This window comes from Nanchangia anserum, assembly GCF_015240065.1.
Classification (GTDB): Bacteria; Actinomycetota; Actinomycetes; order Actinomycetales; family Actinomycetaceae; genus Nanchangia; species Nanchangia anserum.
Genome location: NZ_CP060506.1, coordinates 173,015 through 288,069, shown reverse-complemented (window position 1 = coordinate 288,069; position 115,055 = coordinate 173,015). Strand labels below are relative to the sequence as shown.

The window sequence follows — 115,055 nt, the reverse complement described above, 5'->3', positions numbered from 1 at the left end:
TTACCGCGTCGGGGATAGGGACGACTACGGCGAGTTCTTCGGCGACCATCTGCACACCCTTCCAGGTGGCGTTCGTCGTCTCCTTCAGGCCCGTGTCCCCGTTGACCCAATAGGCCTCGGGCAGGGTCGCGAGCACGGGCTGAATCTGCTTCTTCGTCGACATGGTCGCCTTGGTGGCGGCGGCCAGCATAATTGATTCTTTCGGGGCTTCCTCGATGATCGTCTGCGTGACCTCGGGCGGCATCAGCTGTTCGCCGACGTCGGATCGGCCAATGATCTTGTTCGTAACTGCCATGACTGTTAGTCCTTTCTACAAAAGCGCCCGCATGAAGCCATCCGGGCGGTCAGGGGTAATCGTTTCTTCGCGTCCCACATTCGGATCTCGACGAGCACGCGGGGCGGTGCCCAACAGCTGCGCCAAGGCGGCGGCGCGCTCACTCAATGAGTCGAGATCGCCCGTGCCGAGGATCGCTAACTGTTCCTTCGTCAGACCGTGCTCAAGCGCGGCCTCGGCAAGATGTGCCCGCAGGGCGTTGTCGTCGCGTTCGCGTGTGAGCGTGTCCAGCTCGTCGGCGCGCTTGTCGTCCTCGCTCTTTTGGGATTCTTGCCACTCGTCCCAGGCGCGGGCCTTTTCGGCGTTCTCCTTCGCCCGGTCCTCGTTCTTGCGTGAATAGGCTTTCCACTTTGCGGCCTCGGCCTTCCAATCCACCTCGCTACCCGCCGCGCCGTCGTCGCCTTCTGGCGTGTGTGGCGTGGTGTCGGTCGTGGATTCTTCGGACGTGGCCTCGGTCGTGGTCTCGGCCTGCTTATCGGTGTCGTCTTTGGGCATTGCGCCTCCTTGTGTGGGTTTGGCCCGTTGCGGGCGTGCGGGTTCCCCGTTTCGGGGCATAACAAAACCGCCCCACCCCGTTACGGGGTAAGACGGTCAAAACTATTCAGACGCGGCGGCTAGCTTGTCTTAGCCTCCGCGCCAGCTGTAGCGCGTGCGTGGCCCTCGCGGTATCGCTTAATGGCGTCGAGCGCCATCATTCCCCAGACGTCGCCCTGTGCCTCGATTTCCTTGGCATCTTCCTCGAACTCGTTAAGAAGCCGCTCCGGTATCGCCACCTCGACCGGGCACAGTTCTAAGGCAGATTCGACTATGGACCACGGATCCCCGGCCCCGTCAATAATGAGACCGGCGCGATCATCGGGGGTCAAATGAGGCCAGATGAACATCCCAAGCTCTCCGGCACCCCCGCCGCAACTGCGGATAGACTTAAGTGCGAGGTCAGCCATGATGCTCATATTGCCATTCTATCTTATCCCGCGTGGTGAGGGCCTTGAGATCGAACGGTGCCCACGCACCGGGCTGCGTGGCCCTCACTGTGTCGCCGCATAGCGGCATACAGTGGGCAAAATCCTGCCCTGCGCCGTCTTCGCGAATGTAGTAGGCGTGCTCAAAAATCACACCGTACATCTCGCGACGCAACACGCGCCTATCAGCGTGCCGGGGCGTGCCATTGATACGCCACTGCGGATCGTCGAGGCTCAAGAACGCTGCAACCGTCAGGTCGTCCTCGGTCCATCCCGGCGGGCAAATACTTTTCGTAAGCACCAAATTTGCCCCGTCGGGCGGGGCCGGCATCACCAGGTGCCCGCCGTATAAGCGCCACTGTTTCCGGCGTTTCTCCCACTTCCCGTAGGCGTTGACATACAGGTTCTCCCACGTCGGTTCGGGTGCGCCGGTCTCGGGTAGCTCGAGGTCATCCCACACCACAGGCGCGAACCCGGCCTGGACCCGGTGCGGGCCGAGACGGTCTAGGCGGGTCGGGTCATGCCGGACGAAGTCGAACCACTCACGCGGGGCCGGACCTTCCCCACTCGTGAACAGCCTATGTATCGGCGTCCCCGGCCCGCGCGGAACCTCACCCAAGCTAGCGAACACGTCGCGCAGTTGGTCGCCAGACAACACCCCGGGCCGGAAACGCGTCACCGTCTCAACAAGACGACCACCACCACGCCCGGCCGCAACCTCGCTAAGCGACTTCTTGAAATCCTCCGCGAGCGCGAGGCCTTCAGCTGCTTTGGCGCGGTTGCGTGCTTTGAGTTCGCGTGCGATTGCTTCGAGTCGTGTCGTTGAGGTGATTCCGGTGGTCTCAGTGAATTGTCCCGAGGCGACCAGGGCGCGCCAGCCCTCATACCCTGTGGGTTTGAATTTCTTGCGGAATTGGACGCATTTGCGGGTGCGTGTTGGCAGGCTCGATAGGGCGTCTGAGTGGACCTCGCCGACGCTACAGCGACAATGCGGGTGATATGAATCGCCCGTGCTGTTGCGTTGTGCCTTCTCGATCGACTCATACACCGCGCCACGCGAGGCCAACATGAGGCACCAATAGCACGCGCCCGCCTCGGGTATGCGTGCATATTTCGCGCCAATCCTCGCTGCGTTCACGCGTACCGTCTGGCGTGCCCGGGTCATGATGAGGCGCGAAATGATCGCATCTAGCTCACGTAGGAACCGGTCGGGGCGATCCGCGAATTCTTCCAGCGCTGCTGCGGTCGCGCCAATGTGGTACGAGATTTCCTCGGGTGTGATCGCTACCGCTGTGGGTGTCGTGAGTGTGTAGGGTGTGCCGGCGCGGTGTTTGACCAGGTAGTTAAGGGCCGCGTTCTCGGCACGGTGTGCCGGGCCTACCGCGACATGATCACGTATATAGCCGGCCAAGGCGGCGCGTTGATCTTGGGCGGTCGCGCCCTCGCTGTGCCACCATTTGCGGGCCTTAACTAGGGTCGATTGCACCTCCGCGGCTAGTTGTGCGTCCATGAGTTGCTCGGGGGTCACTATCACCCGTTGGACTCGATACGGTTTGGGCTGTTGTGGCACTGGCGTCCCCTGCATCAATTGGTGACATCATCACCTGCGGGGCCTGCTGTGCCGCCTCGTTTAGGCGGGCGTCAGCTACGAGCCGGTCAATCGTGGCCGGGCTGTACCCCAACTGCTCATAGGTAACCGGCGAGGTCGGCGGCAAGACGCCGGCCTGCACCTGTTTAACGATCGCGTCGGTCGTGGCGGCGCGTGTGGGTGTGGCCGCGTCTGCCCAGTTGATCGTCACCCCGTCGGTGAAGCCTGGACTGTAGCCGGCTAGCTCGAGACCATCGCCGAGGATCTGGATCCAGGCCTTACCGAAAACCGCTTGTTTGCGTTCGGCTCGTTTGACGTGGCGTGCCTCGATCGCGCGGATTTGGTCAGCCGAAGACGGGTTTGCCGTCTCGAATCCCAAATAGGCCGGCGGCAGTGCCGCTTCACCGGCGACGATCTGTGAATACATGCGGATTAGCTCCACGATCGGGGTCGGCGAGGCGGCCGGTAGCTGTTTGATGTCGGGGCGTTGATAGTCCGGCTCGTCGGTGTCGGGCACCAGCATCATTGCCGCCATCATGCGGGTGTAACCGGTCGAGAAATCATTACCGCCGAAGTCCTCACGCGACAGCCCTAGGGCGATGAGTTCAGGGGCCGAGAAGAATTCCGAGGCCACCTCGACGCGGGTAAGTGCGCGCACTGTTGAGCGTGTCGCGGCGATAATCGAGGGCGTGATTTCTGAACCACCCCACCGCCTACCTGCCCGCGCCCGGTTGACAAGGCGACGCACCGGGACACGGCCTAGCCCATGCCGATAGGCCTCCGCAACATGCCAGCCGTTATCGTGAATGAGTCGCCAACAGGTTTCGCGATCCCACACGGTAGCGGCAACATATTTCCATGCCTCATCGTCGTAGACGAACGCGGGGCGGCTGAGAGTTCACGCCGAACCGGGTCCCAGATCCCGGTCATGGTGGCAGGCGACTCAACCGTAATGGTCGGGGCCGGGTCACCATCCCCGCCAGGTTGGGCACACAAGAACGCGACCCCGTGAATCAGGGCTTCTAGGTGTGCTTGTGAGTATTCAATGTCTAGATCGTTGTCGCGCCACACCCTCCCCAGGGTCGCCTCGACCTCGCGGTTGGCCGTGGCGGTGGCGAACCCGTTGATATTTAGGCGTTCTTCCAACGCATCCACCACCAGGGCCGGCCAGCCCAGCGCGGTCTCTACTCGCGCGTCAATGTCGCGCGGAATCGAAATATCAAGCGACTTAACCCGCTGTTTAGCGTCATACCAGGCGGCCCGCTCGACGTTGTAGGACGCGTGCGACTCGATCCTGCGCTGACACGCTTGCAAGATCTCGATCGGATTGCTCAACACAACACCACCCTTCTCGTTCGTCTCTTCGTCGCGGGGCGGGCGTTCTTGTGGATCGCGAAGAACGCCAGCGAGGCGGCAACGAGTGGGGAAATATCGTCACCCGGTGCCCGCCTGATCCACTTCCACAACGATTCGCCCACCGGTTTCACGCGGGCGGCCTCAACCGCCTCGTCTAGCTGTGTTTGCCCGATGTGGGCAATCTTGTTCGACTCGATCGCGTCAAAGAATGCCCCGCACGATTGGGCATATTCACGAAAGTTCACCCCCGCCACGGGCACCCGATACCGCCCCAACTCGGGCACGAGCACCGCGGCGGCTGAGCCGTTATCGATGACGACACGCGCCCCGGGGTATTTGTTCGCGGCGAACCGCTCGCCCAACCATTGCGCAACCCACCACGGCCCATCGTTTTGGGCCACCACCTCCACATGCACCCGCCCATCAGGCCGCGCCGAAGCGGCAACGATTACCGCCGCGTCGCGTTTGGGTGTCACATCGACAGCGAACACGACCTTTTCACCCGGACGCGACTCCTCGTCGCGGCACTTCTGCCACGACTCGGGCGCGATAACCGGCGGGTCTTCCTGCTCGATTGCCCAAATCCCTAACCGTTCACGCTTGAACTGTTCTTCGTCCATGCTCGCCCGCTCAGAAGCCACCCAATTAGGGGCGATATGGATCCCAAGGGCGGGGTTAGCCTGTGCCCACGCGTCCGGGTCATCCGGGTCGGCGTCAGCTTCCGCAGACCACTCGAAATAAGCCAGCTGGCGGTCATTGCCGGCCGCACCCCGGTTACGCAACGACTCAAGCGGCCCCGATGAGGCCATACCCGCGCTAGAGGTGTACCAAATCTGCGGGTTGCCCTTAATCGATTGCGCCGCCATCGTCGGGATCAGCGCCCCCAGCTGCTCATCCTTCAACGCGTAGGCCTCATCGATAATGAGGGTGTCGGCAGTGAAACCACGCGCGGCGTGAGCCGTACGGGTCATGAACTGGATGCGCGCCCCGTTAGAGAACTCCAGCGCCTCGAACCCGTGAGCACGCTTGACCCCGCGAATACGGTTCGACCCCGCGTCACCTTCCCACCCGGCCACATACTCCACTAGCGGCGAGTCCTTGATGATCTCCCACGTCTTATCAAATGCGGCCGTACAGGTACGGAACTCATGCGCGGAGTGAACAATAAGGGACTCACCAAACAACAGCGCCCCGGCGAGTTCACGGGCGATAAGAACCATGTTCTTACCGTTTTGGCGTGGCACGACCAGCCCGACTTCCATCGCCGCCCACTTTTGGCCACTCGTCTCACCAAGCGCGTTAGTCAACACGTAGCGTTGCCACTCGTCCATGTTCAACCCGGCTGCGGCCGCGAGATCTATCGCGTCTTCGCCCGCGGACGTGAAATAGGGCGGGAACGATTCAAGACGCGGACGCTGTGCCCCTGCTGGCGCGTCGTTTAGCGAGTTCATCCAACACCCCCGCGGCATTCTTCATATCGGACCGGTGTCCTTGTAGCTTCGTGATCTCCACCGCCACCGCACGCCGCTCCCGAACCAACCCCGGGACCTCACGCGGCAATGCCTCATGTAGTGCCAACTCGATACGGCCCAACGATTCACGCAACAACCGCAGTTCCCACTCTTTCGACCCCTCCGCCGGGCGGTCCTCATTCGCTTTGGCCAAGGCCGCGGCCGCGACACCAATCGGGACCGGCCCCAACTGCGGAATGCCCAACGACTCGGCCCGCTTGGTACGCCGATAGGCTTTCTGCTTCTTCGCGTGCGCCTTCTTACACGCCTCACACGGGTCGCTCTTTTCCTTCATGTGGCGGCGATACCCCGACGACGTGCCACATTTAGACGTCTCTGCACGCATCCGCGCCTCCTAGAGAATTGATGGCCCTACGTGGGGGGCGCGTAGCGGCTGTAGCGCTATTTTTCCCGCGCTATGGAGGGAGAAAGTCGAGTTTGCACGCCTGAGACTGGCCCCCTACCGCGTGGGGGTATGCCCCCGGGTGGTGTAGCGCCGTGTAGCGGCGTGTAGTGGCGTGTCTACCATTTTTGTGTGGTGTGTAGTGGTTGGCGTTTGCGTGGCGTGGTCCTGTTTGATCGGCGTGAGTTGCACGAGCGGTGTGCGGGTTTGAGTTCGCCTAAGAGGTGTCCGCCTTTGGCGAGTTCGTGGACGTGGTCGGCGGTGAAGCTCATGGGGTGTCGATAGTCCAGGGTGGTGTCGATAGGTTGGCCGCATATCCAACAGGGGGCGTTGTGGCGTGCGGTCCATCGTTTGAGGGCGTCGCGTTTGGTGGTGTATTCGGGCCGGTTGCGGCCTCGGCGTTCGGGCATCGTTGCGGCTCCGGGTATAAAGTTAGCGGCTTTGTCGTGTAGACATTGCCGCCTTATCACAGGTTAGCGGTCGCGCTTGGGTTTGTCGAGTGTGGCGAGGTAGGCGGCGGCGTTGAGCGCGCCGGTGTCGTTTCGGGTGATGTGGTGTCGGCGGGCGTGTGCGCGGATGGCGTCGGGGCTTGTGGGTGTGCCGGCGATGAGGGTGACATAGGCGGCGAGTTGGGGACTGTTAAGCCATAGCTGCGGGGCGCGGGCTTTGAGTATGGCTTTGGCCTCGCTGGTGGTGAATGTTGTGTGACAGGTGGCGCATTGGTGTCCGCCCGGGTGTGGTCGGGTTGTGCCGCCGCATAGGGGGCACGCGGTCGCGCGGGGGCGTGTGGGTTTGAGGGCGCGCTGTAGGCGTGTGAGTGTGTGGGTGATTTCGTCGATCATGTCGGCGGCGTCGCCGTGCCTAGCGGTGATGGTGTGTGCGTGTTCGCCTATCCACTGTGCCGCCGCGAGCGGGTTGCGTGTGGGGTGGTGGTAGTGGTTTGCCCACGTGGTAAACACCGTATCGAGTTCGGTTTTGAGGTCGATCAGGTGCGCGGGTGCGGCGTCGCGTGTCGTCTTGGCTGTGCGCGTGTTGTCGCTCGCGTATGGGGCGGCGCGTGTGAGTAGGGCCGGGGATAGTTCTATATAGGTGCGGCACGCGGTGGCCAGCGTGTCAGCGTGCCAACCGCACAAGGCGGCGGGCGTGGTTAGGGTGGCGTGACAGGCTCGGCACGTGTGGGGCATGTGTGGTTTCTCCTATAGGGGTTCGGGCGGGCGGGCGCTAGACTCGCTGCAAATGCTCAGCGTCTAGACCGAGTGAAGGGGGTCGGGTTGTGGCTGATATTTTCGATGTGGCAGCGGCGATTGAAGATCGCCTAGGTGAGAAGGTCGGGCTTATGAAGCTGCTTAAGCTGCTCTACTTCGCTCAGGGTTGGTCGCTTGCGTGGACGGGTCGGGAACTGTTTGCCGACGAGGCGGAGGCGTGGGAACGCGGCCCGGTGTTCCCGCTCGTGCGCAAAGACGTCAAGTACGACAGGGAATCCCGTCTGCGTGCTGGCGACCCGGCCCGGTTGAGTGAATCCGAGAGGCTGATGACCGAGGCCGTGGCCGATCACTACGGGCATCTTTCGGGTGCGGATTTGTCTGCCATCACGCACAGTCAGGCCCCGTGGCTTGATACCTACGAGCCGGGACGCAACGCCACGATCGACAAACTCGACATGCTGCGGTTCTTCTCCGTCCAAGAGTCCCCGCGCATTAGTGGCGCCTTCTTCCCGCCTCCCCCGGTTGGCGGCGACATGAAGGCAGACCATGCCCGGTTTGTCGAAAAATGGGCGAAGACGCTCGAATTGTTGGGCCGGTAGATGGACGATATCGCCGCGTGGGTGGCGTGGCTTTCGGCCCGCGCGTGTGACTTTAACGCCACATGCTGCGGGCCGGGTCGCGTCTTGCGTGACCGTGGTGCTCTTGAAGGTGCCTGCGGTCGCCCGTTTGCCGGTTTCGGCGGGCACGAACTCTATGACACCATGCCCGCTAAAGCGGTCGCTTTGTTGACTGGTGTCGCCTTGGCGCATCCTTTCGACGACGGCAACAAACGCACGGCGTGGGCTGTCATGGGTGACTATCTGGCCGCCTTCGGTCTCGAATGCGACTGGCAACGCCTTGACCCGTGCGAGATCGAAACGATCGTTATCGGCCTGATTACCGGCGATGTCAGTGAGACCGATGCGACTAAATGGCTTGCCCGCCATCTGATCGCCTTGCGCGGCTAGCGCACACACGTCCACGCGAGAACACTCAACGCGGCAGCGACGGCGAGCCTGCGCCGGCGTCGCTGTGCGGGCGGGGTTTGTGGTCGGGGTGGCATTGCTGGTGGTAGATACGCCAAATAGTGCCGTCCGCACGCCTTAGCGAACTCGTGTTCTGTACAAGCAGCGCCGCGCCACATCCTGAACATTCCAGGGTGATCCTTCCCGCCTCGGGGCTTGTCGTGTCTGTCGTGTCTGTCATTGGGGGTGTCTTTCTCCGGTGAGGATGGCAACGAGATCAGCCAGCGTCATGAGTGCCCACTGCTGCGCAGGGTCACGGGTGCCACGGCGTTTCGCAACAACCACACCGGCTAGGGCATCGTCGTTGCCACGCTCAATCTCAGCCTCCCCCGCCCATTGGGCAGGCAATAGGCGACCGCCGTAGTCCTTACACTCGACCACAACCCGCCCACCACTAGGGGCACGCAACGCGCTAATGTCGCCGCGATCCTTCACCCCATTACGCACCCGCCGATCAATCCGCTCATCCACACGCGCCGCCAAATAATCAGCTATCGCGCGTTCAAACGTCGCCCCGGCCTTCTTCGCACTCGCACGCGTCCTAGACACAACCACACCCCCTTTAGAACGGGGCCTGATCGCGATAGCCACCATAACCACCGCCGTTGTTGTTGCGCTCGCGGCCCGTATGGGTGGCGGGTGTGCCGTCGGTTGTGGGGATCGTGGTCGAGTGGATCATGACCGCGATCGTGTCGGCGGTCAGTTCGATGTCGTTGCGTTCTTGACCCTCGCGGGTGGTCCATTTGTTGGCAGCGAGTCGCCCGGTGATGGTGACGGGTGTGCCCTTGGCGAGTTTCTCGGCTGCGGTCTCGGCGAGGTTCTTCCAGGCTTTGACGCGTAGAAACAGCGGGTCGAGGTTGTCCCATTGCTTGGTGTTTTGGTTGTAGCGGGTTGGGTTGTTCGCGATCGTGAACGTGGCTATGGCGGTGCCGTTGTTGGTGTAGCGCAGTTCGGGGTTTTGGCAGAGGTTCCCGCTGATCGTGAGTGTTGGCATCTGCATCGTGTGTGTTCCTTCCATCGTGGCGGGTTGTTTCGTGGCCCCTAGACGGGCCTAGAATCCGTGTCCCCTACCCGGGGGTAGGGTCCGGGCGTGTTGATCGATTGTGGCTAGGCCGGGGCGTGTCTGCGCCGCATTTGTGCCCAGTCGATGACGGGGCGCGGGCCGTCACTGATCGGGGCCGGACACAAGCGCGGGACTGCACCCCGGGCGGCTTCCAGCCCCGCCTCATGCGACTCACCGGCCTTCACATGCGACGCATACGCACTACGCCACGCCGCGATCTCGGCAGGTGTGGCACCGGCAGGGGCGGGCGGGAAGAACTCGGCGGCCTCGCGTTCCTTCTTCGCGACCCGAAGCGCCTTGAGGAAGACGGGGACGGTCAAGAACTCAACTTCATAGTCGCCGGTAATGATCGCCTCGCACGCGGCTTTCACGTCCGCGCCTTGTGCCCCGGTCTTCTCGATAGCCGCCGCCCACACCGACACGGCTTCACCATCAGCCGCGAGCGCTGCGGGGATGAGGCGGGCGGCTGCGAACATGCGTAGAACGCCTACAGCGTTGGTGTGGCTGTTCATCCGATGGCCTCCCACGCGTCGATCTCGACAACTTCAGGCCCGCCGATTTGGGGATGTTGGGACTCGACCGCGTCGGGATCGTTGAGCCAATTCGTGAACCATGTCGAATCGAGCGGCCCGGCAGTGGCGGGGGTGGCGGATACGTGGGGTTCGTCTAGCCAGCGTTCACCGTTCAACCATGTGGCCGGGTATGCGAAGGCGCGTCCGAGTTGGCGGCATTCGGCCGTATAGGCCTCGATGGCGTCGATGAGTTCGCTAGCCGTGGCCCCGTTGTTGCGGGCACGCCTGTAGGCGCGGTAAGCGGCTTGGCGGGCTTTGTGGAGCGGGTAGGCCTGATACCACGTCATGAACTCGTCGCACTGGCTGGCCTCGCGCGGCCACCGAGTACGCCGGGACCTGTGAGGCGTGTGGGTGGTTTCGAGTCCGGGCAGTGCCGGGACGGTGTCGAGGTCTTGGCGCTGCGTCATGGTCGGCTCCTTCCACGCGTCGCCACACGCGGCCCCCCGTTGGGGGCTTTAAGGGGGGTCTGGTTCTCTTCCTGGTTCTTTTCCTGGTTTGGGTTACCTGAGGTAACCATGGCGGTGACCTCAGGTAACCATCGCGGTGACTTGAGGTAACCACCCCTCGACGTGTCGACAACGGTCGCGGCGGGGGTCGCGGACGTCTTGACGGGTGCCCCGGTGATGTGTCGCGTCGGCGTGGTGGCGGCGGGTTTGGCGTCGGCGTCGATGACGCTGAAGCGCCGCTTCAACCGGGTGCGGATCGATTCGCCTGCGGCCGGTGTCGCGGTGGCGGGCCGCCGTGTCGGCGCGGGCGTAGTGGTGCCCTCGAGCGCGGCCGGAGCCGGGGCGGCGGGGGTGGCGTGTTCAGCCTCGACCGGCGCGACCTGTGCGGTCTCGACAGTCTCGACGGGGTCCACGGCCGGCATAGCGTCGTGGCGCGTCTCGGTCGCGGTCGCGGCGTCCATGTCGTGCCAGATGTACCTATTGGCCCGCATATGGCCGCCACTCGTGATCGATAAAAAACCCGCTTCCTCCAGCTTGCGCACAGCCGACACGGCTACGGCCCGCTTAGAAATCCCAGCCTCGATGCACAGACGCGACAGGGACGGCCAAGCCATCTGCGTGTGATGGTTGACGTGCCAGGCCAGTTTTGAGGCAATCGCGTATTCGGCCGGCGTGAACACGTGCGGATGCTCGTTAGTCCACCTGATGAAATCCCCGACAGCACGGTATGACATGACCGCGGCCCCCTATCCTTGGTCCTGCGTGTTCGCGCTGAGGTAGCGCACTAGGCAGGCGTCGAACTTGGCGTATTCCTCGCTGGTGGCAAGGTCGTCAAAATTGTTGGTGCGCCCCGACGTGGCATAGTTGCAGCCACTCGCAATCATGTCGTCGGGCAGGCCCGCGGCGATGGCTTCGCGTAGGTGTTCCTCGGTCATGTGGCGTGCCCAGTCGAGTTCGGCAGCTTCGCGACTACTCGCCGATGCCCCGCCCGCGTCTTGCGTCTCAACAGTGTTGGCCGGGGCGGCCTCACGAGGCGTCGCTGTTGCCTCGCGGCGTTTGGATCGGCGGACCTGGGCCGCGACGGGAACCGCCTCGACCGTGACAGATTCAGGCGCGAAACTGTCGACTTCTTCAGGCGTATACGAGAACCCGCTAATGGCGTCGGGTGCCCACGTGCGGGCGGCCTCCGAGATCGCACGGGCCTTCAACATGGCGGCCGGGTATTTACGCCACGCATCAGACTTGGTCAGTCCTGCGCGTTGTGCCCGCTCCATCGTCCACACGATCGGATCAGGCACATAGTCCGGATCATCACTGCGGATAATCACGGCCTCGGCGCGTTCGTCGTTGCCGCTAACACGGATCTTGTGGCCGGCACGGCGCACGAGCGCGGACATGAATTCGGCAGAGAGTGCGGGGCGGCCCTTGATGACGTTGATCGACTGGATCGCCTGCATTGGCGAGACCCCGAGGGCTTGGCCGGCCTCGACCGCGACTAACACGTTCGCGGGTTTGCCCCGATAGGCTTCGGGCAGTAGCGAGGACTTGGCGAGTTCGCCCGCATAGGCCAGTCGGTCATCGAGCGGGGCCGTATAAATCGTGATCTCGTTGGTCATAGCATTCCCCCTATGTCTTCGGTGTCGGGCCGGTACCATCCGGGCAGGCCGACAATTTCCGGGCAGGTGGTTTCGCGGGCTTGAAGTGAGGGCCACGAATCGAAGAATTGGCAGTTCATCCACTTCGCCAATGCGTCTCTATTCATGTCCCGCCCTAACTCGATTGCGACCGGGTCTAGTTCGTAGACTGCACACCTGTAGGGGGCGGCCTTTTCTTGTACCAAGAATACCATTCGGGCATCGTCGGGGCTTGCTATAATCCCCGCTTCGGTTAATACCATCGGATACCATGCGGCGGCTTGGTGATACCCGAACGTCGCGACGGCTTTAGCGAAGCCGTTAGGGGTCGCGTCTTGGGTGGTTTTATAGTCGACTAACACGACCCGGCCGTTCTCGTCTGGTTCGTCTAGCCAATAGTCGGGGCGGGCTTTCACGCGTGCCCCGCTAGGTGTGGTGGCGATAACCGAGACTTCGGCACGTCCGGGCGCGGTCAACAGGTCGCGTGCTAGCCGGTGTTGCATGATGGCGGCGTGCATTCCCCAGATCTGCACCTGTTCCGCGGCTGTTACCCACGTGTGCGGGGCCGTCTCAACCCACTCGCGGGCGGCCTTGGTGCGTAGGGAATCGAACGGGCACAACGTTAAACGCCCGGGGCCGTCTTCAAGCATCGCATAGTGTGCGGCCCGCCCGAACCTGAATGCGGTCGTATCGGGTTGGGGGTGGAGTTGGCGATAACGGAACAGAGCGGGGCCGCCGCGTTGCGCTAACAAGCGGGCACCCGACGACGACAGGGACGAAGAATCGCCGTGGTATTCGGTGTCGGGGATACCCTCATGTACCCCGATTGGTAAGCGTTTCATCATCGGTTGCGATCTCCTACCAATGCGATAAGCTGAGAAGCGGCATAAGCCATATGCGCCGCTGCTTTCACTAACGCATCTTCTCGCGGCTCGGGCGTTCGGCCTTTCGCCTGTTGGTTCATGCCGTCACCGGTCGCCCCGTGGCTGTTATCTTCCGTGCGGGGCGGCCGGTCTTTTTCATCCGGTTCGCCCTCGCTTGCGGCGGGAAGGATGACGTTTTGAATGTCGCCACCGTTCGCGGCTAGGGCGCGTTCACGAAATCGCGGGTCGGTGAACACGTCAAGCACTTCGTTGATCTGCTGGATCACCGAAAGCGACTTGTTGGGTTCTTCAGTTCGTCACGGAAGAACCCGAGGGCCTCGCTAAGACGGTAGTAGGGGCGCGGCGCGTTGGGACGCCAGGTCGTGTTACACATCGTCGGCGGGTGAAGTTCGTGCCAGTCGCTTGTCGTTCCGCAGTTGTTGATGAGGGTGCGCACTGCGTAGCTCGGCAGGTAGGGGTCCCACTTGCCGGCGGGGCTGTAAATGTTGTGCTTCTCGTAGCGGGCGATCGGGTAGATCATGGGATTCGGCATTGGGGGTTCCTTAAATGTCGTGGTCTTCGGCAATCTCGTGCTCGATGATGACGATCGCGAGCGGGATGAGGACGAAGGCGACGCCGGCACCAAACGAGGCGGCGCACAGGGCGATGAGGTTCATGACTAGTTGTCTTTCTGTGTGTGCTGGTAGACCGTGCAGGCGATGACGATCGCGACGACTGCGGACATGCCGCCAATGGCTAGCGAGGCGTCAGAGTGTGCGCCGAGGGTGTGCAAGAGTGCGGCGACGGCTACGGCGAGTAGGGCGGGCAGGGTGACGGCGACGGCCGAGAAGGCAGCACCGATACCGATAAGGCACATGCGTTCTTCGAGCGTGTAACGCCGCTCGGGCTTCGGATTGTTGCGGGTGTTCATTCGTCGACCTCCGTCGGTTCGTCTGCTTCGGTGTCCTTGGCTTCGGCGGCCCACACCTCATCGACCGCGTCGCATAGCCGCCGTTCAAATGGCGTTTCGGTAGGGGCCGGCGGTATGAAAAGCTCGATAACCACGCGGGTAAGTTCATGACGTCGGGGAATGTCTAGTGCCACATAACGCCAGCCGTACCGGTCAACACCAACGTCAATAACTTCGGTTTCGTAGCCGTCGTAGTTGAGGGTCCACGTGTTGTACCGGTGTCCTCCCAGGGTTCCCTCCATACGGGTTCGTCGCTGAGGGTTCTGATCTCCGGCCAGGTTTCAATGGTTGCCTCATCAACCAACAGGCCGCGCCCGCCGTGGTTGCATTTGAGAGCGCCGGCCCATTTGCACTGCCGTGCGGTCTCCTCGACTGCTTCGAGCTGAGAGACCGAATCGGGGAAGACGATATAGCCGGTGCAAATCGCCCCGTTGTAGACGGGGACGCCAATCTTGTTATCGGCGAGGGGGTAGCCGGTGCCGAGCGTGAGGGTCGCGCGCTCAAAATGGATGGTCAACAGGACGCTTTTACCCGAAGGGTCATGCGCGGGATTGGGCAGATCGGGAAGCCTATTGTTGTTCGCTTCGGCGTGTGTGGTGAGCGTGAACGGGACGGGCGTAGTCATCGCGCACCCCCGCGAGCGTGTGCCTCAAGGTCTGCCGCCCAGCAGGCGTTAATCGCTTGGCCGAGTAGCTTGACATACCAACGGTCAAAGACGTCGCACGGCAGAAACGTGTTTTGGCAGGCCCGGCCCTCGCGCGAGCGCGGTACCCCCTTGATCTCGGGGATGTCGAGCCATACCAAGGTCCAGGCGTATTGATCGGTCCAGAGATCGTGGATACGGACCCTGCCATGGGCGGTATCGACGCCATTGATGGCAGCGACGAGCGCGCTCTCGTGCTTATCCAGCTCGAGGAGTGGCCACGTCTTCAAGGTCTGGCGCGTGGCCAAGAGCCGGCGCGGGTGAGGCGTGTCCGAGAGCACCCCCCTCCACGCCCAGTCGCGCTCGGTCTTTCTCACGACCTCGCCCTGAGTGACGTCGAGCGGGTAGACGTCATAGCCGGGACAGTTGCGCCCGTCGTAGGTTGGTACGGCGATATGCAGCCCATCGGGCATGCGATAGCCGGCCCCGACAACGATAGTGCCGAGTTTGAACGGGACACGCAGCAGGGTGCCCTTCCCTGTCATGTCGTCGTCAGGGTGAGGAAGCTCTGGCAGGCTATTGCCAGTCCAATTCGTGGTGCGGGTGGAGGCGTTGGGTTTCATCGGGCACCCCCGGCAGCGTTGGTGAGGGTGCGGAAGATAGCCGGCGTCGGCATAGCGTCAATCCTTGCGTTGTTTGTGAATTCGTTCAGGCGACGCTTTCCACCGTGTTCAGCGGCGGCTAACGTCGGGCGCTTGAACACCCGCACAAACTCGGGCCCGTAGCTTTCCCCCGCGTGGGGTCTTGTATGACTACGCGCCGCCCGACTACCGCTAAGCGGTGGCCGATATGAAAACGCCCCATAACGGCGGGCGTTCCCGGTTTGCGCGGTGTGTTCAGCACCAACACCAACGATAGCACGGGTAGGGCTAATCGTGTCCATATCGCATCTTCTCCAAACGTCGAGACCGACCAAGACAGGGCCGGGGTATCTGGTCATGGCCCGCGAACACTGCGGGCGTGAGGGTCTTATAGGGTGTCGCCTAGCAAGGCTTCGAGATAGGGCACGCGCACAAGAAAACGGCGCGGCGTGGGCTTCAGAGTCGCCTCGGGATGTTGCCTAATCAACCGATAGACCGTCTTCCTCGACAGGCCGCTAATCCTCATGATCTCGGTCGTCGTCAGATAGGCCCGGTCAGCGTATTTCTCAGGCAACCACGCGGGCGCACTATCGGCGGGCGTGAGCCGTGGCGGTGCGGGGCGGGCCGGTGCGCCACGACGCCGGGGCGTCTTCTTGGCGAGGTCCTTGACTTTCAGGATCTCGTCCCAGTCATAGACGCTCGCAGTCGCGGCACTCACGTCAAGGCCTCCCCCACAGGTGCCGCCGCGGCGTTAATGTCGGGTCGCCCGTAGATTTGCCACACCTCGTAACACTCGAGGGCGGCATGTTCAGGCGAACGCAGAGCCGACGTAAGCAAACGCGAAACGTTATCAAGATCGGTACGCGCATCAATCGACATAGCCGGGTTGACATGCTTGAGAGCTTGCGCGAGAAGCCCAGACGCATAAGCGATAGCGCCCAGTTGAGTACGCGTGAACACGGTCGGGGGCGTCTTAACAGTGGGGGCGGCGGTACTCACGCTGCGCCTCCGCTCTTGCGCGGGTAGCCGTACTGATATTCGGCGACCTCGTTTAGGGGAAGGTTCAGGGCTGAGGCGATTCCGGCGACGAGTTGCACGGTCGGGCGGCCGGCGATACCGTCTCGCACGGTTTGCGGGGTTGTGTGGAATGCCCTCGCTAGGGCGGCTTCGGTGAGGCCCATAGCCTCAATCTGCTCAAGCACGCGGTTACTCAAGCGTGCCGGGATGATCTGCTGCGCCATTCGTACCTCCTGGAGCCTACGTTATGCGCTCTGCATGATTTATGCATGTCGCCTACGTTATGCGCGTGGCGCGATGGTGTCAAGCGAATCGCACGGGGTAGGCAATGCGCCTAGCCTGCGCTAGGCTGGATGCATGAAAACGCCTGATATGACGGTGAACTGGTACCGCCGCGTCGCGGACGGGATGACGGTCAACGCCGTCGCAACCGCCGCAGATATGACGCAAAGCACACTAGATAGGCAGATCAAGCGCGGGAACATCCCCGCCCCATCGGTCATAGCGATCGCGCGCGGCCTCGACCTAAATCCGGTATCGGCGCTCGTGGAGTGCGGCTATCTCGCCGCCGAGGAAGTCGCCGGCGACGTCCAAATAATCGACTGGACGACCGTCAGCGACTCGGAACTGTGCGCCGAAGTGTTGCGCCGCATCAAGGACGCGCCGGCGGATCGCGACGAGGCGACTGACGACACGGACAATGCCACGGAAACGGAAGACGTCGAGGACACCGCCCCCGCTCGGCCGCTCACGATTGTTGAGGACCGCGCGGATCGTGTCTCGCCTTCGCAACGGCCGGGCTACGATCCGGAAAAGCTTGCGGCGCTCGCGCCCGGCTACAGCATCGAAGAAGAACGTGAGGGGCGCGCGAACAACCAACCCTAGGCCGACACGTGTACGACCCGGCGGCGTGACAGCCGATAACACTTACCGGACCGTGTTAGGTCTCTAGTCCCTTCGCGGTGGTTGTCCTAGCGGGTGTGCGCAGACGCTAACCCGTTCGGGGCCGGGTGCGCCGAGACGTAGCACGAGGCCGCCCGGGGTTTGGTCGATAAGTTTCGTGAAGTCCTCGACGGTTGCGGACTCGCCCTCGGCTAGGCTTGCTTCTTCAAGCGTGAGGGCGTCTACGTCCGCCGGTGAGGGGTCGAGAAACGGCAGGACGTGGACGGAACCGGTCGACATTTTTACGAACACGGTCGCGTAGCCGCCGGCGAGCTTGAGGCGGGCGAACAGTTCCGAGACGGGATCGGTGCCGAGGACGGCGATAACGAACCGGCGGCCGTCGTCGTTAACGGCGGGCAGGTCGTAGAGGGTATCGCCGACGAACTTAGCGATTTCGTTAGTGAACTCGGTGGCTTCACTCATTGGGCTTCATCCTTGCGTGCGAGTGGACCCGGACCGGCCCGGCCGGCGCGAGCGCGGCGGCGTGTAGCGTGAGGCCGCCCGGTGTCTTTTCGACCATTTCCGCGAGCGCTTCGACTGTTGAGGCCTGTTCGGTGCCGTCGAGCGTGAGGGCGCGCGTGGCGGCGGTGGCCGTGTCGGGTTTGGTGAACGCGAGGACGTCGACCGTGCCTGAAAGGCGTTTGACGAAGACGGTCGCACAGCCGCCGGCGCTCTTGAGCTGTGCGAACAGTTCGGCGGCGGGGTCGGATCCGAGTAGGGCGATAACGCATCGTTCGCCGGCGTCGTTGATCGCGGGTAGGTCGTAGCGTGTGCGGCCGATGAACTTAGCGACGTCTACGCGGAAGTCTGTAGCCGCGCTCATTGCGTCTCGGCTTTCCTGCTGGCGTCTTGCGCGGGTGGCGTATAGCGGCGGGGGCTGGATGCTATCCGCGCTGCGCGTATGAGGCGGGCGCGCTGTATGGCTGTGCGTTCTTCCATCTCGCGGCGGACGGCGTCTAGGTGCGCCGACTGATTGAGTCGGATGGATGCTAGCGGGCGGGCATGGTGTCGGAAGTCAAACAACGTCATGCCACCCGCCTTCTATCCGTAAGGGGTGTGGCGGCGGTTTCACCTAGCCGTGTCGCGTCCATGCTTTGCCCCTTCGTCTAGCTTGTAGCCTATCGGACACGCGGGGCGGGGGCCGGGTGGTGTCGGCGTCCGTGTTCGTCCCTGTGCCGCGCGTGTTCGTCTCTTCGCTCCATCGCGTCTCATCGCGGCCCATCGGTGCCCGGTCGCTGCGCTGTGCGCCTCGTGTTAGGCCGCGAGCGCTGAGAGTCGATAAGGCCGGGAAAGATGTCGGCGCTCGCCGCTAGCGTTGTCGCTATGATCCTTACTCCGTCATGGATGCATCAGCCGCGCCCCTACACTGTCGAGACGTTGCGGCAGTGGTGTACGCGTGAGGGCGTGTCTATCGTTTACGACTCGGCCCCGGCGGGTCGTGTTGGCCGTTATTGGGGGTCGTGGGAAGCCGAGACGGCGACGATATGGCTGCATGATGGCCTCGATGTGGATTCGCCGGCGTTCCTTGCCACGCTTGCGCATGAGACGGTTCATGTGGCGTCGGGGCATGACGGGCACCAAGCGCCCGGGATTGAAGCGCGGGTTAATGAGTTGGTTGCGGTGGCGTTGGTTGATCGTGAGCGTTACGCGTTTTGGGAAGCCGAGTACGGCGGGCATATTGGCGGGATCGCGGACGGGTTGGATCTGCCGTATTGGGTTATCGCGGCGTTTCGGGGTTTTCTTGCCCGGACGTATCGGCCCGGTTGTGTGGTGGAGTCCACACCCCACCAATTAGGTAGCCTGAATCAGTTCACGTAAAATAGAGGTGTGAGCGAGGGAAGGCCCTCGCCAGGAAAACAGAAAGGGGGAAACCGGAATGACAGCCCTCATCATTGTGGCCGCGGTTCTCGGAATCGTCGCCAGCGTGCTGGACATCGTGCAGTTCATCTCGTCGCGTCGCGACAATGATCGCTAGATGATCTAGCCCAGGGGGCCGGAAGTGAAAGAAGCACCTCCGGCCCCCGTGGAGGGCAGTCTACCGGACTCGACATGAAACCCGACAAGAACACCAGCCCCGTTCTTACGGGAATCGCCGCGGTGTGTATGGCGATCTGTGCGGGTGCGTGCTACTACGACGGGCAAACGACGCCCGCCGTTCTCAGCACCGTGGCGTGCGTGCTTGAATTGATCGCTCTCACGCTGCGAATCACCGCCCGACGCGGACAAGGGGGCACGAAGTGATGCCGACAGGGAAAGGCCAGCGCGGTAAGGAAACGCTACTGTCGACGGCTGACGTGGCCGCCGTTGCGGGACTGTCGCCCAACAGCATTCAGTCCTACTATCACGCCGGCTACATGCCCCAACCCGACGTAACGATTGGCGTCGAGCGGGCACGTATGCACGGATGGCGGCGCGAGACCATCGACGAGTGGCTGGCGAACCGCCCGGGGCGCGGACGGCGTCCCAAGGCCGAGGACTAGACGCGATCACGGGCCGGGGCGCGCGAGTCGAGGGGGATACCTTTCGCCGCGCGCCTCGGCCTAGTTTGAATGCGGCCCCAAACGGGACCGCGCGCCGGATAGCGGCTATAGAGCCAGTCCGGGAAGACGAGTGCGAGCCCAGAAACTCAGCCCGCCTTCGTCACCATCGTAGCAACCGGCGCTGAGCGTGGCCGAAGTCCTGGAAGTGGCGAGGCTCCGCGAACGCGTCCCGCTCCCCTACCGGGCACCGTCATACGGTCCGCCATCGGGTACGGGCCTTAGCGTTTTCTCATAATTCCAGGTCAGAGACGTTGGCGCGGTAGTTCCCCCTACCTCCGCCAAGAGGACCGCGGGATCGCTACGGTTCGGGGATTCTCGCGCCACAAACCGAGCACCAAGATGCAGTTCGTCGACCATGGCGCACCTAAGTACCAGCACGACGCGCCACTTGGTGGCCGACACGCTCCTGAGATAGACTGGCGGCGATCCTCCACGTGGCGGCATCGTTCGAACCTCCCCAGGGCCGGAAGGCAGCAAGGATAAGGGCGCTCTGTCGGGTACGTGGAGGGTCCTTTTTATCGATTAGGCTGGCGTTGTGAGCATGCAGCAACCGAGGACTCCCCGCGAAACCTACGTGATGCGTCGGCGTCAGCGCGAAACCCTCATCTTCACCTGGCTAAGCGGCGGCCTAGCGGTGCTGGCGCTGATAGGGATCCTCATCGGGTTCATATCGTGCCCCCCCTTCCCTTCTTCACGATTTCGCATCTGGGGACCAGATCGGCCAGGCAGGCGACGTTCCGTGCCCCACCGGCGAAGGACAGCCCGTTGCCCCTGAACGGTCAAGTCACGGTTTTTGAATGGGACGACGCGATCCGGGCTCGCGTCAGTGTTCAGCTGGACTCAAGGAACGTGGTTTTGCCGTCGCCTTCCGCATCGAATGCTCCCAACGACGACATCGACGGGACAGTCGTCATCTCTTCCGGGCCGACGGGGTCATTCGGCTTACACCGTTGCTCTAGCTTTTCCTGATGCCACACTCGTCCTCGACTCGCGGCTGGATCCGGACGTCACCGTCCCATTGGAGCAGGGTATGACCAGATGGTCGCGCCTAATGATTTCCGTAAGAGTCTTGATGCCGGACTCGCCGCCCGCCCGTCGTGCATGAAGGTGTCCCTGGAGTAGACCCACGAGCATATGTGTGAGGGCGGGATGGATCCCGCCCTCACACATATCGTCACGATATCTATTCCTCAAGGTGGCGATGTCGCTTGGCGTAAGCCGGCCCCTCGAGTTCACTCCCCGCCGGTGCCGACGCCGGCGAGGCCTGTTCGAGGTTGGTACCGCGCGCCTTCGAGATAGCCCGCATGACGTGATAGACACGATCGCGGCGGCCGATCCCAGCGCAAATACCGTTAAACGTCGCGTCACGATATGCACGTGTAATCAGCGATCGCGACAATCATGGCAACGGCCGCCGTATTGAGATTTAACCGGATCAGCAAATCCACACGATTTGCACCAAATACGCACCCCCAGCATCCGATCATTCCGTAGAGCACGGTTGCTGCTCCGCCGAGGACGCCAGCGGGGATAGTCGCGATTGCCGCACCGAATTTCGGCAACATCGACAGCACAAGGGCGAAGCCCCAGCGATCATATACGCCGCCGTCGAATACACACGCGTCGCAGCCATTACCCCAATGTTCTCGGCGTACGTCGTCGTGCCCGATCCGCCGCCTGATCCTGCCAACATTGTCGAGAGCCCATCCGCGATGAGAGCACGGCCGGTTAAATCATCGAGATTCTGACCGGTCATCGCGGCAACAGATTTCACATGTCCGACGTTCTCAGCAACGAGAACGAGGACCACAGGAACGAAGAGGGCAAGCGTGCTGGGCTCAAACGTCGCGGCATGGAACTCGGGAAGGCCGACCCACGCGGCCTCGCGGATCGCAGAAAAGTCGACCTCACCCTGCACGATGGCAGCAACGTAACCGATAAGGACACCAATAAGAATCGACAGACGTCCAATGATTCCTTTGAACAGGACGGTAATCAAGACGATTGACACCACGGTGATAATTGCCGTTGTCGGCGCTTCCTTGAACCAGTTATAGGCAGCCGGTGCCAGATTGAAGCCGATCAAACCGACGATACAGCCGGTCACTGTCGGCGGCATGATCACGTCGATCCATCGAGCACCCGCGAAATGAACGATCAAGCCGATGACGAGGACGCATGCGCCAACAGTGATCACGCCGCCGAGTGCATCTGAGGGACCATACGCTTGCGACACCGCCTGGATCGGCGCGATAAGCGCAAACGAGGAACCCAGATACGATGGCAGCCGTCCCGCCGTGATCAGCCCGAATAATGCCGTCCCAATCGCGGTGAAGAACAACGTCGTGTTCGGCGGGAATCCCGTCATCAACGGGACAAGGAATGTTGCCCCAAACATGGCAACGACGTGTTGAGCCCCGATCGAGGTCGTTCGCGGCCATGTGAGGCGCTCGCCAGGAAGCACGACCTCTCCCGGCGGAATGGATCGCCCGTCCCCATGTTTCGTCCAGTGGAAAAGATGACGCGGCGTAGTGCTCACCAAGGCCCCCGATCTGTATCTATGCGCGCTTAGCCCGCTTGAGATGTGTCGGGGTCTTAGCGTAACCGTGTCTGACAGTGAAATGCACACTCGTTCGCTGCACAGCACCACGCGCCACTCGTAACCGTCACATCGCTGGGCTGCGGGCGTGAGCAACGTAGCCACGCTCACTGCTGAGCGTTACCTGTTCTACTCGATTGGTAGGCCCTCCACCACGACGAAAGCTGCGTCGCGTGCACGCACCCGCACCCGCGCAGTATTCATAGCACCCGAGGGCCCTGACGCGCAGCTATCGCCGTCGGCCTCATCTTGCCACGTGTATTCGACGAGTCCGTTGACGATGCGCACCTCGCGTATCCGCGGCCCGCATCGTCCAGAGGACGCTAATGGAGTGAGGACGTTCTTGGCCTCATGCCGGCTCGAATCCCATAGCCACACGTAATACTCCACTTGCCAAGCGTTACCACCGTAACGTGCGAAATCTCGAGACAGCGCGACTACGGCATCCTCATATCCGTCGCCGTCAACGTCTCCATAGATAATGCCGCCATTATGGGAATTCACCTCAAGCGCGGGGATCTCGGGTGAAATGGCACCTGTCTCGTCATCCGGCGAGCATGTCCCATCGACAAAGTGGCATGTATGAATGGCATCGTCACCCTCTTGCATTTTCCACGTAGCGTTACCAAAGTCGAAGGCGCGAATCGCATCGCGTGGTTGGGATCCTGAATCGGTTTGCAGCGGTGCGGACACGGCTTCGCTATCGGCCGCGTCAGCGCCAACGAGTTCAAACATGTGGTTGTTCGTCTGCTGCGGCTGATCGCCGTCATCACCATAGCGCACTGTCACCCCAGCGATTCGTTCCCCATCAAGCGAAAAGATGACGGGGTGGTCATACCGCTTCGTCCACAGTATGCGACCGCTATCGGGATCAAAAGCCATAATCTCATTTACGGGTGCGTCGCGATCTTGCTGACCGTCACCAACCATTGAGGTTGTTGACGCACCCAAGACAACGCCGTCGACCTCGCCGTACACGATATCGGCCATGAGCCGCTTACCATTTTTCTGCCACAACAGATCCGCGGGATCCCACGTCCATCCATCGATTTGCTCAGCAGTCCTGGCCTGACAGGGCAGATTGTTCACTTCCTGACACAATGCCGCTCGCGGATCCTCGAGTACACGGTCAAGATCGGCGTCAATGCTACCGCTGCGCACCGCTTCGCGCGATCCAAAATCTCTTCGGAAAATAGCTGCCGTGACCTGGTCACGATTCGTCGCGTCGCTGATCAGCGCGAGACTATACACTGCGTCCCGAGTCGACCCAACCGCTAGCGGAAATGCAGGTTCTGGCAACTGCGCAGCCCCCACCGTTTTCACGCCGGAACGGAGCGAATCCTGCCCCTTCATTACTTTGAGGCCTATTAATCCAAGCATCGCAAGAATGGCAATGGTGATAACGGCGATGATCGCGATCAGCACCGGCCGAGTGCGCTGAGGGACCTGGCGACTTGATGGGGCGACTGCTGACGGTGACGCAGGTTGCTGGGACATATCGTCCTCCTCGAAAAGGGGTCTCCCCTCATCGTAGGAGGTATCTGGCAGACGAGAGCCTCACTCGCACGGGCAGGTCAGGATGTGGCTTTCGGCGCAGTGAAGACCCACGCGGTGCCTCGAAGGCGCCGTAGCACCTCAACGTCCAGACATTCACTAATGTCCAATGCCACACGTGCCCCGTATATGCCTAACGAGCGTCCAATCGCTTCGACGACGTCACCGCTTGACCATCCCAGCGCCGAGAGATCGGCTAATGTCACCGCGCCATCTCGCTTGGCCAAACGTTGTCCATGAGCGTTAACGACCAGTGGCACATGCGCGTACTTCGGCGTTGGCTGGAGTCCTAACAGATGCGCGATATAGGCCTGCGAGGGTGCCGATGGCAGCAGGTCGTCTCCACGGCACACGTGATCGACGCCCGCCCACGCGTCATCAACGACGACGGCGAGATTGTAAGCGACGACGCCATCGCCACGTCTGAGCACCACGTCATCAACCAACGACTCGTATGTTCCGTAGATCGCATCATCGACGTGCCATCGTGCCCCATCGGCACGCAGGCGCAAAGCGGGTTGACGGCCAAGCGCTGCCAATCGACGTCGTCCTCGTTGCCGCGCTGCTTCGTCAAGATCGCGGCATGTTCCTGGATAGAACCCGACGGGGGCGTTAGGTGCCGATGCAGCTTCCCGAATATCTTTCCGGGTGCAGTAGCACTCATAGGTAAGACCTTGTGCAGTCAACTTCGCTAACGCATCGGCGTGGGCTACCGCGCGAGCACGCTGGCTGACGACCTCGCCATCCCAATCGATCCCGATTAAACGCAGGTCGTGTAACTGACGTTCACGCGCGCCCGGTACGACGCGCTCCGTATCTTCCATGCGCAGGTGGAATCGGCGCCCGGAACGGCGCGCCAAAGACCACGCGAGAATCGCTGTGCGCAGATTGCCGATGTGGAGATCACCCGATGGAGTAGGGGCATATCGCCCGCATCCGCTCGCACTCACAAATCTACACCGATCATTAATCGACAAAAGCCAACGTCAATGCCAACGACGTGGCGCCAGCGACCACGCAGGCGATAACGCCAAGCAGTAGCGCGCGCGCACCAGTCGTCACGATCGTCTTCAAATTGACGCCAGCGCCCATCGCCCCCATAGCAATCGTCAGTAGGAGCGTGGCAACGGTATCGGCACCATTAAAGAATGGCATGAGAGTCTCTGGAGAGCCGATAAGGGAACGAATAACAACGCAGATGAGGAAGCCAACGACGAACAGTGGCATGATCGGCGGATGTACTTTGGCGGCGCGGTCGTGATCCACGGGCTCCCCCTCGAGAACCTGCTCGACCTCGCGAGCCTCAAGGCTGGCAGCGTAGCGAGCCGTCGACGCGCGACCTTCGAGGAATCCCATGATGGCGACCAGCGGCGCAAGAAGCACCACGCGACCAAGCTTCGTCACCGTCGCTACGTCCGTCACCTCGGGCGAGATGAACCCGGCAGCCGCGACGACTTGGCCAACCTCGTGGATGGACGCACCAATCCATACTCCCGCGGCCTGAGTGCTTAATCCCATTACGGTGCACAACCACGGCACGACAAGCATGGCGATCGTGCCAAAAATCGTCACGGAGGCGATCGCCGTCGCCGCCGCGTCCTCAATATCTTCGTCGTGCGCATGAGGATCGTAGTCATCAGTCCGGCGGACAACTGCCGACATACCGGCCACGGCAGCCGCACCACAGATTGCCGTCCCCGTCGCCGTTAGCAAGGACGTGGTGTGCGCCACCTTAAGGAGCCGTCCGAGCGCCCGCGTGATAAGGAACGTGAGAACAACCGTGGCAATGATGACCACAATCGGTCCAACGCCCAGCTCCATAACCTGCGGAATCGACAGCCGCAGCCCCAACAGGACGACGCCGATGCGCAGGATCGTCTTTGACGAAAACTTCACTCCGGCTTCCGCACGCGAGGGGATCAAACCAACGTTGCGTACGACGACGCCGAGAATAATCGCACACAGCAATGCCGAGACCAGCGGAACCGCCAGGTTAATTGCGTAAGCAATGGCGGCGATCACACATGACAGCACCACGCCGGGAGCGAGCTGGGGAACACGAGAAAACACACTCACCGTTTTACGCTACACCCTGCCAGCGCTCCCCCTACAGCGTCACGATCCGACCTGAACGCCCCCGTGGCGCCGTCGCTTTACCTCACCATTCCTTAGACAGCATGCCGCAACCTCACCCCTGCGACGTCCTCCGGCGAGCCGCATGGGTGCCCCACGTATGCCGACGCGATGAGGCCCGTTTCACCAAATGCGGCGTGATCGTACGATGACGGCCATCCAAATCTGGCTGATGGATTCGTTCCGTCACCGCCTCGAGGATCGCCTCTGCGGTCGCGGCGTAGTTCGGATCCATCGACGTGATCTGAAAGCCGTGCAGTCCAGCCAAATAGGTGTTGTCGTAGCCGATAACGCCTACCTCGAGCCCCGGCTGAATTCCGCGCAGCCCGAGTTCCGCCACGATCTCGATCGCCAGCATGTCGTTGACGACGACGAAACAACAATTCGTCGACCCAACCTCGTCGAAAACTTCTTCAAGCGTCTGCCCGACAGCTTCCTTCGTTAACACAGTCAAGGCTTCGTCAATGCGCCCAGCCTGGGCTAAGGCATCGAGATATCCAAGTTCGCGACGACTAGAAACCGAACCGTCTACGGGGTGCGTTCGTCCCACGTAGATCACACGCTCGTATCCGACATCCAACGCATGCTGTGTCGCGATCTTTGCACCCGTGCGATTGGCGGATGTGATGGTGTCGATGTACCCACCCATAGGTTCGCGAGCTGCGACGACAAGTGGAATGTCTTCGGCCACTCGCCGAAGACTCTCTGGTGCCTGAATGGGGGCGACAACGATAACTGCGGCAACGCCAGTTTGAATAAAATGATCGATGGCCTCGGCCTCAATTTTCGGGGATTCCTGACTAAACGCGACCAGCGGCGTGAGCCCTCGATCATGGCACGGCTCACGCAACGCTTCGACGATATTTCCGAAATAGGGATTGGAAAAAGCGGGGAGTACCACACCAACGATGTTCGAACGCCGTTCAGCCAGGGCGCGCGCCGCGGCGTTGGGACGATAGTTGAGTTCGGCCATTGCCTGCTTGACCGCGCGACGGCGCTCAGCCGACACTCGCGGATCGCCGCGGACTACCAGGGAAACAAGCTGACGCGACACGCCTGCTTTTCGGGCAACATCTTCCTGGGTTACTGCCACGCCTCAGTCCTACTTTCCGTTCTCAAACACAATATCGGGATCAGGACGACGTCGCGCTTCCCACGCCGACCAGGCAAGTGCCCCTGCCTGCCCGGCTAGTCCGGCGACGAGCAGAACGGACACGTGCCCTACCGCTACTAATAGGGCAGCCACAACGACTGAGAGCGTGTGTGCGCTATACAGAATCGCTCGGGCGTGACGCAGACGGAACGAGGGAACCACCTGGCGAATAGCGACAACACCAGCAGGCATCATTATTCCGACCGACGTAACGACAGAGATGATTTCAGCCGCCGCGAGCGGAATAAACAGGGTGTCGGCAGGACCGGTCGCCGCCCACAGCGCCGCCAGAAGTAGCGTCATCATGTTGGCAAGACCGGCGTGCAGCACCATCCGCTCAGGATCTGTATGTAGCGTCACCGCAATAGGTGATTGCGGAGCGAAATAGGCAATGAGAGCGATTGCGGCGAGGGCAAATCCCGCAAGCGAAAACATCGCAGACGCGGCGCTCGATGCACCAGCATGTAGGAGGACGAGCGGTCCCACAAGCGCCCACGTCGCAATACCCGAAAAACCCAGCACGGCGGCGATGGCGTAGCCCACTCGCATGGCCCTCCTGCCCGCCGCGCTGACCACTCGCCGATGTCCAAGATCAACGAGATCGGTACCGATGAGGATTCTGATCGCTTCATCAGCACACGTTGCTCGCGTCGCTCGACCGGAATCGAGGAGAGCTTTCACCCCCGCGACGACATCGCCACGCATGAGGAGCGCACGCGGCGATCGCGGCATTCCCACCAAAGCCACGGCAGCGGCCAGCGCGGCCGCCACTCCAGATCCGCGCATAACGATATTGACATTGCCGCTGGCTATCCCGCTTTCTGACACCGACAACAGCGCAGTGCCAAGACTTAACGCGGCCACCATACCGAGGACGGTCGCCACCCACTGCGCCCATCGCATTGTGGCACGCTTCTCCAACGGAACACAGTCAACTGTCAATCGGGTGTGCATCGTTGTCGCCACAACGATCGTTGCCCCAACAATTGCTCGCCCAGCAAGCACCGGTAACGCAACACCCACAGCCGTTATGCCCCACGCACACATCGCCGCTAGCCGCGGCTCTATCCGTGCGCGCAGCGACGCGTCACCAACCGCACCTAACAGGATCCCGCCGGCAAAAACACCGAGATGTAACGGCCCCATCCATCTGGTTTCTCCCAGAGAGTGAGCCATAGCGGCCAACGCGAGTCCCGCTCCGACGACGCCGGTCGCGAACCCGCCGATCATATGCAAGATGACGAGGCGCATTAACGGCATTGCAGTGTGCGGATAGGACGCCATCACCTGAGCGTTGACCGCATCGCGCGTCAACTCGTGTCTCAACTCTGGCCTCCCGTCACATCCTTATTCCGCCCCGACACATCACCGCCGCGTGTATTCGCCGCGGCAAAGCGAAGCTCTACGTGTCATATCGCGCGCGCACGTACTCTTCGATCTCCTCCATCGTCTTATTCGCCGTCTCGGGCATGATCTTCCACAGCACCACCGCCACCAGCAGGTTGAAGACGCCGAACATCGTGTATGTGAGGCCACCACCCAGCGTCGTCATCATCGTTGGGAAGACAGCAGTAATCGCGGCATTGGCAATCCACATGCAGAAAACCGCCGTACCGTTCATGATCCCGCGAGCAGACGCCGGGAATATCTCACCAAGCATCGTCCAAATGACCGTACCATTCGACGACTGCACAATAAGCATGAAAATCCCCATGACGGCGAGGATCGAATACGACGCCCAAACCGGTGGCCGCCCATTCGCCGCTATCGCCGGAGCGATCGTAAAGTGGAAAATACCGGCGATCGTCAGCAGCGCCAGCCCCGCACCGATGACGTCCGCGATAAGAATCGCACGCCGGGTGAATTTCATGATGAGGACAAGTCCAAGCAGAGATCCGATAACCGACATGACACCATTTGCCATCTGCGCACCAATCGCCGCAGACGTCCCCATCCCCGCGAAGGTGAGGATCTTCGGCGCGTAATAGATCACCGTGTTGACACCTGTCGTCTGGTTCACGATCGCCAAGAACATGCCAACGAGCAGAAGTTTGCGTAGCCAGGGAGTGGCCACAACGTCGCGGAAGGTCAAGCGCTTGGCATGCTCTTCCTTGCGCGCCAAGCGCGCCATCTCCGTCATCTCTTCTGTTATGGCATCGCTGTCAGTGGACCGAATGCGCTTGAGCGCACCGATAGCCTCATATGGGCGGTTGTGAGCGAGATACCAGCGCGACGATTCGGGCATCAGCCGCATGCCCAGCCACAAACCGATGGCTGGCACGGTACACAAGACGATCATGAATCGCCAGGTAGACCCATTACCGTCCGCAAGAACAAGGTTCTGAGTGAACTGGCGGAACGCCTCCTCCGAACCACCAAAATGGGTGCCCTGCAGAGCTGCCACCTCGTCCCAGACGTGATCACCAGGTGCGAGGAGGCCAGCGGGATCGCGCTCAACAATGATATACGGGCCGCCCGAGTAGGCAGCGATTGCCGTGTTCATGGCAAACGCGAGGAGTTGGCCCGTGACGATCATTAGCTGATCGAGCGCAACAATCGTGCCACGAATGTGTTTAGGTGCGGTCTCTGCCAGAAAAACGGGAACCGTAGCTGAGGCACCACCCACGGCCAGTCCCAAGACAAAACGGAAAACATACATCACCCAGATGTTTGGGGAAAATGTATTTCCCAATGCGCCGACTATGAACAACAGGGCTAGCAGCAACAGATTGTGTCGACGACCGTATCGATCCGAGAGACGCCCACCGACCAACGCACCGCACGCCGCGCCAAAGGTGAGGATCGACCCGACCAAGCCTTCCTCTGCTGCATTCAGATGCATACCACCGGCACCAGCCGGCATATACATGTACGGCAATGCCCCCGATATCACGCCCGTGTCGTAGCCGAACAACACCGAGCCCAAAGTTGCGACCGCAGTCAGGGCGATCATGCCGCGCCGTTTTCCTGACGCAGGCGTAGCATCGATAAGCCGCTGCAGCGCAGATCGATCCATTGAGGATAGGTCAATATCCCTACGTGAGGACATCCTTCGCTCCTTCATCACGGGCTGCCACCCCACCAGTGGGACACTTCAGCAGCTCCTACACAGCTGCGGCCTCCGCTGCGTGCGACGACCTAACTGCCGCGCACAATTGCCGGCAACCACTCCCCTCTATGCGCATGACGATACGCCATAGGCGACGGCTCGACTGGGAGACACGTCAGCGCATCCCCTGCCCGTCTCAGGCACAGCATCCCGCAAGCGGGTCCTACACGCTCTGCGCCATCCTCCAGTAGACGTTGTTCCAGGCCAGTCGATCTTCAAATGCCGTCACCGACGTGTCGGAGTCGATAGCAGCCAGCTCCATCTCGGCAACAGTCGCGAAATCACGCCATACATCGAGGCCGCATTGGGTGGTCATCACCGTGTGGTGGGCACCGCCAGCTGCCAACCAACACCGAACCGATGTGGAGAAATCTGGACGTGGAACCCACACGGCAGAAGCAACGGGGAGATTATCGAGAGGCTCGCTGGGACCGACGACGTCGACGACATTTGCTGTCAACCGGAATCGATCGCGCATGTCCGATAGTGCCACGACGACCGCCTCGCCGGGATCAGTATCAAATACCAACCGCACTGGGTCCTCGCGCCCACCAATATCGAGCGGGTGAATCTCCAACGACGGAGTCGATCCCGTCAGACTCGGACAGATCTCGAGCATATGGGCTCCAAGGATCCGCTCACTGCCCGGCGCCATCTCGTAGCAATAGTCCTCCATGAGTGAGGCACCGCCCGGCAATCCATATCCCATGACCTTCGCCAAGCGCACGAGCACAGCAGTCTTCCAATCGCCCTCCGCGCCGAATCCGTACCCTTCAGCCATGAGCCGCTGTACGGCGAGACCGGGCAACTGCTTGAGGCCACCGAGATCTTCGAAGGTATCGGTGAAAGCGCTGGCGTTGCGGTCGGCGAGAAAGCGTCGCAAACCAATTTCCTGGCGCGCCGCCTCTCGCAGTGAGTTATGGCGAGCTGCTCCTGGCATGAGATCGCCCGCAACGCGATACGTCGCCACGTACTCCTCGATGAGTGTCTCGACATCTGCATCGCCCACCGAAGCTACGGCATCCACTGCTTCATTGACGGGCCACGTGTTAACAGCAACGCCCAGAGCGATCTCGGCCTCGGTCTTATCACCTTCGGTAACAGCAACGTTGCGCATGTTGTCGCCGATGCGAGCGACGCGTGTCTCGTGTAGCTCAGCCCACCCGACAGCCGCCCTCATCCACGTCGCAATCTCGCGGCGTGTGTGCTCGTAGGACACATGCCCGACGACGGTCTTACGCCTGATACCCATGCGCGTAAGGATGTAGCCAAATTCGCGATCGCCATGTGCGGACTGGTTGAGGTTCATATAGTCCATGTCGATGCTCGACCACGGCAAATGGGGCGATGCTTGCGTGTGCAGGTGCATCAGCGGTACGTCTAGAGCCTTCAAGCCCAGAACCCAGTTCTTTGCCGGCGAAAATGTGTGCATCCACATCATGACGCCGACGCAGGCATTATCGGCATTGGCGTCGAGGACAATGCGACGAATCCCGTCGCGTTCCTTGCACACCGGCTTCCACACAACCTTTAACGGCAGCTGCGCGGAATCGTTGAGGATCGCGACGAGAGCCCGGGATTGCTCTTCCACACAAGCCAACGCTTCGGGCCCGTAGAGGTCTTGAGAGCCTGTAAGAAACCAGATTTCACGCCCGCTGTATGGATTGATACGCATAACTACTCCTCGTGTTGGCCATAGACGTTTTGATAGCGATCCCACAGTGAGTCAATGTGGTGCTGCGCGATCGGTGCGAGGTCTCCGCCCTCGCGTGCGATGTGGATGGTGCGCGCAACTTCCTCGCACATAGCAGCGGCTTTCACAGCATCACGACCATCACGACCAACAGTGAACGGACCGTGGTTCTTCATCAGTACCGCGCGCGAACGCGAATTCTTCAAGGTCTCCACGATGCCTCGCCCAATTGAGTCGTCGCCGATGAGTGCAAACGGACCCACAGGGATTGGGCCACCAAACTCGTCACCCATCATCGTGAGAACACACGGGATCTCTTCGCCACGCGCCGCCCATGCGGTGGCGTATGTCGAGTGCGTGTGAACGATGCCTCCGACCTCGGGCATATGACGGTAAACGTAGGCGTGAGCAGCCGTGTCAGACGACGGGGTGAGCCATTCGGGCGTACCGTCCGTGACCTTATGCCCCTCCAGGTCGCACACGACCATGACATCCGGACTTAATTCATCGTATGAGACGCCTGACGGCTTGATCACGAACAGGTCGGCCCCGGGGACACGCTCCGATACATTGCCCGCGGTCCATACCACAAGTCCCCAGCGCGGCAATTCGGCGTGCAGCTGAGCGACAACCTGACGCGTATGCGCGACGGCAGCCTGCAACTGCGGATCGGCTTCTTTGAGAACAAACGACATCGATTTTCCTCGTTCGATAGCGCCTTTGCTTGCACGAGCGCCATCAGCGCTCACGATGTGAACGTTAACACTCGCGCGAACGCGTTGCAAGACTGCCTGCGCTGCGCACCATCCTCGGACCAGCCCGCTTCGAAACACCTATGTCGCTAGAATCACCCTCATGTGCGCAGCGAAGCCCTTCCTCCTCATCTCGACGCGCTCACAGCCCGAGATCCTCGCCTCCGAATACGACGTGTTTCAGAGATTTACCGGACTTGAGCCCAGCCGCCTCATCCACTACCACCTGGACCGTGACCCACTCGTGACGTTCGCACCTGATCGGTGGGCAGGAATCATCTTGTGTGGCTCTCCGTACAATTCACTAAAGCCGGAGGGGGAAAAGGATCCCGTTCAAATTCGAGTCGAAGCTGACATATCTCGGCTTCTCGACCAGCTTGTCCCAATCGATTTTCCGTTTCTCGGCGTGTGCTACGGCGTCGGGACCCTACTCGCCCATCAGGGCGGGGTCGTCTCGCAGCGATATGCCGAGGAGATTTCCGCTCCCGAAATTTCACTAACCGACGAAGGCCGTGCCGACCCTCTCATGCAGGGCCTGCCGCAAGCCTTCCGCGCGTATGTTGGCCACACGGAGGCAGCCGAAACGCTGCCGGAATCCGCAGTGCTGCTCGCTTCCTCGCCGTCGTGCCCTATCCAGCTATTCCGCGTTGGCCACAACATGTACGGGACACAGTTCCATCCCGAACTCGACTGGCCGGCGTTGTACATCCGGATCCTCGAATATGCCTCGGCCGGGTATTACCCACCCACTGAGCAACGCCGAATTATCGAGTCATGCGAGGCAGCCAACGTCGGCCATGTGCACAGGATTCTCGCCAACTTCGTGAAAATCTACGGCTGAACCACGCACAGTCACGACCTCACGCAAGCCGAGTACGCACCAAAGGCGACTGACACATTTGCGCGTGCCGATTCCCATCGACGCGCTTCTGCGTCCATGTCGTAGAACGACCGTGTCGCGAGGCCGCCAGGCCACGAGGCGATATCGTCCATCTACCGGCCTAACAGCTCCAGCGTCTTCGCCCACTTTTCGACAAACCGGGCATGGCCTGCCTTCATGTCGCCGCCAACCGGGGGGAGGCGGGAAGAAGGAATCCCTAATGCGTGGGGACTTTTGGACGGAGAAGAACCGCAGCATGTCGAGTTTGTCGATCGTGGCGTTGCGTCCCGGCTCGTAGGTGTCAAGCCACGGGGCCTAACTGTGGGTGATGGCCGACAAGTCCGCGCCCGAAAGGTGTCCATAGTGGTCGACCACGGCCTCTGTCATCAGTCTTTCGGATTCACTCAACCGGGCTGGGTCGCCAGCGCGCAGACGGGTTTCCCCGTCGTACTTGATGTCGTTACGCACGATCGGGAACACCAGGCCGCGTTCCCACGCCTCGGCCTCGTCGGCGAACAGTTCCCGGCCCGTCCACGCAAGCGACCAGTCTTGAGCGAGATAAAGCAGCGCACACAATTTGCCCGCTCCTGCATCCCTGTCTAGGCGCTCATCTATCGCTGCCGCCACATCGAAAATGTCAGCCATGATCCCGGCCTCTTACCAGCTTCTAGACCTGGACGACGTCAACCATAAACGCGCCCTCAGCTAAGCCGGTCTGGTAGGCGATAGCCTCTCGTAGTTCCTCGGCCGCATCGGCAATGCCCGTCACCTGCGAGAAACAGCCTGCTTCTTCGCATGCCAGACAGTAGACCCCCGCTGCCGCATCCCACTCAGCTCGAACAGTAAACATCTTCACCCTTCGAGTCTAGGCATTCTCCATGGGCACAGCTAGACACCATTGATCGGCCAAGGGGACGTCTATGTCGCGCACACACCAAACCTGTCACGCCTAGAATCACCCGCAGCAGCGCGTCAACGACACGACCCGCATCCTGATAGGCGTATGCCACGTCACGAGCTGTACGGTGCTATTTTCGAGCATACTTACTACATACGGCAGACGGCGCAGGGCAAGATTTCGTCCACTGCATGCCACTATGTGGCGACACAGTACGCAATGCAATACCTGGCCATGTGTATCGTTCGATCTTGACCCCCTTACCGCGCGAAAGAAGATAGGATAACCGGTATGGTACTAGATGAACATGACCTTTATGAAGACTTATGCGATTGGGGCGGGGCTATTGGAGACTTGACGCTGTTCGTGTGGCCTCATTTGACCCCCGAGCGTCGTAAAGAGCTTACTGAGGAACTTGAATGGTACCCATGGAACATGGTCGAACCCATGTTGGAGCTATGTCCGGCCGAGGTGGCCGTACCTGAGCGTATCCTCACCGGCCTCGAGGAAGAGGCTACCGAGCAAAAAAGAGAAGCCGGCGTATACGGATTGGAGGCACTCGGCGCGATTAAGCGTCATCGCGCGCGCCACGCCAGCCGTCAAAGTTAACGCGAGCTAGTAGATATAGTTACCGTTCGATCTCGACGCCCTTACCACGCGAAAGAAGATAGGATAACGCGTATGGGAACGGAAGGAGACAAGGCACTCGCGGCCATACGCGCGTGGGGCGGCGTGCCCGCTGACCTTGCGCTGTTCATCTGGCCGCACTTGACCGACGAGTATCGTGACATCGTGGGCTGGGATGGCGCGTGGGATCCGTGGGCTATGGCTGATTCTGTATTGGCGTTTTGCCCCGACGAGCTGGCTATTCCCGAACAGTTTTTAACCGCGTTTGAGGATGAGGCGAAGGAGCTGGCCGCGCAGGATGACGTTTGGGGGCGTATGGCGCTCGAAACGATTAAGCGCTACCGCGCTGACCATGCGCGCACCACAGCCGGCGCGAATCCTTAGGTAACCTCACGACCATAGCTGCCATTCCCTGTTAACGATCTCACCACCAGAAATGAAATAGAATGGCAGCATGGGCCTCATGGAGGAAATGGCGCTTGAGATGATACGCGATTGGGGCGGAAGCGCCGGAGAGCTTGGGATGTTCATCTGGCCTCACTTGACCCCCGATGACCGCGCGGGTTTGCTCACTTCCGGCGACGGCGACCCGTGGGCGATGATCGAATGCGTGTTAGAGCTGTGCCCGTATGAGGTTGCCATACCTGAGCGGCTTCTAACCGCGTTTGAGGAGGAGGCCAAGGAGTTCGCGGCCGATGGCGACGCATGGGGCAAGATCGCGCTATCAACCATTAGGAGGTACCGCACCCATCACGCGCAATACGTCGCGCAAGCCAGAGAGACCGCGGAGGCTAAGGCAAGCTAGCCGCCGCGTCTGAATAGTTTTGACCGTCTTACCCCGTAACGGGGTGGGGCGGTTTTATTATGCCCTGAAACGGGGAACCCGCACGCCCGCAACGGGCCGAACCCACAGGAGGAGGGCGCAATACCCAAAGACGACACCGACAAGCAAGCCGAGACCACGACCGACGCCACGCCACACACGCCACGCGCGGGGATGACACCGCGGCCGATATCGATAGTCAGCTGCTGTCCGTGCCCACGCAAGCCAAGTGTCGATAAATGCAAGAATCCCGGTGTCTCACTCAACGACTCCAGACTCCTTCGCGGAGATGGAGGGATTCGAACCCTCGAGGGGCTTACCGCCCCAACCTCCTTAGCAGGGAGGCGCACTAGGCCACTATGCGACATCTCCAGTCGCGAACAGTGTAGCCAACCCGATCGCGTGCCCGCAAACCTCCGCGACTGGCACTCGCCACCGCCCTCGGCTCGTCGCGACCGCGACAGATGCCGCTACTATAGGGGAGGCGGGTCGCCACGGCCGTGACTCGTCAGGGAGCGGTGTCCGAGCGGCCGAAGGATGCGGTCTTGAAAACCGTTGTGCGCTATGCGCACCGTGGGTTCGAATCCCACCCGCTCCGCCGAGTAGCACACGGCGCTGTCTCGCCGACAATAGGGACATGGGTATTCAGCGCGAAGGCGAGTATTACACCAAGACCAACGAGCATCATCATGACCAAATAGACCTCGAAGCCCGTGGGCTCGCGTGGCTAGCCGAGGCACAAGAGATCGGCGGTGCTCACGTCGTTGATATGGTCGCCCACGGCCCCGGGCGGCTTCGACTTCGTGCTATTCCCTCGTCGACGTGCACCCGAGACGCTGCACACGCATTCGGACACGCCCTCGCACGCACCCACGCGGCAGGCGCTCCCTACTACGGTGCCCCTCCCCGCGGGTGGAACGGCGATGGCTGGATGGGCAATGCCCGTCTGACATACGCCACCTCGAACGCCCCGGCGCGATCGTGGGGTGAGTTCTACGCACATGATCGCCTCCTTCCCATCCTCGCGCCTGCACGTGACAACGGCTCCATCACCGCCCACGGATGCGCCATCGTTGAGCATCTGTGCGCCAAGCTTGCGGACGGCGCTTATGACCACGCGCTACCTGCCCTCATCACGGCGCCGGCTGCCCGACTTCACGGCGACTTGTGGAGTGGAAACGTCGTATGGGCACCATCGGTGGAATTGACCTGGGCGCCCCGCACTGCCGGGCGTGACCCCGACCGAGACGATTCACTCCCGACCGTCGTCGGAGTCCTCATCGACCCCGCCGCGCAAGGAGGTCACGCTGAGACCGATCTCGCATCGTTGGGAATCTTCGGACAGCCCTACCTCGACGCGATCTACGACGGCTACAACTCGGTATCGAAGCTTGCCGATGGATGGCGAGAACGCGTGGGCCTCCACCAGCTCCACATGCTCCTCGTTCACGCCAACCTCTTCGGTGGCGGCTACGGATACGAGTCGGTCGCCTGCGCTAAACGCTACGCGTGAGTGTGTCCCACTAGACAGTCACGCAATTTTGTCTTCGGCGCCGCGAGCGCTAAAGTCTTAACCAGCAACCAGCGCTCGTAGCTCAATGGATAGAGCATCTGACTACGGATCAGAAGGTTGGGGGTTCGAGTCCCTTCGAGCGCGCTAACCCCGGTATCGCTGCGATCCAGCGGAACCGGGGTTTTTCCATGCTCGATGAGCATTTGTCGTCGACGCCCAAGCGCTCAACGTACCAACAACATGCCGCATGCCTGCGACGGTGTCCGCCAACGACATACCGGTAGTGCGCCCGCAAAGATTCGAGATTACCGTCGGTACATGAGCACGACGATTCCCGGTATCGGCAGCTTGATTCCCCAGCCTGCTATCTCCTCCCTCGAAATCCTTGCTGAGCCGGTTGCGGCCGCTGTGAGCACGCTTGTCGCCTCCCGTCCCGAATTTGGCGACCAGATCCTGGCCGTTTCTATCGATCCGCAGGTAGCCGATACCGAGGCGATGACCGAGGCTTTCGGCATGGACCTAGCGTTGTCGAGTAACTGCATCCTCGTTTCGGGCAAACGCCAAGGTGTGGAACGTGTGGCCGCCTGCGTCGTTCGGGCGACGACCCGGGCCGACGTCAATCACGTCATCAAGAAGCGTCTGGAGGTGCGCAAAGCCTCTTTCTGGCCAACCGAACGCGCCGTTGAGGCGTCGGGGATGGAATACGGCGGCATCACGCCGATCGGAATCCCGAGCAACTGGCGGCTCTTTATCGATTCTCGATGCACGCGCGGCTGGTCGTGCATCGGCTCGGGGCTGCGTGGGTCGAAACTATTCGTTACCGGCGAAGTTCTCTCTGCCCTGCCCGGGGCCGAAATCGTTGACGGCTTAGCTCAGTAATCACCGGCCAGACGACGAATGCTCAGCCGCGGCGCTACCGGGCGTGATGCCTGGCAGCGCCAATCGGGCGGCCTCCGAGAGGTCTCCCACGCCACGGACGGTCATTCCTGCGGGAATCCGCAGCCCGTCAAGCGCTCCTCGTGGCACGATCGCAAAAGCAAATCCCAGACGCTGGGCCTCAGCCAAGCGTCGCTCGATGCCAACGGTTTGGCGCACTTCGCCGGTTAGCGACACCTCTCCTATTGCGACGAGACGCTCCTTCGGCGCAGCATCTGATGCTGCGGAGACGATCGACATCGCCAAAGCGAGATCTGCAGCCGGCTCAGCCGTACGTGCACCGCCGACGGTTGAGGCGTACACGTCGCAAGACGACAGATCGACTCCCAATCGCGCCTGCAAAACGGCGAGGATCATCGCGACGCGCGAGCTGTCGACTCCCGAGGTCGTTCGACGCGGCGACCCCGCCGACGTCTTCGCTACCAGCGCTTGGACCTCGGTAGGCATCGGGCGACGTCCTTCGAGCGTCACGGTAACGCAGGTCCCCGGAACAGATTGCGATGTTTGGGATAGGAACAGGCCGGAGGGATCCTCAAGGCCGAGGATCCCCCGGTCAGCCAACTCAAAACAACCGACCTCGTCGGTGGGTCCGTAGCGATTCTTCACGGCGCGCAACAGGCGCAATCGCGTGTGCCGATCCCCCTCAAAGTGGAGCACCACGTCGACAAGATGCTCGAGGACGCGCGGACCGGCGATGTTGCCGCTTTTCGTCACGTGGCCCACGAGGAGCACCGGAATGTTGCGCTGTTTGGCTACCGCGATTAGCGCACCGGCGACCGCACGTACCTGAGTCACGCCGCCGGGCGATCCTTCTTCGGTGGGACTGGCCAGGGTCTGCACCGAATCGACGACAACGAGCGCGGGAGCGTGCGCTTCAATATGTCCCAGAGCGCGGGAAAGATCATTCTCAGCGGCGAGAAGCAAGCCTGGATCGAGGGCGCCAATTCGTTCGGCTCGCAACCGCACCTGCGAGGCCGATTCCTCTCCCGTGAGGTAAAGGACCGTTCCTCCTGAGCTCGCACGCACGCGCTCCGCTGCCTTCGCGGCAACATCAAGCAGAAGCGTCGACTTACCGATCCCGGGTTCGCCCGCCAAAAGGACGACAGCACCGGGGACCATTCCCCCACCCAACACACGGTCGAGCTCCGACACGCCGGTCGAGCGGGCTTGAGCCGCCTGCGCATCGACCTGGCCAATGGGCAACGCGGGAGATAACGGGACAGCACTGCGAGATGGTGCACCTGACCCCGAAACGACGTCTTCCTCGAGACTCTGCCACGCCTTGCAACTGCGACATTGCCCCGCCCATTTGGGATACGTTGTCCCACAATTCGTACACCGGAAGATCGACTTGGTTTTGGCCATGTCCCTAGGCTAGTAGCCAGCGCATAGCGGTAAGCGGCCCCCACGGAGGCGTCTCAACGTCACCAGCCCGAGTAGGCTGGAGACCTACGACCTGGTAACGGAGGAAATATGGCGAAAAAGAATAGTCCAAACGGCATTCTCGTCGTGGGGCTTGGTCGTTTTGGCTCCGCAGTCGCCGTGACGCTGGAAAAGATGGATCGCGAGGTCCTCGTCGTCGAGAATTCTTCCCGCAAGGTCAACCAGTGGCAGGGACGTATTCCCCTGATCCAAGCAGATGCCACCCAGATGGCTGCTCTCGAGCAGCTGGGGGCAAGTGACTTCGACACCGCGGTAGTCGGCATCGGCTCCTCACTGGAGGCCTCGGTGCTGGTGACGGCGAATCTTGTTGATCTTGGGCTGCCGCAGATCTGGGCGAAGGCCACATCGCGCGAACACGGGCGAATCCTCAAGCGCATTGGGGCCCATCACGTCGTCTACCCGGAATACGACGCGGGCCAGAGAACGGCTCACCTCGTTGGGGGACAAATGCTCGACTACATCGAGATGGACCGTCGCGGGTTCTCGGTGGTCAAGATGCGCCCGCCCAAGGAGACCCACGGATTTACGTTGGGCGAACTCGATCTGCCGGCCCGCTATGGCATCCAGGTCATCGGGGTTCTCTCCCCCGGCCACCCGTTCGAGTACGCCAAAGCCGATACACGCATCGACCCCGACTCCCTGCTGATCGTGTCCGGTGATACCGAACTCCTCGAGCAGTTCGCCACGCGAGCCAACAAGACCCGACGCGGATGACGCTGCCGGCGCACGCGCGTGCGGATTATTCCAACGCCCGCCAGCTCCTCAACTCGGCGCACCGACGACCGAATGCGGTCTCGCTGATCCACGCCGCACCCGGGTATACGCGCCGGTGGACGGTGCGAGAGGTTGCCGACCTAGTCGCCCGCGCCGCATCGTGGCTGAGGAATCACGGTGTTGGAGAGGGCGATCACGTCGTCTGCTGTGCCCCCAATGATCCCGCACACCTCATCCTTGCGCTCGCATGCCAGTGGATCGGGGCTGTCTTCGTCCCAATGCCTGTCACCGCGGCACCGGCTGAATTACGCATGCTCACCGCCATCGCGGAGGCTCGCGTGTACGTGGGGACCCGCCAGGAGTTGGCCGACGTTGTGTCGCCAGGGGAGTTCTTCGCCGCGATCAGCGCCGTTGCCCCCATTGACACCCAACCCGCACGCCTGAGCGAGGCGATCGTCGCCATGGTGTTTACGTCCGGATCCTCCGGCGACCCCAAGGGCGTGTGCCTCTCAGCAGGTGCCTTATGGTGGTCAGCCCTCGCCTTCCGCTCAGGATTCGGCTACGCGCCCGCGAGTGAAACCGAACTTGTATGCGCGCCGCTATCGCACATCGGTGGACTCAACGGCACGACGCTTGACGTCCTCGCCGGTGGCGGCACCGTCGTCATTCTCCCCCGTTTCGAGCCACGCCAAGTCCTCGACACCATCGAGCGTTTTCGCGTGAGCATGGGATTCGTCGTGTGCGTTCCGACGATGGTGGCGGGCACTACGCGCCTGCCCACAGTGGCCGCACGCGGATCTGTCATCGTGGCGTCGCCCACTCGTCGGCGGTGATGCGTTACCGGCTTCTCTGGCGCGGTCCCTGCGACGGCGTGGGCTGGAGCCGATACACGTGTGGGGCCTGACCGAGGCCGGGGGCGCGGGAGCATGTCTAAGCCCCGAAACAGCGCCCGGACGTGACGGGAGCGTCGGCACTCCTCTGCCCTACGTTGACATAGCCGTCTGCGATGACGACGCACGCCCGATCACGACTGCCGGGCAAATCGGACATGTGTGGATCGGTGGGCCAGGGAGCTTCAGCGGGTACCGGCACGACGGGGGTCTTCAGCCCCCGAGCTGGCACCACATTGCCGGCACCGATCTCTTCGATAGCGGCGACCTGGGCTTCTGGGACGAACAGGGATATCTGACGATCACCGGTCGGGCCAGCCGCATGATTCCCACCGGCGGGGAACTACTCGCCCCGTCGCAGGTGGAAACGGCGCTTATCGACGTCGCCGGAATGCTCGAAGCCGCCGTCATCGGCGTCCCCGATGATTACTGGGGACAAGCGATCGCTGCCGTATGCGTTCCCGGGACACAGGCTCTGCCGCTTGATGAGGTGCGCCGCCTGCTTCGCCCACACGTGGCCGGCTGGAAATTGCCGCGGCACCTGCACTACGTCGAGTCATTGCCTCTCACGGCGAGCGGAAAAGTGGATTACCGTCGACTCGCCGAGTTTTTCGCATAACCGCGAGCGTTACCTCCGTATCGAGAAGTGTCGCTGGCACAATGGAGGAATGAACTCGCCCACACCTTCCTCGCGTTTTCTCGCCCGACTCGGCACCGCGGGAGCTATCGCCGGCCTCGCCTGGTGTGCCGTGACTCCTGCTGTCGCCGAGTCGCCAGTCGATTCAGGTGGCCAACGCGTTGTTGACCACTCGGGGCGTCTGAGCAGTAACGATATTGCGCAGGCGCAAGCGGCGACCGACGGCACCGAGCTGTATGCGGTCTACGTCAATTCCTTTGACGGGCTCGATCGGACGCGGTGGTGTGTCGAGACAGCGCAACGCTCGCGCCTCGATACCCGTGCTGTCCTGCTCGTTGTCGCCACCGATGACCGCGACTTCGATCTGTGTGCCGGGAGCGCGGTCGAACTTGGCTCCTCCGAGCGCCACCAGATAGCCGATGCGGCGCGTGGCGAACTCTCTGATAACAAATGGTCGGGAGCGACTGTTGCCGCGGCACGCGAACTGAAAGCACTGGAGACGTCGCGCGGGGACGGAGGCACCCGCGGCGGTGGCGATAGTGACTCCGAGAGTGGCGGGCACAGCTTTGTTCTTATCGGGGCGCTAGGACTGCTCGTCATTGCTGGCGCGGGGGCCTACATCGCTCTGCGGAAGAACCGTCGTGCGCATCGCGCAGCCTCATCGCCAGCGATGCAAACCGCAACAACCGCGCCCGCGACGATCGACGAGGCTACCCGCGTGATCGTCGAGGTTGACGACCACGTTCGCCAAGCTCGTGAAGATCTCGATTTCGCCTCTGCCGAACTCGGAGAAGCAAAGGTCGGGCCCTTCGAACAGGCGCTGCGCGATGCGGAGACGCATCGTGACAAGGCCTGGCAGTTGCTGCGTGACGCCCAGCAAACGGGGAACGGTGCCCAACGCGATCGTTTCCTGCGGACGGCTATCGATGAGGCAAATGCTGCCGGTGCCGTGATTACCCGCCAATCACAGGCATTCGCTCAGGCACGCAAGATCCAGGAACGCGCCGGCGACGACCTCGCAGCGGCCGAACGCCTCATCATGGACGCGCGGCGATCACAAGAGATGATGAGCGAGGAACTTCAGCGCCTCCACCACGATTTCCCCCACACATCTTTCACTTCTCTTGATGACAATCCCGATCAAGCTGATCGATTGTTGACGTCAGCCGAACACACCCTCGCCAGCGGCAAGCAGGCGTGGGCCGCCGGTGACCGCGACGCGGCAATCGCCCAGCTCACACTGACCCAGCGAGCCATCACACAGGCTGATAACCAGATTCGTCAGGTGATGGAGGCGCGGGCGACTCTCGGCGACGTGAACAAGGCGCTTCTGCGCGAAATTTCTGCACTCGGTTCCGATCTTGATGACGCCGCTCGACTGGCAAAGGACTCGGAGGCCGTGCGTCCACTCGTTGCCGAAGCCCACGAGGCAATTGCTACTGCTAACGCTGCGCGCGAAGGGCAGGGGGATCCGCTAGCGGCGATGGAGCGGATGATCGACGCAAATGCGGCGCTTGACGAGGTTCTCGATCCCCTGCGTGAAGCCGAGGCGACAACGGCGAAAGCACAAGGTGCGGTGCGCTCGCGCATGGGGCAGGTCGAGCGTCGTGTCAGCGAAGCTGAGGCCTATATTTCTGCTCATCGCGGCGCAGTCGGCGCGGTGGCACGCGAACGAGCTAACCACGCTCACAAACTCCTCGATCAGGCGCGTGATCTCGTGGCAACGGATCCGAAGACTGCCGAACAGACGCTCCATGAGGCCGACGCTTTGGCATCCCAGGCTCAAGCAATCGCCGAACAAGATGTCGCGCGCGGACGCGACGACGACTTTGGCGCTGATTCGTTCTCGTGGGACTCGCATCATGGTCGCGGCGGCACCGGGATTGACGTGGGATCACTGATCCTTGGCGGTCTCCTGTTCGGTGGCGGTGGCGGTCATTCCTCGTCGTGGGGCGGCCAGACCGGCGGCTTTGGCGGGGGAAGTTTCGGAGGCGGCGGTGGCTTCTCGGGCGGTTTCTCGGGGGGCTTCGGCGGCGGCCGCTTCTAACCCATCGCTATACAAGTGCGGCCCGAACCTTGAGGTTCGGGCCGCAGCATGCGCAGCGGAAACTAACCAACGAGGCGTCGGTACGTCGGGCTTCCGTACACCGGCGCGATCTTCACGTAATCACCCGGTTTGGGGGCGTGAATCATTTGGCCGTTGCCGATGTAAATGCCGACGTGGCCGCCGTAGTAGACGAGGTCACCGGCACGGGCGTTTGCCTTGCTCACCTGATAGCCGGTTGCGCCCTGGGCCCACGAGACGCGCGGGAGATTGATGCCAAGGGCACCGCGGTATGAGTACTGGACGAGTCCGGAGCAATCGAAGCCTGAGGTAGAAGCACCACCCCACACGTAGGGCTTCCCGATGAATTGCTTCGCATAGGCAACCACGGCAGCGCCGGGGTTTGTCGTCGAGGTTACGGCCGGGGCCTTGCTCGGAGCGGGCTGCGGCTTGGTGGTCGCAACCGGTGCCTTCGTGGCCGTCGGCTTCGGAGCTGGCGCCGGGGCCTGCTGGGTCGGCTTGGGCGCCACCGTCGCCGTCGGCGTTTGCGTCGGAGTCTGAGTGGGCGCCGAAGCCTCCTGCTCCTCCTGCTCGGCCTGTTGAGCTTGTTCAGCCTGCTGGGCCTGCTGCGCTTCGCGCTCAGCTTCCTCCAACGCGGCCTGCTCCGCCGCTGCCTGGCGCTCCGCCGCTTGGCGATCGAGCTCGGCCTGGCGATCTTGCTCGGCCTCCAGTGTCACCCCGCGCGCCTGCGCCAGTTCGGCGACCAGCTCTTCGCGCCGGGTATCGAGCTGACCGAGGGTATCGTTGATCGACTTCGCAACGGTGTCGGCACGGTCCTTAGCCTGCTTCGCTCGGGCCGCATAGTCCTGCTGACGCTGCAGCGCGGCTTTCGCCGCCTTGGCCTTCTGATCGGCCGCGGTCTGGGCTGCCTCGAACTCGCGAAGCTCCCCACTGGCTCGCTCACCAAGAACGTCGACCGCGATCTTACGCACCTCGACGGCGTCCATACCGTCTTCGGTCAGGTAAGGCGCGATGCCCGATAGGGACCCACCGCCGGTGGTGTAGACCGTCTGAACGAGGTAACGCAGTTTGGAACGTGCCTCTTCCACACGCACGTTCGCTGCCGCAAGGGCGGCATCAGCGTTCGCGACATCCTGCTGGGCAACCGTGAGGTTGGACATCGCCGCGTTGTAGTTGTTCTCGGCGACTTCGGCGTCATCGCGGGCAGCCTGTGCCTGCTTTTCAACTTCAGCAAGCTGCGACTCGATACCCGCAACCGAGTCTGCGGCCGCCTTCTCGTCGGCCTGCGCGCTCGCGACCCGATCATCATAAGAGTCCGCATAAGCCGGGATTACAGCTGTCGATGTCGTGATGGCACACATCGCAGCCAGCGCAATCACGGGAGCGGTTCTCGTGCGACCACTCGGGCGTTTGCGTGGAACCATGCCACTTCCTCCTGAATGATTGTGTCCCACCCCTTCACAGTGAGAACGCCCTCACGCTACAGCACATGAGTCACAGTCGCAACAACATTCACAAGAACCACATCAGTGTCATTTCGCCTTTTTCGCGGTCTTTCGGTGTGGACGTCACACACACGGTCCACATGTTGAGACACGTTGGGTCGTCGAGGCATCGGCAACGCACACTAGCGACATGACACGTCGAATGCCTCGCTGACCCGCACGGTCAGCACCAGCCGCGGCCCACGCCGCTCCATTCGTCATTGCCGTGCAGAAGACGGTCTCGGGACCGATGCCTGCGCGGCTTTCGCGTATCCGGGACCTCACGGCTCACCATGGAAAGGTTCCTGATATGTCCTCCCACCGTTTTGAAACCCGCCAGATTCACGCCGGAACTGCTCCCGATCCGACAACCGGTTCCCCCGTTCTCCCGCTGTACCAGACCTCGGCCTACGTGTTTGATTCCGCCGAGCAGGCGGCCCAACGCTTCGCTCTGGCCGAGCCGGGTCCGATTTATACCCGTCTGGCCAACCCCACGACCGATGCGGTCGAGGCTCGCGTAGCTGATCTCGAGGGTGGGATCGGCGCCCTCGCCGTCTCCTCCGGTGCAGGATCGCTCATCCTCACGCTCACCACGATCGGACGCGCCGGCGACAATATCGTCGCCTCCCCGTCGCTCTACGGCGGCTCTAAGGCGGCCCTCACCAACAACCTGCCCCGGCTAGGCATCGAGACACGCTTCGTGGATGATCCTGCCGATCCGGCGTCGTGGGAGGCCCTTGCCGACGAGCGAACTGTCGCTTTCTTCGGTGAGACCATCCCGAATCCGCGTGGCGACATACTCGACATCGGGCCCATCGCTGACGCCGCACATCGCGTCGGCGTGCCCTTGATCGTCGACAACACCGTCGCGACCCCCTACCTGACGCGTCCTATCGAGTGGGGCGCTGACCTGGTCATCCATTCGGCAACGAAGTACCTGGGTGGACACGGGACCTCGATGCTCGGACTCGTCGTCGATGCCGGCCGGTTTGACTGGACCGCCGATCCCGAGCGCTTCCGCGAGTTCTCGACGCCGGACGCCTCCTACCACGGCCTGGTCTACGGCGAACTCGGCGAACAGGCGTTCCTCGTCAAGGCGCGCGCACAAGGTCAACGCGACTTTGGATGGGCCCCGTCACCGTTCAATGCGTTCCTCGTCAATCTCGGTCTTGAGACGCTGTCGTTGCGGATGGAGCGCCATTGCACCAACGCTCGCTCGGTCGCCCAGTGGCTCGAGGAGCACCCTCGCGTGACAACCGTGAACTATCCCGGTCTGGAGTCCTCGCCCTACCACACGCTGCAGCTCACGTATGCCCCCGCCGGCGCGAGCGGCGTCCTCGCATTTGATATCGACGCCAGCCGCGACGACTGTGTCCGATTCGTCGATGCGCTCAAGCTGTATTACAACGTCGCCAATATCGGAGACGTTCGTTCACTCGTCGCCCACCCGGCATCGACCACGCACTCGCAGTGCACGGATCGCGAGCTCGCCGCCTGCGGAATCTCGGCATCAACGATCCGTCTGTCGATCGGTCTCGAACACGTCGACGACCTCATCGCCGATCTCGAACGCGGCTTCGCGACGCTGAGCTAGGAGGGGCGGCCGCACATGTTGCTCACACACCCCTCCCCCACCCCGTCGTTAGACACCGAGAATACGTTGGCAAGCGGCCTGCGCCACGCTGCCATCGGCCCGCTGCGTACGGAATCCGGACGCGTGTTGCCGGCTACCCGTTTGGCTTATGAGACGTGGGGCCGTCTCAATGCCGAACGATCGAACGCCGTCTTGATCCTCCACGCCCTCACCGGTGACTCCCACGTCATTGGCGAGGCCACAGGACCGCATCCGACGTCGGGATGGTGGGAGGGGATGGTTGGGCCGGGTGCTCCCATCGACACGAACCGGTTCTTTGTCGTTGCCCCTAACGTGCTTGGAGGATGCCAGGGCTCAACCGGTCCGGCATCGCCAGCACCGGACGGCAAACCGTGGGGATCGCGATTCCCCCAACTGAGCGTGCGCGACATGGTGAGTGCCGAGGTACGCCTAGCCGACTATCTGGGGATCGACCGGTTTGCTCTCGTCATCGGTCCGTCGGCTGGCGGGCACCGAGCGCTCGAATGGGCGTGTGGCTACCCAGAACGCCTGGAACAGCTCGTCCTCATTGCGACGTCGCCGGATACGTCTGCGGATCAGGCCGCGTGGGCATCCCTCCAACTGCACGCCCTCGAGCTTGATCCCGCCTTCCGCGATGGCGACTACTACGGCAAGCCCGACCAGCCGACGCGTGGCCTCGGGCTTGCTCGCCAAATCGCTCACGCGACCTACCGAAGTGCCGAGGAACTCAACACGCGCTTTGGACGGATAGCCCAAGGCAGCGAGGATCCTCTGCGCGGCGGCAGGTTGGCCGTCCAGTCCTACCTGGATTATCACGGTGACAAGCTGACGGCGCGCTTCGATGCCGGTACGTACCGCGTCCTCACACGTGCCATGCTCACCCACGACGTCGGCCGCGAGCGCGGCGGTGTCGCCGCGGCACTTGACCTTATTGAGGCGCACACGCTGGTCCTCGCCGTCGATTCCGACCGGTTATTTCCCGCGCACTCGTGTCGCTGGTTGGCGCGCCACATTCCTCGAGCATGCTACGGCGAGATCGCTTCGCTCGCCGGTCATGACGGGTTCCTCATCGAGCGCGACCAGGTCGCCGACCACCTCACGCATTTTCTTTCCCTACAGTCGGACTAATGCCGTCGCGATTGCGCGATTGTGCGATCGCACGCTAGGGGCAGATCGCGTAGCAGGCGGTATCACCCAGCTCGGAGGGGCCGCGGGCCGCGTCGGGCAGAATGCGCGCTGTCCAGGCATGGAAATCCGCCCACACCGCTTGACGTACGTCAGGAAACGACGTCAGTGGGTCGTGGCGCATCCGATAGCGGCGAATGTCGATGTCGTTAGCCAGCATGGCGCCGGCTGCGACGAGGACGTCGGCGTTGAGAACGGCGTCGGACCACAGAACGTCGTTCGTCCACTCTCCCGAGGCACCCGCGTGTGTTGTCGTTGAAGCGTGCAGGAGGACCGGAATATCCAATGGTGCCGAGCGCGATAGTTGGGTGTGAGCCGATGTAATGGCGTATATCCAGCCCGCCCGGACCGGACTTCCCTCGGCGCTCTTCCATTTGTCAATGAGGTCGAAACCAGCCAGCGACGGATCCATACCATAGCCCGCGTCAATGTATTTCGCCGGGGGCGGCCCATCAAGCGTATTCCATCCGCGCAGCGAGGTGGCGTAGAGCTGATCCGTCCCAAGCGGCAACACGAGGCGCTGGCGCAACACGGAGGCAACGTGGAAAGCCTGATGCCACAAACGACGTTTACCCGGCCCGCACTGCAGTTCCAGCCATGGCGAGGTCAGCCATAATCCGGCGACGCGGCCGGGATTACGCGTGGCCCATAGGGACGCCAGCAACCCACCCGTGGAGTGGCCAATGAGGATGATCGGGCACCCGGGATGGTCCTCACTCATCGCTCTGAGCGCAACGTGGAGATCGGGAGCGTAATCCGACAGCGCCGTGCACCATCCCGGCATGTCGTCGGGTTGGAGAGACCGCCCGTAGTGATGCAAATCGATGGCGTAAAACGCCCCGCCGCCAGCGCTGACGTGCCGAGCAAGTTCGCGCTGGAAGAAGTAGTCGTTCCACCCGTGAACGTAGAGGGCGCACCACCGACGATCCTGCGGAGTACCGGGGATTGCCTGCGGGTCGCCCTCGGGCCGATGGCGAATGAGCGTCGCGATCCCGGATCCACCGGGCACACTCAGACGACGAGCCTCAAAACCATCTCCGAGGATGTCAGGTCCCCACTCGGCCCCGGGCGGAGTGGCCGGCTCATCAGCGGGCAAGCCGCAGTATCGGGGATGAAAAACAGACGTGCGCAGGCGCATGTCTACCGATCGTGCCGATCAATCGCATTCATTTCATCGATCGCCTCGGCCAGGGTCGGTCCGTGCTCGTGGCCAATATGCCACGCGGACCACCCGTCAGCCGGGTCGTCAACAAAGACGCTCAGCGCCTGATCCGCGTCGCTATACATGCCGCTTCCCGTGTCGATGCGGCCATCTTCCGTAAGCGTCGCCTGGACAGTGCGCCCGTCGGCCGATCTGGCATACAGCGCCATCGGTTCACCAACGACGTCGGCGATCGCGAGCAACCCCGTGCGGTCGCGCCCCAACGGTGCGCCCTGTGTCGCAGCGACCTTCCTACCTTCAGACTGTTCTTCGGAAATCGCCACCGGTGCGGGCGCAGGTGCAGGAGCGGGCGGCTGCGACGCTCCCGTTTCGCGTGAGGAATCGCCATACCACTCCAGCTGAGGCGCGGGCGCGGAATGCCCACCCAGCTGCGGACGCGAGGAATGCGTCGTCAGTGACAACGGGTGCACTTCGAGGAAACGACGTCCATTCGACATTTCCCGAACGTTGACCTGGTGAATCTCAAGAGAAGCGGCCGCAAGAATCGTCAACGCCGAATCGACTCCCTGGTCAACGTCGCCGACCACCAGGAATAGCCGCGGTCCCGGTTCGACTGTCGGCGGCATCGACTCTCGAAACTCCGCCCAACCGGCACGAAACGCCTCCGGACCACCGGGGTAGACGTGCGCCAGCTCGAGCCACCCCATCTTCGTGGCCTCGCCCAAGCGTCCCATCGCAGCGATCAGCGACACGGCATCGAGACGCTGGAGGACCTCGACGGACACGACCTGCCCAGACGCGTCAAGCGCGGTCAAGCAATGTGGGCCACCGTCGGGACCGATCTCGGACTCCGGAGCCTGCCACGCCACGGGAAATAGAGGGCGGCCGATGACTTCCAGCACCTGAGACCGGATCGACTCGAGAATCCCCGGACCCAGCCCCTGATCGACAGAACGACCAAACTGCGCCGGGATCAGTCGCCCGCGTTCGAACTCGAAGAGTGCCATGGATCCCCCTTTGTGGCTAGTGCACGACTGGCGCCATTGTGTCACGGGCTGCACACTCAGCGCACCCGCTTACCCGTCGGCTACGCCGCGACAATCCCGCACGCGCGGCGCGGGCGTGGGATAGTTACTGCTATGGGTAGCCTGCACAAGACTCTCGTGGGAGCAGCGGTCATCGCCATCGTCGGTGCGCTGCTCGCCGTTTTCTCGCCGCTGCCGCAACTGGCCATCGGTGGCTGGTGCCTGTGTTGCGGCGGCCTCATTGTCGTGTGTTTCCTCCTTGGTGTTCATCACCGCCGCCAGAATCCCCAGCAGCACCTTTTGGGTGTCCCCTTCACCCTCGGCCTCATCATTTCGGTGGTCCTCACGATCGGTGGAGCTGTCGCCTTCGTCATGGGAATCAGCGGATCGGTCGCCCTGTCAACACTTGGCGGAGCGTTGGTCGGATGCGGGTGTGCGGGCATCGCCATGTATCTCGGATCGGGTCGCGGCTACGTACCCGTAGACGTCACCGACGATGCGCCGGTCGCGACGGCACAACCGACACAACCAGAACGAGTCTCGCTGCGACCGCCCACGCCGACCCCCGCATCCCCAACAGACGAAGATGCGGACGCGCCGAAGACCACCGAGACGGCGCCACCCGCATCAGATGCCCCCGCCACAACCGAGGACGCGGACGCACCCACGACCGACCACGTCTATGTCAGTTCCTACGCTTCGACCCTCGCTGAGGCGACCAAGGTGACGCCTGAGCGAGATACAGATGCGACGGATGACGCCATCCCAACAGAACGTGGTGGCGCTGTTTCAGCTCCCACACCGCCTGCGGCCGAGCCACCTCTTCGCACCGCGCCGGAAACGATCGATGTGACGGAGAAGCGCCTCGCTGCCCAAACGCCGTCGCGCCACGAATCGGTCTCAGCCGTCGATCAATCAACGCGGCGACTCCCTCGGCGTGCCGATCGCCGCCGCGCTCGTGCTCAATCCGATCGGGCGGCACAAGCCACCTCGCCCACCGCGACGATCCCGCGGGTCGGCAAGGATACGACGGCCTCTTAGATAGCTGCGGTTCTGGCGTGCTTCCGCAGCAAGCTCGCCAGATGATACGCGCGGCGTTCGCCCATGTAAGCGATCTGGGTGCGGCACGAAAAACCGTCGGCAAGCACGGTCGCTTCGGGGTGGTCGCGCAACACAGGTAGCATCGTGGCCTGCGCCACCGCGCTCGATATGTAGCGATGCTGCGGTTCCATGCCATAGTTTCCGGCCAATCCGCAACATCCCGATATCTCGTGCACATTCGCTCCCAGCTGCGTGAGCAGGTCACGATCGGTTTCCCAGCCCATGACGGAATAGTGGTGGCAATGGGGTTGGGCAACGACATCGAGTCCGTCGAGCCGCGGAAGTTCCGCGATGCAGTCGGATTCGGTGAGGAACTCCGCGAGCGTGCGAGACATCTGCGCAACGGCTGCGGCTCGCGGATCGTCGGGGATCAGCCTCAACAGGTCGTCGCGCAACACGGCCGTGCATGACGGTTCGACCCCGATGATGGGAATCCCGTTGACGGCCCACGGCCCCAATCGTGTGAGCAAGCGCCCCAGGTGTTTACGCGCACGATCGAGCTGGCCCGTCGTAATCCACGTCAGCCCGCAACACGCGTCGGCGGGGGCGACGAAAACGTCGAAGCCGAGATCACGCAACAGTTCGATGATCGCGCGAGCCCCCGAGCCGTCGAGGCCTTCGCTAAAGGAATCTGCCCATACGACGACTGGCCCACGCGTGGGCGCCTGGGCGTGTCGATTGTCGACCTCACGAGGGTCGCAGCCGCGGATCTCCTTGATGCCAGATTCAGCCGCCCAGCGTGAGAATGACATCGTCTGCATCGGCGGCATCTCGCGATCGGTATTCAGCCCGCCCATGGCAAAGGCCAGGCGCCGCACAGACGAAATGGCGAGTGCACGGTTGCCGAGTCGGGCGGCACCGGGAATGCGTTGCGCCAGCCGCAACCACGTGGGTAGCCATCCTAGGACATAGTGAGTCCGGGGCCGGAGCTTGCCGCGATAGCGGCGATAGAGAAGCTCACTACGCCACGCGGCCATATCGACGCCAGTCGGGCAATCGGCTGAACAGGCTTTACAGGCCATGCACCGATCGAGCAGAACCCTCACCTCGGGGGCATCGAGCCCGCCGATGAGGCTACCGTTCATGGCCTCTTGAAGAATTCGCGCTCGCCCGCGCGTGGAGTCCTCCTCGGCCCCCGTCGCCAGATAGGTGGGGCACATGAACTGTCCGGCCCCTCGCGCATCTGCTCGACACTTCGACACTCCGGTGCAGCGATGGACTGCCTTCGTGAACGACCCACCATCATCGGCAAAGGGATACCCGCCCTCAGCGCTGACCTCACGGGCATCGGGTCTGCGCAGGTGGGCATCGAGTGGATCCACACCGCCTTCGGCGGGCCCGGTGATGACCCCGGGATTCATGAGGTTATCGGGATCGAAGAGGGCTTTCGCCTGCGCCATCAACCTCACGGCTGCCGGAGAATACATGCGCGCCAACAGTTCCGAACGCGCCCGACCGTCGCCGTGCTCGCCCGACAGAGATCCGCCATAGCGGGCGACGGTATCGGCAGCGGCCTCGAGGAATGCCCGTGAGCGTCCGACTCCGGCTGCGGAATCTAGGGGCATGTCGAGGCGCACGTGAACACAGCCCGCACCGAAGTGGCCATAGATGAGGCCGTGGATATCGTGCGCGTCGAGCACCTCCTGGAAATCACGCAGGTACTTCCCCAAATGTTCAGGCGGAACAGCCGCGTCCTCCCAACCTGGCCACGCCTGATCGTTGCCCGCCCCATCGGCGCGCACAGGCGTGCGTCCCCCAAGCCCCGCGCCGTCCGCGCGGATGCGCCACAGGGCCGCAGCCTGCGATCCGGGAGGATAGATGCGCGCTGCGTCTGTCGAGGCATCGGCGACGAGGCGACGCGCGGCATCAAGGGCCTGGTCAACGCTCGGAAGGTCCTCTCCGCCAACCTCGATCATGAGCCAACCCTGGCCGTCCGGCAGCTCGGGAACAGCACCGGGACCGCGATGCGCACGCACGACATCGACCAGCTGAGCGTCCAGTCCCTCAATCGCGATCGGATGATGACGCAGCAAGGCGGGAACGTCATCGGCTGCCTCGATCATGTCGCGGTAGCCCAGCACGACGAGGACCGGCGCCGCAGGAACGGGGACAAGCCGGACGCGAGCACGCGTGACAGTCGCGAGCGTGGATTCGCTGCCGACGAGGAATCCCGCGAGATTCGCCCCGCCCTCGGGCGTGAGGTGTTCAAACGAATACCCCGACACCTGTCGATCGAACGTTCCAAAAGTCTGACGTATGAGGGCGAGATTTGTGTCAACGAGGTGAGCAAGGCCGGGAACCTGCGCGAGGCCTTCGCGCCCCTGGCCCGCGTGAAGGCGACGACCGACGCCGTCAATCGCCCACAACTCGACGACGTTGTCAGCCGTCTTACCGTAGGCTGTCGCCCGCGGTCCGCAGGCATTGTTGCCAATCATTCCGCCAATCGTGCACCGATTAGATGTCGACGGATCGGGCCCGAATCGCAACTGATGGGGTGCCGCTGCAGCCTGAAGATCGGCCTGGATCACGCCGGGTTCGACGGTTGCCGTGCGAGTGTCCGGATCGATGTCGATGATCTGGTTCATGTAGCGGGCATAGTCGATAAGGACGCCCGGACCGATGGCATTGCCGGCACATGATGTCGCGGCACCACGAGAGTTAACGGGAATATCCAATTCGCGTGCCAGGTCCAGGGCCTCGGCCACGTCTTCGGCCGAGCGCGGATACACAAGACCTGCCGGAGGAATGCGGTAGTTTCCCGCGTCGCTGGCCGCGAGCGAGCGATCCAGCGCGGTTACCGACGCCTCGATCCCGCGTTTGCGAGCGCGGGAGGCAAACTCACGCACGGGTCCAGCGTCTGGATCGCGCGTCGCCCCCCGGCTATCGCGCGCCCTCTCTAGCGCGCCCCAAAGTGTCGCAACCCCCCTGCGTGCGTACCCCATGATGCCATCGTCTCATGCCGTCGCGCGCACTCGCCGGACCTTCCGTCTGACGGCGCATGGCACACATACGCATATGAGTTGCGCCCTCGCTGTTGATCAGCGAGGGCGCAACATCGGATCTGTTAGTCGGTCTCTGTCGCCTCGGCGACGCTCACCCCCGCGGGGATGTGACCGTCGACAACGGCGATCTCATTGGGAACCTGCGGCAGATCGACCGTCTTGATGACCTTGCCGCTCCCCAAGCCCACCATGTGGAGCTTCTTGGAGTGGGGATCACTCACATAGGCGATATCGTCGAGAACCCGAACGGCAACATTGGGCTTTTGCCATTCTTTGTCTTCGCTCCACTCGCCGACGACGTCAATTGTCTTGGTGATGCGCCCCTCAGCCATGTCGATGATGTTGAGTTTGCCGTTGTACGTCAGCACGACGCCTTCGCCGTTGGGACCCCGCTCGAGCGAGCGGAACCAATAGGGCGAGCCGAGGTCGACCGTACGCATTGTGTCGGCCGCGGTATCGAGAATGCCCACCCGCGTCGGCCGCTCGAGGTCGGCATCCTTGTCGACCTTGTAATCGGTGAGGACGTAGCGATCGTGTTCAGAGCCGCGCTGGTTACCGGTTCGCTGATAGGCCTCGGTCGACGCGACCTTATGGAACTGTCCATCCCGGAAGACGACCGGACCGTTTTCGCATCCGAAAGACACGACCGACCCATCGCCGACCTCGGCAACGCCGTGAACACCCGGGCACTCGTCCGTGCGCGTGACCTCTTTGCCCTCACGGTCATAGAGCACGATCGAGTGACGTTCTTTCTCGGTGCCCTCGGTCATGAGCACGCGCCCCTCGGCCAGCGGCACCGCGACTCCGTGGTGTGGATTCGACGCCGTGAGGTGGCGCAGCTCGCTGGGCTCGGCATTGTCGTGAATCGCGCCCGAGGGGAAGATCATCGCTTCACCGCTAGCGTCGGCGTATAGTGCCGTCTGGCCAGCATTGTGGACGACGTGCCCCGGCTCCTTGGCAGCGAATGCCACATCAGTAAACGCCGCCGGACCCTCGTAATAATGCGAATGATCGCCGTGGGGGCGTTCAGCAAGGCCGGAATCAAGCACGGAGAAGCCCTTGTCGTCGGCGACCATGACGTGACGTCCATCGCCGGCTTCGGTCAGTCGAAGAAATCCGTCGTGCTTGAGGGTCGTGACTGATCCGTCGGTAGAATCCACGGCCATGACGCCGCCGTCGTAACTGAGAAATACCCGGGGCTCGAGGCTGCCAACCTCACTCACATGCTCCTGCTGTGTGGCACTCGGCGATGCGGACGCCTTCTTACCCCCAGCATTCGGATTCGCTGCGCACCCGCCCAGCACAAGCGAACTCGAAACACCAATGGCGGCAGCGACTGCGCCGATGGCAGCCAACCGGGATCGGTAATGGGTATGATTCGCATTCATAGGAAGCAGCTTACAGGAGAATGCTTCCCATGAACATAAGCTGGCACTGCCTGGACACGCTAGACAGGCCGTGCACCGACCTATCGCGACTCGTCCGAATCGCCGGTCGCCTCACGGCATTCACCTCGGTCATCTTGACCGGGTATCGCCGCCCACATGTCACCCGACTCATTGAGCGACACGACAAAACCGTGCCCTGGGGAGCGGCGAATACGCATATTGCGCAGCCGCATGAGGCGCTTAAGTTGAGCCGGAGTCAGCGTGACAGTTCGCTCCGGGGCGGGCGGGAGCTGCCAGCGCCTACGGTGAGCGAGCAGAACGAACACCAGTCCCGCGATAATCGCCAGCCCCATGCCGACCGAGGGCAGCCCCACGTGTTGGGCACCAATTTGGATGAGCGTGGCGAGAGCAGACGGCGTCGCATACAACGGGTTGCCGCCGAACACGCGGGGAATCGACCCGATGGCCACATCGCGAATCATCGACCCGCCAATCGCCGTCACCATTCCCAACATGAGAGCCGGCATGAAGCCAAACCCCAATGTGAGAGCCTTCGATGCTCCCGTCGCCGACCAACACCCCAGCACCAAGGCATCGGCCACGAGGATCGCGCGTCCCGACCATCGCGAATCCAGTTTCCACAAGAACGCGACGGCCGCACCTGCTAGTGCTGTCGCCAGATAAAACGGGTCAGTCAGAGCAATCGGCACCGTGTTCAGCAAAGTGTCACGGATCATCCCTCCACCGAGTGCCGAGACGATGGCCAAGATAGCGAAGCCGACGGCATCGAACCGCATGGCGCGCGCGATGCGTCCCCCGATGATGCCGTTACAAAACGCGCCTACGAGGTCGACGAAACGGAAAATGTGCTGCGCCGTTTCGGCATCGAACAGAGAGGTAAACTCGTGCGTCACCCTAGGCTCCGATCAGCCATCCCAACCCGAACGTCACGGCTGCGGCTCCATACCCGATCGCGACCTGGCGTACGGCTCGCAGTGCCGGATTGGTTCCCGACAGCAACCCGACGATTCCACCCGTAACGAGCAGACACAGGCCAACAAGAACGCACGACACGACCGCTGCCGGGAACACCCCTACCGGGAGAAGGAAGGGGACAACGGGTACCGCCGCGCCCGCGGCAAAGGACACGAACGAAGATGCGGCGGCACGCATCCCGGTCCCAACCTCGTCAAAGGATGTCCGCTCGCCGCCAATGGAGACCTGCTGACCGCGCTGGATCTCGGCAAATACGCTCGCGGCCCTCTCTTCGGCTTCATCAGGACTAGCACCGCGGGCGCGATAGACGAGGGCGAGTTCGTTGGCATCCATATCCAACTTGTCCAACACCTCGGACGCCTGCGGGGCGGGATCAGACGCCTCAAGTAATTCCCGCTGCGAGGTGACGGAAATGTACTCGCCAGCCCCCATCGACAGCGCCCCCGCTAGCAGGCCCGCAATACCCGCCGCGATGACGGTCTCTTTGGAGGTCCCTGTCCCCAACACGCCGAGGATCAAGGCACAGGTGGACACCAGTCCGTCGTTAGCCCCGAACACCGCAGCACGGAACGATCCCGACATCGCCGTACGCTGACGCTGAGCCAGACCACGAACGACCTCGGAATGGATGTGTTCATCCGCCGCCATTGCCTCGGGAACCTCGGCGTCGCGGTCGTACCGCGTGCGGTCCTCGCTGCGCTGCATCGTCGCGAGAACAAACACCGAGCCAAAATGGCGGGTGAGAAAGCTCAGCAACCGCGTGGGCAACGACGCCTTCGGAGCCGGCAGGGCATCGGCCCCCCAAGAGTCCGAGCCAATGAGCCTCGTGGCGTTCCTCCGCCTGCGACAGGCGCAACAGAATGTCACGCTCCTCGCCGACTGCCTCGCGCGCTAACGTGCGGTACGTATCAGCTTCAAGGCGCTCCTCGGCGAGGTAGCGCCGCCATCGTCGAACTTGTGCCGAGCGCATTCGGCGCTAGCAAGCAGGCGGGTTCTGCGGCGGAGTGACTTCCTCGACGTGAACGTCGACGTAATCAGGTTCGGTCTTCGTCGTTGCTCCGAACAGTCGATCCTTGACCATATCGGCAACCTTGTCCGTGACGGCCTCACCCTGCTTGCGGATGGTGTGCGACGCCTTCGCCTTCGTTTGTTCCTTCGCCTTGACGACGCTCGGGTGACCGGTGACCTTGTCGACGACCGTTGCGACAGGACCCTCCGGATTTTCGCGCATCTCCTTGCGAGCCAGCACGTACCCCGCACCGATTCCGATCAGCGCAAGCATTTTCTTCCCCACGTCACTCCCCTTTCGCGCGTGAAACGACACCGTAGCCAGTCTAAACCCTCGCCTTCGGCCCGACAGCACGAGTCGGGCAGCCGGCAAAAACCAGACCCACCGCAGATGGCCGCGCGATTGCCACATGCCTTCGTTACGGTAGAGATATGACTGAGGTGCGGATCACGACTCCGCGTGGCGTGACGCTTGCCGGCACGTGGACTGTGCCCGTCGATGCCGGCGACGCCGCTATCGTCTTTGCGCACGGATTCCTCACCGATCGCCACGCGGTCGGCTGGTTCGATAAGTTTGGCGCCCGCTACAGGGCTTGCGGCTACGCAACGCTCGCCTTCGATTTTTCCGGATGCGGTGAATCCGCAGACGACATCGTCACTCTCGAGCATGCCGTCGAAGATTTGCGCGCTGCCTCGGGATGGGTAGCCGACGAAGGCTTTCGCCGACAGATCGTCCACGCCCACGGCACGGGGGCGACCGCAGCCTTGACGGCACGTCCCACCCACACGCGCTGCCTCGTCGCAACATCGCCGGTGATCGAACCACGCGCGATTGAATGGGATCAGGTCTTCTCTGCCTCTCAGCTCGACCAGCTAGAGACGATCGGACACACAGCGATCCCCAACGACGTTGAGTGTGAGAATTCGCGCGAGCACTTCGTCATCTCCAAACAGACGCTGCAGGATTTGAGCATGGCCGACCCCGTCGCCCTCCTCACCGATCTGCCGTTCCCTGCGCTGCTCATGTTCGACGACATCGACGTCGAGCGCGGCCTCGCCCCTATCGCCGCCGACACGGCACGGGCGCTGCCACCCCAATGCGCGCACAAGGTTCTGACGGGCGCGCGTTTTTCGGCCGGCGCCGCGGCACCTAGCTCGGGTCTCGAAGACGAATGGCGAGAGGCTCACACATGGGTAACCCGCCACGTACCTCCTCGCTGATCGCAGGCACGCGCCGAGACAGCGGTGAGGGGCGGCCCCAAGGCCGCCCCTCACCCATATGGTTGCTAGACGCTACTTGGAACCGCCGTTTTGAGCGAGCTCGCCGAGCTTGGCCAACGCCTCAACGCGGCCAACCTCCAAACGGGCCACGGGGACGCGGAACGGCGAACAGGACACGTAGTCGATGCCCACCGACGCGAAGAAGTGAATGGAATCCGGGTCGCCGCCGTGCTCGCCGCACACCCCCATCTTCATGTCCGGCTTGGCCGAACGACCGCGTCGGACTCCCTCCTCGACAATGCGGCCAACGCCGTGGACGTCGAGCGACTCAAACGGAGAGACACCAAAAATGCCCGCTTCGATGTAGTGCGGGAAGAAGACGCCCTCGCAATCGTCGCGCGAGAATCCCCACGTCGTCTGGGTGAGATCGTTCGTGCCATAGCTGAAGAAGTCGGCTTCCTCGGCCAGGCTTTCGGCGATCATCGCGGCGCGCGGCAACTCGACCATGCATCCCACCGGAACGTCGAGTTCGACCCCGGCGGCTTCGAGTTCCTCGGCGATGATCTCTTCGGCCTCGCGACGAATAATCGCAAGCTCAGCATTGGAGCCGACCAGCGGCACCATGATCTCGGGCCTCGGGTCGCCACCGGCCGCCTTGAGTTCGGCGGCAGCACCTACGAGTGCGTGCATTTGCATCGCGAAGAGACCGGGCATCCACACGCCGAGGCGAACCCCTCGCAGGCCGAGCATCGGGTTTGCTTCGTGGAGCTTACGCACGGCAGCGAGCATCTTCTCGTCGTCCGCGTTGTGCTCACCGCGTTCATGCTGCAAGGCAACCTTGACTTCAAGGCTCGTCAGATCCGGCAGGAACTCGTGCAGCGGCGGATCAATGAGACGCACCGTCATCGGCTTGCCATCGAGCACCTGAAGCATCTCTTTGAAGTCTTGACGCTGCAGCTTCCCCAGCTCCGCCAATGCCTCGACCCGTTCCTGCGAGCCCGCCTCAGACAAAATGGCACGCTCCACGAGGGGGCGACGCGCCCCGAGGAACATGTGCTCGGTACGGCACAGCCCGATTCCCGAGGCTCCGAAGTCAACGGCACGCTGAGCATCGGTGGGATTATCCGCATTCGCGCGCACGCGCAGCTTGGCACTCTTGTCGCAATAGGTGAGAATCCGGTCAACCGACGTGACGAGTTCGGTCATATCCTCGTCGCCGTTGCAGGCCGCCAACCCCGCCTCGAGACCCTTGAGCAGATAGGTCGTGACCGGCGAATCCGAAACGGGAACATCGCCGTCAAACACCTCTCCGGTGCTGCCGTCTATGGCGATCGTGTCGCCTTCCTTAAGGACTTTGCCGCCAACCGTGAGCGTCCCCGCCTCGAGGTCGATCTCGAGGGCCTCGGCGCCACACACGCACGTCTTACCCATGCCGCGCGCGACAACGGCCGCGTGCGACGTCTTGCCACCGCGAGCCGTGAGGACGCCCTCGGCCACAACCATGCCGGCGAGATCGTCGGGATTGGTTTCGCGGCGCACGAGAATACAGGGACGCCCCTGCGCCTTCGCCGCTTCCGCCTGCTCGTTGTTAAACGCGATACCGCCGACGGCCGCACCCGGGGATGCCGCCATGCCCTTGGTCAGCAAGGTCTTGGTGGAATCCGTATCGAACTGCGGGAACATCAGCTGAGTCAGCTGCTCGCCGGTAACGCGCTCCACCGCCTGGTCGCTGGTGATGAGTTTTTCATCGACGAGCTGGGTGGCAACCCGGAACGCCGCGGCGGCCGTGCGCTTGCCCACGCGCGTCTGAAGCATCCATAGCTTGCCCTCTTCGATGGTGTACTCGATGTCGCACAGGTCCTGGTAGTGCGTCTCGAGCGTGCGCATGATCCCGAGCAGTTCGTCGTACACCGGCTTGTTGATGCGCTCGAGATCAGCCAACGCGAGGGTGTTGCGAATACCGGCAACGACGTCTTCACCCTGGGCATTCATGAGGAAGTCGCCGTACACCCCCGATTTCCCCGTTGAGGGATCGCGGGTAAAGGCAACACCGGTGCCGGATTCTTCGCCCATGTTGCCGAAGACCATCGTGCAGATGTTGACGGCGGTCCCCAGATTGTTGGGGATACGCTCGCGACGCCGATAGATGGCAGCACGTTCGGTATTCCACGACCGGAAGACGGCCTCGGTTGCCTTATCCATCTGCTCGCGCGGATCCTGGGGGAAGTCCTCGCCCGTGGCGTCGCGATAGATGACCTTAAAGGTCTCAGTCAGTTCTTTGAGATCGTCAGCTGTCAGATCGGTGTCCTGCGTCGTGCCTCGGTCAGCCTTCATCTGGTCAAGGGCGTTGGCAAACAGATCGCCATCAACATCCATGACGGTCTTACCGAACATCTGAATGAGTCGCCGATACGAGTCCCAGGCAAAACGATCGTTGCCAGCCATGCGAGCCAGTCCCTGAACCGACTCGTCGTTCAGGCCGATATTCAGGACGGTCTCCATCATGCCGGGCATCGAGAATTTTGCTCCCGATCGCACAGAGACCAGCAGCGGCTTGTCGGGATCGCCGAGGCGACGTCCGATTTCTCGTTCGACGTCACGCAGCGCCTGGGTGACCTAGGTCGTCAAGGTCTCGGGGACCTCGCCTCGCTTGAGGTACTCCTTACACGCATCCGTCGTGATCGTGAATCCCGGGGGGACCGGCAGACCCAAGCTCGTCATCTCCGCCAGGTTGGCGCCCTTGCCACCCAGCAGGTCTTTCATGTCCTTGTTGCCCTCCAGGAAGGAGTAGACGTACTTGACCATGTGTTCCGGCCTCCGTTGTCCGTGTCTCGATCAGCAATGGGCGAGCACCGTTGCGCGCACCCGCGATACCCGCCAAGCGTAACAAACGCCCGCGGCTTTGGGTCCACAGTCCTACGAGTTCCGCATGTCCTGGCGGGAAACAAAGGACTGAAGTCCGCGCGCCGCACCGTCGACGACAGCCCCAGTTTCCACGCGGTCAGCTTGTTGCGCGCCATCCACACCGCACTTGTTGGCACGTGCCGGTAACGCCCGTAGACTGTCCGAGTGCGTCCACCCAGGGATACTCCCGATACGCCTCGCGCCCATCGGTCGCGAGCAGCTGCGCGCGGGTCCGACAGGTGGAATAGCTCGCTAACCCGAGAAGCGCCGCACACCTCATCGCACGCTCCGGCGGTCCGCGCACAGGGCGCCCCCAATGGCGCGTTGTCGACATCTGCGCATAAAACAATCACGTGCACTCCCCTGCCACCACGCCGCGAGACCCATCGGCGCACGAGGGCCGCCGATCAGGCGTGGAATGCGCGCAAACGCGCGCGAGCCCGCCAGGCCCGCCGCCAGATCACATTCCAGCTCATCGCGGGCGCGATTGCTGCGGCGCTCCTCCTCGTCATCGTCATCCACGCCCTATCGGGGTCAACGTCCGCCGGCCATGCTCGCTCCACAACCCCCTCAGCTGCGCCCGCCACCCCCACAGCAACCCCGCAGGTGACTTCTGCGCCCATGACACCGGTTGCCAAACCGCCCCTGGAAGTCACGGGCGATCTGCCCGATGACACGACGGCGCCGAGCGTCCCCGAAGCCGCGGGCACGACCACGGAAGTCGTTCCGGGAACGGTGGCCGGGCGTGAGGGAGGCGACGTCGTCACGTATCGCCTCGAGATCGAGCAGGGGCTTCCCCTCAATCCCGAGCAGACCGCGCAGAATATTCACGCAATCCTCAACGATCCGCGCGGGTGGGGACGCAACTTCACCCGCACGGACGGAGCGGCGGATTTCCGAATCGTCTTAGCCTCCCCCCATCTCGTCGACTCCCTGTGCGCGCCGCTGGCCACGCATGGACACTCGTCGTGTCGCAACGGCACCACCGTCGCGTTGAATGCCATGCGCTGGGTTGAAGGCGCCGACATGTGGAAACAGCTGAACAAGACGATGACGGACTACCGCATCTATATGGTCAACCACGAGGTCGGCCATTTTCTCGGTCACGGCCACCTCGGATGCCCCTCGCCAGGCGGACCTGCTCCCGTCATGAAACAGCAGTCCGCCGACGGCGGCAACAACTCCGGGTGCATCCCTAACGGCTGGATCACCGACTACGATCGCCCCTAAATACGCGTTGTCCCCTCCAGACATGGAGGGGACAACGCGTCTGAAGCCTATCCGCTACAACATGCAGGACACACAGCCTTCGACTTCGGTGCCTTCCAGCGCCTGCTGACGAAGTCGCATGTAGTACATCGTCTTGATGCCCTTACGCCACGCGTAGATGTAGTTCTTGTTCACGTCGCGGGTAGTCACCGTGTCCGGGTAGAACAAGGTGAGACTCAAGCCCTGGTCGACATGTTGGGTAGCAACGGCATAGGTGTCGATGACCGCCTTCGGGCCGAGCTCGTAGGCATCCTTGTAGTACTCGAGGTTTTCGTTCGTCATGTAGGGGGCCGGGTAGTAGACGCGGCCGATTTTGCCTTCTTTGCGGATCTCGATCTTCGACACAATCGGGTGAATCGACGACGTCGAGTTGTTGATGTAGCTGATCGACCCCGTCGGAGGAACCGCCTGGAGGTTCTGGTGATACATCCCGTACTCGCGCACATCGGCTGCAAGCTGTCGCCAGTCATCGGGAGTGGGAATCGAGATCGACGACTTGTCCAACAGCGCGCGGCAGGTCTCGGTCTTCGGTGTCCAGTCTCCGTCAATATACTTCGCGAAGAACTCCCCGGAATAATAGGCAGACTCGGTAAAACCGCCGAATGATTCGCCCCGCTCACGAGCGATCTTGTTCGACGCCTTGATCGTCTCGTAGGCCACGGCCAGGAAGTACATGTTCGTGAAGTCAAGGGCCTCTTCGGACCCGTACATCACTCGTTCGCGGGCGAGATAGCCGTGGAGGTTCATCTGCCCCAAGCCAATCGCGTGGGACAGGCTGTTTCCGCGCTCGATAGACGGAGCCGCGGCGATATTTGACAGATCGGAAACCGCCGTTAGCCCGCGCACGGCTGTCTCAATAGTTGCCGAGAAGTCGGGCGAATCCATCGTCTTAGCGATATTAAGCGAGCCGAGGTTGCACGAGATGTCTTTACCAACGCGGGCAAACGATAGATCCTCATTGAACTCGCTCGGTTCGGACACCTGCAGGATCTCGGAGCACAGATTCGACATCGAGATGCGCCCCTTGATGGGGTTGGCCCGGTTCACCGTGTCTTCAAAAACGATATAGGGATAGCCTGACTCGAACTGGATTTCCGCGAGCGTCTGGAAGAACTTTCGCGCATCAATCTTCTTCTTGCGAATGCGGCCGTCAGCAACCATCTCGCGGTAGTGCTCGGTGACCGAGATGTCGGAGAACGGCTTGCCGTAGATGCGTTCGACGTCATAGGGGCTGAACAGGTACATCGGCTCCTTGTTGCGCGCCAACTCGAACGTGATATCGGGGATGACGACGCCCAGGGACAGCGACTTGATGCGGATTTTCTCGTCCGCATTCTCGCGCTTGGTGTCGAGGAACCCCATAATGTCCGGGTGATGGGCGTTGAGATAGACAGCCCCCGCCCCCTGGCGAGCTCCCAGCTGATTGGCGTAGGAGAACGAATCTTCCAGCAGCTTCATGACGGGGATGACGCCCGAGGACTGGTTCTCGATCTTCTTGATCGGAGCACCCGACTCGCGCAGATTCGTTAACGACAAGGCGACGCCACCACCGCGCTTAGACAGTTGCAGCGCCGAGTTGATGCCACGGGCGATCGATTCCATGTTGTCTTCGATCCGCAGCAAGAAGCAGGATACGAGTTCCCCACGTGCCTTCTTTCCCGCGTTCAGGAACGTCGGAGTGGCCGGCTGGAACCGGCCTGACATGATCTCGTCCACGAGGTGACACGCCAGCTCTTCGTCGCCTCGAGCCAGGTAGAGCGCAACCATGGAGACGCGATCCTCGAAGCGCTCGAGATAGCGCTTTCCGTCAAACGTCTTCAGCGTGTAGGACGTGTAGTACTTGAACGCCCCCAGGAACGTCGGGAAGCGGAACTTGAAGGCGTAGGCACGCTGATACAGCGACTTGACGAAGCTGAAGTCATATTGATCGATGACGTGCAACTCGTAGTACCCGTTTTCGACGAGGTAATCGAGCTTTTCGCGCAAGTCGTGGAAGAACACGGTGTTCTGGTTGACGTGCTGAAGGAAGTACTGGCGAGCAGCTTCGCGATCGGCCCAGAACTGGATGTTGCCATCCTTGTCGTAGAGGTTTAGCTGCGCGTTCAGGGCATGATAATCCCGTGATGGATCGGTAGTGGTTTCCAGACCCGTATCAGTCAGATATTCTGCCAAAACTTCACCAATCCTTCGCGGCAGTTGTTGACATCGCTGGGGGTGCCCAGCAACTCGTAGCGGTACATATCCGGAACGTTAAGTTTGCGAGCGATGATCCGCCCGGCCAGAGCGTATGCCTCACCGAAGTTTGTGTTGCCCGAAGAGATTACCCCGCGGCAGTAGCTGCGGTTGGACGGATCGTTAAGGAAGGCGATCACCTGCTTGGGAACCGCTCCCTTGACCTTGCCGCCGCCATAGGTCGGGGTCACCAAAACATAGGGACGCGAGACATGGAGAGCAGGATCGCCCGACCGCAGAGGAATCCGATCGCACGAGAAACCCAATTTGCTGACAAATCGGGCCGTATTGTTCGTTGCCGACGAAAAATAGACGACGTAGGGGTCCGAACGATCGGGTGCCGGCTGCATCTCCTCCACCCTGGCGTCCTCTCTACTCTGATACTCGAAGCGGTTACAGACTACGGCCCGACCGCTAACCAAGCAGTCGGGCCCGCCGCTTACGCGGTCATGCGTGCCAGCTCAGTGGCGACACCCTTGATCTTGTCGGGCCGGAATCCGGACCAGGAGTCCCCATCCGCAACGACGACAGGAGCCTGCGTGAAGCCAAGGCTCTTCACGTAGTCGAGAGCCTGAGCGTCAACCGTCATGTCGATCTCGGTGAAGACGATGCCCTGCTTGGCAAAGGCGCGCTTCGTCGCATCGCACTGTACGCAGCGGGGCTTCGAATACAGGGTGATGCTCATGAGGGCTTCTCCTTTGCGTTAGAGGCATCCGCTGTCCCCAGCGAACCACACGTATGTCATTCTACCTGAAGGCGCCCGGGGCGCCGCTGGGAAAGACACTATACCTAGTGGAGACCTATTGCCAGCGACACAATATGTAGGGGTTGTGGACAGCGGGGCGCCACCTGGGGATATCGACGAGGGACCCGGGGATTACATGGGGATTACCGCTCGACACGCCGTGAGATGCACCCTCGTCCACGCCCCCACATGTAGTGGTCGACACGCTACATACGCCGGCCCCACCTCTCCGTGTCGCCGAGTGGTCTCGCCCACCCTCCCCACCAATCGCCGCGATGGCGCGCTCTTCCGTACACAGTCGACAACGCACGGGCGTTCGCGTCGTTTCATGCGTCCTCACACTGCGACGATTTTGACGCGACCTGTGGATAACGTTATCCCCATAATTCGCCTCATCTGTGGATGGGGACCACGGATCCGGGCGTGTCGCAGACTGGTTGCATCGCCTATTGCGGCCCCGCACACTTGAGGCATGGACCGTGCGCGTATGAATGCTGAATCGTTCAACCTCGATCACCGACTCGTCGAAGCCCCCTACGTTCGCATCGCTGATCGCAAGACACTGCCCGGCGGTGACGTCCTCATCAAATACGACGTCCGCTTCACACAGCCGAATGTTGCTCGCCTCGACACGCAGGCGCTTCATTCGATTGAGCACATGAGCGCGGAATTCATGCGCAACCACACCGATCGCCTCATCGACTTCTCCCCTATGGGATGCCGAACGGGATTTTACGCACTGACACTCGGGCTGGAACCCGACGATTTCCTGCCGGTTCTGGCCGCCACGTGCGAGGACATCCTCAACGCGCAAGAGGTCCCGGCGGCTAACGCCACACAGTGCGGCTGGGGTGCACACCATTCACTCGCCGGTGCCCGTGCCGCCGTCGCGGCTTTCCTCGCTGGTCGTGATGCGTGGACGCGCGTTCACCGCGACACGCCGTATCCCGCTGCAACGGATGCCACAGCGACACGCAATTCACTAGTCAATGCGTCATGTCCGCGCCCAGGCATTGACGGTGTCGTCGACGCTGTCATTCTGTTTGCCATGGAGGAGGAGATGGCACCCCTGTTCGGGGACAGCCTCCCCGAACCCGTCGGCGTCTTTGGACCAACGCGTGCCTATCGAGTTGATGCCGGCGATCACGTTGTGCTGGCGGCGACGACGGGAATCGGACCGGTCAGTGCCGCTCAAGCGGCAGGGGCGCTGCTCGCCCATATCCGTCCGGGCGCGCTGCTGTCGGCGGGAACGTGTGGCGGCCTGGGCGACGCCGCTGTCGGCGATGTCATTGCCGCCGCATCCTGCCGCTACGGCGACGTCGACGCGACGGCGTTCGGTTACGCACCAGGTCAGGTACCGGGGATGCCCGAGGAATTCGCGGCGGCACCCTCTCTCGTCGCCGCGGCGCGCGATCTCGACGGGGTCACGGTGGGCACACTCGTGACATCGCAATCGTTCATCACGGGTCCAGAGGCCGCAGCGCGCGTATGCGCCGCCTGCCCAGATGCCCTCGGTGCCGACATGGAATCAGCCGCACTAGCCCAGGTTGCCTATCTGTGGGAACTCCGTTCCTCGCCCTGCGCTGTGTCTCCGACCTGTGTGCGGGCAATGGCGGCGCCACCGAGTTCTCGACTCATTTGGATCTGTCCGCCGCACGGGCGGCTCGCTACGCGCTCACGGCTGCCTGCGGCGAGGGGTATCGGACCGGTGGGACACCGGGCGCGGAGTGAAAAGATCCTTCTCGCCTTGGTGCGGATGGGATTCTGGGACGTAAACGGGCACAGCCGCAGTCTCGGGCGGCGTCGGTGCCGGAGGAACTGCCGTGACGTCGATGATGAGGGAGGCGTTAGCCTCCTCATCGCCAGCGCCACCGCCCGATTGAGAGCGGGTCTCTCCATCGCCTGACGCTGTCACCGGACGCACTGACTCGTCAGGGGAGGTGGACGTCGATGCGAAACCGCCCTCGATGGTGCGCACAAGCCCTCGTAGGTCATCGCCGCCGTGGATGAGGGCGCTCATCGACTCGGGACCGAGCACCCCCGCGAGCGCACTGGCAACTGCAAGGTCGTACAGACCATCCTCGTCGAGGCCGGGCCACCCGTGGATGGCGCTGCGCCACGACGGAGGAATCGCCTCCGTTCCAACGACGGCCCCCATGAGCGCGCCTGTCATCGAGGCGATGGTATCGGTGTCGCCGCCGACTCGGACGGCTTCCTCAACGGCGTGTGTGAACGCCTGCGTGGGGTCGTCACACATCACAGACGTACTGGCCTGAATGATCGCCCCGATCGCCGCTTGCAGTGCTGTCACCGTGAATGAGTTATCCAGGGGCGGCTTGAAGTAGCGCTGCGCAGCCTGATTTAACCAATCTCTCCACTCCACGCGTCGCTGGGGCGGCAGAAGGTCGAGGCCAGCGTCAAGATGAAGCCGACGCCGCCACTCGCGCGGGCGGCAGTTGGGGTCGACGAGTGCTGCGCGTATGGCCTCGGTCGCGAGCACGCACGCATCGCCAGCGATGGGGTCGACGTGAGTGAGCTCGGCAATCGTCCGGGCCGCGGCGGCGGTCCACCGACGATCGTGAATCCGTGTCATACCGATGATCGGTGTGCGAGCCAGGGCCCCATTTCCCGCCGAGCGCTGTGTTCGCCGGTGAAAATACGCGGCGCCGCGACGCATCTTCTGGGCGGGGCGTCCGGGTAGGTCGTCATAGAGCACCGAGTCAAAGACGACACGCGTTTGCGCATCCAGTTCGCGTACTCCCCCGCGTACGGCCGCAATATAGCGAGTCGCGATATCGTCCAGCGTCTCTTCTAACGTGAGGTCAACGCCGGTTGCCGCAACCTCAGCCAGGCAAATGGCCAGTTGGGTCTCATCTGACCATTCCCCGGGTTCGTACTCTCCGACCCCACCCCCACGCATCGTCGGACGACCGTCAAGGCGAGGAGAGCGGAATTCGTAGGGGACCCCGAGCGCATCACCGCATGCCTGCCCAATGAGGGTTGCCGCTGCACGATCGACAATCACCGACAGCGGCGCGGTCGATGCGAGCACGCTAACATCTGCGTGGCGCTGGTAGTGGCCATGCGCGCGAGCGTCCCCGTTATCGTCGACCATCCCGACCACTCTAGCCGAGGTGCTGTGCGACCCGGCGATTCGATCCTGGTTCGTGCGACAGTAGAGCCATGAGCGACCACACCGATGCGCCCTATACCCCTAATCCTCTCCCCCACACCTGGAGAGAATCAGCAGATCGTATCGAGCCTTCCCGCTATCAGTTGGCCGATCTAGAGCAACCGGGTCTGTTGCTTCCGCCTCACCACCCCGGGGGCGTGGGATCGTATGCTTTCCACCGCCTCACCTGGCTTAACCCTCACAAGCACTGGTGGCGCCCGCTGGCCGTCGCCGCCATTTGCGCCATCAGCTTCCTCTTCGTATCAATCGTCATCGGCATCGTCGCCGCCGTCACCATCATCAGTCCCGCGAACTACCACCTATTGATGTCTCTCTACCAGGGGGGATCCACTCAGGCACCCCTGTGGCTGGTCGCCTTCATGTTGGCCTCGGTCGTCCCGCTCATTCCGTGCCTGTATCTGGGCTATCTGGCCACGCAACAACGCAATCTCGGTTTTCTGTGGTCAGTTGCCGGTCGAATCCGGTGGGGATGGTTCGCTCAATGCCTGGGCGTTGCCGGTCTCACCTATCTCGCCTACCTTGCTGGCGATTTGGCGTTGGACGGATCGTTATCTCCTGCCACGTGGTCTCCTGCGGACTCGGGGTCGTGGTGGCCGGTGTTGGCCCTCATGACGTTCATCGTCTTGCTTCCGGCTCAGTGCGCCGCCGAGGAACTGGTGTTCCGAGGATTCCTCATGCAGAGCATCGGGACCTGGGTGCGCCATCCCGCGGTTGCCATCGTCGCCCCGGTGCCGTTTTTCGTTCTCGCGCACCTCTACAGCGGGTGGGCGATGCTCGACATCGCGGCGTTCGCCCTTACGGCCGGCTGGCTCGCCTGGCGGACCGGCGGGTTGGAAGCCGCGGTGGCCCTGCACGTTGCCAATAACGCGGTGGCTTTTGCCGTCTCGACATGGGTTATTGGCACAATCGACACGACAACTGAGGGAGACGCTGTCTCGCTCGCCATGTCGCTCATTGTCGATGCCGTCTACATCGGGCTTATCGAAGTCCTCGCACGTCGCGTCCGCCTCATCCGCACGGTCGAGATCGCCCCAGAACCGGGGACGTCGTATATCAGCGTCGCTGCACGCGATTACCGCGGCACCCCACTGACAGTTCGACTTCCTGCGCCCCCTGCGGTCCCGACTCCCACGTCCGGCATATCGCCACGACCCTGACATCACGTCCTCCTATGCACTGCGTCGACGTGCGCGCCACGCGGTCAGAAGCATCCCGGAGCCGATGAGCGCAAGACCAGCGCCGATAGCGCGCTGGGCAATCGGACCTGTCTCGGCCAGCTGGGGTGTTGCCTCACGCGTGGGAGTGAGAACGGGAGGCGGCGGTGTCGGTGTCGGGGGCGGCGTCGGTTCCGGTGGCGTTGCCGGCGTAGGAGGCGTTGAGGGCGGCGGCGGGGTCTGCGGTTTCGTCGGTCGATCGGCCGAGGCGCGAGCGTTGAGGCTCGTCGGCTCACCGGTAACCAGACGGTCTTGATGATCAGGGGATTCCCAGACCTCGTAGGTAGTTGCCGGCAGGCCTGTCGCGCTGACACTCGCGACCACGTGCTCACTGTCGATATGAATGGGGACATCAACAGGTTCCGTCGTCGATGTCACCGAGACTTTGGCCTTATCTCCCTCGACCGTGCGCGCGCCCTCGAGACTCACGGTGAGCGCGACGCCGGTCATGATGGTCCCCGCCGCCGACCGCGGCGGCGACACCCGCACGACCCCGGTACTCGGTGATGCTGCCTCAGCCGTATCAAAGGTGATCTGCGGATCAGGTAGGCTATAGGGTCCCACGTGTGGGGCAATCGTTGTCAACGTCTCGGTACCTTTCGCCCGAAATGTCGCGGGATCGGTGACGCCACTCGCGCGCGGCGCCAGAACGTAGACAGCAGCTGTCGCGGCCTCGGGATCGAGCTGATAACCCGCATCTGGGTATCGCGCCGGGTTATAGCCGACGTCTAATAGGTAGGCCACCTGCGCGGCGGCGTCACCGGTGATCACCTCCACGGACCCGCGCTGAGCATCGGTGACCATGAAGGTCTGCGCATTCGACACGTAGGGCTGCCCCGGACTGATGATCTGGCTCGAGGAGTAGGTGAATGCGCCCCCGCGCTCCGTGCCGTCGGTTTGACGATCGGTCGCGCATACCGAGTGACGTGCCCCGTCTGCGCTGCGGACGAGATTGGCGCCGGGATGATTCGCCGATAGCGGGACCCACGTGACGTGGCGTTGAGTGTCGGCATGCGAGAGAACCGTCGGGGAAATCGCCAACACGACACCCAGCGCCATTACCGTCGCTGCCCACACTGGGCCTCGCCGGAGTTTGCGTGAGCCGGCATGCGCCGCGCAACGCGTTGGGGTTGGGTTCAGCGAACGAGATCGAAAGAGGCGACGCGCTCGACGCCGCTGAAGAAGTACAGGAAAGATTCTCATGCCGATCAGCCTCGCGCCTCCCCGTGTATCGGCACCACAGACCAGGCATCGGCTCTCGACAACACGGGTGTTATCGGACGCTGGGGACACAGCTTGCCCCTTGACATCCCGTGCGGCTAGAGCCTTACCACGGGCCCCGCTAGACTACGAAGGTATTGGCCGAGGTCTAGGGTGGGCCGCGCGAGGAAGAGGAGATCACCAATGGGTGTGTTTGACCGCTTTGAGAAGGCGGTGGAACAGGGTGTCAATGCCCCGTTCTCCAAGATGTTCAAATCGCGGGTGAAAGCTGTCGATATCGCCTCGGCGATCCGCGAGTCTATGGAGGACCACGCGGCCTCGCTCTCCAACGGTCGCACGGTCGTTCCCAATGAATACGAGGTATGCCTGGCGCAGGCGGATCTCGATGCTGTCCAAAACTCCAACTCGCAGATCCTCGGTCAGGAGCTCGAATACGAGGTCACCCGACATGCGAAAGAGCAGAACTTTTCGTTCGTTGGACCCATCGTCATCCGCTTCAGCGTCGATGCCGCCCAAACGACCGGCACCATCAACGTCCACACCTTGACCAAGCGCGGCCCGGCGGCACCCGTGACGACCGCGCAAGCTTCGCCCCAGCACCCGATCATCAGCATCGAGGGCCGTGAGTGGCTACTCACCGAACCGGTCACCGTCATCGGGCGTGGCTCCGAAGCCGACATCGTCATTCACGATTCCGGGGTGTCACGACGTCACCTCGAGCTGCGCATCACCCCCACCGGGGTGATCGCCACCGACCTAGGATCGACCAACGGCACCTATATCGAAGGCCACCGCATCGACGCCGCCACGTTGCTCGACGGAAACGAACTGACAATCGGCCGGACACACATCCTGTTCTGGACGTCGTCAGAGGACAAGTAAGCGAGGCACCGCGTGGGTTCCGAACTGCTGTACACCCTCATCAGATTTGGCTTCTTAGCTCTACTGTGGCTTTTTGTGTTCGCCGCAATCTTCGTGCTGCGCGGGGACATGTTTGCGCGTTCGCTCTCGTCGCGACGCGTGACCAAAGCCCGCCGCAAGGCTAAGTCGCGCCGTCCCCGTGGAGGGATCGGAGCCGAACCACACCACCTGTCAGTGACCGGCGGACCACAGGCGGGCGCATCTTTGCCTCTGGGATCCTCGGCGATCCGCGTTGGCCGCTCTGCGGCATGCTCGCTGGTCATCGACGATTCCTACGCATCGTCTCAACACGCCCGCTTCTACAAATCCGATGGCGTGTGGCACGTTGAGGACCTGGGATCGACCAACGGGACGTTCGTCGATGGCGAGCGGCTCACATCCCCGCGCCAGTTAGCGATCGGCATGGAGGTCCGCATCGGCCAGACGATTTTGGAGCTCACACGATGAAGATCGCGCTCAACTACGGCGCCCGCTCCGACCAGGGGCGGGTACGGTCGTCTAATCAGGATTCAGCCTACGCCGGGCCGCATCTGCTGGTGCTGGCCGACGGCATGGGAGGCCCGGCAGGCGGTGACATCGCCTCGACCGTCACCGTGCATGAGCTACGAAAACTTGACGACGATTCTTTTCTCGCCACCGACATGGGCGACCAATTGGTTCACGCGATCAATGCCGCCCACGAACATATCGTGTCCTCTTCACGCAACGATTCGTCGCTGGAGGGGTTGGGGACAACCTGCACGGCGCTCATCCGTTCCGGAGACACATTCTGCCTAGCCCATATCGGCGATTCGCGGGCCTATCGGATGCGCGGCGGAGCTCTCGAACAGATGACGACCGATCATTCGTTCGTCCAATACCTCATCCAACAGGGCCAGCTCACCCCCCAGCAGGCGGCGACGCACCCTCAACGTTCCGTGCTGTTGCGCGTCCTCGGCGATACGCAAGGGCGAGTCGAAGTCGACCGGGCGACATCGCTGCCCGAAGTGGGCGATCGATGGCTGTTGTGCTCTGATGGCCTCTCGGGCGTCGTCGACCATTCTCAGCTTCATGCGATCTTGAGCCGCTATGCGGACCCGGACACCGCCTGCGAAAAACTCATTGAGGCGGCACTGGCCGGTGGCGGCCCCGACAACATCACCTGCATCGTCGCGGATGTCGTGGACGAGGATCGCACGCCCAACCTACCGACGGCCCCAATCACGGTGGGAGCTGCCGCATTGGCGGACGAGCATGGCACGCGTACTCCGATCACACCGGATTTGCCCACTGCCGAGATCCCCACCGATGATGCTTCGGCAGCGCTCGAAGACGATACCCGTCCACTCGCGACGACCACGTCGACCACTCACCCAACGCACAAGGACCCCGCGCAACCACAGGCGCCCTCGAACGAGTTTGTTCGCCGCTCCCGCAAACGCGGCATCGTTGCACTGGGCATCACCATCGTCATCCTCGCGCTTCTAGCTTTTGGCGGCTACCGGGGCCTCGCGCACATGCGCACGGGCTGGACACTGACGTTGGAGGACGACCAGGTCGTCCTCTACGAGGGCACACCCGGAACGATCGGGCCGCTGACGTTGTACACCCACCGCACCGTCCTTGACGATTACACGGTGGTGGCCTCGACGAGCGATTGTGACAAGATTTCCTCCAGTCACGATGCGTCACTGTTCGTCGATCCGACGGCAAGCCGCGTCCTCACCTGCGCTGCTGCGCGCACGCTCGCCCCCTCGCTCGATCAGCGGTCAGCCGAGGCGGCCACACAATGGCTGAAGCGAAACTCAACCGAGATCACCGTCAATACGACCGAGGTTGGCTCACAGCCAACTCCTCCCTCTGCTGAGCCGAGCGAGTCTGAAGCCGCAGCGACGGAGGCGTCGCACTGATGGCGTCACTGAGATTCGATCGCGCTCCTACGGGGCGGCTGGCCGAGATCTGCCTGCTCATCATCGCCTTCCTCATCGGCACGCTCGCCTTCGCCTCGACCATGCTGAACATGCAGGGTGCGCTCACACCGACGTTTACCCGCAGCGTTGCCATATTCTTCGTCTTTTGCGTCGTTGCCCACCTCATCGTCCGGTACTTCGCCCCCTACGCCGACCCGGTCCTATTGCCGTGCGCGGTTGCCCTCAACGGGTTGGGGGTCGCCATGATCTACCGCCTCGATATCTCCTACCGCGCGGTCGGTCAGCAAGCCAACGTCACCGGTTCGAAGCAGCTCATCATCACCTTGGTGAGCATCGTGCTCATGGCCGTGACGCTCATCGTTTTGCGCGATCATCGGCAGCTACGCCGATTCACCTACACGTCGATGGTGCTCGGCATTGTGTTGTTACTGCTGCCCGTTTTGCCGGGATTGGGATCCCGGCGTGGCGGCGCGCAGATCTGGATCGATGTCTTCGGGTTTACGTTCCAGCCCTCGGAAATCGCGAAAATCTGCTTTGCCGTGTTCTTCGCCGGCTACCTCGTGGCTCGCCGAGATTCCCTGGCTTTAGGGGGAAAGAAAATCCTCGGTCTGCGCCTACCACGACTGCGCGACTTCGGCCCGATTGTCGTCGTATGGATCCTCTCCCTCGCTGTTCTTGTCCTTCAACGGGATCTGGGAACGTCGCTGCTGCTGTTCGGCCTGTTCGTTGCCCTGCTCTATGTCGCGACGAACCAGGTGTCCTGGCTGGCTATTGGCGCGGCCCTCTTCCTCCCGGCCGCGTGGGCGGCATCGAAGATTTTTTCCCACGTCGGCGCCCGCTTCGAGGTGTGGCTCGACCCGTTTAATCCCGAGGTCTATAACCGCGCAACCGGAGGATCGTGGCAGCTTGTCCAGGGCCTGTTTGGCATGGCTAATGGCGGAATGATCGGCACCGGATGGGGGCACGGCTATCCGTGGCTCGTGTCTCAGGCGAATTCCGACTTCATTTACGCCTCCCTCGCTGAGGAAACCGGCCTGAGCGGCGCCCTGGTGTTGCTGCTGATCTATCTCGTGTTCGTTGAGCGCGGGATGCGCGTGGCTGTCTCGGTACGCGATGGGTTTGGCAAGCTGCTGGCGTCGGGCTTGGCATTTGCCATCGGCCTGCAAGTATTCGTCGTCGTCGGTGGCGTGACCCGACTCATCCCGCTGACCGGCCTGACCCTCCCCTTCGTCGCGGCCGGTGGATCGTCACTGCTGGCGAACTGGATGATCCTTGCGATTTTGCTGCGGATTTCGCACTCCGCACGTCGTCCGGCGACTCCGGGTGGCACCGTGTCCACCACCGAGATCAACCTCATCCTCGATCGCGAAGCGCGCGAGAAGGCGCGCGAGCATGCATCAGGACCACGAATTCGGCGCAAGAGCGAGGCTCAGTCCACGCCATCGAGCGAACCCGCTACCGCGCAAGAGGGAGGAGAGAACCTGTGAACGCGCAAGTCAAGCGTTTGATGTTCGTCGTCCTCGTCATGGTCCTCGCGGTCATGGTGTCGACGACAGCAACCCAGTTTTTTGCCGCTGCCGACCTGACCGCCGACTCCCGCAACACCCGGACGATCTACAACGCCCAGGGAAAACCGCGCGGCCCCATCATCGTCTCGGGTACCCCCATCGCGTCCTCGACTCCGCTACCGTCACAGGGAACGAATAAGCGTTATCAACGCTCCTACATGGCAAGCGACGGAATGTATTCGCAGCTGACGGGCTTCTATTCGTTGCAGGGACAATCGCAGGGGCTCGAGCAGACCGAGAACGAGGTCTTGCTGGGCCAGGCCCCCTCCCAACTCATGGACCGGCTGACTCAAATGGTCAAGGGAACCGAAGAGTCGGGCGGTGCCATCGAATTGACGATCGACCCGGCTGTTCAACAGGCCGCCTGGCAGGCGCTTGGCGGCCGGCGTGGGGCCGCGGTCGCTATTGATCCCAAAACGGGTGCCATCCTCGCGGCTGTGTCGAGCCCCTCCTACGATCCAAACGCGCTCGCCACTCTCGATCAGTCCCACGCGACGCAGGCTATGGAGGCCTACCAGAAAGATCCCGCGCGCCCATGGACAACCGGGCATTTGGCGGGCATCGTTACGCACCAGGTTCAGCGTTCAAGCTCATTACGGCTGCCGCAATGCTGTCGTCTGGACAATACACTCCCGACACGACCGTTCAGGCGCCGGTGACCATCCAACTGCCGCAAACTGAGCGCACGCTGTCAAACATCGATCATTCGACGTGTGCTGGTGGCCATCCGCCGCTGCGCATTGCCTTCGCCCTGTCGTGTAACACTCCGTTTGCCCAGGCCGGGATGAATCTCGGTCAAGATCAGATGCAGAAGATGGCCGAGGCCTTTGGCTTCAATAAGTCATTCACGATGCCCCTGGCTGTTACCGAGTCCATCTATCCGCAGCTCGAGGGCGATAACGCCGACGTCATGGCGCCGCCTCAGCTCGCCTACTCGGCGATCGGCCAGTACAACGTTCAGGTCACCCCGATGCAGATGGCGATGGTCGCGCAAACGATCGCCAATGACGGGGTAAGGATGCAGCCGTATCTCGTTGCGCGCGAGCTCGACTCTCAGCTCAACCCCACGTCGACGACCGCCCCTAAGCGCGTGGGTGAGCCCATATCGGCTTCGGTCGCCAACCAGCTCACCGACATGATGGTTGCCGTCGTCAATCAGGGCACGGGCACGCAAGCCCGAATTAAGGACGTTCAGGTTGCCGGTAAGACGGGCACGGCGGAAGTCGGGGACTCGGGCCGAGCCGACGGGTGGTTCGTCGGTTTTGCCCCGGCTGACGATCCCAAGATTGCTTTCGCCGTCGTCGTTGAAGGCGATCAAAACGGCGTTCGCTCGCTTCACGGCGCCGACGTCGCCCCGATCGCACGCGACATGATTCTCGCAAGGTTGAACCACTGATGAGTCTGGCGGCACAATCTCGCACGACTCAGGTGTCGGAACCGGTCACCCCGGTTGATCCGGCACCGAGTCCGGTTGAGGACACCTCGTCGCTGGCAAGTCTCCACGCCGGCCGGGTGATCGGCGGGCGCTATACGTTGTCCTCACGTGTAGCCATCGGCGGAATGGGCGAGGTCTGGCGGGCCTACGACGAATCAGCCCCGGATGCAATCGCACTGAAGATCCTGCGTCCTGAGCTTGCTGGCCAGCAGCTTTTCTTGTCGCGCCTGCGTATCGAGGCCGCCAATGCCTCGACGCTTCACCACCCCAACCTCGCACAGGTCTACGATTCTGGCGAAGAAGAGGGACTGGGCTGGATCGCCATGGAACTCGTCGAGGGAACACCCCTCACTCAGATTCTCGCTGATAATCCGAGGCTGCCGATTGATTTTCTGCTCTCCGTCATGATGCAGACGGCAAATGCTCTCGACACCGTTCACCGGGCGGGGATCGTCCACCGCGACATTAAGCCCGGCAACATCATGGTGACGCCGCAGGGCATGGTCAAACTGACCGACTTCGGCATTTCGCGCGCTACCAACCAGGTGACGCTAACAGCTGCCGGCATGGTCATGGGAACCGCCCAGTATCTGCCTCCGGAGCAAGCCGTCGGTAATCCCGCGACACCTGTGGGTGACCTGTATGCGTTGGGGGTCATCGCCTACGAATCTCTGGCCGGGCAGCGTCCGTTTACGGGCAAACGCCAGGTCGATATCGCCTTCGCACACGTAAACAAACCGGTACCTGCACTTCCGGCGGATGTCCCGAAGCCCCTCGCCGAGCTCGTCATGTCGCTGCTGGAAAAGGACCCGCGGCATCGCCCCGCATCGGCACTCGAACTCGGTGATCGCATCGAGCAGGTTATGGTTCAGCTGGGCATTTCGTTTGCTCGGCGGCCCGAGGACGTCGAAGCGGCTGCCGAAGCGGCCAAGCAGGCTGATGAGGCGGCGCAGGCCCAGGCACGGGCAATCAGCGAGGCCGAGGAATGTGACGTTGACGGGGGCGTCGACGCATCGATTGAGGATACTCACGAGGACACAGAAGCGCCCCCGCGGGCACATGCTGTCAGCGTCGAGGAAATCGCTCCCGTGGCGATGTCGCCGCTTGACGATGATGCAGCACCCGTCGTCTCGGACGACGATGCACGCGATCGTCTCGTACCTCTCGAGGCAGATGGCTCCCCCATGACAAGCCTCGCCGGTGGCACGGTACCGGCTCCCGACATCATGCCGGACTCGATCATGCCCACTGTGGAAGAGCTGGCGCGCCGTCGGGCGGAGCGACTCGAGCGAGCCGAACGCGCCATCGGTAGTGATGTCTCGGATACGACCTCGCGTCCAGTCGAGGTCATCCTCGACGCTCACCTGTTGCCATCCATGGATAAGGGCGAGCAACACCGACCGGCGCCAGCACCGTCGGCCGAGGACGACCCGTCGGTCGAGCCTCAGGCCGACGTAACCGAAGCTCCCGCGATGTGGCCTGCGCTAAGAGGGACCTCATCATCCCCCATGCCGACGACCTGGTCGCGAGAATCCGACCTCGCATCTCACAGCGACGTGCCCGCTGAGCTTGTGGCTTCCACGCCAGATGACGCCGCTCGCCACTGCGCGGAAATTCCCGTGCTCGATAAAGAACCGTGGTTGGGACCGCTCATCGCCGGGATCGTTATTTTCGTTCTCACGTTCCTCGGTCTCACCCTGTCGCACGAGCAGCCCGGTGTCGCGAGCGTCGGCGAATCTGCATCGTTGTCCGTGGCCGTTACCAGCCCCGATACCCTAAAGGAGTCCCCATGGCTGATGCCTCTCCTGAACGTCTAAGCGATGGACGCTACGAGGTTCGCCAGCTTATTGGACGAGGTGGCATGGCTGAGGTGCACCTCGGCTACGACCTGCGGCTGTCACGTAATGTCGCCATCAAGATGCTGCGCACCGATCTGGCGCGAGACGCGATTTTCCTTGCTCGTTTCCGTCGCGAAGCACAGGCTGCGGCGTCGCTGAATCACCCGAATATCGTTGCCGTCTATGACACGGGCGAGCGCACCGTTATTGTCCCGGACGGCACGAGTGTCAGTGTTCCCTACATCATCATGGAGTACGTTGAGGGGCACACCGTCCACGAACTCCTCACCGATGGCCAGCCGGTCCCCATCGAGGAAGCCATCGAAATTATCTCGGGCGTCCTCAATGCGCTCGAATTCTCACATGCGCATGGCCTGGTGCACCGCGACATCAAACCGGGCAATGTCATGTTGACGATGAGCGGCGAAGTCAAGGTCATGGACTTCGGGATCGCGCGTGCCCTAGAGGATTCGGGCGCGACGATGACTCAGACGGATGCCGTCGTCGGAACCGCTCAATACCTTTCTCCCGAGCAAGCGCGAGGCGAACAGGTTGATACCCGTTCCGACCTCTACTCGGCTGGTTGCATGCTATTTGAGCTGTTGACGGGGCGCCCGCCGTTCCGAGGCGACTCGGCCGTCGCCGTCGCCTATCAGCATGTCTCTGAGGCACCACCGCTGGCCAGCTCGATCACTCTGGACATCTCGGACGCACTCGACCGTGTGCTGATGAAGGCCCTAGCGAAACGACCGATCGACCGCTACCAAGACGCTGCCAGCATGCGACGCGACTTGATCGCGGCCGGGCGTGGCTCGACCATTCAGGCGCCGCCGATTGACACGTGGGAAGCCAACGCCGGTCGCACTCGCCAGATGGCCGCGACCCGGGTGAACGAGCCTTTCCAACGGGCTCGGGAAAAGGACGTCACCAATCCCCTGACGCTCGAACGGCCGCGCCCCACCGACGCCAACGGATCTCGACGCGATGAGGACCGACGGCGCACGCGTCATAAGCGCGTGTTGTGGTCACTCGTCGCCTTGCTATTCGTCGCCGTGTTGGGCGTCGGGGGTGTGCTCGCCTATCAGAGCCTTTTGGCGAAACCGGACGAGGTGAGGATCCCCAACACCCTCATCAGTCAGTCGATGGCTGATGCCGAAGCACAGCTGAAGGAACTCGGGCTAGGTGTGCGCGAAGGCGATCCCGTCGCGTCGAACTCGGTTGATGCCGACCTCGTGGCCCAGACCGATCCGCCGGCCGGGACGATGGTTCCCGTCGGTTCGGTGGTCACTCTCCATCCCTCATCAGGACCGGCGTCGGTAACGATCCCCGATCTGCGCGGCCAGTCGCAGGAACAGGCACGCAAGACGTTGGAGAGCCTCAAGCTCAAGGTCGGCAACGTGACTCAGGAAGACGCGCCAAAGACTGACGCCGGCTCGGTGTTGCGTAGCTCGCCGTCTGCCGGTTCGCAGGTTGCCGAGGGCGACTCGGTCGACCTGGTTCTTGCGTCGGGATATGTCTCGATTGACGAATCCCAGATCGTTGGGCGTGGTCAGGACGAGGCCGTCGCCTACCTCAATAACCTCGGGCTTGCGGCCAACACCGTGACTCAGCAGTCCTCGGATGCGCAGCCGGGTACGGTCATGTCGATTTCGGCGTCGGGACACATCAAGATCGGCACCCGCGTGACGATAACGATCGCTCAGCGTCCCCCGGAGCCGACCACACCTGCGTCGCCGTCCCCGACGACTCCCAGTACGGACGCCCCGGACAACAATTCCCCGTCGTAGAAGTCGGCCATCGTTGGTCCGCGTCGCCTAGCCGTGGGCCAACGGACAGCCCGCGCAGTGCATGGCAACGTTGGGATCGGCGCTGGGGGTAGCAGAACACGCGCCCTGTTCGCACCCGATGGCCTGACCAGCTGTGCGTAACATGCCAGCGCGCTGAAGATGGTCGAGCATGAGCTGGGCGCGCTCCTCCGGCACGCCGGCGATTTGCCCGGCGCGTCGAGCAGTGGCACCGCGTTGAAGAGCAATTACCAAACGTTCATGCGCCGACAGCAGACGGGGAGAACCAAGGTCAACGGGATTATTCACAGGATCATCCTGCCGATCTGGAATACGAGTGTCGCCAGCAACCAGGCGACGACGAGCTGAGCAGCCACCGCCGTCAGGGTTCGACGCGGACCGAGCTGCCGCCATTGTTCTCCGACGGTTGCCAGGCAGGGCGTATAGGTGAGGACAAAGATCAGGAAGGCAAACGCGGCAACCCCGGCTGCATCGCCCGCAGTGCCTTTGAGTGTTGATCTGAGCTGATCGCTCATCTGAGCGGTCGCCGCAGAGTCGTCTTCGGCGGTGCCCAAATGAAGACCAACGCACATGTCGGTGAACGATTGGTCGACCGCCGCGCGTGCGCGCGCAAGCGTGCCATAGCGGGCGATTTCTGGATCTCCCGCGCTCAATCGACGTTGCAGATCGGCGTCGATATCGGCGTCGCTCATGGGATTGTAGGTTTCGGCCAGCGCCGTCTTCTCAGGCGTACACGCTGCCTGGTTATCCGTCTGATAGGTCGCCGCGAGCGAACCTAGCATCGTTTCCTTCGCGATGAAGCCCGTGATGAGACCACCCGTCAGATGCCAGTCGTCAAAGCCGGCAGGAGCAAACACAGGTGACACCGCCCCGGCAACGGCACCATAGACAGAATCCGCCGGCGGCATGTCCTCACCCACCGCATGTTTCCCGGTGAGGGGAATGTGCATGAGCAACCACACGACAATCGTGAGTACGACAATGACCCTTCCCGCTCCCGTAAGGAACGCCCACGTGCGCTGGGCCGAGGTTCGCAGCGTCACCAGTGCCCGCGGAGTCTGATAGGGAGGCAACACGAGCAAAAGTGGCGCAGAGGACTCGCCCTTGAGCAAGAACGGTTTCAGAACAAGTCCCCCGAAGACGACCATGCACACCGAAACCAGGTACATGAGCCATACGATCAACGTCGTGTGCGCGGGGAAAAAGACGTTAGCAATGAGCAGGTAGACGACGAGACGTGCATTACACGTCAGGTAGGGCGTGAGAATGACGGCGATGATGCGATGGCGCGAGTTCGGCAGGGTCCGCAGCGCTGCCAAGGTCGGCAGGTTACAGCCAAACCCAACAACGAATGGCATGATGACGCGCCCATCCAAGCCGATGACGCGCATGAGTCGATCGCCAAGGAAGGCAATGCGCGCCATATACCCGGAGTCCTCGAGCATCCCAATGGCGATAAACATGACGATCATCAAGGGGGCGAAGGACGCAACAACCCCGATCCCGGTAAGCAGGCCACCGTTGATAATGCCTTCAACGACGCCCCCGGAAAGCCCGATGTGCTCGAGTATCCAGCTGACCCCCTGGGCGAGGGAGGGCCCGTGCGCCAGCGTGATGTCACCGCCCGGCCAACCGAAGAAGGTTTCGGCAGGTATCGTCAGTTCCCATCCCTCGGAGGAGTCAAAGACCTGCTCGAAGGGATCTTGGAAGATCGCCGCGAACGTGTTACATAGCCAAAACACCAGATACATCGCCGCAAGGAACGACCCGATCCCCACGACCGGGTTGAGGAGTACACGGTCGATGCGGTCCGACAGCGACACATGGCTGGCCACCGGAACGTTATCGCCTAAGGAATCGCACACCGTGGCAATCCAGTCGAACAGTTGGGTGGCGCGCTCGGTCTCCCCGCGGGAGCCGACGATGACGTCGGCGTCGTCGGTGACGTCAATGTGGGCGTTGTAGCCGGGAGCCCCGGGGTCGATCGACAGTGAGGTAATACGAGGGCGTTCCTCGAGAGCACGGCGAACCGTCTGGGTTAGTTCGTCCAGACCACGACGGCGACGCGGATCAACAACGACAACCGGCACGCCCAGCACGGCCTCGAGCGCCCGCGCGTCGCACGCGTCCTCGGACGCCTGAGCGACGTCATACATCGTCAGCGCGCATACGACAGGCACGCCGGCCTGAGCCAACTGCCCAAGCAAATACAGCGAACGCGACAGAGCGGTCGCGTCCAAAACAGCGACGACGAGTCCCACACCCGAGCCCGCATGCGGGTCGGTGAGCGAGCCTTGACTACCGGAGACCGTATCGACGACGACTTCCTCGTCCGGCGACGCCGGCAGTAACGAATAGGTACCCGGTGTGTCAATAAGGCGCACACCGAGGGCCTTCCATCGACCCGAGAAAACCTCCACGGTCGTTCCCGGGGCGTTGCACACCGATTGACGCGCGCCCGTCAACGTGTTGAACAGTGTCGACTTCCCGACGTTCGGGTTACCGACAAGCAACACGGTATCTGCCGTCGGCACAAGTGGGTCCGCTAGCGCGACCGTGCCCGCGCAGTGCGGGCAGCTCACGAGGCCATCTCCATCGGCTCGACGACCACATGACGGCCCGCGCCACGGTCGATCGCGATGCGCGAACCAGCGAGATTGATGACAACACCACCGAAGCCCGCGCGGTGAGTCACGCGGAAAACCGCCCCCTCGCGCAGCCCGAGTTCTTTGACGCGCAGCTCGTGCTCAGGAGAACAGCCGAACTCCTTCAACCGGACGGTTCGGCCGACAGTTACTTCGGTAAGCCTCATAGAAAGAAAGTGTAGGCGAACCATACCCAACAACGCAGGACGTTAGTAACCTGACGTGTCGGTTACCTGCATGGCTCGCCTACACTCCGCCTTTCCCGGAGTGGCCGGGACGGCTTCAGCGCGTGACGACGCGCTCGGAGATCGGCTTGAGCTCCTTCTCGCCAGGTTCGGAGCCAATGCCACCGACGACCATCTGCGACACGAGCTCCCACTCGGCCGGGACACCAAATTCCTCGTGAACCGCCTTGTCGATGACAGGGTTGTAGTGCTGAATGTTCGCGCCAACGCCTTCGGTAGCGAGGGCAGTCCACACCGCGTACTGCAACATTCCGACCGACTCACGAGCCCAGCCGGGGAACTTGTCGGTATAGAGCGCGAATTGCGACTGAAGGTCCTCGACAGTTGCCGTGTCGGTAGCAAAAAGCAACGTCGCGGCGCACCAAAGCGTCGCGGCTGCACCGGAGAAGCCGGCGAGCTTGTCGGCGCTAACCTGCCCCTCAAAAGCCTCGTCAACGACCTGCCAGAACCGACGATGACGTTCGCCGGTGAGGACAACGACGCGCTGAGACTGCATATTGAACGCGTCGGGAACCTCCAGGGTGACCACCTCGACGAGGTCAACGAGGGCTTCCTCGCTCATCGGCAGCTCCGAGGTGAGGTCGTAGCGCGAGCGTCGCTTCTTCAGATCATCAAGGTACGTCACCAGTGTCTCCTTCACAGTTAGTTACGAAGCCGTAGATAGTTAAACTTTAAACTACCTTCGCTGACGTCACAATCGCTGCGCGGCGTCGCGTCCATCACGTCCGCCACTGGCGCACCCCAGGCCGGCACACGCCGACCCGAGGTGCACCCGCCGCCCCAGCGACACCTAACCGCCGACCAAGATCGCGCCATTGGTGGCCGCGATCCTCGCGAGAACCCGGGCCGATTCTTTGACGTGACGCTCCTGAGTCGTGCGATCAACCGCGATAATGCCGAATTTCGGACCATACCCGAAGACCCACTCGAAATTATCGAAGGTCGACCAACACATGTAGCCGCGCACGTCGACACCATCGGTGATCGCCTTACCCACTTCAGTCGTCGCGACCGTCAAGAATTCGACGCGTTGCGAATCATCTTCGGTGTTGAGACCATTTTCCGTCACGATGATGGGGACACCCGCGATCTCCCACGCCTCCCGAATGGTGTTGCCGATGGCCCACGGCCAGATTTCCTCACCGGTTGGGGTCACAGCGGCATCAGAACGTGGATCTGCCATGCCCTCCGCGGTGAATACCGCCCTGTTGTAGGTCTGAATGCCAACGAAGTCGTCGCCCCGAGATTCCTCGAGGAAGCGGATGTTATTGCGCTGACGCAGCTCGCGCGCATACTCTTCCCCTCCCGGCCTCGCTTGAATATCCGCGTTGGCTAGCGTCCACCCGCACCGCATCGTCGGTTTCACAGATTTGATGGCATCGACAGCCGCATGGTGAGCGGCAATCTTGATCCGCATGGACTCCTCGGTGCCCGACAGCTGGAATCCAGCAACATCTTCGGGGGCGATACCGAGGGCCTCGCCAACGCCCTGCCACATAAGATTGCTCGCACGGTCTTCGCGTCGAGACTCGGCCATCCCATATTCCGCCAGCAGTACGGCGAGGTTCGGTTCGTTGAGGGTACACGCGATATCGAACAGATCACCCAACCGTTCGGTGACGACTCGCGCGAACCGGGCAAAACGTTGCGGCGTCGTGGGGGCCTCCCAGCCGCCTTCGCGGATCAGCCAAACGGGCGAGGTGAAGTGGTGATAGGTGACGATCGGGGTAATCCCGTGACGGTGGCAGCATTCAAGGACACGGCGGTAATGGGCTAACTCGGCCTCGGAGAATTCACCCTCCGCCGGTTCAATCCGGCTCCACTCCAGCGAGAATCGATATGCCCCGTAGCCAAGTTCGGCCAGAAGGGCAATGTCGTCAGCGTAGCGGTGATAGTGATCGATAGCGTCACCTGAGGACTCAGTGTAGATCGACCCCTGAACATGCTCGTACAGCCACACGTCATTGTTCACGCACGAGCCCTCGACTTGATGGGCTGCGGTTGCCGTTCCCCACAGAAATCCATCAGGAAAAACCGGCTGTGAGTGGGACTGGGCTTCTCGGGATAACACGTCATGACATCTCCTACTTGACGTTGCGAACGAGGGGGATAATCGCGGCACCGACCAGTGTCAACACTGCGGCAATTCCCCACAGTAATGTGTAGTTGTGCGAGGCTCCAAGGATTGCCGGGGCTACGGCAGGTACAACGATCGTCGGAAGGTTTAAGGCCAGGGCGAATACCGCCATGTCTTTACCGGTATCCGCTTCATTCGGTAGCACCTGTGCACACAGTGCGAGATCCACGGTGAGGAACATAGCCTGACCAACCGCAAAGACCAGCCACGCAACAGTGAAGGTCGCGAAGTCGTCAGCCATTCCCGCGATCACCAAAGCGGTGGCCATGACGATTGCTGCGCCGATGACGAAGGGCTTACGCCTGCCTAGCTTGTCTGACAGCCACCCCGAGCAGGTAAACAAGAGGATCGAAACCGGTGCCGAATACAGCGACAGCAGTCCTGCCTTGCCGCCGGCTTCTCCGGGCGAATAGTGAAGATTTGTCACCAGATAGAGCACGAAGAAGCTCAGGAACGACGTCATGGCAATGCCGGCGAGGAATCGCGATAGCCACACCCATCCAAAATTCGGATGCTTGCGGGGATTCACAAAAAAGCCGGCAAAGAGCTGTCGTACATTCAGCGGCGGCACCTCATCTTTTCCGCACTGCGGGTCACGGAAGAGCACGAGTAAAGGAATAACGGTCACGACGGCGGCAACCACCGGTACCGTCATCATGAGGATCGGTGCGGCGACGAGGCGCCCGGCGAGCGCCGCACCGACTGGCATAGCCAGAGCGCCGAACATTCCCATGAAGCCCATCACGCGCGCCCGCAACCTGTTGGGAACCGCCTCGACGGGGATCACGGAAAAGATATTGAATGACGTTTGAGCGAAGAGGAAGCCGACGACATAACAGATGCCAATGGTGAGATAGCTGCTCGAGACGCCAATCCCGTACATGCATACGAGAGTCAACAGGTAACCGATAATGATCCACGGTCGGCGACGCCCAAAACGCGACGTCGTACGGTCGGACAGCGCACCGACCAGCGGCACGGCGAAGAGCAGAACGATGCCGGACACAGTAACGATCCGCGAATACGCCGTTGTTGCCATTGCCTCGTCAATGCTCGTCAGCCGCAGCTGGAGAGCCGTAGCCAAGGTGAGCATCATGAGATATCCGCCGGCGGCCGCCAGCAAGACGAGGCCGACGGTTCGCTTGGGGTTGCCGTAACGAGCGGCGATCATGCGCTCTTCGACGTCATCACCGGCGTCGACGGGTTTCGTTTCATCCGCTACGGGACGTGGTCTATTGGCCATGGTTTTCCCATCTGTTCGGGGCTACGTCGCCCACGGGAGGTACATCACTGTCATGACGCAACCACGCTAGCAAGCTTGACCATATCGGTCAAGTTTATCGAGGCTGTCGCCAACTAGACTGGGTCGAGGTCAACCACAGGGAGCACGATGATCCTCGACAACTCGGCCCACGACGCACGGGCAACCTATGCCAATGGGGAAAAACGTAGGCAAGAGCTCATCCGCAACGCGTTTTCCGTCTTCGCATCGCGGGGAATCCAGGGACTCTCACTGCGCCAAATTGCCCGGGAACTGGGCGTAAGCCATTCGCTCATCCTGCACCACTTCGGTTCAAAGGACGGGCTGATCGAGGCCGTCTTGACCGAGCGGATGCGGCTACAGCAGCCTATTCGCGAAGAGTTCATCGACCGCTACGGCTGGTTTGACGCGGTACCACACATCCTCGAGTACAACCTGACGTTTCCGGGCATTCTTAAGCTCGACACCCGCTTGCGTGCTGAGGCCGCAAGTCCCGAGCACCCGCTTCACACGTACATGGCGGATATGCAGCGCCAGTTCACCCAAACGATCTCAGACGAGCTCACACGAGAGAACGCGGCAGGACGCCTAAAGCCGGGGCTTGACCTCAACGCCGTTGCCAATCACATCGCCGCACTCGTGTGGGGACTACAGGACGCCTGGGTATACGATTCGACGCTCGACATGCCCGGGATTCTGCGCGCCTACCTCTCCCTCATCGCGGTTGATCCCGCCGACGGAGCCGCAACACCGTAGGCACCGATTGCCGCGCGCACCGCGTCACCTCCATGGTGCTGTGACGGCGAATTCTCCCCGCACCTCACGGACCTGCCCTCCCACGACCACTTCGGTCAAGGTCGGTGTCGATCCCGTCAACGTCAGCATTCCGCCGCCGATACGCCAGTTCACGACGACGTCACCGTGCGGGGTTCGAATGTGGCCACGCGCGTGCGTGAGACTCCCGCCCGGCCGCGGAGCAATCCGAATTCGGGCAAAACCGGGCTCAATCGCAGTCACGCCGAGAATCGTCCGATACATCCAGTCGGCCACCGCACCGAAGGCGTAGTGATTGAAGCTCGTCATTCCGCCCGGGTTGATACTGCCGTCGGGGCGCAAGGAATCCCAGCGTTCCCACATCGTCGTTGCGCCCATAGTGACGGGGTAGAGCCACGATGGGCACTCGGTTTGCTCGAGTAGCCGATAGGCCACATCGAGGTGAGCGGTGCTCGTCAGAGCATCAAGCACTTCCGGAGTTCCCGCGAAACCGGTACCGATGACATAGCCGTCCTCAGCAACAATCTTCGCCAGGTGCTCCCCACCTTGGCGGCGAGACTCGCCATCGAGAATGGCCGTATTGATCGCAAGAGAGTACGCCGTTTGAGCATGGGAGACCATCCGGGCCCCCTCACCGACATAGGCGCGCATAAAGGCAGTGCGCACGCGTTCGGCTACAGCCCGATAAGCTTGCGCCTTGTCTTCGCATCCCATTTCGTGCGCGATGCGGGCTGCAACGGTCAAGCTCCGCACAACGTACGCGTTAGCGACGAGATCCGGGTCGGTGCGTCCACGATTCGGGGCATCGGGTGGGGCAACCGGATCCAGCCAGTCCCCCAACTGCATTGGCGCGCGCCACAGCCCATCGTCACCGAGAAGACCAACGAGTTCATCGGCCCATGCAAACGCCAGATCAGCGTGCCGATCGAGGTACGTGCGTTCTCCCGTGAACCAGTAGAGGTTCCACGGCAGCAGAACCGCCACGTCGTCCCACACAGCCGTCGCAGCCGTGTCGTCGAAGGGAGCGTTCGTTGGAACGGTCGGGACAAACAGCGGTATACCACCGAACTCGCGCTGTTCTGCTGCAACATCTTCGAGCCAGTCCGACAAGAAGGGAGCAGAATCGGCAAGAGTCAGCGCCGCTGGAGCGAACACCTGAATGTCGCCAGTCCAGCCCAGACGTTCGTCTCGCTGAGGACAGTCAGTGGGCAGGCCAACGAAGTTTGACCGTAACGACCACTGGATGTTCTCGTGAAGTTTGTTGATCAAGTTGGATGATGTCTTCAGCGACGACGTGAGCTCAAGAGGGGTACGGATGACTCGCATACGGATAGAGTCACGCTGGATTCGGCAGACGGCGCCCTCAATGGTCGCGTAGCGAAAACCATGCACCGTAAAGCGCGGCGTGTATTCGCGCGCTCCTCGTCCCGCACCGATGAACGTGTCGATCGAACGCGCTTCGCGCAGAGGGCGTGTGCACAGCTCGCCGTCATAGAGGATCTCGGCGTGCTTGAGTGTCACGGATTCCCCACAGGCAAAATTAGCTGTGAAGGCGATGCGACCAGAGGCATTTTGACCAAAATCGATGAGCAGTGAGCCGTCGGGGCGCTCGTCAACGGAAACCGGCACGATCTCCTCAACTGTGGCGATCGTACGCGATTCGTTGACTACGAGCGTTTCGGTAACCGGAGTGACGTGCACGGGATCGCCCTCGCCCATCAGCCATTCCTGATCGTCCTCCCGCTCGTCATACGTCTCGCCGTCATAGAGGGCTGCCCGGGGACGCGGGGATGTCCATAGGCTCCACGTCTCATCGGTATCAACCGTGAGCGTCTCGCCACTAGCACAGGTGATATCGAGGTGAAGCAGGGCCGCCTGATCGGTGCCAAATAGGTTGACATGTCCGCCTTCGAAACCGAAACGCCCGCGCCACCATCCGTCCGCCATGTCGAGACCGATCGTGTTGAGTCCAGCTTTGAGACTGTTCGTGATATCGAGGATGCAATAGGGGTGCCGCGAACGATAGCTGAACCACCCGGGCATCAACGTCTCGTTATGTGCGATCTCCCCATTCACGAGAAGATCTACTACGCCATGTGCACTCACATACGCCCTCGCATGCGTGACAGTCGACGGGATCGTCACACGTGCGCTCACGCGCCAGGGACGCGTTTCCGCTCCTCGATCTTGTGACGGGGACGGACCAATCCACTGCGCCTGCCATCCAGGTGTCACCACGGGCTGCCTCCTTGCATCGCGACGTCAACAGCACATCAATATAGTCCATATCGGTCTATTTCTGTACCTCGCGCGCGCTACTTCACGAACGGCGCCGTCCCAACACATACCTAACATCGCGCGCAATCCGCCCCATTCGGCGACCTACCAAGCCTGAAGAACCACACTGTTGGGCAACCATTGACCTGCTCCCCGTGAACGCGCTACCATCAGTTTCATGCAGGCTGTCGGACGTGAGCCGATGACCTGCCGGGTGGGTCATTTACCTGAGCGTTTTGATGAAACGCAACGAGGGTGATGGCTGCTGCGATAGCCTCGATGATTGGTGCTGCATTCCCACCAGCACGCACCTCATCGAGGCTTCGCTTTTGTGCGAGGTCTCTTTCGCCCCCACTAACCTCATCCCCCCCTCTGCACTCACAGGTCCAACTACCTCATAGACGGTGCGATCGTGGCGCGGCTCCGGGGAAGCGCTGACCAGCCCAACCACCAGTCACGGCAAGGCGGGCAGGGAAACGAAAGTCCCGGCGTTGGAACCGGCAGGTGAATCGCGTCCAGGCCTAGGCGCGCCCCGTCGCGCGCGCTATACTGCAACTAAACGGGCAGGCCGCCGGGTGTGAGCCGACGACCTGCCGTGGTGGGTCACCCCACCAGTGTTGCGATCGCATGGATCAACAACACCGTAGCGGTGATGACTGCTGCGAAGGCCTTGATGATTGGCGCTGCATTCTCGATAAGAAGGCGCCGCATCAAGGCCTCGCTATCGCGTGAGGCTTTCTTCTTGCCCACCGACCTCACCTCCCTTCCGCACTCAACGGTCCAACTACTTTCCAGGTGGTGACCGTGGTGTGGCTTGGGAGAGCCGCCACTTATCCTAGCGCCTCACCCCTCACACCGGTGTGAGGCAGGCAGACAGGCCCCGACGTACGCGGACGGGCAGGGAGGGTGTGAGAAACGTGTGCCGGTCTAGGCACGGCGCGCCTAGCGGGCTATACTGGAATAGATCGGGCGGGCCACCGGCTCTACTACCCCGGCGGCCCGCCCTAAGTGGGTCACCTACCTGAGCGCTTCGATCAGAAACGCAACGGCGGTGATGACTGTAGCGATAGCCCTGATGATTGGCGCCGCGTTCTCAACTAGCAGGCGCTTCATCGGGGCTTCGCTTTTGCGTGAAGTCTCTTTTTTCCCCACTGACCTCACCCCCTTTCCCGCACTCACCGGTCGGACTGTTTTACAAGCGGTGTGACCGTGGCGCGGCTCAAGGAGAGCCACCAACCAGTCTAGCGGCTAGCACCGCCAAGCAAGAACGCCCTAGAGATAGACCAAGCGGGCCCCGACGATACTGTCGGGACCCGCTTGAGTCTTGTTAAAGCGCGTAACTAGTCACACGGGATAGGCCAGGAATTGCCCTCGGTGTCACCACGGAAGCAATAGTGATGTGTCTTCCCGTCCGTGGGAATCTTGTAAGACCCATCAGGGTTGGCCTCGTGCCACGTGGTACTTCCACCAGAACCACTGTTCGTGTTCGATTGCGGGGCAGGCGCCGGGGCAGCCCCGCCACCGTTGTTCGTGCGTGTAGAACGCTTAGCCGACCCGTTAGCCGACGTGCCCGAACGCTTCTGGCCAGTCACACCAGACTTATTCGATGTCGCACCCGTGCCACCACTCGTGGCGGGGGCTGACTCGGCAGGGGCAGTCTCGACCGGCTTGTCCTTCACCGTGGCGCTAAACGCTTCTACCGCGGCAGCGACCTTGCCCGACGCCTTCGTCAGACCCGTAGTCGAGGCCGACAGCTTCGAGGTTTGCGCCTTCAACGCTTGCGCGTCGGTCTTATCGACCTTGACCCCACGCGTCTTCTTCGCATCCTCGACCAGTTTCGCCGCGTCGACTGTGGCCTTGTCCAGTTCCGTGCGCTTGGTCGCGTCGAAGTCTTTGCCCTCAGCCGCGCTCACCGCCTGGCTAGCCTTGGTGAGACTGTCTTCGAGCTTGCTTTGGGCCTGCTCGTTCGCCCTAACCTGGCTAGCCCAGGCGTGCTCAGCGGCTTGGGTAGCCTTCTGGGCCTTATCGGCTTGCCACCACCAGGCCCCGCCAAGAGCCAACACGATCACCACAACCAGGCCAACAACAGCCGCGATCTTGCCACCACGACCCTTCTTCCCAACGGTCTCACTCGCCTCAGATTGCCCCACCACCGGGGTGTCCTCACTCCACACGTCCATCGCTTCCTTCCTTTTCGATAGGGATAAACAATGTCAAAACGACCGCTCAGACGCACTTATATTTGAAGTTTTCGCTATCGCAGGGCATCCGCACCTGTATGACGGGCTAGGCTGAGTAGGATAAGACCAAACATCATCATCACGAGGGACAGCATGGCCATCACGGCAATGACATTGGCCCCGAATTGCACCGTGTAATTGATGACGGCCTCAAATTCGTCGACTCCGCGTGCTGGCAAACCTCGACGCCAACGTCTTTTCTTTCCCGCCCTAATCGCTATCTTGAAGATCAGGCAGAGAATGAACCAGCACGTCATGACAGTCACGGCAACCCGGCAAGGGAAGAGGATCGACGCAATATCGACATACTTCAGCCACCGGACCCAAGGTGCGCCCTGCACTTCGCCGCCCACTCCGATCGCGCACGTGAGAAAGACTCCTAAAACGGTACACGCCGCAACCGTTAGCCAGATCCACCGGAACGTCCACGCAAAGCCGTCAGACGGACATTCGCGGGGGATCCACCGGGAGGGGCACCGCCGATCCCACCAGGAAGACGAATACGGTTCAGGGTACGGGTAGAACGCACGATTAGCCCACCGAATGCGGAGTTTACGCCACCAGGTTCCACCTGACTGGGCGGGGCCTCCCTCCTCATAGGACCGCACGGACTGTTCCACCCATGTCGTCGTGGTTACCTCGACCATCCGAGCGGTCGCCGTCGTCGTCACCACGCCGCCACTCGGCTCGCGCATCTCAACGGGGTTCATCCACTGTGTCATTGCTCTTTTACCTCCTCAGTATCCAGACTGGCACCCACCGCATACCTTTTAGTCGGGCTTATGAGGAGTAGCTCCGGCGATGCAGACTGCATCGAGGCACGCGCGTCAGCTCGCGGTGAACCGAGGCACACAATGTGAAGACAAGCGAGCGCCCGCAGGCGCTCGCTACAATGGACTCGTACAATGGACTCGGAGGATTCGCCGACGTGGGTTCCTGCGCCGTTTCAGCCTCAGAAGGCTCCGTCGGCGTCTGATGTGGTGCGCCCACAGGGGCTCGAACCCTGGACCCACGGATTAAAAGTCTTTGCCCGGCGGTGCGCCGCTGTGGCGTGTTCGGGCGTTTTTTCTTGGTCGAGTGGCTGGCAATTCCAGCATAGCGGGCTATGTCGGCACGGCTGGCGCTGCCGGTGTGGCTGGCCGTGCTGGCATGGCTGCGTTGGTCCCGTTTCTATCGGTAACGGTCTAGGACTGGGCTCCCCTGTTGGGTGTGTCTTGGTTACTCGCTTGGGTTGGTGGCTGGCGTTGCCGTCTATGCGGGTATTGCTGGCTATGCCGGCTTGGCTGGATAGGCGGGCGTGGCCGTCCGGGCTGGTGTTGCTGGTTTGGCGGGTGTTTTGCTTGTGCTGGCGGGGCTTTCTTCGTATTCGTGTGCGCGTGGATATTTTGCGTTTATGGGAAGAAGCCTTGTTGGCTCAAGGGGTGCGGCCTCGCACGATCTATGAACGGTTGCGTGTGATGCGTGCGGTGGCGCGGGCGTGTGGCAAGCCGGTTGAGGAGTTGACCTCATTCGAGATCACGCGGTTTCTCGCGGGTTACTACCATCCGTGGACCCGCTATGACTACGCCTCGATTTTGCGGTGTTTCTATAAGTGGGCGCTACTGGCCGGCTTGCTGGAGACAGACCCGATGGCGCGTGTGATGGCGCCGCGTCTGCCTCCGTATCAACCGCGCCCGGCCAACATCGATCACTTGCACGCGGTGCTGGATTCCCCTTTGCACCGCACGACACGTACCCGTGTCATGTTCGCGGCCTTCGCTGGGTTGCGGTGTTGCGAGATTGCACAGCTACACCGTTCAGATTTTGATTTCGATGCCGGCACGTTGTTGGTCCATTCCAAGGGTGGCCGGTTGGATGTGATCCCGATTCATCCGGTGCTGGTCTCGCGTGCTCGCGGGTATGAGCCGGGGTATCTCTTCCCGGGTTCCCATGATGGTCATGCCTCGCCGAAGTCGGTCTCGGCCTCGATCTCTCAGGCGTTCCGCCGTCTTGGGTTCCCTGATACTGCTCACCAATTGCGGCACTTGTTCGCGACGCAACTACTGCGTGAGGGTGTGGACTCGCGTGTGGTGCAGACCTTGATGCGGCATGTGTCGCTGTCGACGACGGCGCGTTATCTCGGGGTCGATCACGCGTTGCAAGTCCAAGCCCTAGAGCGGCTGCCCGATCGATTGATCCCGGACACGATCGCGTTTTGAGAAGCATAGATAAGGAGACTGACATGAGTGATGCGCCCTTGGTGATGGCGTTGTGTAACCAAAAGGGAGGGGTAGGCAAGTCCACGACGGCCTACCATCTGGCCCGCGCTGGTGTGGTTGCTGGCATGAGCGTGTTGGTGGTCGACATGGATCCCCAAGGCAACCTGACGAACGTGGCTTCTAAAGAGCTGTTGGCTGAGACCGCGCCCGGGGTCGCGGACGTGTTGAGTGCTCGCACGCGTCTTGGCCTGGGTGATGTGATTGTGCCGGGCTTGTGGGAGGGGCTGGATGTGGCCCCGACGATGGGAGAGTCGCTGGCCCTTGTCCGTGATGAACTGGTGATCGCTGGTGCTGGGCGTGAACGCCGCCTCACCGATGAACTGGGCAGGGTCGGGGCGGGGTATGACTTGGTGCTTATTGATTGTGCGCCCTCGCTGGATCAACTCACGATTAACGCGCTTACTGCCGCTGATGTGGTGGTCGTGGTGACACAGGCACGGTTGTGGTCGGCTAACGGCCTGGTGCGGCTGCTGGACACGGTTCATTTGGTGCGTGAGGCCTATAACCCGCGGTTGCGTGTGGGCGGGGTGATCGTGAATGCGCATGAGACGTTGACGCGGTCGGGCAGGCATTGGCATGACGAACTGATCGCGGCTAGCCAGTCGGCTGATCTGGCGTTGCTTGCCCCGCCGATCCCTAAGCGGACATTGATCGCGGACGCGTGTGAGGCCTCGCAAGCCCTCGACGAGCAAGGCAATCTCGGGGCGGAACTGGCGGGGATTTATACCGATCATTTGGCAACACTGATGGGAGGTGAACACTAGATGGCTACCAACACGGCAACGAACCGGCGTGGCTTGAACTCGGCACTAGCGGGGTTGTCCCCGGTAACGCACTCACCTACCGGACACGCCCTAACCGGGCCTGGCGAGACTGGCCCGGCTGGCATGGGTGGCGAGGCGGGCCAAGTCAGCAAGGCTGGTATTGCTGGCCAAGCTGGCGGGGCGGGCCAAGCTGGTGAGGCGGTCGCGGCAACACCGGTGACGCAGGCCTCGCGCAAGCTGACTATTAGGGTGCCTGAATCGTTGTTGACGCGTGCGCGTCAGGCGTATTTGCGCCATGGTGCCCCGCGTGGGGTGTCGTGGTCGGTGTGGGTGTGTGAGGCCGTATCGGCACAGGTTGGCCGCATTGAGGATGACCTCAATGGCGGGCAGGCCTTCGCCGCGGAACCCGTGCGGCTGCCGCGCGGGAGACTGCCCGGGCAGGGATAAGCCCGTCCAAAAGGTATGCGGTAGGCGCAATACTGAAAATCAAGCACATCGAAGCCGCGTGGTGGAGATGATGCGTGTCCCTATCGAAAAGGAAGGAAGCGATGAACATGTGGAGTGAGGACACCCCGGTGGTGGGGCAATCTGAGTCGAGTGAGGCCACGGTGAAGAAGGGGCGTGGTGGCAAGATCGCGGCTGTTGTTGGCCTGGTCGTGGTGATCGTGTTGGCTCTTGGTGGGGCCTGGTGGTGGCAAGCCGATAAGGCCCAGAAGGCTACCCAAGCTGCCGAGCACGCTTGGGCTGGCCAGGTCAGAGCGAATGAACAGGCCCAAAGCAAGCTCGAAGACAGTCTCACCAAGGCTAGCCAGGCGGTGAGCGCGGCTGAGGGCAAAGACTTCGACGCGACCAAGCGCACGGAACTGGACAAGGCCACAGTCGACGCGGCGAAACTGGTCGAGGATGCGAAGAAGACGCGCGGGGTCAAAGTCGATAAGACGGACGCGCAAGCGTTGAAGGCGCAAACCGCGAAACTGTCGGCCTCGACTACGGATCTGACGAAGGCGTCGGGCAAGGTCGCTGCCGCGGTAGAAGCTTTCAACGCCACGGTGAAGGACAAGCCGGTCGAGACTACCCCTGCCGAGTCAGCCCCCGCCACGAGTGGTGGCACGGGTGCGACATCGAATAAGTCTGGTGTGACTGGCCAGAAGCGTTCGGGCACGTCGGCTAACGGGTCGGCTAAGCGTTCTACACGCACGAACAACGGTGGCGGGGGTGCGGCCCCCGCGCCTGCCCCGCAATCGGGCACGAACAGTGGTTCTGGTGGTGTCACGAAGTGGCATGAGGCCAACCCTGATGGGTCGTACCGGATTCCCACTGATGGGGGTAAGCACGAGTACTGTTTCGAGGGCGATACGGAAGGCAATTCCTGGCCTATCCCGTGCTGGTAAACCTCACTAGGCCAACTAGCACACACAAGACTCAAGCGGGTCCCGACAGTATCGTCGGGGCCCGCTTGGTCTATCTCTAGGGCGTTCTTGCTTGGTAGCGCTAGCCGCTAGACTGGTTGGTGGCTCCCCTTGAGCCGCGCCACGGTCACACCGCTTGAAAAACAGTCCGACCGGTGAGTGCGGGAAAGGGGGTGAAGTCAGTGGGGAAAAAAGAGACTTCACGGAAAAGCGAAGCCTCGATGACGCGCCTGATCATCAAGAACCTGGCGCCAATCATCGAGGCCATCGCGACAGTCATCACCTCAACAGCGTTGCTGATTCAAGCAATCGCAGCACTGTCTAGGTGACCCACTTAGGGCGGGTCGTCGGGATGCATCCGGCGGCCCGTCCGATCTATTCCAGTATAGCCCGCCAGGCGGGCCGTGCCTAGACCGGCACACGATCCCCACGCTCTCCCTGCCCGTCCGCGTACGCCGGGGCCTGTCTGCCTGCCTCATATCGTCGCCAGTGGCGAGGCGCTAGACTTGCCTGTGGCTCCCCGGAGCCGCGCCACGGTCACACCGTCTATGAGGTAGCTGGACCGGTGAGTGCGGAAAGGGGGTGAGGTTGGTGGGTAAGAAAAAGGCCTCGCGGAATAGCGAAGCCCCGATGTGGCGCGTAATCATCGAAAACACAGCGCCGATCATCAGGGCCATCGCGGTAGCCATTACCGCCGTCGCGTTTCTCATCGAAGCGCTTAGGTAGGTAACCCGCCTAGGACGGGTCGTCGGCTGCAACCGGCGGCCCGTCTGATTAGTTGCAGTATAGCGCGCGCAACGGGGCACGCCTAGACCTGGACGCGATTCCCGTCTCCCTTACCCGTCCCCGCATGTTGGGGCCCGTCTGCCTGCCTCACACCGGTGTGAGGGGTGAGGCGTTAGGATGGGTGGCGGCTCTCCCAAGCCACACCACGGTCACACCACCTGCAAAGTAGTCAGACCGTCGAGTGCGGAAGGGAGGTGAGGTTGGTGGGTAAGAAAAAGACCCCACGCGAAAGCGAAACCTCGATGCGGCGCCTGCTAGTCGAAAACGCAGCGCCAATCATCGAGGCAATCGCTGTAGCCGTTGCTGCTGTCGCGTCTGTTATCCAGGCGTGCAAGTAGCAACCCACCACGGCAGGTCGTCGGCTACCACCCGGCGGCCTGCCCGTTTAGTTGCAGTATAGCGCGCGCGACGGGGCGCGCCTAGACCTGGATGCGATCGTTAGCGTCTGAGGCGGCTTAGCCGCTTGCTGAGGACTCCAGCGCCTTTGTCGACTGTGTCAGTTCCTTGGTCAGCTTGACCGCTTGCGCGCTCGTCTTGCGCAGCCGCTCAGTGTTTGCCTTGATATCGTCTGCCCCGCCCTCTGCTTGCTCTACAGGTGTTTTTAAGAATTCCTGGGCTTGCATGACCAGCTCACGTAGATGCTTTTCCTCACCATAGGGACAGCTATGCCCCGCACAGGTATCAATAGCCGCCCGGGCGCTCCTCGTCGCATCGGACAGCGCCGCCATATCGGCTGCTGCTGCCTTCACTACGGGCGCTTCATCTGCTTGCGCCTGAGAGCAAGCTGCCGCCTCAAACCGCCAAGCCACTACTGCGAGGACAATAAGGAGCACAAATAGCGCAAAGCTACCCAAATCAGCGACGTCGTTAAGCGTCAGTTCTCCACCATCATTGGACGTGTCGTCCACATACTGTGCTTCTTCCCGGCTTCTGATGTCGCTTGCCCCATGGCCGGGGCGGGTCTTCGTTCTCATTGGGTACCTTCTCTCAGGTTGTCTGTAGCTGTTGCGTTTGTAGAGGGGGCCGCCCGTATGTTGGCGGTTTCGCCCAGTCCATCTCGCTCACTGGTGGGTGTCGCATGTCACGTTTTAGGTTTTGGTTGGTGTCGATCTGGGGTCACATAGTGACCCCAGATAGGCGGGTGTGTCGGGGTTATTGCGTGAGGTGTGTCACGGGTGGGAGTTGGTGCCACGGGCATGATGTGGTCAGGGTGTGGTAGGCCCATGTGTTCTTTCCTGTGGCTAGGGCGAGGTTGCGGGTTTCTTCTAGTGAGTGGGTGTAGAGCGTGGTGGGGTCTTCGTCGGGGCGCCCGGTGGTGGTGAGGGCGTAGTCGGTGGAGCTTTCGACGAGATTGTCTAGGGATGGTGCGGCTAGTTCGCGGGTCCATCCGGTTGTGTAGGTGGTGAGCGTGGTTTGCCACCACGTGCCTTCTGGTGCGTCATGTACGGCGTCAATGCCGTACATGGGTGCGTTTGGTGGTGGTGTGGTGAGGGAGGGCGTGTAGTAGGTGCGGGTGAACTCGACGTTGAGTTGGTGGCTCATAGACTCTGTTCCTGCTTGTTCTCGCGCGTGTGGATGTCGTTAAGGAAGTAGGCGGTGATGGCGTCGAGGAGGGGTTGGGCGCGGCCTGCTTTGATGTCGGCGCTCATGCGTTCGTAGTCGATCCCCCATTCGCCCTCGCCCTTGTTGTCGCCTTCGCTCGGGTCGCCTTCGGGTGGGGGTGTGTGGTCGTTTGCGGTATTAGCGTTAACGAACACGGACCCGTCTGGCTTGGCTGGCTTGGCTGGCATGGTCGGGCTGTCCTGGTTGGGTGTTGCTTGCGGGCTTGTTTGCCCTGGTGGTGTGGGGGTTTCTGGCTGTGCCGGCTGGTGTGGCTGGCTTTGCCCGCTTTGCTGTATCGGCTGGCTTTTGTCTGCGTGTGGGGTGTGTACGGGTGTGGGTGTGATGCCGAGTTGATCGAGCCAGTCGGCGGGGTTCGCCTGTGTGGGTGCGGGTAGGGCTGGGGGTGGTGCGGGTGTGTGGGGTGTGTAGTGGTCGATGAAGGCTGCGAGGGTGAGGTCTTTGTCGCCGGCGTGGGACTTGTAGCGGCGGCGTGTGGGGCGGTTGTGGCGGATACCGATGATTTGGTCTTCGTCGATGGTGAGCCAGTGTTTTGTGCCGGATTCTAGCCAGGTGCAGGTGATGGTGCGGGCTTTGGCTCTGGCGGCGTCGGCAAGAGTGGTGAGGGCTTCGGGCAGGGTGCGTGGGAGCGTGGTACCTGCCCATGTGAGGTTAACCCGGTTGGGGCCGATGACTTCTATGGTGGCGGCGTTGGGTCTCACGGTGCCTCTTCTTTGTCCTCTCAAGCTGTTTGATGTGTCGTCTTGTTGTGGTGGTGTGCGCACGTGTCGCTCTAGTGGGGAAGGTTGTTTCTCGATTGGAGGCGGTTCATATGTGGCTACATGATGCGGTGATGCTTGGTGGGGATGTCGTGCACGCGGCTATGCCGGTCTTTGCTGACTTTGATCTCGACATCCACCCGACGCCCCCGCCGGGGGCCGAAAAGATCTCGGAGCTGTTGAACATGCTCCAGTGGGTGTGTGCGGCCCTCGCGGTTGTGGGCTTGATGGGTCTGGGGGCCACGCTGATGTGGAGGCGCCACAATGGCGGTGAGAACGGTATGGAGAAGCTGCTTATGATTTTTGGCGGCCTCGTCTTGATTTCCACTCCCGTTAGCATTGTGTCCTACTTCGTCAAGTAGGCGCGAGTGCGAGTGTGAAGGAGTCGGGCAGTGGCTAAGTTGGTGGCGGTTCCGCGTTGGCTGATTGCGTGCGTGGTTGTTTGCGTGGTGTGCGCGTTGGGGGTTCTTACCTGGCACGCCTTGACTAGGGATAGCAACGCTAACGAAGGCGAGGCAGCTTCGGCGTCGTCGGAGTTTGATGAGGGCGCGACGTTGGCTGGGGATGATTCGGAGTCCTTGTGTGGTCTCTCTGATGCGGATCAAACTGGCGGCCCGCCTGAATACTGGCTCCAGTGGGACTGGGAGGCGTATTTGTCGCCGATGGCGAGCGCGGAAGGTCACGGGCCTGGTCGTGTTAATGATCGTTTCCCTACCTGTTACGCGCACACGCCCAAGGGTGCGACGTTGGCGGCTATCAACTGGACGGCCCTGTGGGAGTCGCCGTGGCGGGTTAAGACGTATCGACAGCGTTTCACGGGTAAAGGCTCGATGCGGGTTCTGCAGAGGTTTAGTGATTCATCTGAGCGCAAGCTTGCTGCGGGTATGGAGTCCGTGGCGGTGCCGTGGGTGAGAAGCGAGAAATATAGCGACAATCACTATCGAGTGATGACGGTGGCGGCGTTCCCTAACGGTAATTGGAAGATGATTACTCACCACGTTGTGTGGTGGAAGGGCGATTGGTACATGTACAACGCCGAGGGAGACTGGGAAGAGAACATCCGCCCGGTCACCCAAGATGACCTCGACAAACTGGGCGGGTTCTATCCCACTGGTGTTAACCCGCCTGATTGGGAGTAGGCGCGATGAGGCACACGTGGATGAAGCGCCCTGGCCTGGGCGCGGTGCTGGTACGGCTACTCACGGTCACGGCGGTGGTGTGGGGTGGCGTGATGGTGGCTCAGCCTGCCTTAGCCGCCCCCACGCCGCCGCCTGGCGAGCAAGGCGGGGCCGTTCTGGATCCGAAGTATCTATCGGAGCCGGTTGATTTCGCGGCGGCGATGGAGAGGGCCGAGCAAAACAATCCCTTGATGAATAGGGGTTCGCAACAGAAGTCGAAGGCCGAAGAGATGGAGGAGCTTCGCGCTGGCGGTAAGTCCGATAAGGACGCTAAGGGCACTACCGGTGCGAAGAAGGGCAAGGACTCTAAAGAGGCTAAAGACTCTAAGACGTCTAAGGACTCCAAGGAGTCTAAGGATGAGAAGTCGGATTCGTCGGCTAGCAAGGCTGGGTCTGATGCGGAGAAGAATGCTGACGAGGACTCGAACGAGAATGACGACAAGGAAGAGAAGGCGAGTCTATACGACAAGCTGAGCCAGCCAATCACGGCGGCTGCCTCATACCTGTATAAGACGGTGTTTGATACGGCCTTGGCCACACCGTCGCTGTCGTTTACGACTGGTACTGGTAATGAGATCTTTCATCTAGTTTCGGGCCCGCTGTCGTGGATTGGTGGCGTCGTCTTCGGGGTGCCCTGATGGCGTTTGGTGCACGCATGACACTGTCGCTGGGGCGCAACAACGTTGCTGAGCTGGCTAAGGGGCTGGCGCTGTTCTTGTTCTTCTCTTCGATGTGGGCGGGTCTTGTCGCGGCGTTCTTGTCGATGTGTGACCTGGTCACGATGGGGTTCATCAAGGCTAGCGGCGTTGGATCTGACGATGTTTTCAAGTCGATTTCGGAAACGGCCCGCCTCATCACGTGGGGGTGGGAACGCGACGCGGAAGGAAACCCGACGAGCCACGGCATCCTTGAAACGCTTTTCGACATCTTTGATGACCTCCCCGGCCCCGACGACTTCGTGCGGGGCATCATGTCGTTCTTCTTGGTTATTGCCGGGTTCACACTGAACTTGTATATGGGTTTCCGTTATGGATTCTTGATTATTTTGGTGGCGGCTGGCCCGTTGATGGCGTCGGCTTACTTGACCGGGTTCGGCAAAGAGTGGGCCGGGCGGTTGGTCCAGTGGGTGTTGGCGTGGGGCGTATTCAAGCCGGTAGCGGCCTTGTTGCTTGTTACTGCGGTAACGCTGTCGAGTTCAAGCGATCTCCAAGACGCTAGCGGGAAACCGCTGTCGGCTGCTATGGCGGGCATGATTGGGTTCGCCATGTTGATGTCGGCGTCTATGTCTTTACCGGCGTTGGTGAAGTTGTTGGTGCCTGCCGCGGGTGCGGTGGGTTCCCAAATGCCGGTTAAGCCTGGGGCGATCCTTGGTGGGGGTCTGGCGGTTGTTGCTGGTGGCGCGCAAGTCGCTCTTGGGGCTAAGCGTGCTTCTGGTGGGTCTTCTGGCTCTGGCGGGTCTGGCTCGGGTGGCAAGTCTGGTAAGGCCGGGGCAGACTCTAGTGCTTCTAGTGGCCGGGGTGGTGGCTCTGGTGGGTCTGATTCTGGTTCGGGTAGTGCTGGTGAGTCTGGTGCTAGTGGTAGCCGTGACGCGGGTACGCGTGCGGGCTTGAAGGAACATCAGTCCGAAACTGCCCGCCCGCAAGATCACGCCGGTGGTAGCCAGGGTGGGTCTAGTGCGTCTGTGGGGGCTTCTGCCGCGGGTGCGGCGGGGTCGTTTGCGGGTGCCGGGGTGAACCTTGCTGCCGGGAACGTGGCTGGCGGCCTGATTCAGGGCGCTCAAGGGGTTGCCCAGGCCGGCCAGGCCGTGTCTGAGGGCGTTAATGGGGCTACCGCTGAGGGTTCTTCGGACGAGACCGGTCCCTCGGGTGCTCAAAGCGCATAGGCGGGTGTGGGTGTGAAGTATCAAAGCGAAGTTGGTTACGGCAACTGGCATCAGGCCCGTAGCGCGGTGTTGGGGCGGTTTTCTGCTCTGGCTACCGTGGTGATGATTGGCGGGCTTGTCGTGTCGGTTGTGGCCAATATGGCGTTCGGCCTCATGGGGTTGTTTACCGGTTTTACTGTTACCGCACTGGCGACCGCTCTGATCCAGTACGAGCCAGAGGGCGGACACAAGCTTCCAACACTGTTAGGAATTCGTATGGCATGGTTTAGGGCCAAGACGCGACGCGAGAGCGCGTTCGTGGGTGGGTTGTTGAACGAGAAGGCCCGTGGGGCGGCGCAACTGCCCGGGGCGGGAACAGCGATCGAGCTGTGGGACTGCCAAACCGGTAGCGGTGCCGATTTCGTGTTGATCGAGCATAAGCGGGTTAACGCGTTCTCGGTGGTATTCGAGACGGCCCCAGAAGGTAATGACCTAGTTGATGCGGGCGTGGTGGATCAGCGTGTGGCCGTGTGGGGTGCGTTCTTAGCCGATTTGGGGTACGAACCTAACCTCATTGGTGCCTCGGTAGTGGTCGAGTCTGCCCCGGATATGGGTGAGCGGTTGCGTAACAACATCGTGCCGCGCCTATCTGAGGCTGCACCCGCGGCGGCTGTGGCGACGATGGAAGACGTGATGGCTACCTATCCCGAAGGCGCGGCCACAACCTCGGCTTATGTGACATTGACGTGGTCGGGTGAGCATCAAAAGCGTAGTGAGCTCGCGCGTGAGATTGCCTCGCGTGTGCCGGGTTTGGCTGCGGGGTTGAACGGGTGTGGGGCTGGCGGTATTTCGCTGGTGACTGCCCCGCGCCTAGCCAGGATTATTCGCCAGTCTTATGACCCAGATTCCGCGGCGTTTTTGCTGAGGCGGATGCGTTGGGTCAACGCGTGGATGTGTCGTGGAATGATGCGGGCGCGATTGGGGCGGCTGCCCAGTGGGACTGTTACCTCCATGAGGGGGCACGCTCGGTGACGTGGGAGATGTCGGGTGCCCCGCGCGGGATCGTGCGTTCATCAGTGCTCGAACACTTGTTGGCCCCTCATCACTCCATGCGTCGCAAACGCGTCACGATGCTTTATACGCCAATCTCTGCGGCGCAAACCGCGAAACTGGTTGAAGAGAACATCCGTAGCGCGGATCAACGTGTGCGCGGTACGCAACGTGCGAGTGAGCGTGAGCGTAAGCAACAAGCCGATGCGTATAAGACGGCTAGTGAGGAAGCCCGCGGCGCCGGCCTGGTCGATTTCGGCATGTTGGTGACGGTCACGGATGTGTTCGATGGTGATTTCGAGCCGATTAGTGCCGCGGTGGATGGGTTAGCGGCCTCAGCCAAGCTGCGGCTACGCCGGTGTTGGGGCCATCAAGATTCCGCGTTCTTGGTGTCGCTGCCCCTGGGTGTGGTGCCTGCCCGTTATGACTGGGCGCCGGCGAAGTTGAAGGAGTTGATGTGATGAGGCTTCGCAAGTCCCGCCGTGGTGCTCATCGTTCGGTATCGACCTATGCCCAACGCCAAGCCGAGGCCAGGCGTGCCGAGGAAGCGGCTAAGCGGGCGGCTCGGCGTGCTGAGGACGCGGCAACACCGCCACGCATGGGATGGGGTGGTGCGTGGAGTGGCCGGGCGTCATTTATGACTGATGTACCGAAGTGGCGAGCAACCACAGTGCAAGCGTGTGGGTTGTGGCCGTTCGCAACAGGCTTGGGTGCACCGGCCCACGGTGTCCCGTTGGGTCAGACTGGGGACGGGTCGACGGTGTGTTGTGACCCTATTACGTGGTTTGAATCCGCGAACTTGATCTCTAACCCCTCCGCGTTCGTGCTGGGCCGTCCCGGCCTGGGTAAATCCACCCTGTTGAGGCGCATGTGCCTGGGGTTGTCGGCGTTTGGGACGCTACCGCTAATCTTGGGCGATACCAAACCGGACTATGTGGACTTGGTGCGTGCCCTGGGTGGCCAGGTGATCTCGCTGGGGTCTGGCCGCGACGTGTTAAACCCGCTCGATGTGGGCGACGTTGACGCGGTGGCCGGGAAGTTAAGTGGGCGTGAGCGTGAAGCACTGATCGGTGAAGGCAAGGCACGTCAACTCCAGATGGTGTTGGCCCTGTTACAGGTGGTGCGGCGTAACCAACCGGTGAGTGATCGCGAGGAAGCGATTATCTCGCGTGCCCTCGATGTGTGGAATACGCGCGGGAGTGGAACACCGCTGCTGTCTGATGTGGTGGCGGTGATTGATTCTCACCCTGACGCCTGCGACGCGGTGGCACTCTCGCGTGGGGATGCTCGGGCCTATCGGGCCGCCACGGATCAGTTACAGGCGTCATTGTTGGCCCTGTTGACGGATCGGTGGGCGCAATTGTTTGGCCATCACACAACCACACCGATGCGTCTAGACCGCCCCGTCGTCTTCGACGTGTCTGATCTGGATCGGCAGTCTAACGACGTGTTGGGGGCGGTGTTGTTGACGTGTTGGTCCTATGGGTTTGCCCAAGTCAATCTCGCCCAAGTCCTCCAAGACGCCTCGCTTATGCCTCAACGCCACTACTTCATTGTTATGGACGAGTTGTGGCGGATCCTGCGGGCTGGGCAGGGCATGGTGGATCGTATTGATGAGTTGACCCGGCTTAATCGCACGCGTGGGGTGGGGCAGGCGATGTGTACCCACACGATGAAGGACCTCATGGCGCTACCCAATGAGGAGGACCGGATGAAGGCGTGCGGGTTCGTTGAGCGCTCGGGCATGGTGATCTCTGGCGGGCTGCCGGCTAATGAAATGCCACAGTTGACGTCGGTGGTGCCGATGTCGGGTAAGGAACAAGCCACGCTGGCGTCGTGGACGAATCCGCCCTCATGGAATAACGATCTAGGCCACGATGCTCCCCCGCCTGGGCGGGGAAAGTTCCTTATCAAGGTTGGTGAGCGCCCCGGTATCCCCTTCCAAGTTCGTCTCACCCAAGCCGAACTCGCGCTCAACGATACGAATAAGCGTTGGTCGAACACGACGAGCGCGAGACACCGCCGTGGCTAGCGTGGATACGGAACGCTCCCGGCGGGCGAGTCGGGGCCTAGAGTCTTATGCCGCCCTCATTGTGTTAGCGGTTGTACTCTTAATCGCCCTGGTCGTGTTGGTGCCGTGGCGCCTGGGCCTGGCCTGGGCTGGCTACACCTTCGACTCGGTACCCGGTTTCATATTCGCCGCTCTTAGTGGCGGGGTGCCGTGGGTGTGGCAGGCCAGTGTGTGCGAAGGCATCCTCGCACTCTTTTGTGTCAGTACAGGTGTGTTGTGGGTGGTGTCGCGGCGGCGGCGAAGGGTGGCGCGGGCGAAGAAGCATCAACGTACCCGTATGGAGCGGGCGGCGGACTTGATGGGTGAGGTGACCCCGGCCTCGCGTGTGTCCTTTACCCAAGTGGTCGCTAAGGGGGCACGCTTTGGGTTGGATGCGTCGTCTTCGGGGTTTTGGTTGGCAGAGACCGTGAAGTCACGCGAGAAGGTCTATATGGACTGCGAGGATGGTCTATTGGCGATTTGTGGGCCGCGTGTGGGCAAGACGACGTCGCTAGCGGTCCCGATGATTTGTGAAGCGCCCGGGTCGGTGTTGGCTACCTCGAATAAGCGCGACATTGTCGATCTGCCGCGCGCGATTCGGGCCAAGCGTGGGCGGGTGTGGGTGTTTGATCCGCAAGGGATCTCGGGTGAGCCGCCGACGTGGTATTGGGACATGATCGGCTATATCAACTCTGCTGAACGCGCGATGGAGATCGCGACGGTGTTCATGGATTGCAAACCGGGTGGGGGCGATGCGACGAACGCGGGATTTTTCCGCGAGATGGGCCGTAACCTGTTGGCCGGCCTGTTCCTGGCCGCCTCGCGCTCGGGGGCGGGTATTGACGCGGTGCGTGACTGGTTAGCGGACCAATCGGATCAAACCCCGCTGCGCATCTTGCGTGAGAGCGGGGATATGGGGTTGGAACGGTATTTGCGCGGGATCTATCAGACCAACCCACAACAGCGTGATGGCTACTTCGGGGAGGCCTCATCGTTTGCCAACGTGTTCTTGTTTGATGAGATCACGGATTGGATCAGGCCTAGTCCTGGGCGTGAGGCGTTCGATATTGAGGCGTTCGTGCGCTCGGGTGCCAACTTATCCCCGGCCAGGTGCGGCGTCCGCAGACGTTGTTCATGTTGTCGGCGGAGAACTCGGCGAAGGAGTGTCCGCAATACATTACGGCGCTTACTGTCGCGGTGACGCGTACAGCCGAGACGATCGCGGCGACACTACCTCATGGGCGTCTGGATGTGCCGTTATATGCGGTACTCGATGAGGCGGCGAACGTGTGCCGGTGGGGTGCGTTGCCGAAGATGTATTCCCACTATGGCTCGCGTGGCATCGTGTTGGCCACGATCCTTCAGTCCTATGCCCAAGGTCGCAATGTGTGGGGTAAGGAGTCGATGGATGCGATGTGGTCGGCGGCGACAACGAAGTGTTATGGCGGGGGTTCGTCTGAGGTCGAGTTCTTGCGGAGCCTGTCGCAACTGGTTGGGGAGTTTTGGACTCAACACGTCTCGGTGTCAACCTCGGCACACTCCCCGGGTGTGTCGAGTTCGCGGCAGGTGTCGAAGGAAGACATTTTCAGTGCCGCGGACTTGGCGGCTATCCCGCGTGGCTACATGGTGATGTTGGCATCTGGTGAGGAGCCGTTGTTGGTTAACACGGTCCCCTATTGGTCGCGTCCCTATGGTGGCGAGGTTGGCCAGAAGCCTGCTCGCCGTCTCAACCCGATCCCCGTTGTAGAGGCAGAGGTGGATGGGGGCGCGGGGCCGGTGTCGTTTACCCCGCGTGAGGGAATCAGGATTGGCCAGCCCTAACAAAGGGGCGAGGGTGAGGAGAGATTAAGCATGGATGGACATAGCACGGATGAGGCATCGACGAGTGTTGGTGAGGCTACCGCGACGGTTACCGAAGCGGTCAACCGGACAAGTCACGTGGCGTATTCGGTGTTGACTGAACTGGCGTGGGCCAGGGAGCGGGCCAGGCGTGAGGAGAACGCGCTTAAAGCTGCCGAGGCGAGAGCCGATAGGCAGACCAAGCGTGGGGAGCGCATGACTGCCGGGCTGCGCCGCAAGGTCGAGGCCGCGATGAAGAAGCTCAATGACCCCGAGGTGGCTAAGGAGATAGCCGCCGGGGATGAGTTAGGCGATTTGCTCGAACAAGGCCGCGCGCATGTGGCGGCTGGTGGGTCGCGTGAGGAGTGGGACAAGGTCTTTAACACGATTGAGAAGAGCGATCGGGAGGCGGCTAGGCAGTGGCGGGAGCGTTTCGATACCGCCGCTAAAGAATACGAGACCGCCAACCCCGTCAATGGGGACGCCGCGGGTGAAGAAGGACGCCACGGGCAAGGCGAAGACGGCGAAGGCGGCTCAGGAAGGCCCCGTCGTCGACGAGCACGATCACTCCACCCACACCACGGACAAGGTGGCGGAAGAAGAGGAGAAGACGCGGAAGGCTAGCCAGGCCAGTGAGTCGGTTAAGAGTAATACTCTTAATGAAGAGCAACCGGCAGAGGAGGCGGCCCACACTGAGCGCGAGCCCGAGCGGGCCTCACGCGATGGGAGCGCGCGTCGAGATGGGCGTGAGGTAGCTGGTGAGGCTATGGTCGGTGCCCTCGCGGTTAAGGCCTCGATGGTCCCGCCCGATAGTGAGCGCTATCGCGGCGAATCGTCGCCGCTGCGGCCTGGGGTGAATCATCGGGTGAATGTGGCGATGGGTGCCCACGAGGGTGCCCCGTTCAATGATGTGGAAGGCCACAAGGCGGCTGCTGCTACCCATGAACACACCCAAACGGTGGAACACGCGCGCCTGAACACGCACACGCACACAAATATGGGCTAGACTAGGTGTCGAGTCCGGTTCTAGTCACAGCCGGTTATGGTTGGGCCGGCTGCACGTGACGCGTTTGGTTCATGGACGCGTCGCGTGATGTGGGGAGATTCGAGTGCCTTGCTAGTAATTGGGTGAGCAAGGTTGGGGCGGATCTTTTCGACTAGAACCACTTTCGTGTTGTGTGCCCGGGGTAAACGGATGCCCCGGGCACACGTGTATCCCCCCCCCACACCCCCGCATGTGCGGGGGGATGTGTTGCCTATAAGAAGGGCGCGTCCTCGCATCGATCGATGCGAGGACGCGCCCTTCCTGCGTGTGGTGGTGGTTAGGCGGTGGGTGCCTTGTGGCGTCCGTGTCCGCGCGTGCGCGCATAAGCGCTCACGCCCGCACCAAGCACGATGGAGGTACCGGCTGCGGCAAGGAGCGGGAACGTGTACGAGGTCACGCCCGTCTCGGCCAACTGGGTGCCACGTGCGGGCACGTACACCTGCCGGGTCGCCTGGTTGGTGCCACGGGTCGGCGTGTAGGCGTGAACTCGATTCGAGGTGTTCGTGGTGGGGCGGGCCGGCTGTGTCACGGTGCCGGTGTTCCCGGTATTGCCGGTGTTTCCGGTGGTGGGTGTGGAGGGCTCAGGCTTGGGAGCCGGCTCGGGGGTCGGTTCTGGTTCGGGGGCTGGGGCCGGGTCAGGGTCGGGGTTGGGTGCTGGGGTGGTGGTGCCCGTGCCGGGTGTGGGTGCAGGATCAGGGGCCGGGTCGGTGGTGTCACTGGCCGCAATACGCGTGCCGGGCTGGTCGCCCTCGGGGGTGAGGGTGGCCGTGTAGGCCGGGACGGTTAGCGCGCCGGTGATGGTCGCGGTGAGCGCGAACACGGCGAGTGAGTGGGACAGGTTCTTCATCTCTTAATAGTCCTTGTCTTTGAGAACGGGCCAATATGGTCACTAGGGAATGCGCGGGTGCGCACACGCTAGGGGTTGAGGACGGTGGGTGGCGCGGTGGGACCGGTGGCGGGTAGTTGGTGATAGCCGTTATTACCCCAACCGATAATCGCCCCGTCGCTGCATGTGGCGTAGGTGGTGTAGCCGTCGGTGGCCAGTTCACTGATCGGCTTGTGGGCAGGCAGTTTCACAAGTGCCGCGGCGGGGGTGGTGGAGGTGGTTTGGCCAAGGGTGTTTTGGCCCCAACACCACACGCTCGTCCCGTTCGATGCGCACGCGTGATCGACTCCCACACTTAGCGAGGTGATGGGGGTCTTTGTGGTGATGCCCTCCACAGGTGTGGGCGGGGTGGGTTTGTCTTCGGTAAGGGAATTACCCCAACACACAACCGTGCCTCCGCTTGCCGCACACGCACTAGCGGTCGCGGTTGACAAGGCGGTGATCTTCTTGCCGTTAAACGCACTGATCTGGCTGGTGGCACTCTCGGAGATGTTCGTGTCGCCGGTTTGGGCGTGGTCGTTCATGCCTTGACAGGTCAACCCCTTCCCGTCTTTGCCCGGGTAACACACGTAGTTACCGCGTGCACTGGCCCCAACCTGGCGCTAGATGCCGCGACTGTCGGGGTCTTGGGTGTGGAGTCCGCCTGTGGGGTCAAGGTGAGGACACCAACCGCGATAACCCCGGCGATAGCGAGGCCTCCCACGGCTGCTGCCGCGATCTTCTTAACCGTGCTGGCCTTGGCGGCTGGCGTGTACTCGGGCATGTCGCTTGGCGGGGTCTGCCAGGTCGCCTCTAGCGCTGGCGGTGTCGTCGAGGGCTGGGCGGGTGTGGTGTGTTGAGTGGGCAAGAGCTTGGTAGTGGCCGCGTCACTAGCGGTGTTAATGCCGTCGCTAGCGGGGGCGTGTGGGGTGATGCCTAGGGCTGTGGCGGCTTGTTGCCAACCATCGGGTGCGGGTGTGGGGGTGGTTTCCCTCGGGTTGGTGTCTGATTCGACGGAGCCGTCTGGGTGGAGATAGTAGCGGATCATGCCTGCCGGGCCGGGGCAGTCGGTGGTGATGGTGTCGGAAAGGTTGGCGGCGAGGGTGAGGAGGGTGTGGATGAGTTCGGGCGGGGTCGTGATCGAGGGGGCTAGCGTGGTCGGGTGGTCTTGCAGGGTGCATCCAAACCCAGTGGGGGTCTCGGTAATTGTGGCGTACATAGTGGGTTAGTAGTCGACTTTCATGTCGGGGTTGTTGTTGAGTTCTTGTTCAGCCAAGTCATTGAGGCTGGCTGGTAGCCGCTTGACAAGGGCGATGGTGTCGTCGGCCCCAACTTTCCACCGGTGGGGCGCGAACCAATACGGGGGTGGCCAGGTGAGGGGCTGGAAGTAGGTTTCCTCGACGTGCCCTTTACGGCAACGCCTAAATGTGCCTGCTGCCGGGTCGGTGAGGACGTTCATGTGGTAGTCGAAGGTGCGTAGCCAGTCGAGGTCTTTATGCCTGGCGCGGGTGGCGTAGTTGATCTCGAAGACACGCCACAAGGCTTCTAGCCGGCGTACGGCTTCGGGGTGTTTCCACCATTGTTCACACCATACGAAGTTCGCTGAATCGGCTGGCCGGTCCCACCATGCCAGGACCGCGTGAGCCACGAAGTCGAACAGGTCGGCATAGGTTGTGGGTGTTGGGGGTCCGCTAAGCGGGGTCTCTCCCGTCTCGGGGCGAGACGAAGGCTTGGGGTATAGCTGATCTCGCTTCGTCTGGCCTGGGTGTGTGGGCCGGGTGTCTGGTTGGGTTGGGGTATTAGCGTTAATGACGCGGTGCCGGCCCGCCGGGGCTTGATCGCTACGGCGGGGTTGGGGTGTGTCGGTGGTGCGTGGTCTGCGTCGGCGCCGCTTAACACGCAAACGCGGATAGTCGCGCGCCGTGGCGCTCTCGCCTGTCGCATCGGCGTGGTCAGGGGTGTTAGATGACATGGGACGCGCCTTCGTGCCTGGTCATTAGTTCGTGGTCGTGTGTCTCGATCTCGGTGTGAGTATCGGTGTGGGTGTCGGCCTGGCCAAGGGGTGCGCGCCTGGGTTTACCCGTGTCATATGGCTGGCCATTGTGGTAGATGCCGGCCTCGCGTGTGGTCCCGGCTGCGATGGTGTAGGGGGCATTTACGGCCCATCTGATGTCTTCTTCTTCGTGGTTATAGGTTTCGGTTGAGCCGTATGCCTCGGCTACGACGACGTAGCCGTCTGCCAAGATCGCGTCTTCCCATTTCTCGGGGTCGCGCTCGGCTTGGAGCCGCAAGCGGGGCTCGGCGTGTTCAAACCATTCTTGGTCTGGTTCGGGTAGTGCCTTGGCCTGGGCAAGTTCGATCATGCGGGCGGCGGTAGCGGGGTGGCCGCCGTGTCGAATCTGCCTATAGAGCGTCTGCGCTGGCCCGCTGAATTGGTACTGGTGGATGGCGTAGCCCTCATCGGGCAGATTTCGCCATAGCACGGGGGCGAAGACTCCCTGGTCTGCTAGCTGGTGGATTGTACGAAGGTCATTTCTCACGGTGTTCTTCAGTTCGCTCATGGGGGTAGGAACGCCGTGACTGTCGAGATGGTGGATGTAGTTTTCTTCCGGGGCAAGCACCGGGTAGACCAAAGCGATGCCGTAATATTTTTGTTCGTTCAAGCTCTCGACAAGCTTGGTGATTCCCTCGACGTCGGTAAGGTCGACTGGCACGATGAGGGTGTCTGTCAGGCGCATTTGCTCGCCTAACGCGTTATTGAACGCGTCCGGGGTCCACCACGTGATGGCGTCATCGAGGTCCCAGATGCCGGCTGCCATAGGCACAACGAGGTTGGGTGGGACGCTGGTCGGGAGTAGGTAGACGTTTGGTTCGTGTTCTAGATAGGGGCGGCGTGGCTTCGTTTGTGGCTGGTCCTTCCAGTGCCACTGGACGGTCTTGACGTCACACCCATAGAAGTCTGGTTGGTCTCGCCACAAGCTGATGGGCCGGTTAAACGTATAGAGTGCGGGCAGGTTGGCGCGGTGGAGTTGGCCGTGGGTGTTGTAGAAGGCTAGGCGCGCGCTCTCGGGGGTGTTGTCGAGGTGGTAGTGGCTGCCGCCTGGCATGGTCCACTCGGCGTGGGTTAACTCGCCGGTGTTGTTGTGCCTGGTGTGGGTGAGTTCGCCGGTGAACGTCGTCATGGTGTGTGTGGCCTTTCGTTAAGAGAAGTAGCGCTAATGAATGTGTGTTGTCTTGTTATGTGCCCGTGCGCACTCACATACCTGGCCCATACCCGTAGCCGTGGTCGTGGGTGGTGGTGTGGTCGGGCTGGTAGGTGTCCCAGGTGTGGGTGTCGTCGTTGTCGGGTGTGACGGGTCGGCTGTTGCTGGGTGGGGTCGTGTTGGTGTTGTAGTAGTAGCGGTCGATGTTGTCCTGACTCCAGTAGCCGTCGCGTTTGGCTTTGCGGACTACTTCGCGGATGCCGGAGAGGGTGGTGCGGTGGTATTGGAATTGCCCGTCGTAGAGGAGGACGGGGTGCCCAGTGGCGCCTATGCCGTGGTTGGCGCGGACCCAGTCGATGACTGCGGGGTCTGCGGCCCTGACGATGGTGGGGTTTACCCCGTGGTATAGGTGAATGTTGTAGGCGTGGGCGTACTCGGGTGCGCGGATGTCGCCGATGAGGACGATGCCTTTTCGCATCTCGGGTGCCAATAGGTCGCGCATGGTGGGTTCTTGGTCGCGGTTGATTTGGGTTTGTGTGCCCTCGAGGTTCTTACGTGCTTGGGCTTGGGCTTTGTAGTGGGCGTGTACGTCGTTGAGGCTGCGTAGTGCTGCGGAGAGTTTCTTCTTTTGGTCGGGCACAACCTGCTCGGCCCACATGGTGTGGGTGGCGGCCCTCATGAGTCTGGTCATTCGTTTGGTCTCGAATTCGTGGGAATCGTGGCCCTTGGAAGCGATGAGGAACCCGGTAGCGCGTTGCCACGCGTTGACCTCGAAGGGTCGGCCGCGTCCGTGGGTACGCGTGTACTCAGTGGTTTTGTACAACGCGTCGGCGGCGTCGTAGAGCTTGCCGGGCTTGTCTTTCTCTAGCTGTGTGGACAGGGCGTAGAGGCTGGAGGCGTATTGGCGGGTGATGTCGACCCACGCGGGGTCGTCGTGGGTGAGGCCGCGCATGTGTTCGCGTACGCTGTTCCATTCGTCGGTGAGTGTAGAGGTGGGTTGGGGTGTGTGGGTGTGGAGATGGTCGGGCCCGATTTGTGCGCTCTTGCGGCGGGTGATCTCGATGGCTGCTTCCATCAGGTCTGCCGCCTCGGTGGACCATGCATGGTCGTGGCGGAGGTTGGGCAGGGTGAGGGTTTTCGAGATCTTGCCGGCGGCATACCACGGCCCGTCTGGT

General features: G+C 61.9%; 111 protein-coding genes, 3 tRNA genes, 1 other RNA gene and 6 pseudogenes (2 of these 121 running past the window's edge). 50 read left to right on the top strand and 71 right to left on the bottom strand.

Annotated features, from left to right (window positions below; all coding sequences use genetic code 11):
- The 10 genes from H8R18_RS01285 to H8R18_RS01240 all read right to left on the bottom strand — a co-directional run.
- Positions 1–295 carry the start of a phage major capsid protein gene (locus H8R18_RS01285; protein WP_191071890.1) on the bottom strand. Its footprint begins 671 nt before the window's first position, so the window shows 295 of its 966 coding nt (coding positions 1–295); the start codon lies at positions 293–295; its stop codon lies off the left edge, out of view.
- A gap of 15 nt (positions 296–310) precedes the next feature.
- Positions 311–829, bottom strand: coding sequence for a hypothetical protein (locus tag H8R18_RS01280; RefSeq protein WP_191071889.1), 519 nt, complete (start codon positions 827–829; stop codon positions 311–313).
- 119 nt (positions 830–948) lie between these two features.
- Complete coding sequence (locus tag H8R18_RS01275) at positions 949–1,287, bottom strand: hypothetical protein (RefSeq protein WP_191071888.1); 339 nt, start codon at positions 1,285–1,287, stop codon at positions 949–951.
- On the bottom strand, positions 1,271–2,806 hold the full coding sequence (locus tag H8R18_RS01270) for a VG15 protein (protein WP_191071887.1): 1,536 nt from the start codon (positions 2,804–2,806) through the stop codon (positions 1,271–1,273). Before H8R18_RS01270 ends, H8R18_RS01275 begins: the two co-directional genes overlap by 17 nt.
- Positions 2,763–3,722: a phage portal protein gene (locus H8R18_RS01265; protein ID WP_194189327.1), complete on the bottom strand. Its 960-nt coding sequence runs from the start codon at positions 3,720–3,722 to the stop codon at positions 2,763–2,765. The genes H8R18_RS01270 and H8R18_RS01265 overlap by 44 nt, the downstream gene beginning before the upstream one ends.
- A complete protein-coding gene (locus H8R18_RS09455) occupies positions 3,644–4,219 on the bottom strand; it encodes a phage portal protein (RefSeq protein ID WP_194189326.1) in 576 nt (191 codons plus the stop codon). Before H8R18_RS09455 ends, H8R18_RS01265 begins: the two co-directional genes overlap by 79 nt.
- Entirely contained in the window at positions 4,216–5,691 is a 1,476-nt protein-coding gene (locus H8R18_RS01255) for a terminase large subunit (RefSeq protein ID WP_191071885.1), read from the bottom strand. The genes H8R18_RS09455 and H8R18_RS01255 overlap by 4 nt, the downstream gene beginning before the upstream one ends.
- Positions 5,642–6,046, bottom strand: coding sequence for a hypothetical protein (locus H8R18_RS01250; RefSeq protein ID WP_194189325.1), 405 nt, complete (start codon positions 6,044–6,046; stop codon positions 5,642–5,644). The genes H8R18_RS01255 and H8R18_RS01250 overlap by 50 nt, the downstream gene beginning before the upstream one ends.
- A 227-nt stretch (positions 6,047–6,273) precedes the next feature.
- On the bottom strand, positions 6,274–6,564 hold the full coding sequence (locus H8R18_RS09845; protein WP_191071883.1) for an HNH endonuclease: 291 nt from the start codon (positions 6,562–6,564) through the stop codon (positions 6,274–6,276).
- 63 nt (positions 6,565–6,627) lie between these two features.
- Entirely contained in the window at positions 6,628–7,338 is a 711-nt protein-coding gene (locus tag H8R18_RS01240) for a hypothetical protein (protein ID WP_191071882.1), read from the bottom strand.
- A gap of 89 nt (positions 7,339–7,427) precedes the next feature.
- Here H8R18_RS01240 and H8R18_RS01235 point away from each other — a divergent pair, with 89 nt between their 5' ends.
- Positions 7,428–7,958 carry a Panacea domain-containing protein gene (locus H8R18_RS01235; protein WP_191071881.1) on the top strand — a complete coding sequence of 177 codons (531 nt, stop codon included), beginning with the start codon at positions 7,428–7,430 and terminating at the stop codon, positions 7,956–7,958.
- A complete protein-coding gene (locus tag H8R18_RS01230; RefSeq protein ID WP_191071880.1) occupies positions 7,959–8,366 on the top strand; it encodes a type II toxin-antitoxin system death-on-curing family toxin in 408 nt (135 codons plus the stop codon).
- Between the two features lie 234 nt (positions 8,367–8,600).
- On the opposite strand, the gene H8R18_RS01225 is transcribed toward H8R18_RS01230, so the two are convergent.
- The 14 genes from H8R18_RS01225 to H8R18_RS01160 form a co-directional block, all read right to left on the bottom strand.
- The gene (locus H8R18_RS01225) at positions 8,601–8,972 is read right to left on the bottom strand and encodes a hypothetical protein (RefSeq protein ID WP_191071879.1); all 372 of its coding nucleotides are present in this window, start codon (positions 8,970–8,972) and stop codon (positions 8,601–8,603) included.
- A gap of 13 nt (positions 8,973–8,985) precedes the next feature.
- The gene (gene ssb / locus H8R18_RS01220) at positions 8,986–9,417 is read right to left on the bottom strand and encodes a single-stranded DNA-binding protein (RefSeq protein ID WP_194189324.1); all 432 of its coding nucleotides are present in this window, start codon (positions 9,415–9,417) and stop codon (positions 8,986–8,988) included.
- Between the two features lie 113 nt (positions 9,418–9,530).
- Complete coding sequence (locus tag H8R18_RS01215; RefSeq protein ID WP_191071877.1) at positions 9,531–9,962, bottom strand: hypothetical protein; 432 nt, start codon at positions 9,960–9,962, stop codon at positions 9,531–9,533.
- Positions 9,963–9,994: 32 nt separating this feature from the next.
- A complete protein-coding gene (locus H8R18_RS01210) occupies positions 9,995–10,465 on the bottom strand; it encodes a hypothetical protein (RefSeq protein ID WP_194189323.1) in 471 nt (156 codons plus the stop codon).
- Complete coding sequence (locus H8R18_RS01205; RefSeq protein ID WP_194189322.1) at positions 10,462–11,238, bottom strand: helix-turn-helix domain-containing protein; 777 nt, start codon at positions 11,236–11,238, stop codon at positions 10,462–10,464. Before H8R18_RS01205 ends, H8R18_RS01210 begins: the two co-directional genes overlap by 4 nt.
- A gap of 12 nt (positions 11,239–11,250) precedes the next feature.
- A complete protein-coding gene (locus tag H8R18_RS01200) occupies positions 11,251–12,120 on the bottom strand; it encodes a recombinase family protein (RefSeq protein WP_191071875.1) in 870 nt (289 codons plus the stop codon).
- Entirely contained in the window at positions 12,117–12,983 is an 867-nt protein-coding gene (locus tag H8R18_RS01195; protein WP_191071874.1) for a PD-(D/E)XK nuclease-like domain-containing protein, read from the bottom strand. The genes H8R18_RS01200 and H8R18_RS01195 overlap by 4 nt, the downstream gene beginning before the upstream one ends.
- Positions 12,980–13,288, bottom strand: coding sequence for a hypothetical protein (locus H8R18_RS01190; RefSeq protein ID WP_194189321.1), 309 nt, complete (start codon positions 13,286–13,288; stop codon positions 12,980–12,982). Before H8R18_RS01190 ends, H8R18_RS01195 begins: the two co-directional genes overlap by 4 nt.
- Positions 13,285–13,554 (bottom strand): hypothetical protein, encoded by a 270-nt coding sequence (locus H8R18_RS01185; protein ID WP_194189320.1) that lies wholly within the window; start codon positions 13,552–13,554, stop codon positions 13,285–13,287. The genes H8R18_RS01190 and H8R18_RS01185 overlap by 4 nt, the downstream gene beginning before the upstream one ends.
- Positions 13,555–13,680: 126 nt before the next feature.
- On the bottom strand, positions 13,681–13,932 hold the full coding sequence (locus tag H8R18_RS01180) for a hypothetical protein (RefSeq protein WP_191071872.1): 252 nt from the start codon (positions 13,930–13,932) through the stop codon (positions 13,681–13,683).
- Between the two features lie 163 nt (positions 13,933–14,095).
- Complete coding sequence (locus H8R18_RS01175; RefSeq protein WP_194189319.1) at positions 14,096–14,596, bottom strand: hypothetical protein; 501 nt, start codon at positions 14,594–14,596, stop codon at positions 14,096–14,098.
- Complete coding sequence (locus H8R18_RS01170; protein ID WP_194189318.1) at positions 14,593–15,237, bottom strand: hypothetical protein; 645 nt, start codon at positions 15,235–15,237, stop codon at positions 14,593–14,595. The genes H8R18_RS01175 and H8R18_RS01170 overlap by 4 nt, the downstream gene beginning before the upstream one ends.
- 406 nt (positions 15,238–15,643) lie before the next feature.
- The gene (locus H8R18_RS01165; protein ID WP_191071869.1) at positions 15,644–15,973 is read right to left on the bottom strand and encodes a helix-turn-helix domain-containing protein; all 330 of its coding nucleotides are present in this window, start codon (positions 15,971–15,973) and stop codon (positions 15,644–15,646) included.
- Between the two features lie 277 nt (positions 15,974–16,250).
- Positions 16,251–16,496, bottom strand: a complete 246-nt coding sequence (locus H8R18_RS01160) for a helix-turn-helix domain-containing protein (RefSeq protein ID WP_191071867.1) — start codon at positions 16,494–16,496, stop codon at positions 16,251–16,253.
- A 133-nt stretch (positions 16,497–16,629) separates the two neighbouring features.
- Between H8R18_RS01160 and H8R18_RS01155 the strand changes: the two genes are divergently transcribed.
- Positions 16,630–17,157, top strand: a complete 528-nt coding sequence (locus H8R18_RS01155; protein ID WP_191071866.1) for a hypothetical protein — start codon at positions 16,630–16,632, stop codon at positions 17,155–17,157.
- Between the two features lie 63 nt (positions 17,158–17,220).
- Here H8R18_RS01155 and H8R18_RS01150 read toward each other — a convergent pair whose 3' ends face one another.
- The gene (locus H8R18_RS01150) at positions 17,221–17,637 is read right to left on the bottom strand and encodes a hypothetical protein (RefSeq protein ID WP_191071865.1); all 417 of its coding nucleotides are present in this window, start codon (positions 17,635–17,637) and stop codon (positions 17,221–17,223) included.
- Entirely contained in the window at positions 17,630–18,037 is a 408-nt protein-coding gene (locus H8R18_RS01145; protein WP_191071864.1) for a hypothetical protein, read from the bottom strand. Before H8R18_RS01145 ends, H8R18_RS01150 begins: the two co-directional genes overlap by 8 nt.
- Before the next feature lie 581 nt (positions 18,038–18,618).
- Here H8R18_RS01145 and H8R18_RS01140 point away from each other — a divergent pair.
- The 3 genes from H8R18_RS01140 (at position 18,619) to ffs (ending at position 20,271) form a co-directional block, all read left to right on the top strand.
- Positions 18,619–19,032, top strand: coding sequence for a hypothetical protein (locus tag H8R18_RS01140; RefSeq protein ID WP_194189317.1), 414 nt, complete (start codon positions 18,619–18,621; stop codon positions 19,030–19,032).
- A 422-nt stretch (positions 19,033–19,454) separates the two neighbouring features.
- Positions 19,455–19,694 carry a helix-turn-helix transcriptional regulator gene (locus tag H8R18_RS01135; protein WP_191071862.1) on the top strand — a complete coding sequence of 80 codons (240 nt, stop codon included), beginning with the start codon at positions 19,455–19,457 and terminating at the stop codon, positions 19,692–19,694.
- A gap of 481 nt (positions 19,695–20,175) precedes the next feature.
- An RNA gene (gene ffs, locus H8R18_RS01130) (signal recognition particle sRNA small type) lies at positions 20,176–20,271 on the top strand.
- Between the two features lie 666 nt (positions 20,272–20,937).
- Here the strand turns inward: ffs and H8R18_RS01125 are convergent.
- The 9 genes and pseudogenes from H8R18_RS01125 to H8R18_RS01085 form a co-directional block, all read right to left on the bottom strand.
- Positions 20,938–22,293 (bottom strand): annotated as a pseudogene (locus H8R18_RS01125) (uracil-xanthine permease family protein).
- Positions 22,294–22,482: 189 nt separating this feature from the next.
- Positions 22,483–23,778, bottom strand: coding sequence for a hypothetical protein (locus H8R18_RS01120; RefSeq protein WP_191071859.1), 1,296 nt, complete (start codon positions 23,776–23,778; stop codon positions 22,483–22,485).
- 149 nt (positions 23,779–23,927) lie between these two features.
- The gene (gene gluQRS / locus H8R18_RS01115; RefSeq protein ID WP_191071858.1) at positions 23,928–24,857 is read right to left on the bottom strand and encodes a tRNA glutamyl-Q(34) synthetase GluQRS; all 930 of its coding nucleotides are present in this window, start codon (positions 24,855–24,857) and stop codon (positions 23,928–23,930) included.
- A 16-nt stretch (positions 24,858–24,873) separates the two neighbouring features.
- Positions 24,874–25,983: a YeiH family protein gene (locus tag H8R18_RS01110; RefSeq protein ID WP_227712828.1), complete on the bottom strand. Its 1,110-nt coding sequence runs from the start codon at positions 25,981–25,983 to the stop codon at positions 24,874–24,876.
- A 112-nt stretch (positions 25,984–26,095) separates the two neighbouring features.
- The gene (locus tag H8R18_RS01105) at positions 26,096–27,133 is read right to left on the bottom strand and encodes a LacI family DNA-binding transcriptional regulator (protein ID WP_191071857.1); all 1,038 of its coding nucleotides are present in this window, start codon (positions 27,131–27,133) and stop codon (positions 26,096–26,098) included.
- Positions 27,134–27,142: 9 nt separating this feature from the next.
- Positions 27,143–28,507, bottom strand: coding sequence for a hypothetical protein (locus H8R18_RS01100; protein ID WP_194189316.1), 1,365 nt, complete (start codon positions 28,505–28,507; stop codon positions 27,143–27,145).
- 88 nt (positions 28,508–28,595) lie between these two features.
- Positions 28,596–30,242: an MFS transporter gene (locus tag H8R18_RS01095; protein WP_191071855.1), complete on the bottom strand. Its 1,647-nt coding sequence runs from the start codon at positions 30,240–30,242 to the stop codon at positions 28,596–28,598.
- A gap of 223 nt (positions 30,243–30,465) precedes the next feature.
- On the bottom strand, positions 30,466–31,977 hold the full coding sequence (gene araA / locus H8R18_RS01090; RefSeq protein WP_191071854.1) for an L-arabinose isomerase: 1,512 nt from the start codon (positions 31,975–31,977) through the stop codon (positions 30,466–30,468).
- A 2-nt stretch (positions 31,978–31,979) separates the two neighbouring features.
- A complete protein-coding gene (locus tag H8R18_RS01085; RefSeq protein ID WP_191072013.1) occupies positions 31,980–32,690 on the bottom strand; it encodes an L-ribulose-5-phosphate 4-epimerase in 711 nt (236 codons plus the stop codon).
- 160 nt (positions 32,691–32,850) lie between these two features.
- Here H8R18_RS01085 and H8R18_RS01080 point away from each other — a divergent pair, with 160 nt between their 5' ends.
- Positions 32,851–33,588, top strand: coding sequence for a glutamine amidotransferase (locus H8R18_RS01080; RefSeq protein ID WP_191071853.1), 738 nt, complete (start codon positions 32,851–32,853; stop codon positions 33,586–33,588).
- 354 nt (positions 33,589–33,942) lie between these two features.
- Here H8R18_RS01080 and H8R18_RS01075 read toward each other — a convergent pair whose 3' ends face one another.
- Together H8R18_RS01075 and H8R18_RS01070 are read right to left on the bottom strand one after the other, a co-directional pair.
- A complete protein-coding gene (locus H8R18_RS01075; protein ID WP_191071852.1) occupies positions 33,943–34,272 on the bottom strand; it encodes a Panacea domain-containing protein in 330 nt (109 codons plus the stop codon).
- Between the two features lie 22 nt (positions 34,273–34,294).
- Entirely contained in the window at positions 34,295–34,483 is a 189-nt protein-coding gene (locus H8R18_RS01070; RefSeq protein WP_191071851.1) for a hypothetical protein, read from the bottom strand.
- A 333-nt stretch (positions 34,484–34,816) separates the two neighbouring features.
- On the opposite strand from H8R18_RS01070, the gene H8R18_RS01065 reads away from it, so the two are divergent.
- From H8R18_RS01065 to H8R18_RS01055, 3 genes are all read left to right on the top strand, one after another.
- Complete coding sequence (locus H8R18_RS01065) at positions 34,817–35,134, top strand: hypothetical protein (protein ID WP_191071850.1); 318 nt, start codon at positions 34,817–34,819, stop codon at positions 35,132–35,134.
- 72 nt (positions 35,135–35,206) lie between these two features.
- Positions 35,207–35,536, top strand: a complete 330-nt coding sequence (locus H8R18_RS01060; RefSeq protein WP_191071849.1) for a hypothetical protein — start codon at positions 35,207–35,209, stop codon at positions 35,534–35,536.
- Between the two features lie 70 nt (positions 35,537–35,606).
- Positions 35,607–35,957 carry a hypothetical protein gene (locus H8R18_RS01055; RefSeq protein ID WP_191071848.1) on the top strand — a complete coding sequence of 117 codons (351 nt, stop codon included), beginning with the start codon at positions 35,607–35,609 and terminating at the stop codon, positions 35,955–35,957.
- 302 nt (positions 35,958–36,259) lie between these two features.
- Here the strand turns inward: H8R18_RS01055 and H8R18_RS01050 are convergent.
- Positions 36,260–36,347, bottom strand: a tRNA-Ser gene (locus H8R18_RS01050).
- 140 nt (positions 36,348–36,487) lie between these two features.
- Here H8R18_RS01050 and H8R18_RS01045 point away from each other — a divergent pair.
- The 4 genes from H8R18_RS01045 (at position 36,488) to H8R18_RS01030 (ending at position 38,367) form a co-directional block, all read left to right on the top strand.
- Positions 36,488–36,573: transfer RNA gene (locus H8R18_RS01045), tRNA-Ser, on the top strand.
- 39 nt (positions 36,574–36,612) lie between these two features.
- Positions 36,613–37,488, top strand: coding sequence for a fructosamine kinase family protein (locus tag H8R18_RS01040; RefSeq protein WP_191071847.1), 876 nt, complete (start codon positions 36,613–36,615; stop codon positions 37,486–37,488).
- A gap of 71 nt (positions 37,489–37,559) precedes the next feature.
- Positions 37,560–37,632: transfer RNA gene (locus tag H8R18_RS01035), tRNA-Arg, on the top strand.
- A gap of 174 nt (positions 37,633–37,806) precedes the next feature.
- Positions 37,807–38,367: a YbaK/EbsC family protein gene (locus tag H8R18_RS01030; protein ID WP_191071846.1), complete on the top strand. Its 561-nt coding sequence runs from the start codon at positions 37,807–37,809 to the stop codon at positions 38,365–38,367.
- Here H8R18_RS01030 and radA read toward each other — a convergent pair whose 3' ends face one another.
- Positions 38,368–39,789, bottom strand: coding sequence for a DNA repair protein RadA (gene radA, locus H8R18_RS01025; protein WP_191071845.1), 1,422 nt, complete (start codon positions 39,787–39,789; stop codon positions 38,368–38,370). It lies immediately after the preceding gene.
- A gap of 108 nt (positions 39,790–39,897) precedes the next feature.
- Here radA and H8R18_RS01020 point away from each other — a divergent pair, with 108 nt between their 5' ends.
- From H8R18_RS01020 to H8R18_RS01005, 5 genes and pseudogenes are all read left to right on the top strand, one after another.
- Positions 39,898–40,581: a potassium channel family protein gene (locus H8R18_RS01020; protein WP_191071844.1), complete on the top strand. Its 684-nt coding sequence runs from the start codon at positions 39,898–39,900 to the stop codon at positions 40,579–40,581.
- The gene (locus tag H8R18_RS01015) at positions 40,578–41,414 is read left to right on the top strand and encodes a class I adenylate-forming enzyme family protein (RefSeq protein WP_194189315.1); all 837 of its coding nucleotides are present in this window, start codon (positions 40,578–40,580) and stop codon (positions 41,412–41,414) included. The genes H8R18_RS01020 and H8R18_RS01015 overlap by 4 nt, the downstream gene beginning before the upstream one ends.
- Positions 41,380–41,607: pseudogene (locus H8R18_RS09840) on the top strand (AMP-binding protein); the annotation flags it as partial. The gene H8R18_RS01015 and the pseudogene H8R18_RS09840, both read left to right, overlap by 35 nt.
- A gap of 24 nt (positions 41,608–41,631) precedes the next feature.
- Positions 41,632–42,090, top strand: coding sequence for an AMP-binding enzyme (locus H8R18_RS09445; protein WP_194189314.1), 459 nt, complete (start codon positions 41,632–41,634; stop codon positions 42,088–42,090).
- 49 nt (positions 42,091–42,139) lie between these two features.
- A complete protein-coding gene (locus H8R18_RS01005; RefSeq protein WP_191071842.1) occupies positions 42,140–44,155 on the top strand; it encodes a TPM domain-containing protein in 2,016 nt (671 codons plus the stop codon).
- A 62-nt stretch (positions 44,156–44,217) separates the two neighbouring features.
- Here the strand turns inward: H8R18_RS01005 and H8R18_RS01000 are convergent, their stop codons facing one another.
- Positions 44,218–45,552, bottom strand: coding sequence for a C40 family peptidase (locus tag H8R18_RS01000; RefSeq protein ID WP_191071841.1), 1,335 nt, complete (start codon positions 45,550–45,552; stop codon positions 44,218–44,220).
- Positions 45,553–45,967: 415 nt separating this feature from the next.
- Between H8R18_RS01000 and H8R18_RS00995 the strand changes: the two genes are divergently transcribed.
- Positions 45,968–47,251 (top strand): O-acetylhomoserine aminocarboxypropyltransferase/cysteine synthase family protein, encoded by a 1,284-nt coding sequence (locus H8R18_RS00995; protein ID WP_191071840.1) that lies wholly within the window; start codon positions 45,968–45,970, stop codon positions 47,249–47,251.
- Between the two features lie 15 nt (positions 47,252–47,266).
- Positions 47,267–48,400 (top strand): homoserine O-acetyltransferase MetX, encoded by a 1,134-nt coding sequence (gene metX, locus H8R18_RS00990; protein ID WP_191071839.1) that lies wholly within the window; start codon positions 47,267–47,269, stop codon positions 48,398–48,400.
- 34 nt (positions 48,401–48,434) lie between these two features.
- Here the strand turns inward: metX and H8R18_RS00985 are convergent, their stop codons facing one another.
- Entirely contained in the window at positions 48,435–49,553 is a 1,119-nt protein-coding gene (locus H8R18_RS00985) for an alpha/beta hydrolase (protein ID WP_191071838.1), read from the bottom strand.
- Positions 49,554–49,597: 44 nt separating this feature from the next.
- Positions 49,598–50,626 carry a hypothetical protein gene (locus H8R18_RS00980; RefSeq protein WP_191071837.1) on the bottom strand — a complete coding sequence of 343 codons (1,029 nt, stop codon included), beginning with the start codon at positions 50,624–50,626 and terminating at the stop codon, positions 49,598–49,600.
- A 132-nt stretch (positions 50,627–50,758) separates the two neighbouring features.
- Here H8R18_RS00980 and H8R18_RS00975 point away from each other — a divergent pair, with 132 nt between their 5' ends.
- Positions 50,759–51,685, top strand: coding sequence for a hypothetical protein (locus tag H8R18_RS00975; protein WP_191071836.1), 927 nt, complete (start codon positions 50,759–50,761; stop codon positions 51,683–51,685).
- Here H8R18_RS00975 and H8R18_RS00970 read toward each other — a convergent pair.
- The 5 genes from H8R18_RS00970 to H8R18_RS00950 form a co-directional block, all read right to left on the bottom strand.
- Entirely contained in the window at positions 51,682–54,591 is a 2,910-nt protein-coding gene (locus H8R18_RS00970) for an FAD-binding and (Fe-S)-binding domain-containing protein (protein WP_227712827.1), read from the bottom strand. The two genes, H8R18_RS00975 and H8R18_RS00970, sit on opposite strands and share 4 nt — an antisense overlap.
- A 218-nt stretch (positions 54,592–54,809) precedes the next feature.
- Complete coding sequence (locus H8R18_RS00965) at positions 54,810–55,970, bottom strand: hypothetical protein (protein WP_191071834.1); 1,161 nt, start codon at positions 55,968–55,970, stop codon at positions 54,810–54,812.
- A 245-nt stretch (positions 55,971–56,215) separates the two neighbouring features.
- On the bottom strand, positions 56,216–57,049 hold the full coding sequence (locus H8R18_RS00960; protein WP_227712826.1) for a trimeric intracellular cation channel family protein: 834 nt from the start codon (positions 57,047–57,049) through the stop codon (positions 56,216–56,218).
- Position 57,050: 1 nt separating this feature from the next.
- Positions 57,051–57,899, bottom strand: coding sequence for a VIT1/CCC1 transporter family protein (locus tag H8R18_RS00955; RefSeq protein WP_338089201.1), 849 nt, complete (start codon positions 57,897–57,899; stop codon positions 57,051–57,053).
- Between the two features lie 208 nt (positions 57,900–58,107).
- A complete protein-coding gene (locus H8R18_RS00950) occupies positions 58,108–58,425 on the bottom strand; it encodes a YtxH domain-containing protein (RefSeq protein ID WP_191071832.1) in 318 nt (105 codons plus the stop codon).
- Positions 58,426–58,571: 146 nt separating this feature from the next.
- Between H8R18_RS00950 and H8R18_RS00945 the strand changes: the two genes are divergently transcribed.
- Entirely contained in the window at positions 58,572–59,360 is a 789-nt protein-coding gene (locus H8R18_RS00945; protein WP_191071831.1) for an alpha/beta hydrolase, read from the top strand.
- 72 nt (positions 59,361–59,432) lie between these two features.
- Here H8R18_RS00945 and ppdK read toward each other — a convergent pair.
- A pseudogene (gene ppdK / locus H8R18_RS00940) lies at positions 59,433–62,165 on the bottom strand (pyruvate, phosphate dikinase).
- Positions 62,166–62,588: 423 nt separating this feature from the next.
- On the opposite strand from ppdK, the gene H8R18_RS00935 reads away from it, so the two are divergent.
- A complete protein-coding gene (locus H8R18_RS00935; RefSeq protein ID WP_191071829.1) occupies positions 62,589–63,494 on the top strand; it encodes a DUF3152 domain-containing protein in 906 nt (301 codons plus the stop codon).
- Between the two features lie 54 nt (positions 63,495–63,548).
- Here the strand turns inward: H8R18_RS00935 and nrdE are convergent, their stop codons facing one another.
- The 3 genes from nrdE to nrdH form a co-directional block, all read right to left on the bottom strand.
- Positions 63,549–65,705, bottom strand: coding sequence for a class 1b ribonucleoside-diphosphate reductase subunit alpha (gene nrdE / locus H8R18_RS00930; RefSeq protein WP_191071828.1), 2,157 nt, complete (start codon positions 65,703–65,705; stop codon positions 63,549–63,551).
- The gene (gene nrdI, locus H8R18_RS00925; protein WP_191072012.1) at positions 65,690–66,115 is read right to left on the bottom strand and encodes a class Ib ribonucleoside-diphosphate reductase assembly flavoprotein NrdI; all 426 of its coding nucleotides are present in this window, start codon (positions 66,113–66,115) and stop codon (positions 65,690–65,692) included. Before nrdI ends, nrdE begins: the two co-directional genes overlap by 16 nt.
- Positions 66,116–66,204: 89 nt before the next feature.
- Positions 66,205–66,450 carry a glutaredoxin-like protein NrdH gene (gene nrdH / locus H8R18_RS00920; protein ID WP_191071827.1) on the bottom strand — a complete coding sequence of 82 codons (246 nt, stop codon included), beginning with the start codon at positions 66,448–66,450 and terminating at the stop codon, positions 66,205–66,207.
- Between the two features lie 547 nt (positions 66,451–66,997).
- On the opposite strand from nrdH, the pseudogene H8R18_RS09000 reads away from it, so the two are divergent.
- Positions 66,998–67,438: pseudogene (locus H8R18_RS09000) on the top strand (S-ribosylhomocysteine lyase); the annotation flags it as partial.
- Between the two features lie 84 nt (positions 67,439–67,522).
- Positions 67,523–68,062: pseudogene (gene mtnN, locus H8R18_RS09835) on the top strand (5'-methylthioadenosine/S-adenosylhomocysteine nucleosidase); the annotation flags it as partial.
- A gap of 123 nt (positions 68,063–68,185) precedes the next feature.
- Here mtnN and H8R18_RS09830 read toward each other — a convergent pair.
- Positions 68,186–69,625, bottom strand: coding sequence for an ADP-ribosylglycohydrolase family protein (locus H8R18_RS09830; protein WP_191071825.1), 1,440 nt, complete (start codon positions 69,623–69,625; stop codon positions 68,186–68,188).
- Between the two features lie 215 nt (positions 69,626–69,840).
- Between H8R18_RS09830 and H8R18_RS00910 the strand changes: the two genes are divergently transcribed.
- Positions 69,841–70,860 carry a CPBP family intramembrane glutamic endopeptidase gene (locus H8R18_RS00910; protein ID WP_191071824.1) on the top strand — a complete coding sequence of 340 codons (1,020 nt, stop codon included), beginning with the start codon at positions 69,841–69,843 and terminating at the stop codon, positions 70,858–70,860.
- 12 nt (positions 70,861–70,872) lie between these two features.
- Here the strand turns inward: H8R18_RS00910 and H8R18_RS00905 are convergent, their stop codons facing one another.
- Entirely contained in the window at positions 70,873–71,994 is a 1,122-nt protein-coding gene (locus H8R18_RS00905) for a hypothetical protein (RefSeq protein ID WP_191071823.1), read from the bottom strand.
- A gap of 327 nt (positions 71,995–72,321) precedes the next feature.
- Between H8R18_RS00905 and H8R18_RS00900 the strand changes: the two genes are divergently transcribed.
- The 8 genes from H8R18_RS00900 to pknB are packed head-to-tail and all read left to right on the top strand — an operon-like array spanning position 72,322 to position 81,597.
- On the top strand, positions 72,322–73,020 hold the full coding sequence (locus tag H8R18_RS00900) for an FhaA domain-containing protein (RefSeq protein WP_191071822.1): 699 nt from the start codon (positions 72,322–72,324) through the stop codon (positions 73,018–73,020).
- Between the two features lie 12 nt (positions 73,021–73,032).
- The gene (locus H8R18_RS00895) at positions 73,033–73,506 is read left to right on the top strand and encodes an FHA domain-containing protein FhaB/FipA (RefSeq protein WP_191071821.1); all 474 of its coding nucleotides are present in this window, start codon (positions 73,033–73,035) and stop codon (positions 73,504–73,506) included.
- Positions 73,503–74,948, top strand: a complete 1,446-nt coding sequence (locus tag H8R18_RS00890; RefSeq protein WP_191071820.1) for a PP2C family protein-serine/threonine phosphatase — start codon at positions 73,503–73,505, stop codon at positions 74,946–74,948. The genes H8R18_RS00895 and H8R18_RS00890 overlap by 4 nt, the downstream gene beginning before the upstream one ends.
- Positions 74,948–76,456 (top strand): FtsW/RodA/SpoVE family cell cycle protein, encoded by a 1,509-nt coding sequence (locus H8R18_RS00885; protein ID WP_191071819.1) that lies wholly within the window; start codon positions 74,948–74,950, stop codon positions 76,454–76,456. The genes H8R18_RS00890 and H8R18_RS00885 overlap by 1 nt, the downstream gene beginning before the upstream one ends.
- On the top strand, positions 76,453–77,196 hold the full coding sequence (locus tag H8R18_RS09825; RefSeq protein WP_420846890.1) for a penicillin-binding transpeptidase domain-containing protein: 744 nt from the start codon (positions 76,453–76,455) through the stop codon (positions 77,194–77,196). Before H8R18_RS00885 ends, H8R18_RS09825 begins: the two co-directional genes overlap by 4 nt.
- Positions 77,145–77,933: a penicillin-binding transpeptidase domain-containing protein gene (locus tag H8R18_RS00880; protein ID WP_420846889.1), complete on the top strand. Its 789-nt coding sequence runs from the start codon at positions 77,145–77,147 to the stop codon at positions 77,931–77,933. Before H8R18_RS09825 ends, H8R18_RS00880 begins: the two co-directional genes overlap by 52 nt.
- Positions 77,933–79,789, top strand: coding sequence for a serine/threonine-protein kinase (locus H8R18_RS00875; protein WP_191071817.1), 1,857 nt, complete (start codon positions 77,933–77,935; stop codon positions 79,787–79,789). The genes H8R18_RS00880 and H8R18_RS00875 overlap by 1 nt, the downstream gene beginning before the upstream one ends.
- Complete coding sequence (gene pknB / locus H8R18_RS00870) at positions 79,762–81,597, top strand: Stk1 family PASTA domain-containing Ser/Thr kinase (RefSeq protein ID WP_191071816.1); 1,836 nt, start codon at positions 79,762–79,764, stop codon at positions 81,595–81,597. The genes H8R18_RS00875 and pknB overlap by 28 nt, the downstream gene beginning before the upstream one ends.
- Before the next feature lie 27 nt (positions 81,598–81,624).
- Here pknB and H8R18_RS00865 read toward each other — a convergent pair whose 3' ends face one another.
- The 6 genes from H8R18_RS00865 to H8R18_RS00840 all read right to left on the bottom strand — a co-directional run bounded on the left by H8R18_RS00865 (position 81,625) and on the right by H8R18_RS00840 (position 87,885).
- Positions 81,625–81,903, bottom strand: a complete 279-nt coding sequence (locus H8R18_RS00865) for a hypothetical protein (RefSeq protein ID WP_191071815.1) — start codon at positions 81,901–81,903, stop codon at positions 81,625–81,627.
- Positions 81,900–84,197 (bottom strand): ferrous iron transport protein B, encoded by a 2,298-nt coding sequence (gene feoB, locus H8R18_RS00860; RefSeq protein ID WP_227712825.1) that lies wholly within the window; start codon positions 84,195–84,197, stop codon positions 81,900–81,902. Before feoB ends, H8R18_RS00865 begins: the two co-directional genes overlap by 4 nt.
- Complete coding sequence (locus tag H8R18_RS00855) at positions 84,194–84,427, bottom strand: FeoA family protein (RefSeq protein ID WP_191071814.1); 234 nt, start codon at positions 84,425–84,427, stop codon at positions 84,194–84,196. Before H8R18_RS00855 ends, feoB begins: the two co-directional genes overlap by 4 nt.
- Positions 84,428–84,542: 115 nt before the next feature.
- Positions 84,543–85,130 carry a nitroreductase family protein gene (locus H8R18_RS00850; protein WP_194189312.1) on the bottom strand — a complete coding sequence of 196 codons (588 nt, stop codon included), beginning with the start codon at positions 85,128–85,130 and terminating at the stop codon, positions 84,543–84,545.
- Between the two features lie 165 nt (positions 85,131–85,295).
- Positions 85,296–86,576: a glycoside hydrolase family 1 protein gene (locus H8R18_RS00845; RefSeq protein ID WP_194189311.1), complete on the bottom strand. Its 1,281-nt coding sequence runs from the start codon at positions 86,574–86,576 to the stop codon at positions 85,296–85,298.
- A gap of 13 nt (positions 86,577–86,589) precedes the next feature.
- Positions 86,590–87,885, bottom strand: coding sequence for an MFS transporter (locus H8R18_RS00840; protein WP_191071811.1), 1,296 nt, complete (start codon positions 87,883–87,885; stop codon positions 86,590–86,592).
- A 147-nt stretch (positions 87,886–88,032) separates the two neighbouring features.
- On the opposite strand from H8R18_RS00840, the gene H8R18_RS00835 reads away from it, so the two are divergent.
- Positions 88,033–88,659 (top strand): TetR/AcrR family transcriptional regulator, encoded by a 627-nt coding sequence (locus H8R18_RS00835; protein ID WP_191071810.1) that lies wholly within the window; start codon positions 88,033–88,035, stop codon positions 88,657–88,659.
- 24 nt (positions 88,660–88,683) lie between these two features.
- On the opposite strand, the gene H8R18_RS00830 is transcribed toward H8R18_RS00835, so the two are convergent.
- From H8R18_RS00830 to H8R18_RS00815, 4 genes are all read right to left on the bottom strand, one after another.
- Positions 88,684–90,822 carry a family 78 glycoside hydrolase catalytic domain gene (locus H8R18_RS00830; RefSeq protein ID WP_227712917.1) on the bottom strand — a complete coding sequence of 713 codons (2,139 nt, stop codon included), beginning with the start codon at positions 90,820–90,822 and terminating at the stop codon, positions 88,684–88,686.
- A 735-nt stretch (positions 90,823–91,557) separates the two neighbouring features.
- The gene (locus H8R18_RS00825) at positions 91,558–91,704 is read right to left on the bottom strand and encodes a hypothetical protein (protein WP_191071808.1); all 147 of its coding nucleotides are present in this window, start codon (positions 91,702–91,704) and stop codon (positions 91,558–91,560) included.
- A gap of 590 nt (positions 91,705–92,294) precedes the next feature.
- Entirely contained in the window at positions 92,295–93,134 is an 840-nt protein-coding gene (locus H8R18_RS00820) for an ATP synthase subunit B family protein (RefSeq protein WP_194189310.1), read from the bottom strand.
- A gap of 74 nt (positions 93,135–93,208) precedes the next feature.
- Positions 93,209–93,547: a hypothetical protein gene (locus tag H8R18_RS00815; RefSeq protein ID WP_194189309.1), complete on the bottom strand. Its 339-nt coding sequence runs from the start codon at positions 93,545–93,547 to the stop codon at positions 93,209–93,211.
- A 1,023-nt stretch (positions 93,548–94,570) separates the two neighbouring features.
- On the opposite strand from H8R18_RS00815, the gene H8R18_RS00810 reads away from it, so the two are divergent.
- The 5 genes from H8R18_RS00810 to H8R18_RS00790 all read left to right on the top strand — a co-directional run bounded on the left by H8R18_RS00810 (position 94,571) and on the right by H8R18_RS00790 (position 97,954).
- Positions 94,571–95,392 carry a tyrosine-type recombinase/integrase gene (locus H8R18_RS00810; protein ID WP_191071806.1) on the top strand — a complete coding sequence of 274 codons (822 nt, stop codon included), beginning with the start codon at positions 94,571–94,573 and terminating at the stop codon, positions 95,390–95,392.
- Between the two features lie 23 nt (positions 95,393–95,415).
- Positions 95,416–96,216, top strand: coding sequence for a ParA family protein (locus H8R18_RS00805; RefSeq protein ID WP_191071805.1), 801 nt, complete (start codon positions 95,416–95,418; stop codon positions 96,214–96,216).
- A 249-nt stretch (positions 96,217–96,465) separates the two neighbouring features.
- Entirely contained in the window at positions 96,466–96,663 is a 198-nt protein-coding gene (locus H8R18_RS00800) for a hypothetical protein (protein ID WP_194189308.1), read from the top strand.
- A gap of 101 nt (positions 96,664–96,764) precedes the next feature.
- Positions 96,765–97,607, top strand: a complete 843-nt coding sequence (locus H8R18_RS00795; protein WP_191071803.1) for an ATP synthase subunit B family protein — start codon at positions 96,765–96,767, stop codon at positions 97,605–97,607.
- A gap of 173 nt (positions 97,608–97,780) precedes the next feature.
- A complete protein-coding gene (locus H8R18_RS00790) occupies positions 97,781–97,954 on the top strand; it encodes a hypothetical protein (RefSeq protein ID WP_191071802.1) in 174 nt (57 codons plus the stop codon).
- A 912-nt stretch (positions 97,955–98,866) separates the two neighbouring features.
- Here the strand turns inward: H8R18_RS00790 and H8R18_RS00785 are convergent.
- The 3 genes from H8R18_RS00785 to H8R18_RS00775 form a co-directional block, all read right to left on the bottom strand.
- Positions 98,867–99,385, bottom strand: coding sequence for a hypothetical protein (locus tag H8R18_RS00785; protein ID WP_191071801.1), 519 nt, complete (start codon positions 99,383–99,385; stop codon positions 98,867–98,869).
- A 178-nt stretch (positions 99,386–99,563) separates the two neighbouring features.
- Positions 99,564–99,953: a hypothetical protein gene (locus tag H8R18_RS00780; RefSeq protein WP_191071800.1), complete on the bottom strand. Its 390-nt coding sequence runs from the start codon at positions 99,951–99,953 to the stop codon at positions 99,564–99,566.
- Positions 99,950–100,732, bottom strand: coding sequence for a hypothetical protein (locus H8R18_RS00775; protein WP_191071799.1), 783 nt, complete (start codon positions 100,730–100,732; stop codon positions 99,950–99,952). The genes H8R18_RS00780 and H8R18_RS00775 overlap by 4 nt, the downstream gene beginning before the upstream one ends.
- A gap of 110 nt (positions 100,733–100,842) precedes the next feature.
- On the opposite strand from H8R18_RS00775, the gene H8R18_RS00770 reads away from it, so the two are divergent.
- The 9 genes and pseudogenes from H8R18_RS00770 to H8R18_RS00725 all read left to right on the top strand — a co-directional run bounded on the left by H8R18_RS00770 (position 100,843) and on the right by H8R18_RS00725 (position 109,391).
- Complete coding sequence (locus H8R18_RS00770) at positions 100,843–101,151, top strand: hypothetical protein (protein ID WP_191071798.1); 309 nt, start codon at positions 100,843–100,845, stop codon at positions 101,149–101,151.
- A gap of 30 nt (positions 101,152–101,181) precedes the next feature.
- Positions 101,182–101,928 (top strand): DUF8175 domain-containg protein, encoded by a 747-nt coding sequence (locus H8R18_RS00765; RefSeq protein WP_191071797.1) that lies wholly within the window; start codon positions 101,182–101,184, stop codon positions 101,926–101,928.
- Positions 101,929–101,933: 5 nt separating this feature from the next.
- Positions 101,934–102,605 (top strand): hypothetical protein, encoded by a 672-nt coding sequence (locus H8R18_RS00760; protein WP_194189307.1) that lies wholly within the window; start codon positions 101,934–101,936, stop codon positions 102,603–102,605.
- Between the two features lie 17 nt (positions 102,606–102,622).
- Positions 102,623–103,849 (top strand): hypothetical protein, encoded by a 1,227-nt coding sequence (locus H8R18_RS00755; RefSeq protein WP_194189306.1) that lies wholly within the window; start codon positions 102,623–102,625, stop codon positions 103,847–103,849.
- Positions 103,850–103,855: 6 nt separating this feature from the next.
- Positions 103,856–105,339: pseudogene (locus H8R18_RS00750) on the top strand (SCO6880 family protein).
- Between the two features lie 449 nt (positions 105,340–105,788).
- A complete protein-coding gene (locus H8R18_RS00740) occupies positions 105,789–106,910 on the top strand; it encodes an ATP/GTP-binding protein (protein WP_194189303.1) in 1,122 nt (373 codons plus the stop codon).
- A 433-nt stretch (positions 106,911–107,343) separates the two neighbouring features.
- A complete protein-coding gene (locus tag H8R18_RS00735) occupies positions 107,344–108,129 on the top strand; it encodes a type IV secretory system conjugative DNA transfer family protein (RefSeq protein ID WP_227712824.1) in 786 nt (261 codons plus the stop codon).
- Positions 108,126–108,749: a TraG/TraD/VirD4 family protein gene (locus H8R18_RS00730; RefSeq protein ID WP_227712823.1), complete on the top strand. Its 624-nt coding sequence runs from the start codon at positions 108,126–108,128 to the stop codon at positions 108,747–108,749. The genes H8R18_RS00735 and H8R18_RS00730 overlap by 4 nt, the downstream gene beginning before the upstream one ends.
- A gap of 30 nt (positions 108,750–108,779) precedes the next feature.
- Positions 108,780–109,391: a hypothetical protein gene (locus H8R18_RS00725; protein WP_194189300.1), complete on the top strand. Its 612-nt coding sequence runs from the start codon at positions 108,780–108,782 to the stop codon at positions 109,389–109,391.
- 698 nt (positions 109,392–110,089) lie between these two features.
- Here H8R18_RS00725 and H8R18_RS00720 read toward each other — a convergent pair.
- The 5 genes from H8R18_RS00720 to H8R18_RS00700 form a co-directional block, all read right to left on the bottom strand.
- Positions 110,090–110,659 (bottom strand): hypothetical protein, encoded by a 570-nt coding sequence (locus H8R18_RS00720; protein WP_191071791.1) that lies wholly within the window; start codon positions 110,657–110,659, stop codon positions 110,090–110,092.
- A 68-nt stretch (positions 110,660–110,727) separates the two neighbouring features.
- The gene (locus tag H8R18_RS00715; protein WP_194189299.1) at positions 110,728–111,222 is read right to left on the bottom strand and encodes an RCC1 domain-containing protein; all 495 of its coding nucleotides are present in this window, start codon (positions 111,220–111,222) and stop codon (positions 110,728–110,730) included.
- Positions 111,223–111,902: 680 nt separating this feature from the next.
- Positions 111,903–112,649: a DUF4913 domain-containing protein gene (locus H8R18_RS09820; RefSeq protein WP_223875132.1), complete on the bottom strand. Its 747-nt coding sequence runs from the start codon at positions 112,647–112,649 to the stop codon at positions 111,903–111,905.
- Complete coding sequence (locus tag H8R18_RS00705) at positions 112,639–113,859, bottom strand: hypothetical protein (RefSeq protein ID WP_191071788.1); 1,221 nt, start codon at positions 113,857–113,859, stop codon at positions 112,639–112,641. The genes H8R18_RS09820 and H8R18_RS00705 overlap by 11 nt, the downstream gene beginning before the upstream one ends.
- Positions 113,860–113,932: 73 nt before the next feature.
- On the bottom strand, positions 113,933–115,055 hold the 3' portion of the coding sequence (locus H8R18_RS00700) for a relaxase/mobilization nuclease domain-containing protein (protein WP_191071787.1). 833 nt of this gene lie beyond the right edge of the window; 1,123 of the gene's 1,956 nt are visible here — the last part of the coding sequence; its start codon lies off the right edge, out of view; its stop codon occupies positions 113,933–113,935.

Coding starts and splice junctions, on each gene's coding strand:
- H8R18_RS01280 (WP_191071889.1), bottom strand. CDS start 829: ATGCCCAAAGACGACACCGATAAGCAGGCCGAGACCACGACCGAGGCC.
- H8R18_RS01275 (WP_191071888.1), bottom strand. CDS start 1,287: ATGAGCATCATGGCTGACCTCGCACTTAAGTCTATCCGCAGTTGCGGC.
- H8R18_RS01270 (WP_191071887.1), bottom strand. CDS start 2,806: ATGGACGCACAACTAGCCGCGGAGGTGCAATCGACCCTAGTTAAGGCC.
- H8R18_RS01255 (WP_191071885.1), bottom strand. CDS start 5,691: ATGAACTCGCTAAACGACGCGCCAGCAGGGGCACAGCGTCCGCGTCTT.
- H8R18_RS01250 (WP_194189325.1), bottom strand. CDS start 6,046: ATGAAGGAAAAGAGCGACCCGTGTGAGGCGTGTAAGAAGGCGCACGCG.
- H8R18_RS09845 (WP_191071883.1), bottom strand. CDS start 6,564: ATGCCCGAACGCCGAGGCCGCAACCGGCCCGAATACACCACCAAACGC.
- H8R18_RS01240 (WP_191071882.1), bottom strand. CDS start 7,338: ATGCCCCACACGTGCCGAGCCTGTCACGCCACCCTAACCACGCCCGCC.
- H8R18_RS01230 (WP_191071880.1), top strand. CDS start 7,959: ATGGACGATATCGCCGCGTGGGTGGCGTGGCTTTCGGCCCGCGCGTGT.
- ssb (WP_194189324.1), bottom strand. CDS start 9,417: ATGCCAACACTCACGATCAGCGGGAACCTCTGCCAAAACCCCGAACTG.
- H8R18_RS01215 (WP_191071877.1), bottom strand. CDS start 9,962: ATGTTCGCAGCCGCCCGCCTCATCCCCGCAGCGCTCGCGGCTGATGGT.
- H8R18_RS01210 (WP_194189323.1), bottom strand. CDS start 10,465: ATGACGCAGCGCCAAGACCTCGACACCGTCCCGGCACTGCCCGGACTC.
- H8R18_RS01205 (WP_194189322.1), bottom strand. CDS start 11,238: ATGTCATACCGTGCTGTCGGGGATTTCATCAGGTGGACTAACGAGCAT.
- H8R18_RS01200 (WP_191071875.1), bottom strand. CDS start 12,120: ATGACCAACGAGATCACGATTTATACGGCCCCGCTCGATGACCGACTG.
- H8R18_RS01195 (WP_191071874.1), bottom strand. CDS start 12,983: ATGATGAAACGCTTACCAATCGGGGTACATGAGGGTATCCCCGACACC.
- H8R18_RS01185 (WP_194189320.1), bottom strand. CDS start 13,554: ATGCCGAATCCCATGATCTACCCGATCGCCCGCTACGAGAAGCACAAC.
- H8R18_RS01180 (WP_191071872.1), bottom strand. CDS start 13,932: ATGAACACCCGCAACAATCCGAAGCCCGAGCGGCGTTACACGCTCGAA.
- H8R18_RS01175 (WP_194189319.1), bottom strand. CDS start 14,596: ATGACTACGCCCGTCCCGTTCACGCTCACCACACACGCCGAAGCGAAC.
- H8R18_RS01170 (WP_194189318.1), bottom strand. CDS start 15,237: ATGAAACCCAACGCCTCCACCCGCACCACGAATTGGACTGGCAATAGC.
- H8R18_RS01160 (WP_191071867.1), bottom strand. CDS start 16,496: ATGGCGCAGCAGATCATCCCGGCACGCTTGAGTAACCGCGTGCTTGAG.
- H8R18_RS01155 (WP_191071866.1), top strand. CDS start 16,630: ATGAAAACGCCTGATATGACGGTGAACTGGTACCGCCGCGTCGCGGAC.
- H8R18_RS01150 (WP_191071865.1), bottom strand. CDS start 17,637: ATGAGTGAAGCCACCGAGTTCACTAACGAAATCGCTAAGTTCGTCGGC.
- H8R18_RS01145 (WP_191071864.1), bottom strand. CDS start 18,037: ATGAGCGCGGCTACAGACTTCCGCGTAGACGTCGCTAAGTTCATCGGC.
- H8R18_RS01135 (WP_191071862.1), top strand. CDS start 19,455: ATGCCGACAGGGAAAGGCCAGCGCGGTAAGGAAACGCTACTGTCGACG.
- H8R18_RS01095 (WP_191071855.1), bottom strand. CDS start 30,242: ATGTCCTCACGTAGGGATATTGACCTATCCTCAATGGATCGATCTGCG.
- araA (WP_191071854.1), bottom strand. CDS start 31,977: ATGCGTATCAATCCATACAGCGGGCGTGAAATCTGGTTTCTTACAGGC.
- H8R18_RS01085 (WP_191072013.1), bottom strand. CDS start 32,690: ATGTCGTTTGTTCTCAAAGAAGCCGATCCGCAGTTGCAGGCTGCCGTC.
- H8R18_RS01080 (WP_191071853.1), top strand. CDS start 32,851: ATGTGCGCAGCGAAGCCCTTCCTCCTCATCTCGACGCGCTCACAGCCC.
- H8R18_RS01075 (WP_191071852.1), bottom strand. CDS start 34,272: ATGGCTGACATTTTCGATGTGGCGGCAGCGATAGATGAGCGCCTAGAC.
- H8R18_RS01065 (WP_191071850.1), top strand. CDS start 34,817: ATGGTACTAGATGAACATGACCTTTATGAAGACTTATGCGATTGGGGC.
- H8R18_RS01060 (WP_191071849.1), top strand. CDS start 35,207: ATGGGAACGGAAGGAGACAAGGCACTCGCGGCCATACGCGCGTGGGGC.
- H8R18_RS01055 (WP_191071848.1), top strand. CDS start 35,607: ATGGGCCTCATGGAGGAAATGGCGCTTGAGATGATACGCGATTGGGGC.
- H8R18_RS01040 (WP_191071847.1), top strand. CDS start 36,613: ATGGGTATTCAGCGCGAAGGCGAGTATTACACCAAGACCAACGAGCAT.
- H8R18_RS01030 (WP_191071846.1), top strand. CDS start 37,807: ATGAGCACGACGATTCCCGGTATCGGCAGCTTGATTCCCCAGCCTGCT.
- radA (WP_191071845.1), bottom strand. CDS start 39,789: ATGGCCAAAACCAAGTCGATCTTCCGGTGTACGAATTGTGGGACAACG.
- H8R18_RS01020 (WP_191071844.1), top strand. CDS start 39,898: ATGGCGAAAAAGAATAGTCCAAACGGCATTCTCGTCGTGGGGCTTGGT.
- H8R18_RS01015 (WP_194189315.1), top strand. CDS start 40,578: ATGACGCTGCCGGCGCACGCGCGTGCGGATTATTCCAACGCCCGCCAG.
- H8R18_RS01005 (WP_191071842.1), top strand. CDS start 42,140: ATGAACTCGCCCACACCTTCCTCGCGTTTTCTCGCCCGACTCGGCACC.
- H8R18_RS00995 (WP_191071840.1), top strand. CDS start 45,968: ATGTCCTCCCACCGTTTTGAAACCCGCCAGATTCACGCCGGAACTGCT.
- metX (WP_191071839.1), top strand. CDS start 47,267: ATGTTGCTCACACACCCCTCCCCCACCCCGTCGTTAGACACCGAGAAT.
- H8R18_RS00980 (WP_191071837.1), bottom strand. CDS start 50,626: ATGGCACTCTTCGAGTTCGAACGCGGGCGACTGATCCCGGCGCAGTTT.
- H8R18_RS00975 (WP_191071836.1), top strand. CDS start 50,759: ATGGGTAGCCTGCACAAGACTCTCGTGGGAGCAGCGGTCATCGCCATC.
- H8R18_RS00945 (WP_191071831.1), top strand. CDS start 58,572: ATGACTGAGGTGCGGATCACGACTCCGCGTGGCGTGACGCTTGCCGGC.
- nrdI (WP_191072012.1), bottom strand. CDS start 66,115: ATGCAGCCGGCACCCGATCGTTCGGACCCCTACGTCGTCTATTTTTCG.
- nrdH (WP_191071827.1), bottom strand. CDS start 66,450: ATGAGCATCACCCTGTATTCGAAGCCCCGCTGCGTACAGTGCGATGCG.
- H8R18_RS09830 (WP_191071825.1), bottom strand. CDS start 69,625: ATGGTCGACGATAACGGGGACGCTCGCGCGCATGGCCACTACCAGCGC.
- H8R18_RS00900 (WP_191071822.1), top strand. CDS start 72,322: ATGGGTGTGTTTGACCGCTTTGAGAAGGCGGTGGAACAGGGTGTCAAT.
- H8R18_RS00890 (WP_191071820.1), top strand. CDS start 73,503: ATGAAGATCGCGCTCAACTACGGCGCCCGCTCCGACCAGGGGCGGGTA.
- H8R18_RS00885 (WP_191071819.1), top strand. CDS start 74,948: ATGGCGTCACTGAGATTCGATCGCGCTCCTACGGGGCGGCTGGCCGAG.
- H8R18_RS00880 (WP_420846889.1), top strand. CDS start 77,145: ATGCTGTCGTCTGGACAATACACTCCCGACACGACCGTTCAGGCGCCG.
- H8R18_RS00875 (WP_191071817.1), top strand. CDS start 77,933: ATGAGTCTGGCGGCACAATCTCGCACGACTCAGGTGTCGGAACCGGTC.
- pknB (WP_191071816.1), top strand. CDS start 79,762: ATGGCTGATGCCTCTCCTGAACGTCTAAGCGATGGACGCTACGAGGTT.
- H8R18_RS00855 (WP_191071814.1), bottom strand. CDS start 84,427: ATGAGGCTTACCGAAGTAACTGTCGGCCGAACCGTCCGGTTGAAGGAG.
- H8R18_RS00840 (WP_191071811.1), bottom strand. CDS start 87,885: ATGGCCAATAGACCACGTCCCGTAGCGGATGAAACGAAACCCGTCGAC.
- H8R18_RS00835 (WP_191071810.1), top strand. CDS start 88,033: ATGATCCTCGACAACTCGGCCCACGACGCACGGGCAACCTATGCCAAT.
- H8R18_RS00820 (WP_194189310.1), bottom strand. CDS start 93,134: ATGGACGTGTGGAGTGAGGACACCCCGGTGGTGGGGCAATCTGAGGCG.
- H8R18_RS00805 (WP_191071805.1), top strand. CDS start 95,416: ATGAGTGATGCGCCCTTGGTGATGGCGTTGTGTAACCAAAAGGGAGGG.
- H8R18_RS00795 (WP_191071803.1), top strand. CDS start 96,765: ATGAACATGTGGAGTGAGGACACCCCGGTGGTGGGGCAATCTGAGTCG.
- H8R18_RS00785 (WP_191071801.1), bottom strand. CDS start 99,385: ATGAGAACGAAGACCCGCCCCGGCCATGGGGCAAGCGACATCAGAAGC.
- H8R18_RS00780 (WP_191071800.1), bottom strand. CDS start 99,953: ATGAGCCACCAACTCAACGTCGAGTTCACCCGCACCTACTACACGCCC.
- H8R18_RS00770 (WP_191071798.1), top strand. CDS start 100,843: ATGTGGCTACATGATGCGGTGATGCTTGGTGGGGATGTCGTGCACGCG.
- H8R18_RS00760 (WP_194189307.1), top strand. CDS start 101,934: ATGAGGCACACGTGGATGAAGCGCCCTGGCCTGGGCGCGGTGCTGGTA.
- H8R18_RS00755 (WP_194189306.1), top strand. CDS start 102,623: ATGACACTGTCGCTGGGGCGCAACAACGTTGCTGAGCTGGCTAAGGGG.
- H8R18_RS00725 (WP_194189300.1), top strand. CDS start 108,780: ATGGATGGACATAGCACGGATGAGGCATCGACGAGTGTTGGTGAGGCT.
- H8R18_RS00720 (WP_191071791.1), bottom strand. CDS start 110,659: ATGAAGAACCTGTCCCACTCACTCGCCGTGTTCGCGCTCACCGCGACC.
- H8R18_RS00715 (WP_194189299.1), bottom strand. CDS start 111,222: ATGAACGACCACGCCCAAACCGGCGACACGAACATCTCCGAGAGTGCC.
- H8R18_RS09820 (WP_223875132.1), bottom strand. CDS start 112,649: ATGTCATCTAACACCCCTGACCACGCCGATGCGACAGGCGAGAGCGCC.
- H8R18_RS00705 (WP_191071788.1), bottom strand. CDS start 113,859: ATGACGACGTTCACCGGCGAACTCACCCACACCAGGCACAACAACACC.